This window comes from Streptomyces sp. NPDC001492, from assembly GCF_053597275.1.
Genome location: NZ_JBSFHW010000021.1, coordinates 1 through 113,280, shown reverse-complemented (window position 1 = coordinate 113,280; position 113,280 = coordinate 1). Strand labels below are relative to the sequence as shown.

At 68.2% G+C, this 113,280-nt stretch carries 107 protein-coding genes and 3 pseudogenes (1 of these 110 only partly in view); 50 read left to right on the top strand and 60 right to left on the bottom strand.

Annotated features, from left to right (window positions below; translation table 11 throughout):
* The 8 genes from ACWC1K_RS26045 to ACWC1K_RS26010 form a co-directional block, all read left to right on the top strand.
* On the top strand, positions 1-180 hold the end of the coding sequence (locus tag ACWC1K_RS26045) for a hypothetical protein (RefSeq protein ID WP_450834675.1). It extends 285 nt beyond the left edge of the window; only the last 180 of its 465 coding nucleotides appear in the window; its start codon lies beyond the left edge, outside the window; its stop codon occupies positions 178-180.
* A gap of 475 nt (positions 181-655) precedes the next feature.
* Positions 656-943, top strand: coding sequence for a hypothetical protein (locus ACWC1K_RS26040; protein WP_450834673.1), 288 nt, complete (start codon positions 656-658; stop codon positions 941-943).
* 229 nt (positions 944-1,172) lie between these two features.
* The gene (locus tag ACWC1K_RS26035; protein WP_450834672.1) at positions 1,173-1,580 is read left to right on the top strand and encodes a hypothetical protein; all 408 of its coding nucleotides are present in this window, start codon (positions 1,173-1,175) and stop codon (positions 1,578-1,580) included.
* Positions 1,581-1,677: 97 nt separating this feature from the next.
* Complete coding sequence (locus ACWC1K_RS26030) at positions 1,678-2,550, top strand: hypothetical protein (protein WP_450834670.1); 873 nt, start codon at positions 1,678-1,680, stop codon at positions 2,548-2,550.
* Positions 2,551-2,555: 5 nt separating this feature from the next.
* Complete coding sequence (locus tag ACWC1K_RS26025) at positions 2,556-3,821, top strand: DNA cytosine methyltransferase (RefSeq protein ID WP_450834789.1); 1,266 nt, start codon at positions 2,556-2,558, stop codon at positions 3,819-3,821.
* A complete protein-coding gene (locus tag ACWC1K_RS26020; RefSeq protein ID WP_450834669.1) occupies positions 3,821-4,942 on the top strand; it encodes a DnaB-like helicase N-terminal domain-containing protein in 1,122 nt (373 codons plus the stop codon). Before ACWC1K_RS26025 ends, ACWC1K_RS26020 begins: the two co-directional genes overlap by 1 nt.
* A gap of 209 nt (positions 4,943-5,151) precedes the next feature.
* Complete coding sequence (locus tag ACWC1K_RS26015; protein WP_450834667.1) at positions 5,152-6,708, top strand: AAA family ATPase; 1,557 nt, start codon at positions 5,152-5,154, stop codon at positions 6,706-6,708.
* A 236-nt stretch (positions 6,709-6,944) separates the two neighbouring features.
* Positions 6,945-7,559, top strand: coding sequence for a hypothetical protein (locus ACWC1K_RS26010; RefSeq protein ID WP_450834665.1), 615 nt, complete (start codon positions 6,945-6,947; stop codon positions 7,557-7,559).
* A gap of 118 nt (positions 7,560-7,677) precedes the next feature.
* On the opposite strand, the gene ACWC1K_RS26005 is transcribed toward ACWC1K_RS26010, so the two are convergent.
* From ACWC1K_RS26005 to ACWC1K_RS25985, 5 genes are all read right to left on the bottom strand, one after another.
* Positions 7,678-9,996: a DUF262 domain-containing protein gene (locus tag ACWC1K_RS26005; protein WP_450834663.1), complete on the bottom strand. Its 2,319-nt coding sequence runs from the start codon at positions 9,994-9,996 to the stop codon at positions 7,678-7,680.
* Between the two features lie 305 nt (positions 9,997-10,301).
* Entirely contained in the window at positions 10,302-11,135 is an 834-nt protein-coding gene (locus ACWC1K_RS26000) for a phosphoadenosine phosphosulfate reductase domain-containing protein (protein WP_383612889.1), read from the bottom strand.
* Positions 11,132-14,710 (bottom strand): ATP-binding protein, encoded by a 3,579-nt coding sequence (locus ACWC1K_RS25995; protein WP_450834661.1) that lies wholly within the window; start codon positions 14,708-14,710, stop codon positions 11,132-11,134. Before ACWC1K_RS25995 ends, ACWC1K_RS26000 begins: the two co-directional genes overlap by 4 nt.
* Entirely contained in the window at positions 14,707-15,813 is a 1,107-nt protein-coding gene (locus ACWC1K_RS25990; RefSeq protein WP_450834659.1) for a DUF4007 family protein, read from the bottom strand. The genes ACWC1K_RS25995 and ACWC1K_RS25990 overlap by 4 nt, the downstream gene beginning before the upstream one ends.
* Positions 15,814-15,871: 58 nt before the next feature.
* Positions 15,872-17,125, bottom strand: a complete 1,254-nt coding sequence (locus ACWC1K_RS25985; RefSeq protein ID WP_450834657.1) for a cysteine desulfurase family protein — start codon at positions 17,123-17,125, stop codon at positions 15,872-15,874.
* 402 nt (positions 17,126-17,527) lie between these two features.
* Here ACWC1K_RS25985 and ACWC1K_RS25980 point away from each other — a divergent pair, with 402 nt between their 5' ends.
* The 5 genes from ACWC1K_RS25980 to ACWC1K_RS25960 all read left to right on the top strand — a co-directional run bounded on the left by ACWC1K_RS25980 (position 17,528) and on the right by ACWC1K_RS25960 (position 23,643).
* Complete coding sequence (locus tag ACWC1K_RS25980; RefSeq protein ID WP_450834655.1) at positions 17,528-19,132, top strand: DEAD/DEAH box helicase; 1,605 nt, start codon at positions 17,528-17,530, stop codon at positions 19,130-19,132.
* Entirely contained in the window at positions 19,129-21,021 is a 1,893-nt protein-coding gene (locus ACWC1K_RS25975) for an ATP-binding protein (RefSeq protein WP_450834653.1), read from the top strand. The genes ACWC1K_RS25980 and ACWC1K_RS25975 overlap by 4 nt, the downstream gene beginning before the upstream one ends.
* Complete coding sequence (locus tag ACWC1K_RS25970) at positions 21,018-21,914, top strand: phospholipase D family protein (RefSeq protein WP_450834651.1); 897 nt, start codon at positions 21,018-21,020, stop codon at positions 21,912-21,914. The genes ACWC1K_RS25975 and ACWC1K_RS25970 overlap by 4 nt, the downstream gene beginning before the upstream one ends.
* A gap of 74 nt (positions 21,915-21,988) precedes the next feature.
* Positions 21,989-22,636 (top strand): hypothetical protein, encoded by a 648-nt coding sequence (locus ACWC1K_RS25965; RefSeq protein WP_450834649.1) that lies wholly within the window; start codon positions 21,989-21,991, stop codon positions 22,634-22,636.
* Between the two features lie 206 nt (positions 22,637-22,842).
* Positions 22,843-23,643 carry a phosphoadenosine phosphosulfate reductase gene (locus ACWC1K_RS25960; RefSeq protein WP_450834787.1) on the top strand — a complete coding sequence of 267 codons (801 nt, stop codon included), beginning with the start codon at positions 22,843-22,845 and terminating at the stop codon, positions 23,641-23,643.
* Positions 23,644-23,755: 112 nt separating this feature from the next.
* On the opposite strand, the gene ACWC1K_RS25955 is transcribed toward ACWC1K_RS25960, so the two are convergent.
* Complete coding sequence (locus tag ACWC1K_RS25955) at positions 23,756-24,607, bottom strand: hypothetical protein (protein WP_450834647.1); 852 nt, start codon at positions 24,605-24,607, stop codon at positions 23,756-23,758.
* A gap of 59 nt (positions 24,608-24,666) precedes the next feature.
* Complete coding sequence (locus ACWC1K_RS25950) at positions 24,667-26,109, bottom strand: DNA phosphorothioation-associated putative methyltransferase (protein WP_389082415.1); 1,443 nt, start codon at positions 26,107-26,109, stop codon at positions 24,667-24,669.
* A gap of 236 nt (positions 26,110-26,345) precedes the next feature.
* Between ACWC1K_RS25950 and ACWC1K_RS25945 the strand changes: the two genes are divergently transcribed.
* Positions 26,346-26,975, top strand: a complete 630-nt coding sequence (locus tag ACWC1K_RS25945) for a hypothetical protein (protein ID WP_450834644.1) — start codon at positions 26,346-26,348, stop codon at positions 26,973-26,975.
* Positions 26,976-27,202: 227 nt separating this feature from the next.
* On the opposite strand, the gene ACWC1K_RS25940 is transcribed toward ACWC1K_RS25945, so the two are convergent.
* Positions 27,203-28,090 (bottom strand): DUF5655 domain-containing protein, encoded by an 888-nt coding sequence (locus ACWC1K_RS25940; RefSeq protein WP_450834642.1) that lies wholly within the window; start codon positions 28,088-28,090, stop codon positions 27,203-27,205.
* Between the two features lie 501 nt (positions 28,091-28,591).
* Here ACWC1K_RS25940 and ACWC1K_RS25935 point away from each other — a divergent pair.
* Together ACWC1K_RS25935 and ACWC1K_RS25930 are read left to right on the top strand one after the other, a co-directional pair.
* Positions 28,592-28,813, top strand: a pseudogene (locus ACWC1K_RS25935) (HNH endonuclease); the annotation flags it as partial.
* An 18-nt stretch (positions 28,814-28,831) separates the two neighbouring features.
* A complete protein-coding gene (locus tag ACWC1K_RS25930) occupies positions 28,832-29,551 on the top strand; it encodes a Shedu immune nuclease family protein (RefSeq protein ID WP_450834785.1) in 720 nt (239 codons plus the stop codon).
* A gap of 45 nt (positions 29,552-29,596) precedes the next feature.
* Here the strand turns inward: ACWC1K_RS25930 and ACWC1K_RS25925 are convergent, their stop codons facing one another.
* The 17 genes from ACWC1K_RS25925 to ACWC1K_RS25845 form a co-directional block, all read right to left on the bottom strand.
* Positions 29,597-31,039, bottom strand: a complete 1,443-nt coding sequence (locus tag ACWC1K_RS25925) for a tyrosine-type recombinase/integrase (RefSeq protein ID WP_450834641.1) — start codon at positions 31,037-31,039, stop codon at positions 29,597-29,599.
* On the bottom strand, positions 31,036-31,227 hold the full coding sequence (locus ACWC1K_RS25920; protein ID WP_055615198.1) for a helix-turn-helix transcriptional regulator: 192 nt from the start codon (positions 31,225-31,227) through the stop codon (positions 31,036-31,038). The genes ACWC1K_RS25925 and ACWC1K_RS25920 overlap by 4 nt, the downstream gene beginning before the upstream one ends.
* A gap of 316 nt (positions 31,228-31,543) precedes the next feature.
* Positions 31,544-33,088 carry a YfjI family protein gene (locus ACWC1K_RS25915; RefSeq protein ID WP_450834639.1) on the bottom strand — a complete coding sequence of 515 codons (1,545 nt, stop codon included), beginning with the start codon at positions 33,086-33,088 and terminating at the stop codon, positions 31,544-31,546.
* 157 nt (positions 33,089-33,245) lie between these two features.
* Entirely contained in the window at positions 33,246-34,163 is a 918-nt protein-coding gene (locus ACWC1K_RS25910) for a bifunctional DNA primase/polymerase (protein ID WP_450834637.1), read from the bottom strand.
* A gap of 84 nt (positions 34,164-34,247) precedes the next feature.
* A complete protein-coding gene (locus ACWC1K_RS25905; RefSeq protein WP_450834635.1) occupies positions 34,248-34,727 on the bottom strand; it encodes a hypothetical protein in 480 nt (159 codons plus the stop codon).
* 3 nt (positions 34,728-34,730) lie between these two features.
* Entirely contained in the window at positions 34,731-35,336 is a 606-nt protein-coding gene (locus ACWC1K_RS25900) for a hypothetical protein (RefSeq protein ID WP_450834633.1), read from the bottom strand.
* A gap of 10 nt (positions 35,337-35,346) precedes the next feature.
* On the bottom strand, positions 35,347-35,535 hold the full coding sequence (locus ACWC1K_RS25895) for a hypothetical protein (protein ID WP_228623559.1): 189 nt from the start codon (positions 35,533-35,535) through the stop codon (positions 35,347-35,349).
* 3 nt (positions 35,536-35,538) lie between these two features.
* Positions 35,539-35,820 carry a hypothetical protein gene (locus ACWC1K_RS25890; RefSeq protein ID WP_450834631.1) on the bottom strand — a complete coding sequence of 94 codons (282 nt, stop codon included), beginning with the start codon at positions 35,818-35,820 and terminating at the stop codon, positions 35,539-35,541.
* 141 nt (positions 35,821-35,961) lie between these two features.
* Complete coding sequence (locus ACWC1K_RS25885) at positions 35,962-38,178, bottom strand: cell division protein FtsK (RefSeq protein WP_450834629.1); 2,217 nt, start codon at positions 38,176-38,178, stop codon at positions 35,962-35,964.
* A 131-nt stretch (positions 38,179-38,309) separates the two neighbouring features.
* Positions 38,310-38,552 (bottom strand): hypothetical protein, encoded by a 243-nt coding sequence (locus tag ACWC1K_RS25880; RefSeq protein ID WP_450834627.1) that lies wholly within the window; start codon positions 38,550-38,552, stop codon positions 38,310-38,312.
* Positions 38,543-38,860, bottom strand: coding sequence for a hypothetical protein (locus ACWC1K_RS25875; RefSeq protein WP_450834625.1), 318 nt, complete (start codon positions 38,858-38,860; stop codon positions 38,543-38,545). Before ACWC1K_RS25875 ends, ACWC1K_RS25880 begins: the two co-directional genes overlap by 10 nt.
* Before the next feature lie 2 nt (positions 38,861-38,862).
* A complete protein-coding gene (locus ACWC1K_RS25870) occupies positions 38,863-39,270 on the bottom strand; it encodes an RRQRL motif-containing zinc-binding protein (RefSeq protein ID WP_450834624.1) in 408 nt (135 codons plus the stop codon).
* Complete coding sequence (locus ACWC1K_RS25865; RefSeq protein WP_450834622.1) at positions 39,270-39,920, bottom strand: GGDEF domain-containing protein; 651 nt, start codon at positions 39,918-39,920, stop codon at positions 39,270-39,272. Before ACWC1K_RS25865 ends, ACWC1K_RS25870 begins: the two co-directional genes overlap by 1 nt.
* On the bottom strand, positions 39,917-40,930 hold the full coding sequence (locus tag ACWC1K_RS25860) for a DUF2637 domain-containing protein (protein WP_450834620.1): 1,014 nt from the start codon (positions 40,928-40,930) through the stop codon (positions 39,917-39,919). Before ACWC1K_RS25860 ends, ACWC1K_RS25865 begins: the two co-directional genes overlap by 4 nt.
* Positions 40,927-41,214 carry a hypothetical protein gene (locus ACWC1K_RS25855; protein ID WP_450834618.1) on the bottom strand — a complete coding sequence of 96 codons (288 nt, stop codon included), beginning with the start codon at positions 41,212-41,214 and terminating at the stop codon, positions 40,927-40,929. Before ACWC1K_RS25855 ends, ACWC1K_RS25860 begins: the two co-directional genes overlap by 4 nt.
* Before the next feature lie 123 nt (positions 41,215-41,337).
* Complete coding sequence (locus tag ACWC1K_RS25850) at positions 41,338-41,787, bottom strand: DUF3307 domain-containing protein (protein ID WP_450834616.1); 450 nt, start codon at positions 41,785-41,787, stop codon at positions 41,338-41,340.
* Positions 41,788-41,792: 5 nt separating this feature from the next.
* On the bottom strand, positions 41,793-42,023 hold the full coding sequence (locus tag ACWC1K_RS25845) for a hypothetical protein (RefSeq protein WP_450834614.1): 231 nt from the start codon (positions 42,021-42,023) through the stop codon (positions 41,793-41,795).
* 597 nt (positions 42,024-42,620) lie between these two features.
* Between ACWC1K_RS25845 and ACWC1K_RS25840 the strand changes: the two genes are divergently transcribed.
* Both ACWC1K_RS25840 and ACWC1K_RS25835 read left to right on the top strand, forming a co-directional pair.
* Complete coding sequence (locus ACWC1K_RS25840) at positions 42,621-43,388, top strand: helix-turn-helix domain-containing protein (RefSeq protein WP_388072303.1); 768 nt, start codon at positions 42,621-42,623, stop codon at positions 43,386-43,388.
* Complete coding sequence (locus tag ACWC1K_RS25835; RefSeq protein WP_450834612.1) at positions 43,388-43,861, top strand: NUDIX domain-containing protein; 474 nt, start codon at positions 43,388-43,390, stop codon at positions 43,859-43,861. Before ACWC1K_RS25840 ends, ACWC1K_RS25835 begins: the two co-directional genes overlap by 1 nt.
* Here the strand turns inward: ACWC1K_RS25835 and ACWC1K_RS25830 are convergent.
* The 3 genes from ACWC1K_RS25830 to ACWC1K_RS25820 all read right to left on the bottom strand — a co-directional run bounded on the left by ACWC1K_RS25830 (position 43,858) and on the right by ACWC1K_RS25820 (position 47,195).
* Positions 43,858-44,418, bottom strand: a complete 561-nt coding sequence (locus ACWC1K_RS25830; protein ID WP_450834610.1) for an HD domain-containing protein — start codon at positions 44,416-44,418, stop codon at positions 43,858-43,860. The two genes, ACWC1K_RS25835 and ACWC1K_RS25830, sit on opposite strands and share 4 nt — an antisense overlap.
* A gap of 11 nt (positions 44,419-44,429) precedes the next feature.
* Positions 44,430-44,876 carry a GntR family transcriptional regulator gene (locus ACWC1K_RS25825; RefSeq protein ID WP_450834608.1) on the bottom strand — a complete coding sequence of 149 codons (447 nt, stop codon included), beginning with the start codon at positions 44,874-44,876 and terminating at the stop codon, positions 44,430-44,432.
* A 75-nt stretch (positions 44,877-44,951) separates the two neighbouring features.
* Positions 44,952-47,195: an nSTAND3 domain-containing NTPase gene (locus ACWC1K_RS25820; protein ID WP_450834607.1), complete on the bottom strand. Its 2,244-nt coding sequence runs from the start codon at positions 47,193-47,195 to the stop codon at positions 44,952-44,954.
* A 922-nt stretch (positions 47,196-48,117) separates the two neighbouring features.
* On the opposite strand from ACWC1K_RS25820, the gene ACWC1K_RS25815 reads away from it, so the two are divergent.
* Positions 48,118-48,978 (top strand): helix-turn-helix domain-containing protein, encoded by an 861-nt coding sequence (locus ACWC1K_RS25815; RefSeq protein ID WP_450834605.1) that lies wholly within the window; start codon positions 48,118-48,120, stop codon positions 48,976-48,978.
* Positions 48,979-49,012: 34 nt separating this feature from the next.
* Here the strand turns inward: ACWC1K_RS25815 and ACWC1K_RS25810 are convergent, their stop codons facing one another.
* The 5 genes from ACWC1K_RS25810 to ACWC1K_RS25790 form a co-directional block, all read right to left on the bottom strand.
* Positions 49,013-49,201, bottom strand: a complete 189-nt coding sequence (locus tag ACWC1K_RS25810) for a DUF397 domain-containing protein (RefSeq protein ID WP_450834603.1) — start codon at positions 49,199-49,201, stop codon at positions 49,013-49,015.
* Positions 49,202-49,949: 748 nt separating this feature from the next.
* Positions 49,950-50,351 carry a hypothetical protein gene (locus ACWC1K_RS25805; protein ID WP_450834602.1) on the bottom strand — a complete coding sequence of 134 codons (402 nt, stop codon included), beginning with the start codon at positions 50,349-50,351 and terminating at the stop codon, positions 49,950-49,952.
* 8 nt (positions 50,352-50,359) lie between these two features.
* On the bottom strand, positions 50,360-50,827 hold the full coding sequence (locus tag ACWC1K_RS25800) for a hypothetical protein (protein WP_450834600.1): 468 nt from the start codon (positions 50,825-50,827) through the stop codon (positions 50,360-50,362).
* Positions 50,828-51,438: 611 nt separating this feature from the next.
* The gene (locus ACWC1K_RS25795; RefSeq protein ID WP_450834598.1) at positions 51,439-51,597 is read right to left on the bottom strand and encodes a helix-turn-helix transcriptional regulator; all 159 of its coding nucleotides are present in this window, start codon (positions 51,595-51,597) and stop codon (positions 51,439-51,441) included.
* Positions 51,598-51,684: 87 nt separating this feature from the next.
* Positions 51,685-51,834, bottom strand: a complete 150-nt coding sequence (locus ACWC1K_RS25790; protein WP_450834597.1) for a hypothetical protein — start codon at positions 51,832-51,834, stop codon at positions 51,685-51,687.
* A gap of 21 nt (positions 51,835-51,855) precedes the next feature.
* Here ACWC1K_RS25790 and ACWC1K_RS25785 point away from each other — a divergent pair, with 21 nt between their 5' ends.
* On the top strand, positions 51,856-53,124 hold the full coding sequence (locus ACWC1K_RS25785; protein WP_450834595.1) for a hypothetical protein: 1,269 nt from the start codon (positions 51,856-51,858) through the stop codon (positions 53,122-53,124).
* A 95-nt stretch (positions 53,125-53,219) separates the two neighbouring features.
* On the opposite strand, the gene ku is transcribed toward ACWC1K_RS25785, so the two are convergent.
* Positions 53,220-54,239, bottom strand: coding sequence for a non-homologous end joining protein Ku (gene ku, locus ACWC1K_RS25780; protein WP_450834593.1), 1,020 nt, complete (start codon positions 54,237-54,239; stop codon positions 53,220-53,222).
* Between the two features lie 81 nt (positions 54,240-54,320).
* On the opposite strand from ku, the gene ligD reads away from it, so the two are divergent.
* Complete coding sequence (ligD, locus tag ACWC1K_RS25775; protein WP_450834592.1) at positions 54,321-55,202, top strand: non-homologous end-joining DNA ligase; 882 nt, start codon at positions 54,321-54,323, stop codon at positions 55,200-55,202.
* Between the two features lie 105 nt (positions 55,203-55,307).
* Here ligD and ACWC1K_RS25770 read toward each other — a convergent pair whose 3' ends face one another.
* Positions 55,308-56,111: a nuclease-related domain-containing protein gene (locus ACWC1K_RS25770; protein ID WP_450834590.1), complete on the bottom strand. Its 804-nt coding sequence runs from the start codon at positions 56,109-56,111 to the stop codon at positions 55,308-55,310.
* Positions 56,112-56,221: 110 nt separating this feature from the next.
* On the opposite strand from ACWC1K_RS25770, the gene ACWC1K_RS25765 reads away from it, so the two are divergent.
* From ACWC1K_RS25765 to ACWC1K_RS25735, 7 genes are all read left to right on the top strand, one after another.
* The gene (locus ACWC1K_RS25765; RefSeq protein WP_450834589.1) at positions 56,222-56,728 is read left to right on the top strand and encodes a protein-tyrosine phosphatase family protein; all 507 of its coding nucleotides are present in this window, start codon (positions 56,222-56,224) and stop codon (positions 56,726-56,728) included.
* A 117-nt stretch (positions 56,729-56,845) separates the two neighbouring features.
* Positions 56,846-57,586 (top strand): hypothetical protein, encoded by a 741-nt coding sequence (locus ACWC1K_RS25760; RefSeq protein WP_450834587.1) that lies wholly within the window; start codon positions 56,846-56,848, stop codon positions 57,584-57,586.
* The gene (locus ACWC1K_RS25755; RefSeq protein ID WP_450834586.1) at positions 57,583-58,830 is read left to right on the top strand and encodes an ATP-binding protein; all 1,248 of its coding nucleotides are present in this window, start codon (positions 57,583-57,585) and stop codon (positions 58,828-58,830) included. Before ACWC1K_RS25760 ends, ACWC1K_RS25755 begins: the two co-directional genes overlap by 4 nt.
* 223 nt (positions 58,831-59,053) lie before the next feature.
* Positions 59,054-59,458 carry an SH3 domain-containing protein gene (locus tag ACWC1K_RS25750; RefSeq protein WP_450834584.1) on the top strand — a complete coding sequence of 135 codons (405 nt, stop codon included), beginning with the start codon at positions 59,054-59,056 and terminating at the stop codon, positions 59,456-59,458.
* 43 nt (positions 59,459-59,501) lie between these two features.
* Entirely contained in the window at positions 59,502-60,884 is a 1,383-nt protein-coding gene (locus tag ACWC1K_RS25745) for an FtsW/RodA/SpoVE family cell cycle protein (RefSeq protein ID WP_450834583.1), read from the top strand.
* A complete protein-coding gene (locus ACWC1K_RS25740; RefSeq protein ID WP_450834582.1) occupies positions 60,884-62,359 on the top strand; it encodes a penicillin-binding transpeptidase domain-containing protein in 1,476 nt (491 codons plus the stop codon). The genes ACWC1K_RS25745 and ACWC1K_RS25740 overlap by 1 nt, the downstream gene beginning before the upstream one ends.
* 100 nt (positions 62,360-62,459) lie before the next feature.
* On the top strand, positions 62,460-62,969 hold the full coding sequence (locus tag ACWC1K_RS25735) for a DUF3291 domain-containing protein (protein WP_450834580.1): 510 nt from the start codon (positions 62,460-62,462) through the stop codon (positions 62,967-62,969).
* Positions 62,970-63,003: 34 nt separating this feature from the next.
* Here ACWC1K_RS25735 and ACWC1K_RS25730 read toward each other — a convergent pair whose 3' ends face one another.
* A complete protein-coding gene (locus ACWC1K_RS25730) occupies positions 63,004-63,834 on the bottom strand; it encodes a hypothetical protein (protein ID WP_450834783.1) in 831 nt (276 codons plus the stop codon).
* 49 nt (positions 63,835-63,883) lie between these two features.
* Positions 63,884-64,993, bottom strand: a complete 1,110-nt coding sequence (locus ACWC1K_RS25725) for a ferritin-like domain-containing protein (protein ID WP_450834578.1) — start codon at positions 64,991-64,993, stop codon at positions 63,884-63,886.
* A gap of 125 nt (positions 64,994-65,118) precedes the next feature.
* Here ACWC1K_RS25725 and ACWC1K_RS25720 point away from each other — a divergent pair, with 125 nt between their 5' ends.
* From ACWC1K_RS25720 to ACWC1K_RS25705, 4 genes are all read left to right on the top strand, one after another.
* A complete protein-coding gene (locus ACWC1K_RS25720; protein ID WP_450834576.1) occupies positions 65,119-66,057 on the top strand; it encodes an AurF N-oxygenase family protein in 939 nt (312 codons plus the stop codon).
* A 139-nt stretch (positions 66,058-66,196) separates the two neighbouring features.
* Positions 66,197-66,844 carry a TetR/AcrR family transcriptional regulator gene (locus ACWC1K_RS25715; RefSeq protein WP_450834575.1) on the top strand — a complete coding sequence of 216 codons (648 nt, stop codon included), beginning with the start codon at positions 66,197-66,199 and terminating at the stop codon, positions 66,842-66,844.
* A gap of 10 nt (positions 66,845-66,854) precedes the next feature.
* A complete protein-coding gene (locus tag ACWC1K_RS25710) occupies positions 66,855-67,169 on the top strand; it encodes a hypothetical protein (RefSeq protein ID WP_450834573.1) in 315 nt (104 codons plus the stop codon).
* A gap of 104 nt (positions 67,170-67,273) precedes the next feature.
* The gene (locus ACWC1K_RS25705) at positions 67,274-68,326 is read left to right on the top strand and encodes an NlpC/P60 family protein (protein ID WP_450834572.1); all 1,053 of its coding nucleotides are present in this window, start codon (positions 67,274-67,276) and stop codon (positions 68,324-68,326) included.
* On the opposite strand, the gene ACWC1K_RS25700 is transcribed toward ACWC1K_RS25705, so the two are convergent.
* Genes ACWC1K_RS25700 through ACWC1K_RS25680 form a run of 5 tightly spaced genes read right to left on the bottom strand, consistent with a single transcriptional unit; the run spans position 68,323 to position 73,994 of the window.
* Positions 68,323-69,573 (bottom strand): styrene monooxygenase/indole monooxygenase family protein, encoded by a 1,251-nt coding sequence (locus ACWC1K_RS25700; RefSeq protein ID WP_450834570.1) that lies wholly within the window; start codon positions 69,571-69,573, stop codon positions 68,323-68,325. The genes ACWC1K_RS25705 and ACWC1K_RS25700 overlap by 4 nt on opposite strands.
* Before the next feature lie 45 nt (positions 69,574-69,618).
* Complete coding sequence (locus tag ACWC1K_RS25695; protein WP_030928821.1) at positions 69,619-70,245, bottom strand: GTP-binding protein; 627 nt, start codon at positions 70,243-70,245, stop codon at positions 69,619-69,621.
* Entirely contained in the window at positions 70,226-70,636 is a 411-nt protein-coding gene (locus ACWC1K_RS25690; RefSeq protein ID WP_450834568.1) for a DUF742 domain-containing protein, read from the bottom strand. The genes ACWC1K_RS25695 and ACWC1K_RS25690 overlap by 20 nt, the downstream gene beginning before the upstream one ends.
* On the bottom strand, positions 70,633-71,136 hold the full coding sequence (locus ACWC1K_RS25685) for a roadblock/LC7 domain-containing protein (RefSeq protein WP_450834567.1): 504 nt from the start codon (positions 71,134-71,136) through the stop codon (positions 70,633-70,635). Before ACWC1K_RS25685 ends, ACWC1K_RS25690 begins: the two co-directional genes overlap by 4 nt.
* Positions 71,133-73,994 (bottom strand): nitrate- and nitrite sensing domain-containing protein, encoded by a 2,862-nt coding sequence (locus ACWC1K_RS25680; RefSeq protein ID WP_450834565.1) that lies wholly within the window; start codon positions 73,992-73,994, stop codon positions 71,133-71,135. The genes ACWC1K_RS25685 and ACWC1K_RS25680 overlap by 4 nt, the downstream gene beginning before the upstream one ends.
* 379 nt (positions 73,995-74,373) lie before the next feature.
* Between ACWC1K_RS25680 and ACWC1K_RS25675 the strand changes: the two genes are divergently transcribed.
* Positions 74,374-75,162 carry a protein phosphatase 2C domain-containing protein gene (locus ACWC1K_RS25675; protein WP_450834563.1) on the top strand — a complete coding sequence of 263 codons (789 nt, stop codon included), beginning with the start codon at positions 74,374-74,376 and terminating at the stop codon, positions 75,160-75,162.
* A gap of 9 nt (positions 75,163-75,171) precedes the next feature.
* Here the strand turns inward: ACWC1K_RS25675 and ACWC1K_RS25670 are convergent, their stop codons facing one another.
* The 3 genes from ACWC1K_RS25670 to ACWC1K_RS25660 all read right to left on the bottom strand — a co-directional run bounded on the left by ACWC1K_RS25670 (position 75,172) and on the right by ACWC1K_RS25660 (position 76,942).
* Positions 75,172-75,369 carry a DUF397 domain-containing protein gene (locus ACWC1K_RS25670; RefSeq protein ID WP_450834562.1) on the bottom strand — a complete coding sequence of 66 codons (198 nt, stop codon included), beginning with the start codon at positions 75,367-75,369 and terminating at the stop codon, positions 75,172-75,174.
* Positions 75,366-76,199, bottom strand: coding sequence for a helix-turn-helix domain-containing protein (locus tag ACWC1K_RS25665; RefSeq protein ID WP_450834560.1), 834 nt, complete (start codon positions 76,197-76,199; stop codon positions 75,366-75,368). The genes ACWC1K_RS25670 and ACWC1K_RS25665 overlap by 4 nt, the downstream gene beginning before the upstream one ends.
* A gap of 101 nt (positions 76,200-76,300) precedes the next feature.
* Positions 76,301-76,942, bottom strand: a complete 642-nt coding sequence (locus ACWC1K_RS25660) for a hypothetical protein (protein ID WP_450834559.1) — start codon at positions 76,940-76,942, stop codon at positions 76,301-76,303.
* A 259-nt stretch (positions 76,943-77,201) separates the two neighbouring features.
* Here ACWC1K_RS25660 and ACWC1K_RS25655 point away from each other — a divergent pair, with 259 nt between their 5' ends.
* From ACWC1K_RS25655 to ACWC1K_RS25645, 3 genes are all read left to right on the top strand, one after another.
* On the top strand, positions 77,202-77,666 hold the full coding sequence (locus ACWC1K_RS25655; protein WP_450834557.1) for a hypothetical protein: 465 nt from the start codon (positions 77,202-77,204) through the stop codon (positions 77,664-77,666).
* Between the two features lie 96 nt (positions 77,667-77,762).
* Positions 77,763-78,431, top strand: coding sequence for a two-component system response regulator CseB (cseB, locus tag ACWC1K_RS25650; protein WP_450834555.1), 669 nt, complete (start codon positions 77,763-77,765; stop codon positions 78,429-78,431).
* Positions 78,432-78,457: 26 nt separating this feature from the next.
* Positions 78,458-79,690: a sensor histidine kinase gene (locus ACWC1K_RS25645; protein WP_450834553.1), complete on the top strand. Its 1,233-nt coding sequence runs from the start codon at positions 78,458-78,460 to the stop codon at positions 79,688-79,690.
* Positions 79,691-79,819: 129 nt separating this feature from the next.
* Here the strand turns inward: ACWC1K_RS25645 and ACWC1K_RS25640 are convergent, their stop codons facing one another.
* Complete coding sequence (locus ACWC1K_RS25640) at positions 79,820-80,311, bottom strand: MarR family winged helix-turn-helix transcriptional regulator (protein WP_450834552.1); 492 nt, start codon at positions 80,309-80,311, stop codon at positions 79,820-79,822.
* 236 nt (positions 80,312-80,547) lie between these two features.
* On the opposite strand from ACWC1K_RS25640, the gene ACWC1K_RS25635 reads away from it, so the two are divergent.
* Positions 80,548-81,372, top strand: coding sequence for a lysozyme (locus ACWC1K_RS25635; protein WP_450834550.1), 825 nt, complete (start codon positions 80,548-80,550; stop codon positions 81,370-81,372).
* Positions 81,373-81,447: 75 nt separating this feature from the next.
* Here the strand turns inward: ACWC1K_RS25635 and lon are convergent, their stop codons facing one another.
* The 5 genes from lon to ACWC1K_RS25610 all read right to left on the bottom strand — a co-directional run bounded on the left by lon (position 81,448) and on the right by ACWC1K_RS25610 (position 89,377).
* On the bottom strand, positions 81,448-83,862 hold the full coding sequence (gene lon, locus ACWC1K_RS25630; protein ID WP_450834549.1) for an endopeptidase La: 2,415 nt from the start codon (positions 83,860-83,862) through the stop codon (positions 81,448-81,450).
* A 281-nt stretch (positions 83,863-84,143) separates the two neighbouring features.
* Positions 84,144-84,911, bottom strand: coding sequence for a rhomboid-like protein (locus tag ACWC1K_RS25625; protein WP_450834547.1), 768 nt, complete (start codon positions 84,909-84,911; stop codon positions 84,144-84,146).
* A gap of 147 nt (positions 84,912-85,058) precedes the next feature.
* Positions 85,059-85,475, bottom strand: coding sequence for a hypothetical protein (locus ACWC1K_RS25620; protein WP_450834546.1), 417 nt, complete (start codon positions 85,473-85,475; stop codon positions 85,059-85,061).
* Positions 85,472-85,846: a hypothetical protein gene (locus tag ACWC1K_RS25615; RefSeq protein WP_450834545.1), complete on the bottom strand. Its 375-nt coding sequence runs from the start codon at positions 85,844-85,846 to the stop codon at positions 85,472-85,474. The genes ACWC1K_RS25620 and ACWC1K_RS25615 overlap by 4 nt, the downstream gene beginning before the upstream one ends.
* A gap of 84 nt (positions 85,847-85,930) precedes the next feature.
* Complete coding sequence (locus tag ACWC1K_RS25610; RefSeq protein WP_450834543.1) at positions 85,931-89,377, bottom strand: ATP-binding protein; 3,447 nt, start codon at positions 89,375-89,377, stop codon at positions 85,931-85,933.
* Between the two features lie 200 nt (positions 89,378-89,577).
* Here ACWC1K_RS25610 and ACWC1K_RS25605 point away from each other — a divergent pair, with 200 nt between their 5' ends.
* The 5 genes from ACWC1K_RS25605 (at position 89,578) to ACWC1K_RS25585 (ending at position 96,578) form a co-directional block, all read left to right on the top strand.
* Positions 89,578-90,255: a spermidine synthase gene (locus ACWC1K_RS25605; RefSeq protein ID WP_450834542.1), complete on the top strand. Its 678-nt coding sequence runs from the start codon at positions 89,578-89,580 to the stop codon at positions 90,253-90,255.
* Positions 90,256-90,387: 132 nt separating this feature from the next.
* The gene (locus tag ACWC1K_RS25600; protein WP_123967420.1) at positions 90,388-91,125 is read left to right on the top strand and encodes a response regulator transcription factor; all 738 of its coding nucleotides are present in this window, start codon (positions 90,388-90,390) and stop codon (positions 91,123-91,125) included.
* Positions 91,122-92,228, top strand: coding sequence for a HAMP domain-containing sensor histidine kinase (locus ACWC1K_RS25595; protein WP_450834541.1), 1,107 nt, complete (start codon positions 91,122-91,124; stop codon positions 92,226-92,228). The genes ACWC1K_RS25600 and ACWC1K_RS25595 overlap by 4 nt, the downstream gene beginning before the upstream one ends.
* Positions 92,229-92,520: 292 nt before the next feature.
* Entirely contained in the window at positions 92,521-96,312 is a 3,792-nt protein-coding gene (locus ACWC1K_RS25590; RefSeq protein WP_450834539.1) for a multifunctional oxoglutarate decarboxylase/oxoglutarate dehydrogenase thiamine pyrophosphate-binding subunit/dihydrolipoyllysine-residue succinyltransferase subunit, read from the top strand.
* 86 nt (positions 96,313-96,398) lie between these two features.
* Positions 96,399-96,578, top strand: a complete 180-nt coding sequence (locus ACWC1K_RS25585; RefSeq protein ID WP_003992906.1) for a DUF6104 family protein — start codon at positions 96,399-96,401, stop codon at positions 96,576-96,578.
* Positions 96,579-97,515: 937 nt separating this feature from the next.
* Here the strand turns inward: ACWC1K_RS25585 and ACWC1K_RS25580 are convergent.
* On the bottom strand, positions 97,516-98,325 hold the full coding sequence (locus ACWC1K_RS25580) for a hypothetical protein (protein WP_450834538.1): 810 nt from the start codon (positions 98,323-98,325) through the stop codon (positions 97,516-97,518).
* A gap of 147 nt (positions 98,326-98,472) precedes the next feature.
* Between ACWC1K_RS25580 and ACWC1K_RS25575 the strand changes: the two genes are divergently transcribed.
* Together ACWC1K_RS25575 and ACWC1K_RS25570 are read left to right on the top strand one after the other, a co-directional pair.
* Positions 98,473-99,489, top strand: a complete 1,017-nt coding sequence (locus tag ACWC1K_RS25575) for a DUF4097 family beta strand repeat-containing protein (protein ID WP_450834536.1) — start codon at positions 98,473-98,475, stop codon at positions 99,487-99,489.
* Between the two features lies 1 nt (position 99,490).
* On the top strand, positions 99,491-100,549 hold the full coding sequence (locus ACWC1K_RS25570; protein ID WP_450834534.1) for a helix-turn-helix transcriptional regulator: 1,059 nt from the start codon (positions 99,491-99,493) through the stop codon (positions 100,547-100,549).
* Between the two features lie 41 nt (positions 100,550-100,590).
* Here the strand turns inward: ACWC1K_RS25570 and ACWC1K_RS25565 are convergent, their stop codons facing one another.
* The 3 genes from ACWC1K_RS25565 to ACWC1K_RS25555 form a co-directional block, all read right to left on the bottom strand.
* A complete protein-coding gene (locus ACWC1K_RS25565) occupies positions 100,591-101,196 on the bottom strand; it encodes a hypothetical protein (protein WP_450834533.1) in 606 nt (201 codons plus the stop codon).
* 184 nt (positions 101,197-101,380) lie between these two features.
* On the bottom strand, positions 101,381-102,346 hold the full coding sequence (locus tag ACWC1K_RS25560; RefSeq protein WP_450834532.1) for a zinc-binding dehydrogenase: 966 nt from the start codon (positions 102,344-102,346) through the stop codon (positions 101,381-101,383).
* A gap of 341 nt (positions 102,347-102,687) precedes the next feature.
* Positions 102,688-103,911: an NAD(P)-dependent malic enzyme gene (locus ACWC1K_RS25555; RefSeq protein ID WP_450834531.1), complete on the bottom strand. Its 1,224-nt coding sequence runs from the start codon at positions 103,909-103,911 to the stop codon at positions 102,688-102,690.
* 582 nt (positions 103,912-104,493) lie between these two features.
* Here ACWC1K_RS25555 and ACWC1K_RS25550 point away from each other — a divergent pair.
* From ACWC1K_RS25550 to ACWC1K_RS25540, 3 genes are read left to right on the top strand one after another with little or no spacing between them, the layout of a single operon-like run.
* Complete coding sequence (locus tag ACWC1K_RS25550; protein WP_450834529.1) at positions 104,494-105,450, top strand: ABC transporter substrate-binding protein; 957 nt, start codon at positions 104,494-104,496, stop codon at positions 105,448-105,450.
* Between the two features lie 28 nt (positions 105,451-105,478).
* The gene (locus ACWC1K_RS25545) at positions 105,479-106,438 is read left to right on the top strand and encodes an amino acid ABC transporter permease (protein WP_450834527.1); all 960 of its coding nucleotides are present in this window, start codon (positions 105,479-105,481) and stop codon (positions 106,436-106,438) included.
* Positions 106,438-107,199, top strand: a complete 762-nt coding sequence (locus tag ACWC1K_RS25540) for an amino acid ABC transporter ATP-binding protein (RefSeq protein ID WP_450834526.1) — start codon at positions 106,438-106,440, stop codon at positions 107,197-107,199. The genes ACWC1K_RS25545 and ACWC1K_RS25540 overlap by 1 nt, the downstream gene beginning before the upstream one ends.
* Before the next feature lie 95 nt (positions 107,200-107,294).
* Here ACWC1K_RS25540 and ACWC1K_RS25535 read toward each other — a convergent pair whose 3' ends face one another.
* Positions 107,295-108,074, bottom strand: coding sequence for a class I SAM-dependent methyltransferase (locus tag ACWC1K_RS25535; protein WP_450834524.1), 780 nt, complete (start codon positions 108,072-108,074; stop codon positions 107,295-107,297).
* Positions 108,075-108,172: 98 nt separating this feature from the next.
* Between ACWC1K_RS25535 and ACWC1K_RS25530 the strand changes: the two genes are divergently transcribed.
* Positions 108,173-108,802: a CGNR zinc finger domain-containing protein gene (locus tag ACWC1K_RS25530; RefSeq protein ID WP_450834523.1), complete on the top strand. Its 630-nt coding sequence runs from the start codon at positions 108,173-108,175 to the stop codon at positions 108,800-108,802.
* Here ACWC1K_RS25530 and sodX read toward each other — a convergent pair.
* The gene (sodX, locus tag ACWC1K_RS25525; RefSeq protein WP_123970629.1) at positions 108,706-109,140 is read right to left on the bottom strand and encodes a nickel-type superoxide dismutase maturation protease; all 435 of its coding nucleotides are present in this window, start codon (positions 109,138-109,140) and stop codon (positions 108,706-108,708) included. The genes ACWC1K_RS25530 and sodX overlap by 97 nt on opposite strands.
* Positions 109,141-109,285: 145 nt before the next feature.
* On the opposite strand from sodX, the gene sodN reads away from it, so the two are divergent.
* The gene (gene sodN, locus ACWC1K_RS25520) at positions 109,286-109,681 is read left to right on the top strand and encodes a superoxide dismutase, Ni (protein WP_020123534.1); all 396 of its coding nucleotides are present in this window, start codon (positions 109,286-109,288) and stop codon (positions 109,679-109,681) included.
* Positions 109,682-109,688: 7 nt separating this feature from the next.
* Here the strand turns inward: sodN and ACWC1K_RS25515 are convergent.
* From ACWC1K_RS25515 to ACWC1K_RS25505, 3 genes and pseudogenes are all read right to left on the bottom strand, one after another.
* Positions 109,689-110,055, bottom strand: a pseudogene (locus tag ACWC1K_RS25515) (tyrosine-type recombinase/integrase); the annotation flags it as partial.
* Between the two features lie 586 nt (positions 110,056-110,641).
* Entirely contained in the window at positions 110,642-112,114 is a 1,473-nt protein-coding gene (locus ACWC1K_RS25510; protein ID WP_450834521.1) for an APC family permease, read from the bottom strand.
* An 80-nt stretch (positions 112,115-112,194) separates the two neighbouring features.
* A complete protein-coding gene (locus ACWC1K_RS25505; RefSeq protein ID WP_450834519.1) occupies positions 112,195-112,905 on the bottom strand; it encodes a FadR/GntR family transcriptional regulator in 711 nt (236 codons plus the stop codon).
* Between the two features lie 204 nt (positions 112,906-113,109).
* Here ACWC1K_RS25505 and ACWC1K_RS25500 point away from each other — a divergent pair.
* A pseudogene (locus ACWC1K_RS25500) lies at positions 113,110-113,280 on the top strand (amino acid transporter); the annotation flags it as partial.

Here is a 113,280-nt window from a genome sequence, read left to right as displayed (position 1 = left end):
ACGCTCCAGAAACAGCTGGATGCTGTCGGCCTGCACAGCCGCCTGCGCGTCCATCTCGACGACGCCGACCAGGCCCTGGCCGTGGCCCGCGCCTGCCTCGGTACGCCCCGCCGTCCCGCGGCACCGAGCACGACCGCCGCCATATCCGTGCCGGCCCCGACCGTACGGCGCCGCTCATGACCACGCCGCCCGCCGAGTCTCTGTTGTTCGACATGCCGCCACCGCTGACGTCCGTCGAGCGGCTGCTCCACCTCGCCGATCAGTACACCCGGCACAACGACGCGCTCGACGTCCTCCTTCACACTACGACGGAACCCGAGCCGCAGGCCCACGCCGACTCCGCGCAGCGCCTGGCGTCCGCCACCCGCATCTCGGTCAAGGCCATCCAGGATGAACGGCTCTACCAGAGCACGGAGTTGACAGAGACGCTCGTGCGGCTGAAACAACTCGCCTTTCTCACTACCTCGTCAGCCGCCTTGAGCCTCCAGTCGGCTCGTGAGCTGACCGCCCCCTGGCACCCGAAGCCGCGGTCGGCTGCGCCGCGAGTCTCGCCGCGGAGACAAGGCGACGTCACTGGTCGACCGCCATCACACCAGATGAACGGCTCACTGCCACCCAGCGCACCGCCCTGGCGCAGATCGCCTGCGGTCATGTCGTGGCCAGCAGCTCCCTGGGGCGGGAGTTCACGCGTTCTAGGGAGCCCAAGGTCCTGATGAGCACGCTGCGGGCCCTGGAGTCGAAGGACCTCGCCGAACGGATCCCGAACTCCGCGCCCGGCGCCTACATCGGCGGCCCTGCCCAAGACCGCGTGCACCTCACGCCAGCAGGCATCACCGCTCTCGCCTCCGTCATCGGACTACCCCCGACAAGGCCAGGAACCGCCCCCGGCACGCCGCCCCGCCCGATCCCCGCAGCCACGCAGGCAACCACCCGAAGCCGTTGAACCGCCGCAGCGCAGGAGCCACCCGGTCAGCCACGCCCCGGGACGCTGCTCTCGCTCAACAGCCGGAGATCAGCGACGCGTTAGCCGCCCCACTCCCAGGCTTCTCGTTCCACGGCCTTCCGCGCCCCACCGCCAACGACTCAGCTCGCCGCACAAGACCCCGCAGATATGTCCGGAGCCGCTCATCGTCCCGTCCGACCTCCCCACTCCGCCACAGCACCCCCACGACTTGCGCGCCCCGACGCCGGCCTTCCAGAGCAGCCCCGACATTTCAGCTGCTGAGCTGTCGGCCATCACGCGTGGCCTGACCTGGCACCAGCGCGCCGCTCTGCGCGTCCTCACCCGCACGCCCAGCCGGATCAGGCAGCGCGCCACCGGCTCGCTCTACGTGGACACCCAGACCTCGGCGCACATCGCGATCGCCACCTGGCACGCCCTGGAACGCAAGGGACTCGCCCACCGTGACCGCGCCGCGCACCCCGCCTCGGCCATTGGCCAACGCCTTGCGCCAACCCCGCTCGGGCTGACCGTCCTCGCCCACATTTCCGGCGTCACCTTCCCGCCCTCTGCGGTCCAGCTCTGGCCGCCGGATCCTCCGAAGCACTTCACAACGGCCCCCGCCGCCCACCGACGCTGACCCCTCCTGCCTCCAGCGTCTCCCGCAAGGAGCCCCTATTTCCACAACCCCTGTCTTCCGGTCCATCTCGCTCGGCGCGGGCGTGCAGTCCAGCGCCATGCTGGCACTGTCCGCTGAGGGAATACTCCCGAAGGTCGACTACGCAATTTTCGCCGATACCGGCTGGGAACCCCGCGCGGTCTATAACCATCTCGACCGTCTCGAACGGGAAATCGCAGCACCTGCAGGAATACCCGTCCTGCGCGTCTCCTCCGGACACATAAGAAAGGACGCCCTAGACCCCGATCACCGGTTTGCCTCGATGCCCCTATATATCCTCAATCAGGACGGAAAGCAGGGCATGACCAGGCGCCAGTGCACCGGTGAATATAAAATCAAGCCTATCAAGAAGAAGGTTCGGGAACTCCTCGGATACCCATACCCGCTGCGCATTCCGAAGGGTGTGTTCGTCGAGCAGTGGGTCGGCATCTCCACCGACGAGTTCCACCGGGCCAAGGACGCAGACGTCAAGTACATGCGCAATCGGCACCCGCTCATCGACCTCAATTGGTCGCGCTCGGATTGCGTCCGCTACCTCACCTCCATCGGCCTGGCGGATACGCCAAAATCGAGTTGTCTGGGCTGCCCATTTCACGGCAACGCTCAGTGGAGGAGTATCCGGGACACCAGCCCTGAGGAATGGGCGGACGTGGTTGCGTTCGATGCGGCCATCCGCCAGGGCAATGCCCGCGCCAACGCCTCCGGGAACCGTCTGCTCGGTGAGGCGTTCCTGCACCGCTCCCGCGTACCGCTCGATCAGGCCCCCATCGATCACGTCACCGCCGCCGAGTGGGCCGCGCGGCAGCAGGCGCTCGACGACCGCTCCGCCGCGGTCGAGGAGCTGGAGAACGGCGTGGTCGACGGCTGTTCCCCCTGGGCCTGCCGGGGTGAAGTCGAGCCGGTGCAGGACGACTTCGGGCTGGCTTCTTGAGACGGATCATCCTCGACCTGTTCGCCGGTCCCGGCGGCTGGAGCCACGCGCTCAATGTTCTCGGCGCGCGGGACATCGGCCTGGAATGGGACGAGTGGGCCTGCAAGACCCGCGCCATGGCCGGGCAGTTGACGATCCGTACCGACGTCGCCCGCTATCCGGTATGGATCTTCTCCGGCCAGGTCCTCGGGCTGATCGCCTCCCCTCCCTGCCAGGCATGGAGCATGGCAGGCAAACGTCTCGGTCTGGTCGACCAGCCGCTCGTCCACCAGGCCGTCGCCGACCTCGCCGCCGGACGCGACACCCGTGAGCAGCTGCTCCACGCGTGCGCGGACGAACGATCTCTCCTCGCCGCCGAACCCATGCGCTACCTCCACGCCCTCAACACCGTGGGCGAGCCCGAGTGGGTGGTCATGGAGGAAGTCCCCGACGTACTGCCGCTGTGGCGGCAGTACGCGGCCATACTGCGCACCTGGGGCTTCTCCGTCTGGACCGGCATCCTCAACGCAGCCGACTACGGCGTCCCACAGACCAGGAAGCGAGCGATCCTGCTCGCCTCCCGCGTACGCACCGCCGAGCCCTCGCCCCCCACCCACGCACAGTTGGCCGAGCCGGAGTCGCTGTTCGGCCCCGGCCGCGCCCGCTGGGTATCCATGGCCGAAGCCCTCGGCTGGGGCGCCACCGACCGGCCCGTGCCCACCGTGTGCGCCGGCGGCGGACCAGGAGGCGGCCCCGAACCCTTCCCCTCCGGCTCGCGTAAGACCCTGGCCGATGCCCGCGACCGGGGCACCTGGACACCTCACCCCGACTCCGAGGTCGTCCTGACCTCCCGCATTCAGGGCCCGGGCTGGGCGGACCGGCCCGGTGCGAACCGCCCCTCGGATGCTCCGGTCCCCAGCTTCACCGCCGAAGCGCACCGCTGGTCATGGTCACTGCGCAGCAACAACCAAACCAACGCCACCGTGCGCCGTGCTGACGAGCCCGCCGGCACTCTGTTCTTCGGCCACCGGGCCAACGAGTGCACTTGGGTCGCCGCCCCCGCCTCCAGTCTTACCGACGGTGAGCAGCGATCGGCGCCAGCCCCGATCAAGATCACCGCCCAGGAAGCGGGCGTGCTGCAGAGCTTCCCCGCCGACTATCCGTGGCAGGGCAACAAGGGCCAGATGTTCTCCCAGATCGGCAACGCCGTCCCCCCGCGCCTGGCCGCCCACCTGCTCGCCCCGCACCTCAACAGGACCTTCAACCCCAACGACTTCACCCTCGCCGCCTGATGCCCCACACCCCTGAACCCGACGAGGACGACGACCTCGACCGCACGCCGGCACCGAAGCCGGTCCACTACGCCGAGCAGGCCCTGCTCGGCGCCCTCCTCCTCGAACCCGCACGGCTTGCCGACACCGAGCCACTGATCGCCCACCACTTCGACAGCCACACCCACGCCGCGCTGTTCACCGCGATCTACACGCTCCCGCAGCCCGACCCCGCCGACCACGCCAAGGACACGGCCTGGCTCAACACAGTGCTGGAACACGCGCGTCCGCACGCTCCCGGCCTCAATGCCTCCTACATCCATGCGCTCATCCAGTTCTGTCCGCAGCCGAAGCACGCTGCGGCGTACGCCAGGATGATCCGCGCCGACAACGCCCGCCGAGTCCTGCGCGGGCACGCTGAGCGCCTCGCGTCCACCGCAACCGACCCGGGCCTGCCCAACCCGGCAGCCTCGACGCTTGGTATGGCCGACGACATCGGCCGCGTCCTGGACTCCCTCGCCGAACAGTTCGCGCCACACCCCGGCCCCTTGCCCCGTACGGCGCTCCCCCCGGATATCCCGCTGCAGGCCAGCGAGGAGGATCTCGCCGAAGAACGCCTCCTCCTCGCGACCGCCACCGCCTACCCGGCGGAGGTCCAGCAGATGCGGTGGCTGACCGAGACGGACTTCCTGCTGCCGCTGCACGCCGCACTCTGGCAGTCCATCACGGCGCTGGTCCACCGCGGCGACATGGTCGACCCGGTCACCGTCCTTGGCGAGGCCCAGCACCGCGGCCTGCTCGCCGGCACCCTCACCCCCAAAGACCTGATGGCACTGGTCTCCACACCCGCCGGCTCACCAGAGCACTGGGGCGAGAAGATCCTTCAGCGCGCTCTCCTCGCCCGTGCCCAGGCGGTCGCCGCACGGATCACCGCCTACACCGACGACCCCGCCAACACCCCCCACCAGCTCATCACCGGCAGCCGACGGGCCCTGGCCGACCTCAGCGCCCTGCGCACCCGCTGGAACCGGGCCACGGCGCCCACCTGCGCCTCCACCGGCGCACCCCCGCGGTCAGCGCCACGTCCCCGTGCCGGACCGCCTCACCGGCCGGCCGTCACCGCAGCGCGCACCCACCGATGACCGCAATCGCCGAGCTGGCATCCACGTCGGGCTAGACACGAAGCGAGCCCACCCAGCCGCCTGCCGGCGGCGGGTACGGTCATCTGACCCCTGTGCACCTCCCGCCGTACAGGAATCCGCGCTGATTCACGACAGGCAAGAGCCATGGAGCTACTCGGCCTAGGATCGGCTGATCAGGTGTTCCAGACGCTCAACCGGAGGATGTCGCCGTGCAGTTCGCGGTTCTTGACCAGCCCGCACCCGAAGACGACGGCGCCTTCGAATACTGGGATGAGGATGCCGACGCCGTGCTCTTCTATGCCCGAGGGGAGGTAGATGGCTGGAGCCATGGAACGGATACGGGCTATCAAACGACCTACATCCTGCGAATCCGGACAGCCACGGGCATCGTAGAAATAGGCACGGTGAAGGTTGGGCACACCTCGATGTATGCGGGCGGAGAACGCTATACACCACTGCCGCAACGCTTCACCCAACTGGACAGGTCCTTCTTCTCCCTGGGCCAATCGGACGAGTATTACCGGAACCTTCACGAGGTAGTCGGCCCTGCCCGTGAAGACGTCCTCCGCGCCCTTCGGGACATTGCGCTCGACGAGGACATCCTCGCGATGGCGATGGACTACGACGTGACTCGCAGCTCGCTGCTTCGATGGGTGAAACTGTCCGCCGTAGAGGGTCAGCTACGACGCATCGCCCGTGGCGGTGTCCGTAAAATGAGCTTCGACGTGGCCTACGAACCCCCCGTTCCCCATGGCGCAGAGCCGGTCCGGCTCCGGTTTCAGGTCGAGCCCGATTCCAATCCGCCAAGCAACGTGCACGCCCTCACCGGCCGCAATGGGGTGGGGAAGTCATTCGTGCTGTCGCATTTGGCGCGCGCCGTCGCGGCAATCGAACCGGAACCGGAACTGCTCGGCCGGGTGATCGAGTACGGCCGTGAAGGTCGCTCCTTCACCAATCTCGTGACCGTGTCCTTCAGCGCCTTCGACGACTTCCCTCTCGTCGAGAGCGACGATAGGTTCATCGCCTCCTATGTGGGCCTGCGAGTCCAAGGCGCTCGCTCACCACGGTTCAAGACCCCCAACGGTCTACGTGGTGACTTTGCCCAAGGGATGCAGGCATGCCTGACCCGGGAACGCGTCGGCCAGTGGCTTGAGGCTCTCCGTATGCTCGACTACCCCGGCAGCGGACTGCTGGAAGAGGGATGGCTGGAGAACTTCGAAAACTCGCCCAGTCGCCGCAGCCGCGAGCGCAAGGCCCGAGCTCTGTTCCGCCAGCTCAGCTCCGGCCACAAGATCGTGCTGCTCACCATGACCCGTCTCATCGAGCACGTCAGCGAACGCACGTTGGTTATCATCGATGAGCCCGAGACTCACCTCCACCCCCCTCTCCTGGCCGCGTTCATGCGTGCCCTCTCCGATCTACTGACCGAGCGCAACGGCCTCGCTGTCGTCGCCACGCACTCGCCAGTGGTGCTCCAGGAGATCCCTGCCCACTGCGTGTGGAAATTGTGGCGTTACGGCGGGCAGCTAGGCGCCGGCCAACCTCGCATCGAGACGTACGGGGAGAACGTCGGTGTCCTGACCCATGAGGTGTTCGGCCTTGAAGTCACCGCAGCAGGATTCCTGCAGGAGCTGCGGCGCCTTGTGAGCGAGGGCTATTCCTACGACGCAGTCCTCGAACGCTTCCACGGCCGACTAGGCAGTGAAGCACAGCTCGTCCTCAGCGCCTTGCTCGGTATTCGTGACGACCTGCGAGGGCAGGGCTGATGCGTCGACTAGAGGCACCAGCGATTGACGCACGTCAATCGTTCACCACATGCATCAGCGGCGCTCGCCCAACTACCAAAGCCCGGCTTGAGGCGTTCGAAGATGCAGTCACCACAGCTAGCCTCGAATACGAGGCAGCAGCGAAGCAGCAGTCCCTGCACACCCTCACCTACATCGCGAGCGAGCCGACCGGACGCCAGGAACGGACATCACTGAAAAGGGTCTACAAAGACCGCATGGTCAAGGAGACCTCACCGGGCCGGCGCATCTACGAAGCGATCAAGGGTGCCACTAATAAGTGCCCTCTGTGTGGAGAGGGTGTCGTGACAACACTCGACCACCACCTCCCCAGTAGTGCATATCCCTTGTTGAGCGTTGTTCCGGTCAATCTTGTTCCCGCATGCCGGGACTGTAATATCGGTAAGGGCGAGACGTGTCCCACCAACGCAACAGAGCAGACTCTGCACCCGTACTTCGATGACTTCTCGCACCATCCATGGCTGACTGCCAGAGTGCGGAGACCCCAAGGAAGACAGCCGATGTCCATGGAGTTCTTCGTCACCCCTCACGCCAACTGGGATGAAACTCTCACCGGACGACTCCGCACCCATTTGAGGGTTTTCGATCTCGACTACCGCTACCGCCAGTTGGTCGCATCACACATCGCGGCCACAAACCACGACCTCAAGACCACTCCTATCAGGGACGTATCCCACTGGCTTTCCCGCAAAGCAGAGGGGTGGGCGCACGAGGGCAATCCCAACACGATGGGAAGCGCGCTGTACCGGGGCCTTGCCGACGACGAGTGGTACGTCAACGGTGGATGGCACGTCCAGGAGGTAGATAAGTAAGGCGAGTTGGCGCAACCAAGCCACTTGCGATACGACGTGGCGATTCCGGTCCGCAGCTCAAGCACACGCTGAGCTGCGGACCGTGGTTCACATCGCTGACAGGCACCTGTGGAGACGGCTACTGCTCGAACCCGAGCCACGGCGTCAGGGCGTCCCAGGCGAGGCTGCACAGCCTCTTCGATCGCTCCGCAACGAAATCAGCCGTCCACTCGTCCTCCCTCTGCGCAACAGCAGCAACCAACGGGAGGTATCGAGACTGCTTGACGATCTCTTGAGCGCCACTGCCCAGGCGCAGTTCCTGTGCTTCAGCGTCGGCCAACATCTTCTCGGCCTCTTCCACTGTGGCGGCGGAGAGCGCCTGGAACATAAGGCGCTTCAGGTGCCAGGACCTGTTGCTCGCCGACGCGTTTTCGACAGCAGGCAGGAGGGTGAGATTGCCGATCCTCTCGATGAGCTCGGGATCCTCGTACAGGTCCTTGTTCCAACCGCCGTTACCCGACAGCGTCTGAGGTGCTACGTGCTCGATCGTAGCGAAAGCAGTGTCATTCCAACGTTCGGGCTCCAGCGTCTCAAGCAAGCCGCTCTTTCCTCGAACGACAAGACCGGGTTCGGAGTTGTCCGGGGTGGAATTCTGCGACGCAGCCAGGAGAAGGAGACGAGTCAACGGCTTCGAGGCTTGGTATACGGGCGTAAGGGACGCCCGCGCAACCCATTGTTCCTTGTCGTGAATCCCCTGTTCCTGCAGCCGCTCTCGCAGATACGACTGCAGTGATTCAACCGGCGGGACCTCTGTGAGATCACCGCCAAATCGAGCAAATCGTGGCGCGTCATCGTCGTTCACACCATGATTCATGAGGGATCGGTAGACACCATCGATTCCCGCTGTCCCGCCGAATGCTCCCCTCCAGAGGGCATAGAACGCTCCGCACGACTGGGCTGCGATCAGGAACTGGCGGGCCGCCAGCTCGACCGTTTCGGTGGGCGCAAGGCGATGCGCCGCGTAGTACCGGGTCAGCAGCCCGACGACGATGTCGTGTCCGCCTTCGCGTAGCGCTGCTAGCGAGATCCCCGCTTGCTGACGCAAGGAAGCATCCTCGCAGGCCGGCACATTCGTCGGCGAGGCCCAAGGTCCTTCGTAGAAGCGCGCCACCTGGGCGAGTCCGGCCAGGACCTTGCGGCGCGCTTCGACATCTGGGTCGGTATCGAAGACACCCCTCAGATAACGACGCTGGTCGTTCAGGCGCTTTGTGAGCTTGGTTCCGTCCTGGAACATGGCGAACGGGAGCAGGATGCTGCTGGTGACGGTCTGGCGCTTATCCGCCGAAGTACTACCTTCTCTATCCAGGTAGGCTTCGATGACATCGAAGTGGCCTTTTGACTCGGACTCCTGCCACTCATCCAAGCCCTCAGCTTGGATGGCGCGAGGCTTGAACGTCTCGATTGCAGTCAGTGGCTGTCCGGTGGTGTTGAGGGCTTCGAACATGTCGAAGCCATAGTCCTCGCGTTTGGCGGTAACCACAGCAACGGTGACTCGATGCAGGAGGTAGTTCGCGAAAACGATGAGCCGAGTGAGTGGCACCTCCTTGGCTTCTTCACCAAGCCTCGCGACAACCGACTCCGGAAACTCGCTGTTAAAGAGGGCGAATTGGAGATTCTGCGACTGCGCTATATCGGCCCCGATCGGCAGGAGAATATCATCTTCCCTCTTGACGCCGCCGTTCACCGCTTTACGCAGCATGGACCTCATTTGCTCCCGCATGCGGTCCAAGTGCTTGTATGCCTCAAGGTCAACGCCATCCGTCTTCTCGGAGTTGATGAGGTCATGCTTGTAGGGCTTCGCAGGATCCTCGCCTCGCCCATAGGCCCCATAAGACTCAAGGTAGTAACCCACGGGTGACCGATAGCGGGCCTCCCCCTTATTGCGGGACCACACGTCGTAGTAGGAGCGAATCATGCGCGGGTAGTAGCGATGCTCGCCGTAGCGCATGTCTTCCTCGAAGCAGTTCGCTAGACGTCCCGTCACATCAAGCGCTTGGTTGTAACACCAGACCGACGGCTCGTCATCGCGTGCCAGCTTCTCCGCCCGAACCCGAATCTCCTCGTGCAGGACCGTCGTCAGCAACAGCAGAGTGGTCATTCGCTGTTGCCCGTCGATGATGGTCATCACCTTGGAAGGGACCTGAGACCTGTATTTCGGCTCAACGGTCGTGTAGTTGATGTCGCGAAGCGCGATGACGGTGCCGAGGAAACAGATCGAGTCCTCGAACTCGGCAAGCTGGTCAAGGCCGTGTGCGACGTCACTGAGGAGACGCCTGATCTTGGGCAGCTCCCAACTGTATGCGCGCTGATACGGCGGAATATAGAGCCCCTGACTGGGCTCGCTGAGGAACTGAGAAACTGACAGCGGTGCCGCATCAAAAATCTCGCGAGTTTCCATATCCCCGATTTCTCTCCGTTACCGTTCGGCACCCGTGGGTGATCCATCACTCATGTTGGCATATGAGTGGTCGACAGAGGTAGCAGGAACGGCGTGCGCCCATCATGCCCCCACATGTGACGTTGCGTCACTCCATCACAGGAAGCCTCGACTTGTCGTGGGCGAGTGGGCCGCGGCCCCTTCAGCAGCCTGGGACAGAGTTCCGCGCGGGGCCGCAACCGCAGGCGCGGCAAGCTTGATTGGAAGTCGGGAAAGCAACAGCGGCCCCAGCTCGAGCTGCTGGGGCCGCTGTGTGTGGTTGCGCGTCAGAGGTGGCAGACGGAGCAGCCGGCCTCGTCGTCGTCTGAGTCGAGTGCGTCGGAAAGAACCTCTAGCAAGGGGCGGTTGGGCTTGATGCGCTTGGCTGCGCGCTCAAGGGCCGCCTCATGCTTGGCCTCGATCTCGTCCTTGCGCTCTATCAGCTCCGGCAGCGACTCGCCCTGAGACCACGTGTAGTTGCGGCCCTTCATGGCGGTGTGTCGGTAGCGGACCTTGTCCTCGTACTCGACGGCGCGGTCGAAGAGGTCTGGGTGGCGTTCCTTGAGGCCGACCCATTCGTGCTTGCGCTGGAAGAAGCAGAAGTAGCAGCCGGAGCGTGTGCGCCACTCGTAGTAGTCGGGCAGGCCGATGCCGGCCTCGTCGAGGATGCGCATGACGCCGTCCTTGTCGATGCCGTCTTCACGGAAGGGGAAAACGGCATCGATGTTCGGCTTGGTGCTGACGTAGCCGAGTCGGTTCTCGTCGGCGCGGATGGCGACATAGGAGATCACCTTGTCGTCGCCTACCCAGTCCTCAAGGGGCTTGATCTTGAGGTTCTTCGTGCACCAGCGCATCTGCGGGCTGGGCAGGGTGCCCTGGTAGACCTCCATCCAGTGGTCGAAGTCCCGGTCGGCGTTCAGTCGCACGATGGACTTGCCGAGGGCGGCCTCCAGGCGGTTGAGGTACTCGTAGGTCTCGGGCAGTTCGGCGCCCGTGTCGCAGAAGAAGTACTCCATCTCCGGGACTCGGTTGCGCATGTAGACGGCGAGCGCTGAGGAGTCTTTGCCGCCGGAGATACCGAGTACGTGCCGGACCTTCTGAGTGTCGGCTCCGTCGGTCATCCCTGTGCCTTCCTTTCACTCGCTGCTGTCGCGGCATCGGTGACGCGCTGGGCGAGGGCCGCGAGCAGGATCCTCGCTCCGTCCGGTCCGAGGGCCTTCTCGGCCTGCTTCAGGACGTCGGAAGCGAGGCTGTTGGCCTCGCTACGAGCCTGTTCCGGCACGTAGATGAGGGTGCGTTGTTCCACGCCGGCGCTGTCTGTCAAGGTCAACAACTGGGCGTCGAGTTTCTCTTCCCGTGCGCGGACCTCTTTCCCGGCGTGATGCAGATGTCCGACGCGGTCAAGAGCGGCGGCCATCGACCGGGCCTTCTGCGGGAAGACCTTGGCCTCGCGGTCGTCCCAGTCGCCGAGCGCGAGGTTGGTCAGGCGTACGACGATGGGCTCGAGCCAGTCGTCGTCTTCCAGGCCGTCACTGAGGACGAAGTCGACGAAGCCCCGCAGTTCCGGGGTCAGCACTGCGCCGGCGAAGCCGCGCAGGCGGGCCGCGAGCTGTGCGCGCAGCTTCGGCAGTTCGGCCGGCAGGCGGAACTCCTTTGCGAGCACTCGTACGACCTCGGCGCGCAACTGGCTGTCGATGGATGCGAGTTCATCGGCCGCCGCCGTGAGTCGTTCGACGTAGGTGTTTGCAGCTTCCGCGTTGGCGCGGGCGCGGGCCGGGATCTCGGGCAGGCCGAGGGCCTTCGGCAACGCGTGGAAGATGAGGTCGTCGGGGTCCTGTGCCCGGACGATCGTCGTGCGTACGGTGCTCGCGTCGGCGGAGATGTTCTTGGTGTTGCGGGCGTACTTGTGCAGGTCGGCGACGCGCGTGATCAGGGCGCTGGCGACGGAGAGGAGGTCAGGGTTGCGCAGGGCCTTGGATCGCGGTGCTTCCACGCCGAGCGAGACCATCAGCTTCTTGATGATGCTGCCGCGCTGGCCGTCCCCTGCCGGTGTGTACTTCACCTCGAAGCGGGCCGCGCTTTTGACCAGGCGTTCGACGGCGTCGATCGTCAGCCGGGGCAGGTAGGTGCCTTCCTCGAACAGGGCGACATCGTGGCGTCGGATGATCAGGGCTGGGAGCAGGAAGACGGGGATCACGCCGGTCTTGAGCCCGTACGGCGGGCTCTTGAGGACACGGACGACCTCTTCCATGCTGACCCGCTCGGTGGCGCCGGACAGTGCCTCGTTCAGGGCGTTCCAGGCGGGCTGGGCGTGTTCGTGGCCCTCGCCGGGCGGGGAGAAGCCGTATGGGAGCAGGCTCTCTTGCTGACTCTCGGCCTGGGCCACCCCGTTTTCGCGGTGGAGGCCGAGGTAGGCCAGGACGCCGCTGTAGATGGCTCGTTCGGCTTTGTACCCGACGAGGCCGAGGTTCTCCTTGGCCGAGGCGGAGAGCATGGCCGTCAGCAGTATGCCGCGCGCCTGGGCGGCTTGGCTGGTCAGGACATGGCGGCCGAGCATCTCGTTGCGGATGTGCGGGGTGTGCGGATACACGGATTCGCAGGCGAGGGAGACCAGACCGCTCAGGCTGCGGGCAGCTAGGCCGGAGGCGGCGGGTTCCTCACCGGGGGCGATGCCGGTGTGCCACAGGCTCCAGGACGCTTCGGAGGACGGCGGGTAGAAGGCGGCCTGCATGAGTTCGAGCAGCTCGGCCTCGGCCTGCACGAGCCTCTCCATGACTTCGCGTCGAGCGACGTGGTCGATGTCCTGCTGGGTACTAAGTTCCTTCAGCGCGACGAGGTAGGTGGCCGTGGTCAGTACGACGCCGGGGTCAGGAGTGGTGCCGACAAGTACGGGCAGGGGCGAGTGGACGGTGGGCCGGTCGGCGTCGGTACCGAGGTGGAAGACGACGAGGCCGTCGGCGGGCTCCTTGAGCTCGTCGGGGGCGGCAACAGTCTTGGTCTCGGGGCCGCTGACCGCGGTGTAGAACACACGCATCATGCCGGTGACCTGGCTGTGGCGGCCGGCCACGAATGCCTGGGGAACCAGGCTGCCGAGCCGGTCGATGACCGCCGCGTCGTCGAAGTGGCTGATGATGTCCTTGAGTCGGCCGTCGATATCGACGTCGGTGCCCTGCCAGACTCGGTATTCGCCACTGAACTCACGGTGGACTAGGAAGCCCCGGCGCACGAGGTCGGCGAGTCGCTCTTCGAGCGCGCTGAAGGCGCCAGGGTCAGCGACCTCGGTCGGATCGTGGAGAGCGAAGTGGATCATCGGGGAGGTGGCGCTGAGTGCCCCGTCGGAGTCGATCAGGTTGAGGACGCCGATGGTCTTCAGTACGTCCTGATCGGCGTCCGGGAGCCCGTTGGCGTCCCGGATGCGCGAGTCGACTTCAATCCACCTGCTGGCGTTGGCAGAGGCAAGCAGGGCGGTGCGCCCGGAGTTGAGGAAGTAGTCCCACAGCTGCGGCAACCGCACCGTGCTCGCACGGTCCGCCTCCGGGTCGCTGTGCCGGGACAGCGAGTGACGGACGGTATTGGGCTCGCCGCTGTTGAGGAAGCCCGACAGGCTGCGGTCGTGCTGGCCGATCTGCGCGGCGAGAATCGGTGCGGCTAGGGCCGTGATGGGGTGCAGCGGGTAGAGGTCGGCGAAGTGGTCGGGGCCGAGCTCGGCGAGAACGCCGAGACCATGCTGCGTCCAGAGGTCCGCGGACGCCTCGGCGGACGCGGTGATCAGGGCCTGCCCAGCCGAGTTAACCGCCGAGCGATCGAGGCGGCGGCGCAGCAGGTGCAGAGAGTCGCCCTGGTGAGGGACGAAAGTGATGTCTTCGAAGCGCCCCTGGATCTTGGCCCATTCGCGGGTCTTGAGTTCGCTGGACCGTGAGGCGTAGTCCATGAACGACAAGTGCTGCAAGGTCATCAGGTAGACGGGCAGACCGTTGGGTCCGGCCGCTCGTTCCGCGAGTTCTTGCAGCAGGAACAGGTCGTGCTGGGCGTCAGCAAACTCATTGTGCCCAGCGAGGTGTTCGAGCGTCTTGCCGAACTCATCGATGACGAGGAGCAGGGGCTGCTGCCCGTCTGATGTCAGAGCCGTGACGGCGCCGAGAATCTCCTTGGCGCCGGCGCGGTCCGGGTCGGCGCACGCCTCCAGGGCGGTGGCGATTACCTTCGGGACGCGCTTGCCCCAGCGTCGCGCCGCCGCCGTATGCAGAGCACGGGAAAGGGTGGCGACGACGGATTCGCGGCGCGCGGTGGCCACGCCGCCGAGAAACCCCTCGGGCGCAAGGGCGTCGCGTGCTGCGGCGACGCGCTGGGCAAGGGCAGGGCTGGCCTCTTCGAGGATGCGCTCGGCCTCGTCACGCCGCTTGGCATCCCGCCCCAGCAGCGCATCGATGAAGTTGGACAGCGTGGACTTGCCGGATCCGTAGGGGCCGGTGAACGACCAGGCCCGTGTCCGGCGTTGGTCGGCTAGCGCGCTCGCGATGCGTTCCAGAACGTCGACGGCACGGGCGCCGACATACGGGTCGTGGAGGACATCCTCGACGTCTCGCTCCAGGTTGGTCGAGCGCATCTGGGAGCCCACGAGTTCGATGCCTGCGGGGAACTGCGGGGCGTCGCTCGCCGGGCTGTCTGGGGTCCGCGTGGGGGTTGCGGCGGTCACGCGGCAGTCTCCTCGTCAAAGAGCTTCTCGGTGGCCTCGGAGGTGTCCGTGGCCTTCGTGTCGAGTTCCCTCTGCTCGGCCTCGGCGAGCTGGGGGAACGTAGAGGCCCACTCCTCACGGGTGGGGAAGCCGGGGCGTCGGGTGACGAAGTCGTATTGCTCGTCGAGGACTTCCCAGGCCAGAGCGAAGGGGTCGGCCGTGAAGGCGAGGCTGCGCTGTCCCACTGCCTCGGTCAGGTTGAGGTGCGGGTGGTCGGCGGCGACCTTCTGCAGTGCACTGACGATCTCGTTTTCCCGGACGCGGAAGGCGCGCCCTGGGGAGCCCGGCTCGTTGGCGAGGCGGGCCACGGAGATCGAGTTGGCCTGGCGGGAGAACTTGGCGGCGTAGTCGAGGCAGGCGTAGGCCAGGACCCGGGCCGGCAGCGAGGTGCGGTGCCCGCTGGTGAACTGCCACTCGGGCTTGCCGCGGGTTCCGACGAAGGTGAGGAGGTCAAGGTCTCGGAAGGGGCAGGCGAGCAGGTCCTCGTAGCTGCCCGGCGAGCCGGCCTTCTCTGGGGCGCTGCGCGCGTACATCTTGGTAAGGCAGTCGACGTCACGGACGATCGACGCCTCTTCCGGGCTCTTGTCGTAGGAGAAGTTCACGTGCCGGGTGACCACCTGCGTCATGTCCGCGGTCGTGAACCGGGAAAACGGCGCGAGGTGGAAGGCTGTGTACCAGGTCGGCGCGTGGCTCTTGGCGCCGGGACGGGAAGAGATCAGCCACCAGTGCAGCAGCCACAGACTGCCGTTCTCCTCCAGGTACGGGTCCGCTCCGTCCTCGTCCAGAAGCCATCGTGCTTCCCAGGTGGGGTAGGAGAACTTGGCCTGTGTGCCCTTCGTCGGATTGCACTCCCGGGTCAACTTGAACGCGCGCGACCAGTAGCGCATGGCGTTGACCATGTTCTTGCCCACTCCGAACAACACCGGCGCGCCGTCCGCGAGGAACGCGCCCTGCTCCTGTTTGACCTGCATGTACGCCTTGTGCAGCCAGCCGAAGCGGGGCGCGAACGTTTCGTGTCGCGCGAAGGAAAAAAGGGCGGCTTCCCCAAGCCGGCTGTCTGACATCCGGGACCTCTCTGTGTCCAATGCGATTGCTCTGACGAAGTTGGTAAACGGGTAACGGTCAGCGGGGATCGTCGGCTTCGGCCAGCGCGGCTCGAACCTGCGTCACGGCGCGTTTGACGGCCTGCGCGGCGTGCTCGATCTCGGCATCCGTGGTCGCGTAGCCCAGCGAGAAGCGGATCGTGCTGTCGGCGTCCGCCCGGGACAGCCCCATCGCCAGGAGCACGTGGCTCGGCGTGGGAGCGCCGGACGCGCACGCGCTGCCCTCCGAGGCAGCGACGTCGGGCATGGCCGCCAGGACCGCGTCCGCAGGCACTCCAGGGAAAGTAATACTCGTCACGCCGGGCAGGCGCTGATCGCGCCGGCCGTTGATACGGCAGCCGGGCAGGGCGCCGGTGACCAGGTGTTCGAGGCGGTCACGCATGGCTGCGACCCGCTCGGCCTCCTCCCCGAGGCCGCGCGACGCGGCGTCGGCGGCTGCTCCCATGCCGATGATCCCAGCCACATTCAGTGTGCCTGCGCGCCAGCCCCGCTCCTGTCCACCGCCCACGAGGAGCGGCCGGTGCGGGAGTGGGGATCCACGCCGTACATACAGGGCACCGACTCCCTGCGGTCCGCCAAACTTGTGGGCCGACAGCGACAAGAGGTCGACGTCGAGTTCAGCGACATCCACGGGGAGGCGGCCGATGATCTGTGTGGCGTCCGTGTGGACGAGTGCGCCGGCTTCACGGGCCGCCTTGGCCACGATGCGGAGGTCGGTGAGGACACCGGTCTCGTTGTTCGCCGCCATCAGGGAGACCACTCCCCCACTGCGCGCGGCGAAGACCTGTTCCAGGGCGCCGAGATCCACCAGGCCGTCGCCGCCGACCGGCAGGAGCACGAGATCCTCGGAGCTCCCGGCGGTGACCGCGCGGGCCGTCTCCAGCACCGCCGGATGTTCAACAGGGCTTGTGACCAGGGGACTTCCGGCGGTGAACGCGGCTCGGAGGGCCAGATTGTTCGCTTCGGTCGCCCCGGAGGTGAAGATGATCTCGCCGGGCGAGCAGCCGAGGAGGTCAGCCACCTGCCGACGGGCGACATCGACCCGATGAGCCGCCTGCCGTCCGGGTTGATGCATGCTTGAGGCGTTGCCGACCGATTGCATGGCCTCGACGACAGACGCGAGAGCCTCGGGCCGGATCGGAGCGGTGGCATTGTAGTCAAAATAGGACGCAACCGGCCCATTCGGCTCGCTCATCGTCTGCCACCCCGCCTCGCTCGTGTCGCACACCAATGTACTGCTGGTGGAAACCTCGCCCCGCATCCGGGGTTCCACCAGTAGCTCGCCGTGATCCTAGTCGCGAGCCGAGATCCACTCTTTGAATCACTCGAAGGCGTGGTGTCGCAAGCCATTTACCGAATGAATGTTCTATATCGGGTGCCTCACGCGCAAGCCGCATGCTGAAAGATCTGTTTCGCGGCCGGGAAGTCGGGCAGCTGTGTGGCCAATTGCCGTCCCTCGCTGGGCTTTTAGTCTGATGGTGCTCCTGTTGTCAGTGGTCCCGTTTAGTGTGGTCCGCACGCTGCAACGCCGCAGTATCTGCAGGTTGAAGCGCTGCTTGGTGTGCGTCGAGCTGGGGGAGGAACTTCACGATGATGGTCGGTCCTGTGCGAGCGGCTCACGGCTTGCCGTCAGCCGCATCGGTCAGGTGAGGCTGTGACGACGTGGTCACCGGGAATGCCCTTCGAGGCAGTCCTGGCAAACGCCCCCATGGACTACATCCGCCGGCACCTCGGCAAAGAGCTGTGCGGCCTTCTCGACCTCATCGAAGGAGGCACGGCGGGTGATGAGCGGTTACGAGCCGTCGCCGCGATCGCGATCGACGCCGAGCTCCTGGTCGCGGACGAGGACGAGCGCGCGGTACTGCTCGACCACGTTTCCGGGCCCAAGCAGGCGGAACTGGCGCAACGGCTCGGGTCGCTGGGTGCCGAGCAACCGCTGGAGTACCTGCAGGCGCTGAAGTGGACTGCTGACGAGCGCAGAGAGCTTCTGGAGTTCTTCGGCTTCACGGTCGAGCGCGTACAGCCTCAGGTCCCCTCCTTCAAGCGAGAGACGGCACCTGACTACGCCCTGTTCCCCCATCAGCTCCGCGCGGCGCGCCGGGTCAAGGAGTTGCTGTACGACGGCCCCCGCCGGGCCGTGCTCCATCTGCCGACGGGCGTGGGCAAGACGCGGACCGGCATGAGCATGATCTGCGACCACCTGCGGCAGCACGGGCCCTCCCTGGTGGTGTGGCTGGCCCACGGGCAGGAGCTGCTGGAGCAGGCCGCGGCCGAGTTCGAGCGCGCCTGGAGCAAGGTCGGCGACCGACCCCTGCCGGTCCTCCGCGTGTGGGGCAGTGCTTCCCCGGACCTTGCGGACGTGACCGACGGACTGGTCGTCCTCGGGCTGGAAAAGGCGGTCTCAACCGCCAAGTCGGACCCGCAGTTCCTGCGTACGCTGGCCGCCCGCAGCACTCTGACCGTGTTCGACGAGGCCCATCAGATCATCGCCCCCACGTTTCAGGGCGTAGTGGACGACCTGACGGTACGTCACGACTCCAGCTTGCTGGGCCTCACCGCGACCCCGGGCCGCACATGGGCGGACATCGCCAAGGACGAAGAACTCGCCGACTTCTTCTCCCGCCAGAAAGTGATGCTGGAGATCGAGGGCTACACGAATCCGGTGACAGCCCTTATCGACCAGGGCTACCTGGCCAAACCGATCATGCGCACGGTGGCCGCGGAAGCCGGCATGCAGCTGTCGGCCCGGGATCAGCAGAGCCTGGCGCGAGCGTTCGAGATCCCGGACAGCATCATCGCCGAGCTCGCGAAGGACGAGCAGTGGAACCTCAAGGTCGTCCAAACGATCATGGAGCTGCTTGAGAAGCAGCACCGCCGCATCCTCGTGTTCGCGGCATCGGTGCAGCACTGCCGACTCATCGCTTCCGTGCTGTCCGCGGCCGGCCTCGACGCGGTATTCGTGACCGGCGAGTCCTCGCCTCGGCACCGCAGCGACGCCATCCGTCGCTTCAAGAGCGCGGCCCGGAAGCCCATGATCCTGTGCAACTTCGGAGTCCTGACCACGGGCTTCGACGCGCCCGCAGCCAGCGCCGCCGTCATCGCTCGGCCGACCAAGTCCCTGGTGCTCTACAGCCAGATGGTCGGCCGGGTCATCCGCGGCCCCAAGGCCGGCGGAACCGAGACCTGCGAGATCGTCACCGTCGTCGACCCGGCGCTCCCCGGGTTCGGCGACGTCGCCGAAGCATTCACCAACTGGGAAGACGTATGGGAGACAGCGTGACCGGCGAAGGAAACAACTACCGGATCGTCAGCCCTTCGCTGACCGTCAAGGCCATGCGCGACAGCGGCTACAAGAACACCGCCTACGCGCTCGCCGAGCTGATCGACAACAGCATCGACGCGGAAGCCACGCTGGTGCAGGTCTTTGCCTGCGAGAGCCCCATCGAGGGTGTCGCCCAGACCAGGTACCGGGTGGACAAGATCGCCGTCCTCGACGACGGCAAGGGCATGGACAGCGAACTCCTGCGCCGAGCTCTGAAGTACGGAGACGGTCTCGGCGACGACCGCAGCCGAATCGGCCGCTTCGGCATGGGTCTGCCCAACTCCAGCATGTCCCAGTGCACCAAGGTCGAGGTCTGGTCGTGGAAGAACGGCCCCGCGAACGCCCTGTACACCTATCTTGACCTGGACGAGATCACCAGCGGGCAGGATGAGGTTCCCGACCCCGTCCCTCGCCGTGTTCCGGAGGACTGGGACGACCTCAGCGAGGTACCCCTGGGCACCAGCGGCACCCTCGTCGTCTGGACGAACCTGGATCGCGTCAAGTGGCACAGTGCCGGCGCCACCCTGCGCAACACCGCCGAGCTGATCGGACGTGTGTACCGGCACTACCTGCACGACGGCTCCGTGGACATCAAGATGGCGCCCGTTCGCGACGGGAAGGTCATCGAGAAGGTCAACGAAGGGGACAACGGCGCCTACTACGCCGAACCCAATGACCCTCTTTACCTCATGGCGAAGACCGGAACGCCCGCGCCGTTCAGCAGCACCCCCATGTTCGAGCCCTTCCACATGGGCAACGAGGCGGAGCCCGGGGTCTACCGCTATCCCATCACGGTCGATGGCACACAGCACACCGTAACGGTGCGGGCATCCATCGCCCGGCCTGAAGCCCGCCGTTCCGATGTCTCCGGCCATCCGTGGCCCGACACGGCCAACCCGAACCGGGACGCTGGTGCCCAGAAGTGGGGACAGCACGCCCGTCGGAACATCGGCGTCTCTCTGGTCCGAAAGGGCCGCGAGCTCGACCTCGATACCTCGTGGGCGATCGGCTACGACCCCGTGGAGCGGTGGTGGGGCGTCGAGGTGGACTTCCCGCCCGAGCTCGACGAGGTGTTCGGCGTCACCAACAACAAGCAGACCGCCGTCGTGTTCTCCTCCCTCGCCGACTTCGACTGGTCGGCTGAACAGGACCCCGACGAGACCCCCAAGCAGTTCAAGGACCGCCTGCGGGAACTCGGCGACCCCCGGCTGCCGCTGATCGACCTCGCCCAGTACCTCAAGGGTCTCCTGGGCAAAATGCGCAAGAAGCTGAAGCAGCAGACGCTGGGCGGCCGGAAGGGCAAGAAGCGGTACGACCAGGACGTCACCTCCAAGGCCACGGACGCCGTCAAGCGCCGGCAGGAAGACGGATACACCGGTACGACCGACCTCCTCGCCGAGGAGGCGACGGACGCCGACAGGCGCCAGGAGCAGCTGACCGCGCTGACCGAGCGACACCACGTCGACGAGGACACCGCCCAGACCCTGGTCGACGAGGCCATGGAGAACGACTGGCGCGTCCGCTGGATCTCCAGCCCCCAGGACTCATCCGCCTTTTTCAACATCGACCTGCTCGCCGGCATGCTCCAGGTGTCCTTCAACACCGAACACCCCCTGCACAGCAAGCTCATGGCCGTCCTTGAGGACGTGCCCGAGGACGCGAACGACGCAGAGCTCCGCCAGCGGCTCGCCCGTGCGACGGAGACCTTCAAGCTGCTCATCTTCTCCTGGGCACGGATGGAGGACGAGATCCCCAACAAGAAAGCGCGCCGGGTCATCGCGGATGCCCGAAGCGACTGGGGCCGGTACGCCCGTGACTTCATCGAGGACGGGAGCGAAGAAGAGTGACGCAGCCGGACCATGTCTGGCAGCAGATCGCGGACATGATGAAGGACGCCGCCGAGGAAGTGGTCATCATCGCCCCCTTCATCAAGAAGGCGATCTTCGAGGAGACCATCGCCGCGGTGCCCTCCTCCGTCCAGAAGATCACGTGCGTCACGCGCTGGACCCCGGCGGAGGTAGCCGCCGGGGTCTCTGACCCGGAGATCATCGAAGCTGCCCAGAGCGATGAACGCCTTTCCATTGCCTTGTGTCCGTCCCTCCACGCCAAGCTCTACCGTGCCGACGGACGCTGTCTGGTCGGCTCCGCCAACCTGACCGGCAAAGCCACCGGACGCGTACCGAACGCCAACGTGGAACTCCTGCTGGAGGTGCCGATCGACCACCCCGAAGTACAGCGCGTCCTCGACCAGATCAACGCCCGCTCGACCATAGCCACACTCCACACGGCAGCCCTCGTACGGGAGCAGGCTGAACTCCTGAGAAGCGAGCGCGTTACTCCGCCGTCCGAGGACGAAGTAGCGCCGTACTGGTTCCCGGAGACAAGGAGACCGGAGAACGTCTACGCCCTCTACAGCGGGCGGCAGCGGTTCACCTCGCTGGTCGAGGCCGGCATCGTGCGGGACCTGGCCATGCTCGATGTTCCCGCCGGCCTCTCTGAAGACGCCTTCAACGCTGAGGTCGAGGCCCGCCTGCATGCGATCCCAGAACTCGGTCAGCTGACCGCAGAACAGCGCCTCAGCAACATCGAGCTGCAGCGAGCCATCGCCGAGCGGACAGGAGACACAGAGGAGCAGGCGCGCAGAACGACCGAGACGCTCGCGGCCTGGCTCCAGCACTTCGGCCGGTACTACACCGAAGTGGGCTCGTGGGAGCTGCGACCCGGCATAGAGCACGCCTAAGATCACAGCCACGGCGTGGCCTGCCAGCACACCGCCGACGAACACGAGCACAGGGTGATGGGGAAGGCTGTCTCATGGCAGAGGTGCGCGTCCCGTTTCTCCTCGGGCACGCCGAGATTGCCTTCCTCTTCCACGTGGAGCGGCAGACATCCCAACGGTGGCGGACTGCGGGCACGCTCGACGAGCCCGATCTGATCGCGTCGGGCAATCCGTACTGGCTGCTGAGCACGGTCATGCGTCTCGATGGCGAAGGCGATCGCAAAGCCGACCGAGAACGGCTAGCGACGTACAAGGCTGGTACCCCGCTGGGCTACGACCTGGAGGACAAGGAGCACCTCCCGGTCGTCGTCGGCATCCAGGAGGCAGCACGCGTCCTCGGTCAGGACGCGCAGGCCGTGTCTCGGTGGCGGAACCGGCACAAGATCGCCGAGGCCGACCTGCTCGTCTCCGGCTCGCCGCTCTGGCTCCTCGACACGATCCTGGACGACGCGCGACAGCGGCAGCGCCCCATCGTGGCCTTCGAAGTCGCCGCGCTCCGTACAGGACAGCGCGCTCCTCAAAAGCCCCGGGGCCGAAGGCCGAGCACCCCCGAGGCGAGCCCGCCCCGACAGCCACCACCTCCCGCACAGACCTTCACCAGCGCTGAACATATCGCCGCAGCCGAGTTTCTGGCGTCCGCCCTGGCCCAGGGATATTCCGTCACCATCAAGCCCCGGCCGTAGCTCATCACCGCATCCGCCCCCTGCCGACCCACGCCCTCGTTGACCTCTGTGTTCGCCAACAGCAGTGAGAGAAACACTTGCTTTGGTCAGATCCGATCCATACTGTCTCTCATATGTCGATCTTGCAGCAGCCCTCCGGAGCCCATCACGTCGGTCCCACAGACCTCCCCTTTCGAGCCGCCTCCAGCGAGCCCAACCGCCCTCCCATGAAGGTCGTTTCCTACGGAGGCGGAGTTCAGAGCACGGCCCTTCTCGTGCTTGCCGCTCGCGGAGAGATCGACTTCCGCACCTTCCTGTTCGCGAACGTCGGGGACGACAGCGAGCATCCAGCGACGCTCGCGTACGTCCGTGAGATCGCCATCCCGTATGCCGTACGGGCGGGGCTGGACATCCACGTGCTCAAGCGGCGCCGACGCGACGGGGCCACGGAAACGCTCATGCAACGGCTGAACCGGCCAGACACACGGTCGATCCCCATTCCGGTCCGCATGGCCAACGGCGCTCCTGGCCGCCGCAACTGCACCGCCGACTTCAAGATCAAGGTGGTCGGGCGGTGGCTTCGGGAGCATGGCGCCACCGCGGAGGACCCGGCGGCGGTCGGCATCGGCATTTCGGTCGACGAAATCCATCGTGCCAACCGTCGGCGGAGGGAAGCCCACGAGGTCATCGAATACCCCCTCCTCGATCTCGGGCTGCGCCGGGACGATTGCGAGCGCATAATCGCCGAGGCCGGCCTGCCGGTACCGCCCAAGAGCTCCTGCTTCTTCTGCCCCTTCCGCACCGTCGGCGCCTGGCGCCACCAGCGTCGGCACGAGCCGGAGTTGTTCGCTCAGTCGGTCCGGCTGGAGGAGACGATCAACCGACGGCGGGCCGCACTCGGGCGGGATGCCGTGTATCTCACGAGGTATGGGATCCCGCTCACTCAAGCCATCCCCGATGAGAGCCCGGGGGAAGGCGACGCCGATGAGGATGAGGGGGCATGCGACTCCGGCTGGTGCATGACCTGACACGTGCCGAGCAGGCCACGACGGGTGGGCCCGAAGCCACGGCTTCGGGCCCACCCGTCGTTTGCCCCTGGGCTGCCGACATGATCGCTACGGGGCACTGCAGGTGGCGGAGTCAGAGCTCAGGTGGCTCACCCGGCTGAAGGTGGAGAACCGCGAGGTACTCGCCGTAGGGCATCTCTTCATCCACCCAGCGGCTGCCGCCCGTGGCGCCGGGAATCCACATGCCGTCGAGAAGGTACTTGTCGTCGAAGACGGCGACGCGGTCCTCCGTCACCGCTGCCGCCATCAGCAGCTGCATCCCCAGCAGCAGCACCGTGGAGGCTTCCTTGACCGCGCAGACCTCGGCGTGCCCCGTGGGAAAGACCTTCCCGTCCGCGTCGCTGCCCGGCTCGGGGACGGACACACAGCCCCGGACGGCCATCTCGTGCAGGGCAATCGCCTGAGTCACCGCCGCCGCCATCGACGTGCCGGCACCCGACACACCGTCCGGCGCATGCGTCCGCAGATGGTCGGCGACCGCGTGCGCGTGGACAGGCCATGCGCCGACGTGGTGGTGCAGCTTCTCCTCAGCGGCTTCGACCGCCAGCCCAGGCTCTCCGGTGTCCGGATACAGCAGCCGGACGAATCCTTCGAGTGCTGCGCGCAGGTAGCCGAGACGGACCTGGTGCTGCTGCCACTCCTCCATCATCTCGGTCCAGACGGCGTCGAAGTCGAGGCCCGCCGAGCACATACCGCCGTCGTCATACGACATGTCGAACGCCACCGTGCGCAGCCCCTGCGCGAGGCGCAGCCACTTGTAGGCCGTATCCCAGCTGTTCTGCGCCCCGGGGACTCCGGAGACGGCGGAGGCGTGCTCCACCCAGTCGGTGAGTTCACGGACGTGGTCCTCGGGCTCGGACAGCGCGAGGGTGGACAGCGTGCGGTATGAGGGCAGACAGAGGCCCTCCATCCGGGTAGTGGTCATGAGTGGAGCGTGGCACACGGCACTGACAACCGCTCCGGTGCCGAGAGCCGATGCGACGCTCAGGTGCTGATGGTGCGACGTACGAGCCGGTGACCGCGCAACTCCCGCTCGCAGCGAACGAGTTCACGCTCCCAGCCCTCTTCCGTGCCGATCAGGTGCGGACTCTCGTAGAGGCCGGCGCGAACCTCGGCCTCCGTAAGCCTCCGGTACTTGGGTGCGTCGGGATCATCCTCAGCAAGGAACTCGTGCTTACGGTGCAGCAAAGGACGGTTGGTGGAGTCCGCGTACGAGGTGAAGGAGGACTTGAGGGTCTTCAGGTCGACGGCGTACGAGGCCGCAATCCGCGGGTGGGGATCCGTGTCGAACTCGGGGTAGTCGAGCCAGCTGACACCGCGGCCCTGATGGCGGAGCTTGACGACGGACCACTCGCCAGGGCGGCCGGCAGCGATGCTCGCGCACTGTTCATACAGGCGCAGCACGGCCGGGATCCGGTGGAGCGCACGGCGGTGCACGTACAGGGCGGTTGCGGTGAACTTGCCGGCGATCGATCCGTTCATCGCCCGACGGACGTATGCATCGTCACGCAGCTTGAACAGCAGCCGATCCGCTCGCTGGCACGCCTCGGTGTACGAAGGGAAGAAGGCGCGGATGTCCAGTTGAACCGGCAGGGGCAGACTGGTTACCGGACCGCGGCCGTGAAACAGCTCCAGCGCGAGGAACAGCAGAGTGTCGAGGGCTCCACGCTCGGCGCTCCGCTCAACCTTCACGAGGTCGGCTTCCTGCTCGGCAAGGCGCTTGAGCTCAGCAGGACGCAGGTGGCCGAGGAGGCTGATGATGGGCTGCGGCATTTCCTCCAGCTGAGGCATCCTGCCGCGCTGTTCGAGATGATCGACGACCGAGGTGATCGCCGAGGCGGTGTCCTCGGACGCCAGCCATCCCCCTTCGGGGGCGACCTGGCGGGCCAGGTAACTCAAGCGTGCCGCATCGTCCTTGAACGCGTAAACGATGCCGGGCGCCGCCGACACGCAGCGGACACCAGTGGCTTCCTCGACGTAGTCGCGAAGCTCGCCGGCGGCATAGAGGTGCTGGAAGGTGCGGCGTTGGGTGAGGATGCCGTCGCCGTACTCGGTGCCTTTGATCTGGTTGCGCTCCCACCTCAACCGCGCGGACACCACGAGCACCGACTTGGCGAGGTCCCAGGCCCGTAGGAGCGTCTCGCGTCGTTCGGCGGGATTCTCAATGACGTTCAGGACATAAGTGAGAAGGACCACCTCGGCTGGCTCACGACGCCCGTCCGGAAAGTGCACCGGGTCCCACCCCGCGGCATCGAGGCCGAGGTGCTGCAATGCCCGTACATCGCCGCCGCGTCCGCACCCGTAATCCAGTACTCCCGTCTCGGGTTCCAGCTGGAGGTCGCCGACGGCGCGGCGGGCTGGCAGCGAGAGGCCGATTCGGCCGATCGCGGTCTGATGCCTCTGGCTGCTCCACAGCTGCTGTGTCATTGGCGTCCCCTGATTCCACGGACAGGCCAGCATGCGACAGCACCGAACCTTAACGGACACCCGATCCGGTGACCCGGCTTACGCGGAGTCGCCCCCGATCTGACCTCGAACGAAAGGATCGGGCCCCCGCGCGACGCCCAGGAGTGCGCAGCGAACAGAAGGAAGGGCAGGGACCTGCGTGACCGCCCGCCTCTGGGTGGTGGCAACTGCCCCGCACAGCGTCGAGAATCAGGTTCATGCCCCAGAACCCCGACGAGACCACCTATCGCAGGGTCACCATCGATTACGGCCGCGCAACTTTCGCTGAGAACGACCAGTGGCCAACGGGAAGACGGCAGACACCTCCCCAGCAGTGGCTGGATGCCGGCCCCGAGGTGGATCTACGCGAGGTCATGGATCCACAGGCCGGCGGAGCCCACCACAGCGATGGCCTCCTGCGGCGGGCTGCGCACGCGCTGCTCGTCTCCGGGGATCAGTTCTCATTGTGGGTGTTCCTACACAGCCAGGACGGCCAGCCGTGGGTTCTCGACCGCTACGGCGTCACCGGACGCAGCGTTGGCAATCAGCCGCTTGGGCCACTCGCCGACCTGCAGGTGTACGCAACCGATCCGTACGGCCGCTACGAAGGCAAGTCCCACGGTATCTGTGTGCACGAGAAGTACCTCACCTCTGAACACGCCCTGCTCACTCTTCGCGAGTTTGTCCCGCTCTACCTCCAAGACCCAGGACATGGCGACTGGACCGGTTCGGGCTGGTGCAGCAAGTGCGCTGGCTACGCAATTCGCCGGTTGAGCCAGGAGCAGTTCGCCCATTACTGGGCGAGCGTGCAGGCGGCTGATGCAGCCTGGCGCAGTCGGGGCCGCTAGCCACATCACTGTGCCCCAGCCGGGAAGCCAGAATTCCTGCGTCGCCTCACGCTTGGGCCGTAAGGGCGGCTGCAATATAGCGGGGGATCCCCGGTTACCGAAACCGGGGATCCGCCGAATACTTGTAGATCCACCGCCACTCCCTGACCGCCCCGTCGAAAGGCAGCGCCACGACGATCCACAACTTCACCCGTGAAACGCACATGGCCACCCGGGCCATTGCTCTTTCACGCCGCGGCGTAGCTGAGCCGGAACAGGTCCTGGGCGCGCTCCAGGTCGCGTTCGGTGCGCAGTTGCACCTCCAGGTCTCCCGTGCCGTGGTGGCCGAGCCCCGTCACGTCCCGGGTGTAACCGGGTACGAGGTCGACCACCTTCGGATCGGCCTTCAGGTAGACCAGCACCTTGGTCTGCTGGGGCGGGATCAGGCAGGCGAAGTTCCGCAGCCGCTGATAGGCGGCGTACTGCTTGCGCTGGACCCGGGTAACACCGTCCCCGAGGCCGAGAAGCACCTCGTCGGCAGCGGCGGCCAGCTCGGCCATGGCCCCCGTCTGCGCCCGGGGCGCTTCCGGCACGGCCGCGCGCCGGCGCACCCGCCTGCCCGCAGACGCCCTTCCGGCGGCGGAGGCCACGGTCTCAAGACCGATGTGCTCGTTGCCGAAATACCGGTAGCGGACCAGGTCGATGCTGCGATGGTGCTCGTGTACGGCATGGGCGTCGTAGCGGGTGAAGTCGCCGGCGACGCAGATCAGCCTGGGTGCGCTCCAGAGGACCTGGGCTGCGGCCGGCACCCCGAGCCGGTCGCGGACCAGGCCCTCGAAAGCGCTCCGGTGCGCGGTGAGCCAGGCCATGTAGTAGAGGCCCTGGTTGATCACGCCTGCGTCGGTACCGCGCTTGTACTCCACGACCACCGGGGCGCCATTCTCGTCGATCCCGAGCGAGTCGATCCGTCCGCCGTCGACGCAGTCGATCACGTACTCGCTCGCGAGGAACCGCACCCCCAGCATCGTCTCCATGTGCGCCTCGATGAGGCTCTGCACGTCGGCCTCGACGTCAGCAAGACGCGGCGGGACCTCGGTCACGCCGCTTTTCGTGTTGAACAGCTTCAGGCCCGACACCGTCCCCTCCCGATCTCTGCAGTGCCGAGGCCAAACACGCCGGGCTGCGGGATTATTTCCAGGCGTCGCCAGCGCATCCTTGCGGGACACACGGGACGCGGCATACTGGACATGATGGGCGAACATGGAGATTTCCAAATCGCGGGACATGTGCGGGACGGCGCCACTAACGAGGCGTCAGATAGCGCTCTGACCAGCGAAAACGCCTGGGAGAGCAACGGCCTCCGGAGCCGTGTGCGCAGGTTCGAATCCTGCCGGGGGCACTTCGCCTCAACCAGCACGATGATGCGGTTGACCAGCGCAGATGCCACGCATGAAGAGCGGGAACCAGTCTCACTGGGTCCCGCTCTTTGTCGTTGTTACGCATCGATCGCGATAGACCTGCGATAGAGCCAGGGGCGATGCTCACAGGCGGAGACCTTCGCGCGCCGAACCGCACAGAGCAGAGCCCAACAGCAGGAGACGTCGACATGCACTCCTGCGCTACGGCAGGATTGGCTGGTGGCTAACTTCCGTAGGGCTATCTCGCATTCATCCGTCAAAGCTGCGTTCGGACTCGCCGGAGGCAGGTGCGCCTTCCCCGGATGCCGTACCCCAACTCTTGATGACGGAGTGCCACTTCTAGAGATTGCCCATATCTCATCAGCGTCGCTGCGCTATTCAGCTGCCGCAAGCGCCTCTGGAGTTGACAGCCTCGACAACATTATCGTTCTTTGCCCGAGCCACCATGCGCAAGTCGACATGGAACCCGAGAAATATTCCGTCGAGGTCCTCACTCAGATGCGCAATGCGCACATAGCGAGAGTGAGGAAGGCATTCGATCAACCAGAATCAAAGCCTGAGACGTCACACCCTTCCACCGAGGCTCCCAAAGAAGCCAAGAAAACAGCCGAAAATCGCCTCGCTGAAATCCTTGAAATCTGGGACACGAACAAATGGAATGGAAGCGAAGAGTATTGGCAGCAACTCTTCAGTGAACGCCCCGAAGCCTTCTGTCTGATCCTCGAAGGGACAGCCTACAACTTGCGCAGCAAGTGCTATGTCGGCGGGAAATCGATCGATAACACGGGCGGCAACGTACTTGACTTCCTTGCCCAGTACAGAGGAAATGTCGCCCTAGTTGAAATCAAGACGCCTAAGACAAAGCTTCTCGGGTCGCAAAGATATAGAGGTAACGTCTACGCCCCGTCTGGAGAACTCGCAGGATCAACTGTTCAAGTTCTAGAGTATCGGCACAGCCTGATCTCCAACTTTCCAGGGCTCGCCTTTCAAACTCCAGGTCTTCGAGCAGCTCACCCAGCAGGTGTGGTAATCATCGGAAACCTAGAGGAAGAAGAAATGAACGAAGACCAGCTCAGATCATTCGAACTTTACCGTTCCTCCTTCAGGGACCTACGGATTATTACATACAATGAGCTATTTGATAGGCTGCGGAATTTGGTTGAATATCTTAGCGAATGACGCAGCCCAGACAACTGACTGTCCAGGCTGCATCTCCGGCAGGTTTCAGCTATCCCATCCCAGCTCCATTTCTATCTTCGCATTCATGATCTCTTCCTGGCCGTAGATGCATCCCTCGTAGACACGGTGGATAACCTCCGGCGAATTACCCACCCGCCGCGCAACCTCGGCCACCGGCACGCCGGCGTTTAGCCACGTCGTAATGCACGTATGCCGCAGGTCATAGGGTCGCCCACCGAGAATCGACGTCTGAAGGTCCGGCGGGAGCCCGTACTCCCGAGCGTCCCTCCACACGCGCCAGTAGGTACTGCTGCCCACGAGACCGCCCCGCTCGTTCGTGAAGAGCCGCCCATCCTTGGCCGTGCCGAACTCCTTCAGGTGGGCGCGCAGTATGGCCACGAGCGGCGGGGGAATCGGAACCGGCCGGTCTTCCTTGGCCTCCCTCGACTTCAAGCCGCGCTTGTCGTGGCGCTCTCCACTGTCTGTCCACTGCTTGCCAGACACGGGGTGCGTGTCGTGGAGCGTAAGAACGCCCCACCCCTTCTCTGGGAGGAAGCAATCAGCCTTTCTGAGGCCCACGGCCTCACTCGGACGGAGCCCCGCGAAGTACATGACCGCGTAGAAGCCCACCAGGCGCCGGCCCTTCTTGCGATCCCATGTCCCAACGTACGAGACCGACGCGAGGAGTTGAGCAGCCTGAGTCTTGTTCACAAGAACACGGGGATCCACACGGTCCGAGGAGGAGCTCTTCACCTTCTTGAGGACGGTAAGTGGGTTCTCCGTCAGAAGCTTGCGCTCGATGGCGTATTCAACCGCCGTGTTGAGCGCGCGCCGACGACGACGGGAGGTCTCCCCCGCCGCGGGAGTGCCATCCAGTTTGAAGGAGATCCGATACTGAACGTCGCGGAGAATCTTCGGGTCTTCCAGCGAGGAGACGAGAAGCGATTTCTTGGAGATCCACCCGTAGGCGTCTTCAAGTTCCTGCGGCGGGTCGAGTTCGGCGTTCTTGGGAATGACCGCCCACCGGAAGGCAAGGCGCAGCTCTTCCGGTGACGGCATCTTCTGTTCCTGCTCCACCAGGGCCAGCGTCACCGCTGCGAGCCCGTCGGCGATTCCCTCACGGGTCTTGGCCGCAGCGGTCGGCCAGCGCATCGCCATGTACTCGCGGCAGAATGCGAACCAGGGAAGTTCCTCGCGGACTTGCTCCGCAGTGGCCTCGGCCCGTACCTCGGATTCAGGCAGACCATCGGCGATGCGGAATGCCTCGCCGCGACGCATTGCCTGCCAAAGCTCAGATCTGCGGCTCTCTGCGAGAGCCACCGCGGCGAAGGTGGCGCTACTGACCTTCCCTCCGACCTTCCAACGAAGTTGGTAGGGACGGGTCTTGCTCTGCGCCTTGGACACTTTCCACAGGCGCACATCGAGCGAAAACCCGTCCGGGGCCGAGCGGTTGTTCTGCTCGGCCCCGTTGTCGGTGTCCTCCGTCACGCGGTCTCCTCCAGCGTCTGGAGCCACCGACTCAGTTCGGACCGGCGGATGCGCACTGCGCCGTTCGGGAGCTTGATGGATTTCGGTCCCTTCTTGTACTGCCGCCAGCGGTAGAACGTCGCTCGCGGTACGCCTATTTCTTCGATCACTTCGGGGATGGTCAGCATCTCGTCGCGGGGCTTGGCCACGACTCCTCCTTGGGCGAGAGAGCAAGGGAAGGTGGTGGGACCAGCCGAGAGCCGCCACAGAAACCACGAAAACCACAGAAACCCTGGATTGGCGGGCTGACCTGCGGTGATGCCCCGTGGCGGGAGCTGCCACAGAAATCGCGGAAAGTTCCACAGAAATAGGCGGTCGGACCGGTGGGGGCCGGTACCGGGCTATTTCTGTGGCTTCTCGGTTCGTTTCTGTGGCAGCACTCCACAAGCCCCTGGCAAGGACGTCTGTGCTGGTCAGAGGCTTGCCGGGGGTATTTCTGTGATTCTGTGGTTTCTGTGGCGGGGGTCAGGCGGTCGGGTCGGTCAGGCGGGGGTGGATGAGGTAGCGGGGCGAGGGCGGCCGGCCGCGTCCTCCGGTGCGCTGGACGGCTTGGGCCCGCACGTAGCCGTGGTCTTCCAGCAGGGCCAACACCGGATCGAGGTCGTTGGCGGTGCGGAACTCGGAGCGGGAGAGCTTGACCATCAGGTCCCGCTTGCTGACCTCACGCCACCCATGGGCGTGGAGCACTTCCAGCACGGTGCGGGCCCGCTCGACGATGCGGTCGGCGCCCATGGAGTCGAACGCGGCGAGGCTGTGGCTGATGAAGTACTCCGCCAGCGTGATCGCGTCGCGCATGGTTGCTTCCGCCACGGGCACCGTGTGCCCCTTGGTGAGGTGTTCGGCGAGGTGGAGCAGGGCGGCCATGCGGGCGGTGGCGCCGACCAGCTTGCCGCCCCAATCGCCGATCTGGCCCATGATGCCGCCGCGGGCTTCCAGCATCGGTTCCACCCGTGCCTGAAAGGCTTTCAGGGCGGCGACCGCCTCGGGGGTGAGCTGGATGAGGGCCGGATCGGTCCACTCGGCGAGGAACAGCGTCAGGTCGAGGACGTGGCGCCGGTAGGTCTCCATCACCTGCTCGGGGATGGGGTCCGGCTCGATCTTGCGGCGGCCGACCAGCGACTCGGGTACCGAGTAGAGGAACCTGCCGAGCAGGCCGCGGCCCTTGAACCCGTCCTGGCGCCCGATGTCGTCCAAGACCTGCGGTTGGACGCACAAGCCCATGGTGAGGGCGGGGTGTTCGATGTATTCCTCTCGGGTCTGCCGGTCGACCTTGAGGCGGTCTCCGGCGTGGCCTTTGAGGAAGACGCCCATGTTGGGCTTGCCGGAGTAGCGTCCGGCGATGATGTCGAAGATGTCGCCCTCCGCGGACATGACGGAGATCCGGCCGCCCTGCTCGGCCATGCGGGAGGTGACGGTCTCGGCGGTGGTGTCATCGGCGAGCAACTGCGGTTTGGCCGGCACGGTGACGCTGTCTGCGGTCTGCGCCAGCGCGATCGCCGTGGCCACCAACTGATCCCGTTCGTCCGCGCTCGCGGATGCTGCTTTGGCGGTGGCCTTGTCGGCCGCCTCTTTGGCGAGGCGGGCGGTCATCTCGGCTTCCACGATGGCCGGTTGGGTCAGTGTGCGGAGCTGCTGTTCGGCCTCGTACAGCGGGTCGGTGAGCAGGCCGAACACGGCGGACTTGCGGTTGGCGGGCGGCAGCGAGACGACGACGTAGAGGTTGGTGGGCTCGCGCCAGTGTCCGCGCACCTGCACCACTGCCCTGCCGCCCGCCGCGGTGGCGAGCACGGACAGGGCGATGCATCCGGCGAGGTCGACGGGGGTCTGTGTCTCCTCGGCGACCGCGGCCACAAATTCCCGCAGCCACCCCGGAAAGGAGGCGGTGGGGAAGGGCGCGAGCTTGCGGGGTCCGGCGAGGGGAACGGGGTCCTCCCACACGGGGGCGGGCGGCTCGTCAAGGGTGGGCAGTCCGGCCCACAGGTCGGTGCTGTCCACAGGCTGTGCGGTCATGAGGCTGCGCTCCCTTCGGTGGGATCGCCGGTGTGCGGGTCAGGACCAAGTGCAGTGCGGACGCCTTCGGCGACGTTCCTTCGGCCGCCTACGGTGGCCCGCTGTGCGGCTTGCGTGGCGTTATGAGGCAGTTTCAGGGGATTGAAGGGCTTATAGGTCATGCGGCGCCCCTCTCGGCCGCGCTGAGCCCGTTGGCGACCGCGCGGCGGGCGTAGGGCTCGGGGACACCGACCGAGACGGCCGCGGCCACGATCTCCGCCCCGATCACGTCTAGTCCGCACGGGCCAGGGCAGGCAGTGTGCTGGGCGGCGAGGAACCGGGCCACGCCGAACGCCTGTGATCCGGCACCGGATTCGACGCGGGAGCGCACGAGGGTCAGGCCGCGTTCCAAGCCGGTGCGGACGTAGCCATCTGTGTGGCGGCATCCGGTGGCCACCGCGCGGTCCCAGGTGGCGCGCTCGGGGAGGGAAGAGACCACCTCCCCGCGGGCGGGGGTGGTCTCTTCCTTCATGACGAGCGCGGCGACGGACGTCGACATCCGCGTCATGATGCCGACGCCGGGTCCGAGCCAGCGGGCGTAGGCCATGAGCGACTTGATATCGACACCCGGACGGACCGCGTTGTGTGACCCCATGACGCCCTGGTAGAGCCAGTGCTGACCGCGCGTCGTCGCTACGGTTCGGGTGGCGGGGAGGGTCTCGCGGGCCCAGGCGACGGCCGCCGCGTTGTCGAGGTCAACCACGGTCAGCCCTGCCCCGCCGGGGTGGTAGCCGACGCACACGGCCCGCCCCCACGCGGCCAGCCACAGCGGGGAGGTGATGACGGTGCGGTCGGTAGTCGCGGCAGCCCACGCGTGGCAGGGGGCGGGGCAGCGGCAGGTGCCCGCGCGCTTCATGTTCGGCCGCCCGCCGCAGGCGTTCTTGGCGCACGCGCGGCAGTTGCCGAACGGCACCTTCCCGTCCCGCAGCGGCAGCACCGGCACACCGGCCGCCGCGAGGTACAGCGCGGTGCGCAGATGGTTGCTGTCCTGGTGATCCACGCCGCGGGGGCGCGGGGTCTTGCGGGCAGGTGTCATGCTGGAGGTCTCCTGTTTCTGTCGAAGGGACGGAGAACCGGGGCGGTCGCGGTCTTTGGCGAGAGGCGACCGCCCCAGCCACAGCTACTGCTCGGCGGTGAGCGAGTGGGCGTACTGCTGGCGGACGTAAGCGCGCGGGTCGTAGAACGGGCCCACCCGGTCCATGTCCAGCAAGAACACGGCCGCCGCGTCGGCGGTCTCGGTGGCGTCACTGAACAGATCGTGGGGTTCATCCAGGAGCGCGATGCGGTCCAGCAGCGCGGCCTTGCGCAGGTAGAACTCCCGATCCAGCTCGGTGAAGCACTCGGCGTCAGCGAGAGTGCGCGCCACCCAGCCGATCTCGCTGTTGATGCTGGGGGCGCTGGCGTACGCCTCCTCGGGGGTGGGCCAGGATGCGGCGGGCTCTGCGTCGGCGGGCTTGTACTCGGCGCGGGCGTAGAGGCGGTTCCGCTTGCGGTCACGGGAGGGGTAGACACTCACGGTGCCGGTTGTGAACGTGCGGTCCAGCGCGGCGACGATCGGTTCGGTGTCGGCGGGGTCGCAGATGATGCGGATCTCGAACATGGCCTACTGCTCCTTGCTGGTCTCAATGGCGGGCAGGTGCGGCAGACCCGCGGACTCGACGGCCCGAGGGTCGAAGCCGGGCAGCGTGGCGCGGGTGACGAGTGCCTGGGCGAGCTGTTCGGCATAGGCGGTACCGGCGCGGGCCACCTCGATCTGTGTCGTGGCGCGCAGGGCCTCGACGCGCTCGATGTGGGCGTGTTCCTCGCGCCGCTCGGTCATGTCCCGCTCATGGGCGACGGTCTCGCGGCGGTCGGTGCGCCAGTAGCGGGCGGCGAGCCCGTAGGCGCCGGCGGTGGCCAGGGACCACAGCAGCAGGGGCAGCGGCAGTCCGTCGGCGTATCCGGCCACGCCTGCGAAGGCGAGCGCGCCGGAGGCGGCGAACGCGGTTCCGACGAGGGTGCTGTCTCCGGTGTGGCTGCCCGCGGCCACGCCCGCGGCGGCGGCCCCGGCGGACAGGACGGTCATCAGCGCGGCGTTGCCGACGGAGTGTTCGGCGCCGTTGGCGTTCCAGATGCGGGCCAGCGCGAGCACGGTCGTTGTGGCGATGGCGGGTGCGGCCTTGGGCGCAGCGATGGCCAGCCAGTGCCGGGCGACGATGGGTTCGTTCATGGCTGGTCTCCTAGATCTTGCTAAGGGCGTGGACGACGGCGGCGGTCAGCTCGTTCACCGGCTCGGAGGCGCCGGTGGAGGCGAGGTAGAAGCCGAACATCACGGCGACGAACGCGGAGCCGTAGCCGAGGCTGTTGGAGCGCAGCAGGAAGAACAGGACCAGGCCGAACAGGGCGACCAGGGAGACGGTGACGGCCATCGGTTATCCCTTCGCAGGAGGTGTCTTGGCGGGGGTGTCGCTGCCGTCGCGGTAGACGTGCAGCCAGAGGTTGTAGAGGTGGCGGCCGACGCGTATGCGCTTGCCGAGGCCCTTGCAGCGGCGGCAGTCCTTGCCGCGCTTCATGCGGCCCTTGCGGTCGGTCTTCATCGCGAAGCCGAAGCCGCGGCACTTGCGGCAGTCGCCGTACGGGCTCGCCCGGCACAGACTCACGTAACCGAGAGTGACTGCGAGCAGGCAGGCGCCAGCAAGGAGAAGGGGGGGCATGGGGTGCCTTCCAGGCGGGATTTCCGGCGTTCTCGCAGGTCGGGTGCTAGGTGCGAGGTTGCTGATCAGAGCCGGTATGGGGTGCTAGTGGGGGTGCTAGGTCTAGCAACGGAGGCTGCTAGACCTAGCACCCATACGGGGTCAGCCCCCGGACCGCTTTCCGTCACGCTGGGTGATGGCGGTGGTGATGTCGGCGCGGGCGATGCCGCGGCGGGTGGTGCCTTTGCCCTTGTCGGTGGTGCCCCACACGTCCTGCGCGGTGATGCCGTGCGGGCGCAGGTTCGTGGTCACCGTCTCGGCTTTCCAGCCGCCGTAGATCTCCGGCCGCAGCGTGGCCAGGCGGGCGGCCACCTTCTCGTTCCACACCTTGTCCTCATCGGCCGGCACGACCCTGAGGATGTCGGCGAGCAGGTCGAAGGCGGGCTCACCGCTCTCGGGGCTCTCGCCGATGGCGTGGCCAGTGATGTTGCCGTAGGCCTCGCGCATCTGGCGGGCGCGGGCGACCACCTGTTCGGCTCCGACCGCGTCGACGAACGCGGACGCGACGATGCGGGGGTCGTCGCCCTCACCGGCCATCCAGCAAATGCCGCGGTCGGAGCGGGAGAACATGGTGGCCCGGTATCCGGCCTTGTACATCGACGTACCGAGCACCATGTCGTTGGCGGGCTGCCCCATGACCTTCAGGCAGAACCGCAGCACGGCGTTGGCTGAGATGCCGGTGGGCAGCGACTTCGCGTCCGGGCGCTGCGTGCCGAACAGCGTCACCATGCCCAGCGCCGGACCGCGCTTGCCCAGGTCAGTGGCGATTTCCTCGATTTCCGCGCCGTACTTCTCATGCTCGAACGGCACCTGACACTCATCGAATCCGGCGACGATCGGGTGCAGACCGAGCGCCTTGTCGTTGGCCAGCTCCGGGGTGACCTTCGACTCGGGGCAGCGGGAGCGCGGCAGGGACTTGATGACCTTCGCCCGCCGGCGCAGCTCCGCCCGCAGCTCCCGCAGCGATTCGAGGACGTAGAGGATGTCTTCGTCCTCGTCTCCGGCCCGGTAGCGGTGGCAGACCGGCTCCAGGGCGCCGAAGTCGCCGGTGCCCTTGAAGTCGAACGCGTACAGCGCGGCGCGCGGGTCCAGTGCGGCGATGAGCAGGAACAGCCGCATCAGGAACGTCTTGCCCATGCGCGGGATGGAGCCGACGACGACCGAGGCGAACATCAACGTCACGGACACGTCGCCCATGCGCTGGTCGTTGCCGAACACGACCGGCCTGAACAGGTCCACGCTGCCCGACTTCAGCAGCGGCCAGGCGGGCTTGGTGGTCTCGTTCATGGGCTTGTCGCCCACCCACAGGATCAGCCGCCCCTCGTGCTCGGTCGGGTCGGCCGACGGCCACACGCAACCGACCTTGCGGCGCAGCCCGGAGGCGAGCGGCTTGCGGGCCTCCATGATGTCCTCCGGGGTCACCCCCCAGGGAAGGTCCAAGTCGGCGCGGTAGCCGGGACCATCGCGGGTGATCTCGGAGGTGAAGCGCATCCCGTTCATGTCGCCGCCCTTCTTGATGGCGGCGGTCAGCTTCGGGTTGCCGATGTTGTCCAGCGCGCGCAGCACGATCGGACCGGTGAGCTTCTGGATCTCGGTCTTCAGCACCGCGGGCCCGATCACGGGATGATCCTGCGGGGAACCCCAGAACCCGCACGCCAGCACCGCGGCGCAGGCCAGCACCCCCAGCCAGCCAGGGGCCATGACGTACAGGGTCAGCGCGAACGCGGCGCCGAAGACCAGCGCCAGCGTGGTGACCAGCACCCGCAGCCGCACCCGTCCGTCCCGCTGCCGCGACAGCTTCAGGTACTCGGCGGTGTTCTCCCTGCGCACCTCGTACTCGCGCAGCGGGGCACCCTCCGCATCCCACACCCACCGGTTGGTATCCCGCACGAAACGGGCCGCACCGCGCGGCGCGTTGAGCGTGAGCTGGAGGGCGTACCAGGGGGTGCGGATGCCGTGGAAGGCGGTGGCGTAGAAGGCGTTGCTTGCCGCCCGCTGCGTGGTGGCCACGAACCCAGGCTTGGAGGTCAGCCACGTCGGCAGGATCGGCCGACGCTTATAGGTGGTGATACCCGGCGCCGGAAGGTCGGGCCGGTCGACCGGTCGGGCAACCGAGTCGGCCGACTCCTCATCGTCCAAGTCGGCCGACTCGGTCGGGCGGGAGTCGGGTACCGGGTCGGGGGTCGGTGCGGCCGACCCGGTGCGGGCGGATCGGGCCTTGTCGAGGTCGACTACCTCGCCCCCCAAGTCGGGGCGGGAGTCGGCATTCATCTCGGCTTCGAGCCGGTTGAACAGTTCGTTGTCGTCGGGCTGGTTCACTGAGAGTCCTTCCACTTCCGGGTGTGAGGAATGGCGGGGCCGGTCCGTCGCTGTAGGAGGTGAGCGGACCGGCCCCGCCGGATCGTTGCGGGGAGATCAGACGCAGGTGCGGGCGCCGGGCGGCGGCGCGGTCACCACCAGCGGGACGCCCTCTTGCGCTTGGGCGCCTTGCTGGGGTCGTGGCCGACCTTGCGCAGCTCATGGGCGTAGAAGCCGCGCGAGTTGGCGGTCAGGATGCCGGGCAGACCGTGCACCGACCAGACGCCGTTGAACGGCGGCGCCTCGTCGATGATGTGGCCGCGCTTGCCGACCAACCGGCGCTCCTCGCAGGAGACGACTTGGACGATGTCACCGGCCTGGAACATCAAAACCACCCCGAAGACTTCTTGGCGGCCTTCGCGGCGGCGGCCTCGTCCACGATCCGCTGTCGCTCCTTCTGCAGCGCGGCCAGTTCGCTGCTCAGCCGAGCGTTGACGGTGTTCCATGCCTCTTCCAGGGCGCGTTCGGCGCGCGCGGTGCTCTTGCCGCGCAGCACCCGATAGGAGCCGCCCACCAGGGCGCCCCTGACCTTGCGGCGCTCCGCACCGGTCAGCGGCCACATCTCCTCTTTCTGCACCGCTTTGATCTTGCGTTCTGTCTGCCGGATCTCGCGGTCCAGGCCGCTGGTGTTGGGCTTAGCCATGGTCAACTTCCCTTCATGGAAAAGTGGTTGGCGGAAGTAGCGGTGTCGGGGTAGGCGCACAGCACGCACATGCCGAGCGACGTCGGCAGGCAGTAGCCGTAGACGACCCGGCACTTGGGGCAGGTACGGCGGGCCAGCATCGCCAGCGCGAGCGCGCCCCACTTGCGCGACGTCATCGGCCGGACCGGCTTGGCCAGGTCCTCGCGGTACAGGTAGGCGACCTGCACCCCTGCCTTGCGGCCCCGGTGCTGGCGCATCACCTGCGCGGCGACCGGCTGACCGCCGGGCCGCAGGCCGCGGGCGCGCAGCTGGCGGCGGGTGGCGTAGCCGTCCGGGGCGAACTTCCAGGGGAACGTAGGGACTCCAAACCGGGCGCCGGACGGGTCGAAGCACTTGCCGTACGCGGCCATCAGGCAGCCACCCCCACGACCGGGGCGTCCGTGCGGGCGCCGGTTCGGCCGGCGCGTCGTCCGGTGACGGTGGCGAACAGCCGCCCGAGCCCCGCGCGGCGGGTTCCGGCGCGGCCCTGCTTGGCCGCGTACATCGCCTCATCCGCCCGCCGCAGCAGACCGGACAGGTCGTCGGCGGGGAAGTCCGCAGCGCGCACCCAGCCGAGCCAGACGGTCGTGCGGACGGCGGGGTCCTGGCCGTCGACCGGCCGGGCAAGCACGCCGTGCAGCACCGTGAGCATGTCCGCGGCGGTGCCGTGGTCGTCGATCAGGACGGCGGCGAACTCATCGCCCCCGAGCCTGCCCGCAACCCCAGAGCGGCCGACGTGGTGGGCGAGCCGGTCGGCGGTCGCCTTCAACAGCGCGTCCCCGGCGGCGTGCCCGTGGGTGTCGTTGATGTGCTTGAACTTGTCGACGTCGGCCAGTACCACGACCGCGCGCGGGTCCTTGAGCAGGGCGGTGGCGCGGCGGGTGAAGCCGTCGCGGGTGCGTAATCCGGTGAGCGGGTCACGCCGGGCGGTGTTCAGGCAGGCGCGCAGCCACCACACGTGGACTGCCCACCCGGCGGCCAGGGGCAGCGCAGACAGCAGGACCGTGGCCAGGGTGTTCACGCGGCCACCGCCTCTGTGTCATCGCCGGACGCCGTGGCGTCGGGAGCGTCCACGGGGTGCAGCGGGCGGCCGTCGGCGCGCTCGGCCTTCAACGCATCGCGCAGCGCACGGGCGTTGGCCTGCGAGACGTGCACCGCGGTCCGGATGCGGTCCGCGGTCAGCTCCGCGTCCTTCCATTCCGCGGTGACCGTGCGCGCCTCGGTCAGCAGCTCCTCGAAGGTGCGCTGCGCCTTCGCCTTCGCCTTGGCGGCGGGCTGCCGCCGCGGGCGCGGCTTGGGGGCGACGGGGGGTGCCGGCGTGTCCGCCGGGGGCAGCATGGGGGTGGGCTCTTCGGTGGAGGGGGAGGGGGCGAGGTCGCCCATGCGCAGCATCACGCGTTCGCGCCGCGGGGTCTTGGAACGCCACTTGCGGCCGTACTGCTCACGCAGGTCCGCACGGGCCAACTGCCGTTCCTTCTCCCGCGCCAGCGCCTCGCTGTAGGAGGTGACCTCCCACAGCGTCATGCGACGCCACAGCGCGAACGTGGAAGGGAAGGCGAGCAGCCAACGCGAGAACCGGATCTTCTCCATCCGGCGACCGGTGGCCGCGCCGATCCGCACGGCGTAGATGTGCGCTCCGATCTCGGAGAACACCACCCACAGCAGCGGCATCGTGCCGTGCGCGACCTTCGCCGACAGAGAGCGTCCGGCCGCGATGTTCAGCCCGCACGTGATCAGCGTGAGCACCCAGGGCACGAACCGCACCCACGCCAACGCCATATCCATCCGGATCAGCAGCAGGTTGGCCACGGTGAACACCGGAATGGCCACGTCGATACCGACCGGCAGCATCCACGGCGAGTGGAAACCCCAGCTCACCGCGGCGGCGGACACCGCATCGAAGGAGGAAATCAGACCCAGTGCACCGACCGCGGCGGCAGCGAACGCGCCGACTCCGGCAAGGCCCAGCTCCGGGCGGGTCAGCGGCGGCACCCCGGACGCGGGCGCCTCGGGGACGGGAGTGGTGGTCATGCAGCAACCCCCTTGCGCGCCGTGCGCCGGCGGGCGGGACGGACCAGGGGGACGACGTCGAACAGGTCCGGGTTCTCCTCGATGACCTGCGCGGCGATGCGGACCAGGTCGTCGGGAAGCTCAGGGTTGTCGGCGAGGATGTCGCGCGCCGCGTCCTCGCGGGCGGCGCGCTCTTCGTCCGTCTCGCCCGCGACCCCAAGCCACAGCTCAACGGGGGTACCGAGCGCCAGTTCCGCGAAGTCCTCGGTAGAGATGGCCTGTTGGCGGCCGATGTACGTACGCATGGCAGTTCTCCTGACATCGAAGGGATGCCGGGGCGGTCGCGGTCCTTGGCGAGAGGCGACCACCCCGGAAAGACAAGACCCGCACCGCAGACGCGAACGGGGTGGTGCACGGAGCGGGGAGGGTCAGACGGTGGCGATGATGAGCGCGGCGACCAGCAACCACAGGTGGTGGAAGGACTGGTCAAGCGCGTACGCGCCGGTACCGATGTGCGGGTTGTCGTCGCGGCCGGCGCGCGGGGTGCCGAGCCGGTAGAACTCGCCCTTGCCGGTCACCTTGGCCAGCCACGCCAGCGTGGTGCGGCGGTCGGCCCACCAGTGCGTGACGGCGTCGATGCCGAGTCCGGAGAGGATGGCGAGCGCGGACAGGTGCAGGTGAAGCAGCCAGACGACCGGCAGCAGGACGGCGACCTTGGTGATGGTCAGGGTGGCGACGTGCCGGGCGTCGGCGAGACGGCCGACCCAGCCGGGGCGGCCCTTGTGCGCGGCCTGGTGGGAGCTCTGCACCCAGTGGTCCCCCACGCTGTGGGCGACATACAGGGCGATGAACACGGCGGCGAAGGTGGCAGCGTCCATGGCGGTCACCGGCTCTCGTCGCGCAGCTGGATGAGCTGGATGGCCATGCGCGGGAAGTCGGCGACACCGTCGAAGTGCTCGAACGTCACGCCGTAGGTCTCGGCCGCCTGAAGCATGCCGTGCAGGATCGCGGCTGCGTCGGCCACCTGAGCAGCGGTCGGCCGGTGGCCGGTGGCGAAGTCCATCGCGGCCGACCCGATGCGGTGGGCGATGTTGTCGAGGTCGCGCTGATTCACAGATCTTCTCCTGTTGTCGAGGGACGTGAAGCCGGGGCGGTCGCGGTCCTTGGCGAGAGGCGACCGCCTCAGAGGGCGGAGCGGTGGGGTCAGATGTCCGAGACGATCCCGGCTCCCCTCAGCGCTGCTCGTACGAGACGAGCAGCGGAGGCAACCGGCCGCCGTGCGAGAGCGCGGCGGTGAGATGAGGTGGTGCGTTGTGTCTCCTTCATCGCGACCGCGCTCCCGTGTCAGGTAGAGCTGTCCGGCCTCGAAGTAGGCGTATGGAGACATGACCTTTCGGTCTAAGCCCTCCGGTTAATGCCAAGGCGCCGGGTCGCCTCCCCCCGTCCAACGCGGGGCTCCTGGTCATGCACCCGCTCGGTCCGCTGACGCGATCCGAGCGAGAGGAACATGTATTACCTGTTCCTCATCTTGCAGAGAGAGATACGCCCCGTCAAGCCCTTCGGCCGTTGGAGGTCTTCGATCCCCTCGCGCTCGATGTACCTACAGACTGGCGTCGGCAGCGACGACGTTCGACTTCGCGGTTGCGCGACTCAGGTCGTCCTTAGCTACCGTGAAGTCGAACCAAGTCGTCCCAGGAACTCGGAGGTTGGCATGGCGAACGAGCGACTGCGTGGCGCGATAGTGGACTTGGGCCTGACGCTCGATGAGGTTGCCGAACGACTCGGGGTCGCGGCCAAGACGGTCGAGCGATGGATCAACGAACCTGAGCGCAAGCCATACCGCCGCTTCCAGTTCGCAACAGCATCGCTGTTGAGGTGTGAGGTGTCGTACCTGTGGCCGGACGAGCGCACGTCAGCTGAGGTCGCGGCCGCCGGCAACGCAGAGTTGGTCAGGCTCTATCCACACCGGTCCGTCGTGATGCAGACCCTCTGGACCAACCTCTACTCCAAGGCGACCCGTCAGTTTGACCTGTTGGTGTACTCCGGGTTCTGGCTCACGGAAGACGCGTCATTCCACCGCATCGTGAAAGAGAAATCAGCCGACGGAGTGCCCATCCGGTTCATCCTGGGAGAGCCCACGTCACCTGCCGTGGCGGTACGCGGCGAGGATGAAGGGATCGGTGCCGCGATGGCGGGCAAGATCCGGAACGCCCTCATCAACTACGGCCCGCTCTTCGGCCTTCCGGGTGTGGAGTTTCGGTTGCACGGTACGACCCTGTACAACTCCATCTACCGAGCCGATGACGAGATGCTGGCGAACGGGCACCTCTACGGCGTCGGCGCCTACATGGCACCCGTGCTGCACCTGCGACGGGTGCCGGGCGGTGAACTATTTGACGCCTACGCTGAGAGCGTTGAGAAGGTCTGGGAATCGGCCCGTCCGATCTCTTCACCTGCCGATTGGGAAGGCACTGCCTGATGAGCCGCATCGACTACTTCCGCGACCCAAACGCCCCTCAGGCCAACTCGGTTGTGCCCTCGGTCACCGCGGTCGTCCGAGACGACGCGGGGCGGTTGCTGCTCATCCACAAGACAGACAACGACCTGTGGGCACTGCCCGGCGGTGGCCACGACATCGGCGAGCGCGTAGGTGACACCGTCGTCCGTGAGGTAGCGGAAGAGACCGGCGTTGACGTTGAGGTAGACAGCATTGTGGGCCTCTACACCGACCCTGAACACGTGCTGGCGTACGACGACGGAGAGGTCCGGCAACAGTTCTCCATCTGCTTCCGAGCCCACCCCATTGGCGGTTTCCTGCGCACGAGCAGCGAGTCAAAAGAGGTCCGCTGGGTTGACCCAGCGGACCTCGACGGACTCGACATCCACCCATCGATGATGCTGCGCATCCGGCATGGTCTCGACGACTCTCGGCGAGAGCCCTACATCGGCTAACCGTCGGCAGGGACCTGCGCCAACCGTCCCTCAACACGTTCCGACGCTGCATGGATCTCGGGAGCCGCGCGTTGAATGAACCGCCCGACGATCGTGTCCGGACCGTACCGCTTGACGATCTCGTCCAGCCGCTCGGCTGGCGTGGTCTCAGTCCCGTCAGGCGTCGTCGTCATGTCACAGAACAGCAGGGCGTCGACCAGGTCCGGACGCTCTAGCTCGAATTCCCCCTCAAGCTCATGCCTCAGTCCGCGCTCCTCGGCTTCTAGCAGGGCGCAAGAGTGGTGAGCCACGAGACGAACGACCCGCTCGTCCGCCCTTTCCTGGTCTCGAAGGAAACGTGCACCGTCCAACGGGTGAAAGCCGGTCGTGGCGATGGCCGGCGAGTACCCGATGTCATGCAGCACTGCGGCGGCTTCCAGCAACTCGGCATCGTCGCCCATGATCGGGCCCAAGGAGCGAGCGCGCTTGGCGACCCCCAACGAGTGCGCCCACCGGCGCGGGAGCGGATCGGACAGCAGCGATTCGGAGAGTGAGTACGCCCACTCAGTCAGTCCCATGACGGCCAAGACTACGGCCGGCCGGTGGGGGTTGGGAGAGCACGTACGGTCCGCCCCTTACCGTGAACGGTGACGATTAGGCCATTGCCCTCCATCTGGGCAAGGACACGACGCACAGCGGTACGGGAGGCACCGAACCGTACGCAGAGTTTCGCCTCAGACGGGTACGTGTCGCCCACTGAAAGCGAGTCCTCCGAGAACAGATCATTCATCCGCTCTGCGAGAGATCGCCGATCGTCACCTCGGACGACTCGCCATCCGATACCGGGTACGGCCTCAACTACACCATCGGCTTCCAGCACCTTGAGCGCGCGGCGGATGGTGTTGCGGGACACGCCGTGTGAGCGCATCAAGGCCGCCTCCGACGGCAAGGCCTCCCCAACATCCCCCGACCCGATCCGCTGACGTAGAGACTCAGACACCTGCAAGTACGTACCTCGCGGACTCGCCTGCGGCACGCGTCCTCCTCACCGATATGTCTCGACCTGCTCATAGCCTCTCATGGAACCCTTCCTTACCGGTCAATGTGTTGGTTAGTCAGCTTGCGCCCTAAGCGTCTGCATCATTTCCTGTACTTCGTTGTACGACTTCCGACTCCAACCATTTTGCGAACCGCGACTATACAGAGAAGGCCCTTGGTGCGCCGCATCGTATTCATCTAGGCGCTCTACTGTTGCATCCCGGCCGTCGAAGTACGGGGAGTCATCACGATCGCGATAGTGTTCGACTATGTCTTTCATTTCAGACGCCGGGGTCACCGGGTCGCGATAATCCGAAGCCCAGTCTTCGAAGGCGTCTTCGGCGTAGGAATCACGCTCATCCTCAAGCCTATTCAAGGCTTGCTCGGTTTCAAGGCCGGGGGCAACTTCCGCAAGCTCGCGCAATACTTCTTCTGCCGACTGGATCAGGTTCCAGTCACTGAGATCCCCCAAGGCCCATTCAACAGCCCAAGAGACGCATACCGTGAAAACTGTCTGCGCCTCCTCACTTTCGTCACGCTTCAATACCTGCAGCAGCGCAATTACATCCCCGGAGTCCTCTGCATTGGGTACGGTGTCCTCATCTCCCGCAGATTCAAGCGCCATCCGACGCAGGGTGTCCGATTGAAGGTCCAAACCCATTTCCAGGAACAACCATGCTCGGCGAACGGCATTCCTTGTTATAGATCCCCACAGACGCATAGGCTCAGCATCGAACGCAGCGACTGCTGCACCCTCAAGTTCTTTGATGCATTCTCTATAAATGAAGGACATAGGCCCCCCGCCAGATGCGGGAAATACGAGCCAAAGCGCCTCTAGCTGCTCGAATTTCCGGACAAGGCTTATCATGGAGAGCACTTCACTGATGTCTTTTTGGACGTAGTTGACAAGGTAGTCGCGAACTGACGGGTTATGGAATCCGACATAAATGCGCCCACGCAGCTCGGAACTCCTCAGCATGGTTCCGTCAAGTACACCAAGTGCCTTACGAAGATCCCGCAAGGACTCCCCATACTCTAGCCACAGCCTTTGCAGTGCTTCTAGATGCACGTCCGACATGAACGAGAGAAGTACCTTGAGGAGCTTGACATCCGTTTCGCTCAGCTGGTTCTTAACGATGTGATCCCAGACCCGATGCGGATCATCGAGGTTTGAAACAATCTCATTCGCAATCAATTCAGGCTGGCCGGACGCAAGCGTAGCCGCGATGATTCGGGGATTGAAGTTTGGGTGATCGATGATTGGACGGTAGACGTCCGGGTTCGCAAAGATCGCCTTTACTTCCCGAGGCAGAGGCGCGTCATAGACATGGTTGTAAAGAATGGAAGCTCTCGCTTGAACCGTGTAGTCAGTCAGGTCGATCACACAGGTCTGGATATCGAATGAGTGCCTGTCCAGCCGCTCATAACGCTGCCTCGCCTGTGCCAAAATGTATTCTCGCGTCGTCAGCACAAACCGTTTATTAGGGCTGCTCGCGACCCGCTTCATTAGCGCGAGGAGTCGACTGTCCTCATTTTTCCCAAGCTTCTCGTCAAGCGTCGTCTGCCCGAGGAAGTCATCATAATAGAAGACCTGACTTACTTCATCATCCCAAAGCTGGTTTGCTTCTTCAACATCCTCAGAGATCTCTACCAGTTCATATCCTGCACTCATATAGTGCGCACAAAGCACATGACAGAGTGTCGTCTTGCCGATTCCTGGAAGTCCCGCGATTACGCAGACATGGCCAGCTTCCAGGATGCTTAGGGCTCTCGCATAGCTGGGATTCTCTGCGTACGTGCGAAGGGTAGCGTCAAACTCCCGGGCCAACTCTTGGGAGCGCGTTACCACGCTTTTTGCCAGAAGGGAGCTTAGAACCGAAGCACTTGTAAGCCAAAGGCGTAGATGCCTCCGAACGAGGTGATCATGCTTTCTCAGTAGGGCATCTATTTCGTCTTTCCCGTAAATGTCTCCTGGCGTCTGCACGTAGGGCTTCAGCGCTTCGAAAAGTCTATCCTTAGCACTCTTGGTCAGTGGCACTGATGTGGCGAGGATGTACCGACTGGGCTGGAGCTTTGCCACTTTTGGCGCTTCTGTATTTTCGATGTGCTCAATTAGCTTTGCTCGCCCTGACCTATGCCAGTGCTTGCATTGCACGATGAGCGACCCTCGGCCCATCTGAAATCGACGCAGATCTACACCGGCGTCTGCCCCTGCGGAAAACAGTTCGAGCGGCACGCCAAGTTCCTCTTCGAAGATGTCCTTACAGACAGCCTCAAAGTCAAAATCTGTCAGCCTGCTCAGATCGAACGTCTCCATGATCCCTCCCCGATGGCGTGCGTGCTCCAGTATCGGTTGCTCGGTAGGCGCACGCGCCCATGTTGGGATGGTTGGCCACGGTGGAGGGCGCACCAGTCACTTGCGCTCAGGGCGGCTGCGGGACCAGAGGCACCACCTCCCGCGGCAACCCAAGCCACCGACGGACACAGAGCCTGAATCTGCCAGCTCGCACCTGTGCCGTGCACCGTGCCGAAGTCGCTCCGCGCACGGTATGCGATAGAGATGAGCCCTTCACGGAGCCCGCCAGGGAGAACGCGCAGGTCAGAGCCTGTTTCTCGGGTGCCCTAGGCATGCCCTCCGGAGCCGTGTGCGCAGGTTCGAATCCTGCCGGGGGCACTCGCCAAGCAGCCAGCGTGAACAGCCGCTGACCTGGGTGGATGCCGACAAGAGAGAGCGGGAGTCAGTCTCACTGACTCCCGCTCTCTCTCGTTGTCTCTCAACATTCGCGACACACCTCCGACACGCCCTGACGGCCAGGACCAGACCGCCGATCGCGGCCTGGTCCGCTCGGCACTGGAGGCCGCGGTCGCAGTCGGCGGCAGCGCCAGACGCGACAAATGTCCCGTCCCCTTCCGCGAGAGGGCACGGCGCAGGAAGAATGGGCGAGTTGGACCGTCGGCCGATGACATCCCAGTAGACCAGGGACAGGAGGCACGCATACCGACTGCTCGCCGACCGGCCAAGCCAATTTTTTTGCGTAGCGGCCTGCGACGTCGACCATTGCACGACAGTGCCTGATCAGTTTCGATCACGCGGAGACCAAGACGCCAAGGCGGCCACGAAAATCTTACTGACCGACCACCAGACATGTGCACCCGAACGCTCTTTGATGGATCAGCGACCTGCGCAAAACGAATTGAGCTACACGAAAGCGGTCCAATAATCCACAGAAAGGCTTAAGATGGCCCCTCAAGGCGATCAGGGCGACCCGAGCCTGCACCGTCGAAAGCTGCGCCTAGAGCTCAGGAGGGCGCGTGAAATTGTCGCACTGACCCAACGCGAGGCAGCTGAAAGACTGGATTGGTCTTTGTCAAAGATCATCCGCATTGAAACAGGGACCGTAAGCGTATCAGTGACAGACCTTAGGGCTCTCCTGCAGCTCTATCAAGTGCAGGACACGCATTTGATCACGGCGCTGGAGCAGGCAGCACGGGGGAGTAAAGGTAATAGCTGGTGGTCTACTTACTCCGACGTCATTGCCCCTCAATTCGGAACCTATCTCGGATATGAAGGTGCAGCAACATCGATTCACACATATCACCCCATTGTTATACCCGGCCACCTTCAAACGCAGGACTATTCAATGGCACTCCTGCGGCCCCGAGTCAACGAAATTTGGGCGACGCGAGCAGTCGATTTACGCATAGCCCGGCAAGAAAGGCTATTCAATTCCGACTCTTGCATCGAGAAGACTTTTATAATCGACGAGGCTGCGTTACGTCGCCAAATCGGTGGGGCATCGATAATGAGGCATCAAATGCTGGAGCTCGCAGAAAAGGGCGCCCTGCCGAACGTGACAATACGTGTATACCCATTTAACGCAGGTGCGCACTACAGTTCCTTGGGCAGTTTTGTTCTTCTAGGTTTTCCAGATGACGGCGATCTGCTGTACCTGGAGCACGCCACTGGAAGCATGACAGGTGGCGAGGACCTTGAACTACTCGCCCGGTACCAAGAGTGCTTCGAAGGCATCCTGGAAAAATCTTTGGACGAAGAGTCTTCATTGTCATTGATTCTCCATCTCTCCACCAAAGAAAGATGAGATGATTGATCTACGTGCGTGCACAAGCCAGTCGTCATTTATCACCATTAGCGACGAACTCAACGAAGTCACGCCAAGTTTTGCCGTGCAAGTTTAGCAGCGATCCGCGAAGAATTTTGGAATCGCGCACCATAACCGACTCTCCTTGTTGGAGAACCTCTACACACTCGCTCTCATTCCCACAGAAGCTGCTCTTCCGCCAAACTAGCTCGTTGTCAAACACTTAGTCACGCTCGCTTTCCGACCTTCAACTTTTCCATGCCGACGCTCACGATGTCGCGACATGGGCTGGCGCGATTGCACCGGCGCAGGTCTACCTTCCCTCGACAGGATCAAACCACACGGCGGTCGGTTGTATTCCTCCCGCCCCGCGCATCGGAACCGCCGGGTGTCACTCCGACATGTGTCAATCAGCTATTGCCATACAGAACTTTCCTCGGCTCTACAGTTCAGACGGTGGGTAGCGTTGTGACATGTGTCGGTTTGCTCTTGTCGGACCGAAGCTGGCTGTTGCATACTGAGCCTCAGGTATCCGCTGCCTGATGTCGCTGGGCAGCTCTAGCCTGCGGCGGCTACCGCAGGTTACAGAGGAGCGGGTTGCCGCAGATCCCCACTAAAAGGGCATTTGCGGCAACCCGCCCTTTTGCTCTCTACCGTGGTTGACCATTGCCGTGAGAGAATCACACACGCCATCATGGCGTCCCGCAATATCTCGGCTCCTACTTGAAAGGGGGCATGACAATGTATCGGGAGCTGAGGAAAATAGTATCTGAGGCGCTGCAGAGTTGGGCATTTACTGCAAGGTTTTGCCTGATGATCGCCGTAGTAGCCGCTGCGACAGCTGCAATAATGGGCCTCCGGTAAGTGAAGTGCTGCCTGTTCTCATGAGGTAGCGGATACCATCCGGGTGAGGGCTTCAATCGCACGGCGAGCCCTCACCCGGACTCTGCGATCAGGCCGCGAAACCTCCGCTACTCGTCGCCATCCTCTTTCAACGCCAGAGAAATGCGAGCATTGGCGGCTTCCTCGTGGCCGTCGATACAGCCGTGGTAGCGGCGGTGGATCACTTCCGGCGAGTTACCGACTCGCCGGGCCACTTCAGCGATGGCCACCCCAGCGTTCAGCCACCGCGTGATACATGCGTGACGCAGGTCGTAGGGGCGACCTGCCAACGGCGAGTCGATGCGCTCCGGCGGGAGCGCATACTCCCGCGCTTCTTCCCACACACGCCAATAGGTGGAGGAGCCGACCACTCCCCCGCGGTCGTTCCCGAACATGCGCCCTTCTTTGACGGTCCCGAACTCCTTCAGATGAGTGCGGAGGATAGCGACCAGGACCGGCGGGATGGGGACAGGCCGGTCGGTGGACGCCACGCGCGCCTTCAGGCCCGCCGGTCGTGGCGCTCGCCGGAGTCGGTCCACTGCTTGCCTGAGACGGGACGAGTCTCCCGCAGCGTCAGCGTGCCCCAGCCCCTCTCCGGCAGGTGGCAGTCTGACAGCCGTAGCCCGACAGCCTCAGCCGGCCGAAGCCCCGCGTAGTAGAGGACCGCGTAGAAGGCGACCAGGCGTCGCCCTCGGCACCGATCCCACGACCCGACGTAGGAGACGGCTGTGAGCAGCTGCCGGGCCTGTACTGCGTTCACCAGGACGCGCGGGTCAACCACGTTGTTGGAACCAGAGTGCTTCCGGCGGGTCCGCGGAAGCGGGTTCTCCGGGAGTTCCCCCACTGCCACAGCGTGTTCGAGAGCGGTGTTCAGGGCGCGGCGGCGCCGCTTGTACGTTTCGCCCGCCGCTGGGGTGCCGTCCAGCTTGTAGCTGACGCGGTACAGCACATCCTCGAAAACCGGCATCGGCGAGGTCACCCAACGGCCGGTCAGTCGTCGTGCCCCACTCGTACGCCGCCTTGAGTTCGGCCGGCGGGTCCTCGCCCGCGTTCGCGGGCACGATCCCCCACCGGAAGGCCAGCCGAAGAGTCTCATCGTCGGGAGCCCCGTCCCCGCGCCTCACCATGGCGAGGGTCACCGCGGCGAGCCCGTCAGCCGTCCCTTCCCGGGTCTTGGCCGCAGCTGTGCGCCACCGCCCGGCCATGTACTTCCGGCAGAACTCGAACCATCGCAACGGCGGCTCTACGGCTTTCGCTTCGGCGGCTTCGGCCGCCGCGCGTACCTCGGACTCAGGCAGCCCGGATTCGATCTCGAACGCTTCGCCCCGCGGTTCATGGCCTGCCACAGCTCGGACCGTCGGCTTTCCGCGAGCGCGGACGTGGTGAAGGTGTCGCCGTGCACCTTGCCTGCGACCACCCAACGAAGGCGCCACGGACGGGACTTGCGGCCGGTCTTGGACACCTTCCACAGCTTGACGTCGAAGGAGTAGCCCGGCCGGGCAGACCCGCGAGGGCGCCCGGCAGGGGTGTTGTTCTCAATGCTCACGCAGCGTCCTCCCGCTCCGCGAGCCAACGCTCTTACTCCGACCGCCTAATGCGTACGTCGCCGTTGGGGAGCTTGATCGAACGGGGTCCCTTCCCGAGCTGGCGCCACCGGTAGAAGGTCGATGGAGCGACCTTCAGATCAGCGATGGCCTCCTTGACGGTCATCTTCTCGTCCCGCGTACGGGCGCTCATTCCGCCATCCCTTCGGCTTCGTCCGCACCGGACAGGCCGGACAGCTCCAATTCCGACTGTTCGGGGTATTCATGCTGGTCAGATGGGCTACCCGGACAGCGCGGACACCTCTTCGGCGCCCTGCGTCCGGGTCTCGGTGTCTGGGTAGTACCGGCCGCCGGGGTCCTTGGTGAGCTGTCCGGCCTCGGCCATGCGGTTGCAGGTGCGGCGGATCGTGTCGATTGGGGCGATGCCCAAGGTGATGCATATCCATGGGCGATGAATATTGGATATAAGAAGATCTACCTCAGGGGGTTGGACGAAGCTGATGCAGAGCTAGTAGTAGCCGCATGGAGTCAACATGGCGAAAAGGGACTTGGCCGCTTGACTGATTGGGATAATAACGCCCAGCGGGCAGCGGAACTCCTGAGGGCAATTCGTGAAGAGGCGGCTGAAGAGGACGGTGCCCTACTTGGTGGAATGATTCGTGTGCGCCATGGCGATTACTTTACAGATCGCGTAAGAGATTTGATGAGATCTCTTGCCTCGCGGAGAACTTCCTCAGGACATACACTGTCCAGCGCCTTCCTTTACATCGCGGCTGCACATTCGGCGCGTTTGTATCTCGCGCCAAGCATTCTCGCAGAAACGCTCGGCGTATCGACTTCTCACGTCACAAGCGAGATCGTAATTCCACTTCGGGATGAGGCCGCCGTCACCATGGCCGGAGGCGGTGTACTGACCCGTCATAGGCTCATTGCTGAAGCCTGCCTCACCGTCGCGGAACAAGTCAACGTAAATCTCGCAGAAACATACGCCAAGCTGGTCCGGGCTGCGATACGAGCCGGGCGTCACCATTTTATTCGCGACTACGAAAAGTATCCTAATCTATGTCGCTCCTTTGAGAAGTCACGTCCGGATATCGCCCTAGCCACTGCCAGGGTAGCGGTGGACGAGGAACAGAACGACCTGGGTTATATTCACAACCTTACACACGTCCTTCGTAAAGCGGATCAGGCTGATGAGGCGGCCTTCATCTCGGAAAAGACCTCTAAAAGACTTGCTTCAATGCGAGACCGAACTCTTTCAAATAAAGAAAGAGTTTTCTATCTCGAATGGGCGAGCGCCGAGGGCACACTGGGCAATCGAGGCATGAGCGTTTGGCTGTCGTCAATCTCACTGGCGGACCTGGAGGGAAATAAGTCTCCAGGGTCTCGTCACATTGAAATTGCTCTCGCTGCCGTGGGTTCGGCGATGGTAACAATGCATCAGAGAGAGCCTGTGGAAGGACTTGCTACGGGCGTGCGGGCTGCGGAGACGCTCGGCCACCTTCTCGACCTCGGTGAAACTGCGAAATCCTACTTTTCGCGCCATCGGCGCCTAGCCGACGACTGGGGTGTCCCCAAAATTGACCTGAGCGACTGCAAGCCTGCATTTGAAAAAGGGATTGCAACGGCCTGGGCCTTTCGGGAACGGGAATTACCACAACTAGTTGCGGCGCCCAAACTGTCGTTCGCGGGCATGTATAAAGATCTGGGAATTTCGTGATTTCCGCATTACCTTGACCGAAGGGGTTCAAGTCAGGTTGTTGCGCTTTCGCCGCACCCGGGCTCGTCACCGTGCTGTTGGCCCCGTCGGCGGTGTCAGGCCGTGCGTTTGCGGGATGTCGTCTTCTTGGCGGGGGTCTTTTTTGCGGTGGTTGTTTTCGCCGCCGTCTTCTTCGCGCCCTGCGTCGATTTCGCCGTCGACTTCTTTGCCGAGGCCGACGCCGTCGTCTTCTTCGCCGTCGTCTTCTTCGCCGTGGACGTCGACTTCTTTCCGCCCGCCTGTTTCGGGGCCGTTCGGGCCGACTTGCGGGCCGGGAGATCCCTGACCTCCGCCTCCTCGCCGCGCGACTCCTTCGCGGCCTTCACGCTCTTTTCCAGTGCTGCCATGAGGTCCAGGACCTTGCCGCCCTTTGCCGGTTCCGGGGCCTCCGGTGGTGCCTCGCCGGCCGCCTTCGCCGCCACGACCTCCTCGAGTGCCTCGCGGTATTCGTCGTGGAGTTCGTCGAGCTCGATCCCGCCCAGGGTGTCCATCAGGGCGTCCGCCAGGTCGAGTTCCTTGTCGTTGATGTTGACCTTTGCGTCGGGGGCCACGCCCTCGGGGGCGCGGACCTCGTCCGGCCACAGGAGGCCGTGCATGGCGATGGCGTCCTCCACCACCCGCAGCATGCCCAGCCGTTCCCTGCCGCGCAGGGCGAACTTGGCGATCGCCACCTTGTTGCTGCGTTTGAGGGCCTCGCGCAGGAGGGTGTACGGCTTGGCGGCCGGGGCGCCGCCCGCGGCGAGGTAGTACGCCGCGTCCATCTGGAGGGGGTCGATGCTGTCCGCCGGAACGAAGGCCACGATCTCGATCGTCTTCGCCGTGGGGAGCGGCAGGTGGGCCAGGTCCTCGTCCGTGATCGGGATGATCGTGCCGTCCGCGTCCTCGTAGCCCTTGCCGATCTCCGCGCCGCTCACTTCCTTGTCCTCCAGTTCGCAGACCTTGCGGTAGCGGATGCGGCCGCCGTCCTCCACATGGATCTGGCGGAAAGAGATCGAGTGGCTCTCGGTGGCGTTCACCAGCTTGATCGGGATGCTGACCAGGCCGAACGAGATGGCGCCGTTCCATATGGATCGCACGTGCAGCACCCTTTCGGTCTGTTTTGAACGATTTACGCAGTTCAAAAGGTTTCATTGCAGTCTGCGTGAGATTCTCATCGTATGACGCCGATCACAGAGGTGGAGGGGCGACGGCTCGCGCTCAGCAACCTCGAAAAGGTGCTGTATCCCGCGACCGGGTTCACCAAGGGCGAGGTGCTGCACTACTACGCCACCACCGCCGACCACCTGCTCCCCCATCTCCGCGACCGGCCCGTCTCCTTCCTGCGGTATCCCGACGGGCCGGACGGGCAGGTGTTCTTCGCCAAGAACGTGCCCCCGGGTACACCCGACTGGGTCACCACCGCCGAGGTGCCGCGGATGGAGGGGCCGGCGCGGATGGTGCTCGTACAGGATCTGGCGAGTCTGATGTGGGCCGCGAACCTCGTCACCGAGTTCCATACGCCTCAGTGGGTCGTCCAGGACGCCGGTGTCGCCGACCGGATCGTCTTCGATCTCGATCCGGGGGCGCCCGCGTCCGTCGTCGACTGCTGTCAGGTCGCCCTCTGGCTGCGGGAACGGCTCGCGGCCGACGGCATCGACGCCTTCGCCAAGACCTCCGGGTCCAAGGGGCTGCACTTGCTCGCCGCGGTACGGCCCACTCCGTCCGAGCAGGTGAGCGAGTACGCCAAGCAGCTCGCCGTCGAGGCCGAGCGGGCCATGCCCCGGCTCGCCCTGCACCGGATGACCCGGAGCCTCAGGCCCGGCAAGGTCTTCGTCGACTGGAGCCAGAACGCCGCCCGGAAGACCACCGCCACGCCCTACACCCTGCGCGCCCGGCCCGAGCCCACCGTCTCCGCGCCGGTCACCTGGCGCGAGGTCGAGGAGTGCGGGTCTGCTGCGCAGCTCACCTTCCAGGCGCCGGATCTCGCTCCCCGCCTGCAGGACTACGGCGATCTGCTCGCCCCGCTGCTCGATCCCGCCGGTGCGGCGCCGCTGCCGTGAGGCCTCCGGCCTCGGGGGTGACCGTCCCTGGGGCTGCGCCCCCAGACCCCCTTCGGCCTGAACGGCCTCGTCCTCAAACGCCGGACGGGCTGACTAAAGCAGCCCTCACACCCTCGTCCACGTCCCCCTGTCCCGCGCCATCGCGTGCAACGCCTCCACGTCCGCCGGCTTGAGGACGCCGCCGAGGCGGGCCAGGCCCTCGATGTCCGTGTCCTTCAGGACGCGGACCTCGCGGAGCGGGGCCGGGACCGTGACGTCCGCGGGCTCCACGAGGGCCAGGACCGGGTGAACCTCGGCGGTCAGCGCGTACGACGCCCGGTCGGCGTCCGCGCGGACGCGGCGCAGCAGCGGGTGGGGCTCGCGGCGGCCCAGGGTGACCATGGGGTCGGCCACCGTCACCTTCTGCTTACGGGCGTACACCGTATGGACGGCGAACAGTCCGCCCGGGCCGATCGCCAGGTGGTGGATGCGGTCGCCGCCGGGCAGCGGGACCGAGTGCAGGGCGTGCCAGCCCGCGCCGTCGAGGCGGTCCAGGGCCTCGCCGACCGACTGTTCCGCCGCCAGCGCCCGGCGGCGCGGGTCCGGACGCAGCCGGTGCGGCGGGCCCGGTTCCCGGTCCAGGGCGACCAGCAGCGCCTCGCCGGGGCGGTTGGGCGCCAGGTCGTCGTCCGGGTGGAGGGAGAGCCGGGCCAGCTCGGCCGGGGTCGGGACGGGCGGCGGGCCGACGGTCACCGGGCCCGTGAGGAAGGGGCCCAGGGCCTGCAGCACGCCCTCCCGCTCGTCCTCGCTGAGCAGGTTGACCCTGGCGGCCTCCCTGTCGTACCAGGCGACGTTCCGCCCGTCCGTGAGGCATACGTAGAGCCGCTCCTGACCGTGCCGCCAGGACGGTACGACGCGTAGTCCGGTCATGCGCCATCACCCCTTGACCATGGGAACAGGCGGGGTGCTCCCCGGGCAAGAACCCGGCTACCTTTGAAGAGGAGTTGGGTTCCACGGAAGCGGCGCTTGGGGAGGCGTGATTGCGTACCCGCAGGAAGCAGCCCGACGTACCGGCTCCGGACAGTCCGTGGAACGAGATCGTGCCCGGACTGTGGATGGGCGGGCACGAGTTCAGGGGTCGCACCGGGCAACTGGAGTTCGCCGTCGTGCGGGGCGAGTTCGATCTCGTACAGACCCTGCTGAGACTGCCCGGGCACGGGCCCGACCCCGGTGTGGAGCACCACGTGTGGGCGATACCGGACGGGCCGCTGGACGGCACCCAGCTCGCGGGCGTGATGCGCCTGGCGCAGGCCGCGGGCGAGGCACTGGACGAGGGCCGCAAGGTCCTCGTCCGCTGTTATCACGGGTACAACCGCTCGGGGCTGGTCGTCGCGCACACCCTGGTCCGCCGGGGGCACACCACCGAGGAGGCGATACGGCTGATACGGTCCCGCCGCTCGCCCTGGGCGCTGCACAACGAACTGTTCGTGGACTATCTGCGGGCGGGGCTGTCCACGGCACGGCTCCTTGAGGAACTCGCCGAGTAGCCGGGCGATCAGGTCGCCGAGCAGCCGTATCGCCGGGGAGCCGAGTAGCGAGGTAATCGTTTCGCCGGACGAATAGGGTGTACCGGGTCACCGATCGTTCTCAGCCACAGGAGTACAGTGCTCCGCACTCGCGCCGCATGCGCAGCCCTCGCCACAGCCCTCCTCGCCCTGCTGGCGGCGGGCTGCGGTGACGCGGGCGGGCTGCAGGGCGCCGGGTCGACCCCGACCGCGACGAGTCCGGACAAGCTGTGGCCGAGCCTGAGCCCGGCGGCCAGTCCCGCCTGGGACTACGACAACGGCGAGGCCGAGGCCATGAAGGGCATCACGGCTCCGGGCGACGACATCCGCACGGTGGACCCGGTGGCCGTCGTCAGGGCCGAGATGGCCCAGCACCCGGACGACTACTCCGGCTCCAAGGCGCCTTACCGCGAGACGGCCCGCCGTATGGCGTACTGCGGCAAGCAGCCGGCGAACCCGAAGTGTCCGCTGCTCAAGGCGTACTACCGGGACATCACCGGTGACGGGCGCCCCGACCTGACGCTGGGCTTCCGGCTGCTGCCCGGCAACCAGACGGCGGTGCGCGTCTACACCGTGGAGGCGGGCCGGGTGGTCCAGGTCATGTCGAACAACGACGCGGTGAGCGGGGTCGAGCTGGCCGGGCGTTCCGTCATCATCCACGCGCCGTCCGACCTCGCCGACTACGAGTACCGCTTCCAGTGGACCTGGGACCCGAACCAGCGCGTGATGCTGCTGACCCACGACGAGATGCTGCACATCGGCAAGCGCGAGCGCCCCACGCGCCCCTCCGGACCCCGCTCCGCCTCCCCGTCCCCCTCCTCCCCCTCGGCGACCTCATGACGAGGCTCTCGCTCCCCCAGTGGGCGGGCACGCTCGCCCTGAAGGCCGCCGTCTTCATCGCCGTGATGTGCTGTGCGCTCGCCGCGCTGCTCGGCGTGCTCGTGCACGTGTCGGTGACGAACCAGACCGTCGGCCAGGCCCGCGACCTCGCGCTGTCGCGCCTGACGGACGCCACGAAGGCGTACCAGGCCGGGGACTCGCTGCTGCCCGGGGCGGGCGTCGATCCCCCGGGGCTGCCGAGGGCGCTGCGGGAGCTGGCGGCGGACGGGGACCGCGGCACGATGGTCTCCGAGCAGCACGGGCATCCCACGATGTGGGCGGCGGGCCCCGCGGACCGGAACAGGGCGCTCGCCGTCGAGGTCGACTACGCGCAGCAGTCCCGTACGATCGCCGCGCTCGACCAGTCGATCCTGTGGTCCTCGGGCCTGGCCATCACGGTGACGCTGCTGGTGGGCGCGTTCGCGGTGACCCGGGTGACACGGCGGCTGCACGCCACGGCGCAGGTGGCCCGGCGGATCAGCGCCGGCGACCTGGACGCACGCGTCGACGACCCCCGTACGAAGGATCCGACGCACCCGCAGGACGAGGTGGCCGCCGTCGCCGCCGCACTGGACTCGATGGCGGCCTCGCTGCAGGGCAAGCTGCTGAGCGAGCAGCGCTTCACCGCGGACGTGGCGCACGAGCTGCGCACCCCGCTGACCGGGCTGCACGCGGCGGCCGAGCTGCTGCCGCCGAGCCGGCCCACGGAGCTGGTGCGGGACCGGGTGGCCGCGCTGCGCACGCTCACCGAGGACCTGCTGGAGATCTCCCGGCTGGACACCGGGCGGGAGCAGCTGGAGCTGGACGCGGAGGAGCTGGGCGCGCTGGCGACGCGGGTGGTGCGGGCGTCGGGGACCGACACGGAGGTCGTCGTCCTGCGGGACGCCCGCGTGGAGACGGACCGGCGGCGGCTGGAGCGGGTGCTGGGGAATCTGGTCGCCAACGCGCACAAGCACGGGCGGGCGCCGGTGTCTCTGACAGTGGACGGGGCGGTGGTGACCGTGCGGGATCACGGGGACGGGTACCCGGACTATCTCCTTGAGCATGGGCCGCAGCGGTTCCGGACCGAGGGGGGTGCCAGGGGGCACGGGCTCGGGTTGACCATTGCGGTCGGGCAGGCCGAGGTGCTGGGGGCGCGGCTGGAGTTCGCGAACGCGGTGGATGGTGGGGCGGTTGCCATTCTGACGCTTGGCCGAACCGACTGATCGAGAGCTCGGGGCCGCAGGTCGTTCGTCGCGTGCGGGCGCGTGGGGGCTTGTCGCGCCCACGCGGCGCAGCCGCACATCGATACAGTCCCGCCCCCCTTCAGGGCGCTCCTGCGAGCCGCTCCTATGGACCAGCACGACGGGCGGCCCCCGCCCCCTCCTCCTAATGTGGCCGGTATGTGGCGAATAGTCAGCTTCGCCCCCGTTCATGGAGGTATCCCCCATGTCCCTGCGCTCCACCCTCATACGCCTGGCCACCGCCACCGCCGCCTGCGCTCTCGTCAGTTCTGTGGCCGTCTCCCCCGCCCTCGCGGACGACGAGTGGGGTGACGGTGGCGGGGACCCGGGCTTCGGTCAGGGGGGCGAGCACGACCACGACCACGATCACGACCGGCTCGCGCGGGGCGTCGTCACCGCGGAGACGCTGTTTCTGCGCAGTGCGCCGAACCGCGGCAGCCAGGTGATCCGAGTGGCGCACCGGGGCGACCGGGTCTCGATCTTCTGCAAGACCCCGGGCCAGAGCGTCGACGGCGACAACATCTGGTACCTCCTCCCGGACGGCACCTGGGCGTGGGGCTCGGCCCGCTTCATCGACGTCACCAGCCACGAACAGCCGCGCTGGTGCTGACACCCTGAGATCACAAGACCGACTATTTGGGTAGGTTCCGGACATGACCAACGCCGGACCCACCGTGGCACAGGCGGACACCTCGGACACCCCCGTTCCTCCCGTGACCCGCCTGCCCCGGCGCCGTGGCATCGAACTCACCCTCATCGTCGTCGCCGTACTGCTCTGCGTGTACGGCTACTGCGCCGTGGGCCTGGCCAGGAACGGCACCGTCCCGCCCGGCGCCGCCGGTTACGGCGCCGGGCTCGGCGTGCTGGCGCTGCTCGCCCACTGCGCGGTGCGGATGCGGGCGCCGTACGCCGACCCGCTGCTGCTGCCCATCGGCGTGCTGCTCAACGGCATCGGCCTGGTGTTCATCCACCGGCTCGACCTGGAGACCCCCCACGACCAGGCCGCCCCCACCCAACTCGTGTGGTCCACGCTGGGCGTGGCCCTGTTCATCGCGCTGGTGCTGATGCTGCGGGACTACCGGTGGCTCCAGCGGTACGCGTACGTCTGGGTGGTCGCCGCGCTCTTCCTGCTGGCGCTCCCGATCCTCTTCCCGGCCGTGAACGGCGCCCGTATCTGGGTGCGGATCGCGGGATTCTCCATCCAGCCGGGCGAGTTCGCGAAGGTGCTCCTCGCGGTGTTCTTCGCCGCGTATCTGGCGGCCAACCGCAGCGCGCTCGCGTACACCGGACGTCAGGTCTGGCGGTTCAGGAAGGTCCAGCTGCCCAAGGGCCGGGCGCTCGGGCCGATCCTCGCCGTCTGGCTGGTGAGCGTGGGTGTGCTGGTGCTGGAGCGCGATCTCGGCACCTCGCTGCTGTTCTTCGGTCTGTTCGTGGTCCTGCTGTACGTCGCCACCGGGCGCATCGGCTGGATCGCGGTCGGCCTGCTGCTGGCCGCCGCGGGCGCGGTGGCCGTCGGCTGGCTGGAACCGCATGTCAACAGCCGGGTCCAGGACTGGCTGCACCCCTTCGCGACGATCGAGGCGGGACAGGGTCCCAACCAGGTCGCCCAGTCCCTGTTCGCCTTCGCGGCGGGCGGAGTCCTCGGCACGGGCCTCGGCCTCGGCCATGCGATCCTCATCGGCTTCGCGACGAAGTCCGACTTCATCCTCGCGACGGCCGGGGAGGAACTGGGCCTGGTGGGCCTGTCCGCGCTCTTCCTCCTCTACGGCCTCCTCGTGGAGCGCGGTTACCGGGCCGGCCTCGCCCTGCGCGACCCCTTCGGCCGGCTGCTGGCGGTCGGGCTCGCCTCGATCGTGGCGCTCCAGGTGTTCGTGATCGCGGGCGGGGTGACCGGGCTGATCCCGCTGACCGGCATGGCGATGCCGTTCCTCGCGCAGGGCGGCTCGTCACTGGTGACCAACTGGGCGATCGTGGCGCTGCTGATCCGGGTGAGCCATGCGGCGCGGCGGCAGTACAACGGGGAGGTGGCGCCCTGATGGCGAAGCACATCCGGCACGCCGCCTTCTTCTGCGCGCTGCTGCTCGTCGCGCTCCTCGTCAACGCCGTGCGCATCCAGGTCCTCAGCGCCGGCTCCTTCGACGCCAACCCCGCCAACCGCCGTGCCACCATCGCCCGTTACGAGCGGCCGCGCGGCAACATCCTGGTCGGCGGGCGGAGCGTCACCGGCTCCCGGGACTCCGGCGAGCAGCTCCGCTACGAACGGACGTACACGGACGGCCCGTTGTACGCGCCCGTCACCGGCTTCGCCTCGCAGGTCTACGGCACCACGCTGCTGGAGCACACCGGGGACTCCGTGCTGTCCGGCACCGACCCGATGCTCTCGCCGTTCCCCCTGGTGGGCGACCTCACGCGGGCACTGGGCCGGGGCGGCAACGTCGTGACGACGCTCAACCCGGCGGCGCAGCGGGCGGCGTACCAGGGGCTCGGCGGGCGCCGGGGTGCGGTGGCGGCGATCGAGCCGGCGACGGGGCGGGTGCTGGCGCTGGTGTCGAGTCCGTCGTACGACCCGGCCGTGCTGTCGGGGAACGCCGCGGCGACGGAGCGGTCCTGGACGCGGCTGAACGAGGATCCGGACAAGCCGATGCTCAACCGGGCGGTGCGGCAGACGTATCCGCCGGGTTCGACGTTCAAGGTGGTCACCGCGGCGGCCGCGCTGGACGCCGGTGTCGTCCTGGACATCGACCGGCCGACCGAGTCGCCGGATCCCTACCGGCTGCCGGGCACCACGACCATGCTGATGAACGAGGGCGACGGCTGCGAGGACGCGCCGCTGCGGGAGGCCTTCGCGTGGTCCTGCAACACGGTGTTCGCGAAGCTGGGGGTGGATGTGGGGGTGAAGCGGATGGGGGCCGCGGCGAAGGCCTTCGGCTTCAACGACCACGGGCTGCGGATCCCCTTCTCCGTGGCGCCGAGCACCTTCGACACCTCCGTCGACCGGGCGCAGCTCGCGCTGTCGTCGATCGGGCAGTACAACACGCGGGCCACGCCGCTGCAGATGGCGATGGTCGCGGCGGCCGTGGCGAACGCCGGGCAGGTGCGCTCGCCGTATCTGGTGGAGCGGACGACCACGGGCAACGGCGCCACGATGACCACGGCGGGCTCGCGCCCGGTGCGCCAGGCGATGCGCCCGGAGACCGCCGACGTCATGAAGCAGCTGATGGAGGAGGTCGTGACGGAGGGCACCGGCACGAACGCCGCGATCCCCGGCGCGATCGTCGGCGGCAAGACCGGCACGGCCCAGCACGGCCTCGGCAACTCCGGCACGCCGTACGCCTGGTTCGTGTCCTGGGCGCAGAGCGAGCGCGAGGTGCTGCCGAGGGTCGCGGTGGCCGTGGTGGTGGAGGACGCGTCGGCGGACCGCGGGGACATCACCGGGGGCGGGATGGCCGCCCCGATCGCCCGGGAGGTCATGCGGGCGGTACTGAACTCCTCACCCGAGAGCAGCAGTTGAGTGCCGCTCCTGGATCAGCTCGGCCGGCGGGGACGGGCATCGTCCACATGCTGAGACGGGGTCTGGGATCGCCCCGCCCTCCCGACCTATCGTTCGGTCCATGACGACACCCGATGCCGCGTACCACCTCGCCCAGGTCAACATCGGACGCCTCAAAGCCCCTCTGGATTCCCCGCAGTTGAAGGACTTCGTCGACAACCTCGACCCCGTGAACGCCGACGCCGACGCGGCCGACGGTTTCGTCTGGCGGCTGGAGAGCGACTCGGGCAACGCGACGGACGTGCCCGTCCTCGGCGACGAGTGGCTGATCATCAACATGTCGGTGTGGCGCGACAGCAGCGCCCTGACCGCGTACATGTACCAGGGCCGCCACCGCGAGATGCTGGCCCGCCGCCGGGAGTTCTTCGAGCGGGTGCAGGAGGCCATGGTCGTCCTGTGGTGGGTCCCGGCGGGGCACCGGCCGACGGTCGCCGAGGCCGAGCAGCGGCTGCTCCACCTGCGGGCGAACGGCCCCACGCCGTACGCCTTCACCCTGCGGACGTCGTTCCCGCCGGGGGCCCAGGAGGCGGTCGCGGTGACGATCCCGGAGGACCTGGGCTGCCCCGCCTGAGCTCTCCTCCGGTCAGACCGTGTTGACGCCCACGTCAGCCGATCGGCTTCCGCATCTCCGAGCGGATCTGCAGCGTCGTCGCCGCCGCCTTCTCCAGGTCGACGTCGGAGGGATCCTGGCTCATCGTGGCTGTAGCGACCTCAGCGACGGACGCACCCGTGTTGTCGTCGAACCAGCCGCAGAGCGGCACCGTCACCTTCACCCCGAGCTGGGTCTGGGTGACGACCTCGCAGGTGATGACGACACCGCCGGAGCCCTCGGGGTGGAAGTCCTTCGCCGGTACGGCCATCTCGGCGCCCTTGCCGTCCGCGGCGCCGCTCATCATCTCCTTGCGGGTCAGCGCCGGGTGGCTGAACCGGCCGTACATGCCCTCGACCACGAGCGTGCCCCCGCCGTGGTCACCGGCCGGGCCGTAGTGCCCGACGACGGCCCGCACGTCCTTGGCGTCCCAGGCACCGTCCGCCTCGTCTTCGAGCTTCTTCTCCTCCGAGTGGACGTGGTCCTGCGTGAGCTCATAACGGCCGTTCACCAGCGTCTTGGGGAGGGCGAGAGTGAACTTGGCCTCCGGGAAGCCGCCACCCGTCGCCGTCGCCCCGACCATCGCCAGCCCCACGAGGATCGCCACGACCACCGCGACGACCCCGCCCACCATGCCGAGGACCAGCCCGAGCTGCCGTTTCGGCGGGGGCGCGGCCATCGGGGGTACGCCCCAGCCGTACGGCTGGGGCTGAGGGTAGGGGGCACTGCCGTACGGTGGCTGCGGTGCGGGCGGCTGACCGTATGGACCGGCGGTGTAGGGGCCCTGCGGGGGCTGCGCGCCGTAAGGGTTCTGGGGTCCGTAGGGGCCCTGCGAGGGTGGAGGCATGGACACGCCAGCGCACATTACTGCACGTGGGTGACCCGATGTGCCCCCGTCACACCTCGGCCGCCCCCGCCTCGATCGCCCCCTCCACCTCTGCCACCCGCTCCTGCTCCTCCGCCGCGAAGCGCTCCGCGTCCAGCTTCTCGGCGATCTCCTCGTCCTGGGCCATCAACAGGTCCAGGTTGGAGTCGCCCATCTCGAACACGCCCATGTCGACGTACGCCTGTTGCAGCCGCTTGCCCCACAGGCCGATGTCCTTGACGCAGGGGACGATCCGGGAGAACAGCAACTGCCGGAACAGCGCGAGGAATTCCGACTGCTCGCTGTACTCCTCCGCCTCGGCCCTCGGGATGCCGAAGTTCTCCAGGACCTCGACCCCGCGCAGCCGGTCGCGCATCAGGTAGCAGCCCTCGATGACGAACTCCTCGCGCTCGCGCAGTTCGGCGTCGGTGAGCTGCTTGTAGTAGTCGCGCAGCGCCATCCGCCCGAAGGCCACGTGCCGGGCCTCGTCCTGCATGACGTAGGCGAGGATCTGCTTCGGGAGGGGCTTGTCGGTGGTGTCGCGGATCATGCCGAAGGCGGCCAGGGCCAGGCCCTCGATCAGGACCTGCATGCCGAGGTAGGGCATGTCCCAGCGGCTGTCGCGGAGGGTGTCGCCGAGCAGCGACTGGAGGTTGTCGTTGATCGGGTACAGCATCCCGATCTTCTCGTGCAGGAAACGGCCGTAGATCTCCGCGTGCCGTGCCTCGTCCATGGTCTGGGTAGCCGAGTAGAACTTCGCGTCCAGGTCGGGGACCGACTCCACGATCCTCGCCGCGCAGATCATCGCGCCCTGCTCGCCGTGCAGGAACTGGCTGAACTGCCAGGAGGCGTAGTGCTTGCGCAGCTCGCCCTTGTCGTTGTCGGTCATCCTGGCCCAGTGCTTGGTGCCGTACAGCGACATCGCCTCGTCGGGGGTGCCGAGGGGGTCGTACGGATCGACTTCGAGATCCCAGTCGATGCGCCTTTGGCCGTCCCACTGCTTGTCCTTGCCCTTCTGGTACAGAGCGAGCAGGCGGTCGCGACCGTCGTCGTACTCCCAGCTGAAGCGGGCCGCGCCGGTCGCCGGCACCTGCCAGAGAGGGTCTCCCGAGTCCATGGCGTACAGGTCGTAAGTCGGCATGCTTCGCAGGCTCACACGTGGTAGACGCCGGGTCAACAAGTCGCGCGCAGGGGATTGACGAGCTTGCTGACAAGCAGTCTCATAAGCGGTGGAGGATGTGACCCCGGGTAACAGAGGTGGGAACGATGACGACCCTGACGGAAGCCGACGCGCTGGACGGTCTGCGCGACGCGCTCGGGCTGCTCAAGGACCGCGAACAGGTGGCCGAACGGCTCCTCGCCTCCTCCGCCAAGCACTCCTTCGACCCGGACAAGGAGCTGGACTGGGACGCGCCCTTCGAGGAGGGCAAGTGGTTCTGGCCGCCGGAGCTGGTGTCGCTGTACGACACGCCCCTGTGGAAGCGGATGGGCGAGGAGCAGCGGATCCTGCTCTCGCAGCACGAGGCGGCGGCGCTGGCCTCGCTCGGGATCTGGTTCGAGCTGATCCTCATGCAGCTGCTGGTACGGCACATCTACGACAAGGCGGCCACGAGCGCGCATGTGCGGTACGCGCTCACCGAGATCGAGGACGAGTGCCGGCACTCGAAGATGTTCGCGCGGCTGATCTCGCGCGGGGACGCGCCGTGGTATCCGGTGGCCCGGGTGCACCAGAACCTGGGGCGGCTGTTCAAGACGATCTCGACCACGCCCGGGTCCTTCACGGCCACCCTCCTCGGTGAGGAGGTGCTCGACTGGATGCAGCGGCTGACGTTCCCGGACGAGCGGGTGCAGCCGCTGATCAGGGGGGTCACGCGGATCCATGTCGTGGAGGAGGCCCGGCATGTGCGCTACGCGCGGGAGGAACTGCGGCGGCAGATGGTGACCGCGCCGCGCTGGTCGCAGGAGTTCACGCGGGTCACCTCCGGTGAGTTTGCGCGGGTGTTCTCGGTGGCGTTCATCAACCCCGAGGTCTATACCAATGTGGGGCTGGACAAGCGGGAGGCGATGGCGCAGGTTCGCAGCAGCGGGCACCGGAGGGAAGTCATGCAGACCGGTGCGAAGAGGTTGACCGACTTCCTGGACGACATCGGGGTGCTGCGGGGTGTCGGCCGACGGCTCTGGAAGAGCTCGGGGCTGCTGGCCTGATGCAGTCTGCGGTCGCTGGGGGCTTCTCGCGCAGTTCCCCGCGCCCCTGAAGGGGCGCGGGGCTGTGACATATGCGGCTCCGCCGCGTGGGCGCGACCAGCCACGACGCACCCGCACCCGGCCGACTACCCTGCGAGGCATGACCCCCTCCGCCCCGGCCTACCGTCGACTCAGTGTCGAAGAGCGCCGCAGCCAGCTTCTCGAAGCAGCGCTGAACCTCTTCGCCCATCGCGTCCCCGAGGACGTTTCTCTCGACGACGTTGCGGAGGCGGCGGGGGTGTCGCGGCCCTTGGTGTACCGGTACTTTCCAGGCGGCAAGCAGCAACTGTACGAGGCTGCACTCAGGTCGGCCGCCGAAGAGCTCGAAACGTGCTTCGACGAGGCGCGGGTCGGCCCGCTGCTGCCCCGGCTGGCCCGGGCCCTCGACCGGTATCTCGCGTTCGTCGACCAGCACGACGCCGGGTTCAGTGCGCTGCTGCAGGGCGGCAGCGTGGTGGAGACGTCCCGGACGACCGCCATCGTGGACGGGGTGCGGCGGGCCGCCGCCGAGCACATTCTGAGCCATCTGGAGGTCCCGGACCCCGGGCTGCTGCTGCGCATGACCGTGCGGATGTGGATCACCGCGGTCGAGGCGGCCTCCCTGATCTGGCTCGACGAGGGCAAGCGGCCGCCGCTCGACGAGCTGCGGGACTGGCTGGTCGAGCAGTTCGTGGCCGTCCTCTCGGTGACCGCGGCCCGCGACCCGCAGACCGCCGCGCTGGTGCGGGCGCTGGCCGAGGATGTCTGAGACTGGTGCCGTGAAGAGCGAAGAGACACCGTTCGAGGGCGGGCCGATGGACGGCCGGGTGCTGCCGGTCCTCGTGGGCCCCACCGGGCACCCGCCCAAGACGTACCGCATCCCCGTGCCGGACGCGGCGGGCGGCCAGCCCACCGTGCTGGTCTACCGGCGCGTCCCGCGCGGCCACAGCAAGCGGCTCGGGCTGCCACAGGGCTGGAAGTACGCGTACGACCCCGAGGGCAGGCCGAGCGACCGGCTGAAGTGGCCGTGGTCCAAGCCGGACGCCGATCCAGACGCCACGCCGGGCCGCAAGCCGGACGACACGGACGGGTGACGAGGTTGCGCCGATCAGCGCACACGCGGCGCGTCATCGGTCGCGGGGACGTCAACACCTGACTGTGCGGAGCAGAGAGGCTGCCCCGCACCGGAGGTGATGATGTGTCAGGAAAGCTCCTGCGTCTGGTCTGCACGGTGGCGATGGCCGCCGGCGCTCTCCTCGTGCCGCCGCCCGCCGCGGCCGTACCCGGGGCGGAGCCCGGCGGGGGTACCGTCGCCCAGCAGCTGACGGATCTTCAGCGGCTGTACCGGGAGGCCGAGAAGGCCACCGAGACCTACGACGCCACCGCGGAGAAGCTGACGAAGCAGCGCGTGGAAGTGGCCCGCCTCGACCGCGAACTGTCCCTTGCCCGCCGCTCGCTGCACGACAGCCGCATCGCCGCCGGACGGCTGGCCAGACAGCAGTACCAGGACAGCACCGAGATCTCCGCCTATGTACGTCTGCTGCTCGCCCGCAACCCCCAGCAGGCGCTCGACCAGGGGCATGTGATCGGCCAGTTGGCGCGGGAGCGGGTCGAGGCGGTCGGCCGGCTGACCGCGAGCGAGAAGCAGGCCGGCGAGCTGGACCGCCGGGCGCGCAGGGCCCTCGACGAACAACTCGCCCTCGCCGAACGGCAGAGGAAGGACCGCGACGACGTACAGGCACGTCTGAAGGACGTCGAGAAGCTCCTCGCCTCCCTCACCCCGCAACAGCTGGCGGCGCTCGGCGAGTTGGAGAAGAAGGGCACCGCCGCGGCGCAACAGCGGCTGATGGCGTCCGGTGTGCTGAGCGGCGAGCGCCGTCCGTCACGGAAGGGCGCCCGGGCCCTCGGATACGCCGTGCGGCAGCTCGGGAAGCCGTACCGGTGGGGGGCCGAGGGCCCGAAGTCGTACGACTGCTCGGGCCTGACCTCCCAGGCCTGGGCCAGGGCCGGCAGGCCGATCCCCCGCACCAGCCAGGAGCAGTGGGCGCGGCTGCCGCGGATCCCGCTGAAGAAGCTGCGCCCGGGCGACCTGGTGATCTACTTCCCGGAGGCCACGCATGTGGCGATGTACCTGGGCGAGGGCATGATGATCCAGGCACCGCGGACCGGCGAGACGGTCAGGGTCTCGCCGCTCGCGTCCTACCCGATCCTGGGAGCCGTGCGCCCGGACCGGCGCCCCAAGAAGGCCTAGCCGGTCACTTCCGCGAGGTAGGCGGCCGTCTTCTCGGGCTCGTAGAAGAAGTTCTCGAAGTCGGCCGGGTCGTTGAAGCCGTTGGCGAAGCGGTCGGCGACCGGTTGGAGCTGGCCGGCGGCGCCGATCAGGTTGAGGATGTGCTCCGGCGGCGGGGCGAGCATCGCGTTCGTCCACTTGGTGACGTGCCGGGCGGTCTCCCAGTAGCGGTCGAACGTGGCCTGCATCCAGGTCTCGTCGAACTCCTTCTCGCCGTTCTCCAGGATCGACGCGAGATACGAAGCCGCGCACTTGGAGGCGGAGTTGGAGCCCTGACCGGTGATCGGGTCGTTGGCGACGACGACGTCCGCGACGCCGAGGACCAGTCCGCCGCCGGGCAGCCGGCCGATGGGGTTGCGGACGGTGGGGGCGTAGCGGCCGGCCAGCACGCCGCCCGCGTCGGTCAGTTCGACCCCCTTGGCCCGCTCGAACTCCCAGGGCGTGAACTTCTCCATGAGTTCCAGGGTCAGGGAGAGGTGCTCCGCCGGGTCCTTGACGCCGTTGAAGACGTCGAGCGGGCCGCCGGGTATGCCCTCCCAGAAGAGGATGTCGGCGCGGCCGGAGGTGGTGAGCGTCGGCATGACGAACAGCTCGCCCACGCCCGGGACCAGGTTGCAGCGGACCGCGTCGTAGTCCGGGTGTTCCGGGCGGGGGCCGAGGCCGTGGACGTACGAGACGGCCAGGGCGCGCTGCGGCTCGGCGTACGGCGAACGGGAGGCGTCCCGGCCGAACATGGACACCAGCTCGCCCTTGCCCGCCGAGACGAGGACCAGGTCGTAGGTACGGGAGAAGTAGTCGAGGTCGGAGACCGCCGCGCCGTGGATGACCAGCTGGCCGCCGCGCTGGGCGAAGGTCTCCATCCAGCCGGCCATCTTCACCCGCTGGTCCACCGACTGCGCATACCCGTCCAGCTTGCCCACCCAGTCGATCACGCGCTGCGTCGGACCCGGGTCGTGCGAGCCGGGGGCCGCGACCGAGACGCCGAGTCCTTCGATCTTCGGGGCCTGGGACTCCCAGAAGTTCAGCTGGAGATCGCGCTCGTGCTGCAGTGCCGTGTGGAACATGCACTGCGTCGACATGACCCGGCCGGAGCGGATCTCGTCCGCCGTCCGGTTCGACATCAGGGTGACCTCGTACCCGTGCGACTGGAGTCCGAGGGCGATCTGGAGACCGGACTGGCCGGCTCCTACGACGAGTATCTTCCGCATACGGGGCTGTTCTCCTACTCGGGGACTGCTGGGGGGCGGCCGGGGCTACTCGGGGGTGACGTCCAGCGCGTGGCCCACCAGGGACAGCAGGGTCTCGATCACCGAGATCCGGCGGCGCGCGTCCATGATCATTACAGGTATGTGCGCGGGGATCGTCAACGCCTCCCGCACGTCCTCCGGTTCGAACAGCTCGCTGCCGTCGAAGTGGTTGACCGCGACGACGTACGGCAGTCCGCAGCTCTCGAAGTAGTCCAGCGCGGGGAAGCAGTCCTTCAGGCGACGGGTGTCGGCCATCACGACCGCGCCGATCGCGCCGCGCACCAGGTCGTCCCACATGAACCAGAACCGCTGCTGGCCCGGCGTGCCGAACAGATAGAGCACCAGGTCGTCGTCGAGCGTGAGACGGCCGAAGTCCATGGCCACGGTGGTGGTCAGCTTGCCCGGTGTGGCGGTGAGGTCGTCGGTCTCCTCGCTCGCCTCGGTCATCAGCGCCTCGGTCTGCAGGGGCGTGATCTCCGAGACGGCGGTGACCAGGGTGGTCTTGCCGACGCCGAAACCGCCCGCCACGACTATCTTCGTCGCGATCGGGGCCCGGGTGCGGTCCGTCTGCCAGGACTTCAGGTCCTCGTCGGTGTCCGCGAAGGCGGTGTCTCTAAAGGCGACGGAGTCCACTCAGCACCCTTTCCAGCAGAGCGCGGTCCGGGCGGCCCGTGCCGTGACCGGTACCTGTTCCGTACACGCGGATCCTGCCCTGGTCCGCGAGATCGCTGAGCAAGACCCGGACCACGCCCAGCGGCATCTTCAGCAGTGCTGCGATCTCGGCCACCGTGCGCATACGGCGGCACAGTTCGACGATGGCCTGCATCTCGGGCATGACCCGGGTGCTGAGGGAACCATTCGTCAGCTCTTTGCGCTCCTCCGGGGCGTCGAGCGCCGCCACGAACGTCTCCACGAGGAGGACGTGGCCGAAGCGGGTACGGCCGCCGGTCAGCGAGTAGGGGCGCACCCGGGCCGGCTTGCGGTCGCCGCCGCGAACGGGCAGCTTCTTGGGCGAACTGCTCATCGGTGGCTCCCGGCGGACTCCGACTCCAGGGATTTTCGTAGCTCGCTGCGGAGTTCCGGCGTCAGGACATGGCCGGCGCGGCCCACGAACAGGGCCATGTGGTACGCCACCACGCTCATGTCGCAGTCCGCGGAGCCGTGCACGCCGAGCAGCGAGCCGTCGCTGATCGACATCACGAACAGGCTGCCCTCGTCCATCGCGACCATCGTGTGCTTCACGGCGCCGCCGTCCATCAGCTTGGCCGCGCCGATGGTGAGGCTGCCGATGCCGGAGACGATGGTGGCGAGGTCGGCGGAGGAGCCCCGGGGGCCGGTCCGCCGCTGCTTGGCCTGGTCCTTGGCCGCTGCGTTCCGGCCGGGGTCGGAGGAGAGCAGGAGCAGGCCGTCCGAGGAGACCACCGCTACTGACTGGATGCCCGGCACCTCCTCGACCAGGTTCGTCAGCAGCCAGTGCAGGTTGCGGGCTTCACTGCTCAGTCCGAAGGTACTGGGCGCGGTCAACTGCTTGCCTCCTCGACGGTGCCCCCCGTGGTTTCTTCGGATACGGCTGGTGCGGTGCCCGGCATCTGGTTCTGGGCGGTCTGTTCGGCGATCTCCGCCTCCACGGCGCGGTAGCCGGCCTGGGCGCCGGTGCGGAAGCCGCCGAGTCGTCGGCGGAGGGCGTCCGCGTCCACCGTGCGGGGGCGCTGGGGCGCGGACTCGGTCGGTGCGGTGATCTTGGGGGTGCGCTTGGGGAGGCCCTTGTCGGTGAGCTGCTCCTCGTCCGGGGCGCGGGTGTGTTCCGCCTCGGCTTCGCCTTCGGCGGGGATGTTCCCAGCCGCATCACCCGTACCACTTTCGTCGTCGGGTGCGGGTGGCCCCTGTGGGGCTGACTCGCCGTCGGCGCCTGGCGGTCGGGCTTGGGGCGGGATCATCCCGGAGGCGAGGGGCGGGTGGACCTCGGTCGCCTCGGGCACGGGCCCGCCCTGGCTCTCCGCCTCCTCGGCGACCGGCCGCCCATGGGCCTCCGCCCCCTCGGCGGCCGACGGGCCCTCATGGGCCTCGGGCGCCAGGTCCGGGAGCAGGAGTTCCATCGTGGTTTCGGCCGGCGTGGGCGCCTCGTGCTGGAGTGCCTTCTCCGCCAGGGCCACCAGGGGGTCCGTCGGCTTCGGGCGGGCGGGCAGCTCGTTGGAGTTGGCCTCCGCGTCCGCCCCCGGGAGGGAGAAGCCGAGCGTGCCGCCGGGCCCCGGCGAGGCCGACGACGGGACCGCGGCGGAGGGGGCCGCCGCCAGCAGGGGGCTCGGGAGGACCACCACCGCCGCCACGCCGCCCTGCTTCTGCTCGCGCAGCTGGACGCGGACGCCGTGGCGGTGGGCGAGGCGGGCGACGACGTAGAGGCCGAGACCCAGACCCTCCTCGCCCTCCTGGTCGTAGGGGGACTCGGGGTCGAACTCGGCGAGGCGGGTGTTGAGGCGGGTCAGGCGGTCGCTCGTCATCCCGATGCCCTCGTCCTGGACGGAGAGCATGACCTCGCCGTTCTCCAGGAGCCAGCCGGAGACCTCGACGGGCAGGTCCGGCGGGGAGAACGAGGTGGCGTTCTCCATCAGTTCGGCCAGCAGGTGGGAGAGGTCGTCCGCGGCGAAGCCCGCCACATGCGCGTGCGGCGGCAGCACGGCGATGCGGACGCGCTCGTACCGTTCGATCTCGCTGACCGCGGCGCGCACGACGTCGACGAGCGGGACAGGTCCCGCGTGCTGCTGGACGTGCTCGGTGCCGGCGAGGACCAGGAGGTTCTCGCTGTGGCGGCGCATGACCGTCGCGAAGTGGTCCAGCTTGAAGAGGGTGGCGAGGCGCTCGGGGTCCTGTTCGCGCTCCTCCAGGCTCTCGATGACGGCGAGCTGGCGCTCGACCAGGCCCAGGGTGCGCAGGGAGAGGTTCACGAAGGTGCCGCCGATGCTCTCCCGCAGCCGCTCCAGCCGGGCCGCCGATTCACCGAGTTCGGCGCGCAGCTCCTCACGGGCGTCCGCCATCTTCTGGCGCTGGCCGACGAGGTGCTTGCGGTCGGCCTCCAGCGTGACGATGCGCTCGCTGAGGGCCGCGGCGTGCGCGTGCAGGGCGTTGACGGAGCGGACGACCTGCGCGAACTCGTCGTTGCGGCCGGTGAAGGTGACCGGTTCCTCGGCGGCGGGGTCCGCCGCCCCGGCGAGCCGGGCCGAGCCACGGCGCAGCACGGACAGCGGCCGGGTGAGGGTGCGGGCCATCGCCGTGGCGATGCCGACGGCGAGCAGCATCAGGGCGCCGAGGACGGCGATCCGCAGCTCCAGCGCGCTGACGTCGTCGTCGCGCAACTGGGCCAGGTCCTTGGTACGGCGGTCGTAGAGGGCGGACTCCGCGCCGCGCATCGCGTCGATACGGGCGGAGAGCGCGGCGTCGACCTTCGAGGCGCTGGTGCCGAGTTCGGACTCGGAGAGCGTCGGCTGGTCGGTGAGCCTGGCCAGGTACTTCTCGGCGGAGTTGACCTCCGGGCCGGTGACCGTGGAGTCGTACGACGTCCGGGCGGTCTTGGTCGCCGTGTCGTGGAAGTCGGCGAGGGCGGCGTCGGAGCGCAGCCTGGCCTGCTGGGCGGCTGCGGCCAGCGCATTGCGCTGCTTGGTCTCGGTGGCCGAGGAGGAGGTGACCGTGGTCGGCAGTCCGGTGACCGGGCTGATGACCGTCTGGGTGGTGCTGGGCACGTTGAGGGCCGCGAGGAGCAGGCCGCGGGCGGCGGCGGCCTGCTGCACCGCCGTGTCCAGCTCGGCGAGGGCGTACGCGCCCGATCCGGCGCGGGGCGGCATCTGCTGCGCCAGCTGCTCGGCGAGCCGGTGCAGTTCGGTGATGGCGGCGGAGTAGGCGTCGTGCGTCTGCAGGGCGTCGCTCTTGCCGGTGAGCGCGGCGCGGCGCAGCGCGGCGATGCCGTCGAGGTCGCCGCGGAGGGCGGCGGGGGTGTCGGTGTCCTGCTGGAGCTCCTCGACCTGCCGGTCGACGCGGGCGCTGCGCTGCTCGGAGGGCGCCTTGGACTTGGGCCGTCCGGCGGCGATGTAGGACGTCACCTCGTCCCGCTCGTCGGCGAGCGAATGAGCCAGGGCGAGCGCGTTCTGGGTCTGCCCGGCGAGCGTCACCAGGTGCTGGGAGTCGCTGAGCTGCCCGGAGGCGGTGAGGACGGAAGGGACGCCGGCCCCGGCTATCGCGGCGGCCACCACGGCCACGGCGACGACGAGCCGGTTGCGTACATGCGTGGGCCGGCCCTTGCCGGTGGTGGTGCCGGTGCTGCCGGACGGGTGCTCCACGCCCGCTGCGGGGTCCGTCTGCTTGCCTGTGCGACGAGGCCGCGTCTTCTGCACCGGTGCTCGCAATCCTGACTCGTGGTACTCATGGGCCCGGGTGTGACGCTCCGTCAACTGAAGTCGACTCTACGTACGCCCAGTACGGTGCCGACCCTCCCAGTGCCGGTGGGCAGTGGACGAGCATCACCTGACCCGCCACCCGAAGGAGTGAACATCGGAGGAGAGTTGGCGGGCAAGTTCCTGGGAATGGTTCAGCGGCCCTGTACGGCAGGCCGGTTGGACGTCCGCGCCGGGCGGTGGCACTATTCGCCGACACGGCTTCCCGGAACGCCGGATTCCACCCCAAACGGGGCGCCTGACCTGCGCGAGTGAGTCAATTCGGGGACCGATGCCAGGCTTTGGCGAACCTTGTGAAGACGTCGTGCAGACTGGCCGAATGCATACGGAACTTGTCTCGGAGCCGGGTGATCCCACCCACCCCAACGAGGACTTCGCCGCGGCCACGCTCCCCGCTTCCGGCCGGGGCGGCACCCTCGTCGTCCTGGACGGTGTGACGCCACCGCGCGGCGAGACGGGCTGTCTGCATTCAGTCCCTTGGTACACGTCCCGTCTCGGCGGCGCCCTGACCGAACTGACCGTTTCCCTCCCGGATGTTCCGCTGCAGGAGGCGCTGGCCCGGGCCATCAGTCGTACGGCCGAGGCCCACGCGGCCACCTGTGACCTTTCTCACCCACGCACCCCACAGGCGACGGTGGTCGTGGCGCGGTGGGGCATGGAGACGCTGGAGTACCTGGTCCTGTCGGACTCGGCCCTGCTGGTGGAGTCACCGGAGGGCACGGTCACATCCCTCCTGGACGACCGCCTGTCCCGGCTGCCGCGCTCGTCCCTCGCCACGGACGCCCTCGTGGACTCGACGGTCCGGAACAAGGAGGGCGGCTTCTTTACGGCCGCCGCCGATCCGTCGGTGGCGGCGCGGGCGGTGACGGGCGTGCTGTCACGGGGCGACGTGCGGGCCCTGGCCGCCCTGACGGACGGCGCCACCCGGTGGGTGGAGAAGTTCGGGGAGGGCGACTGGGCGGACTGCTTCCGTCTTGTGCGGAAGGAGGGGGCGCAGGCGCTGGTCGACCGGGTACGGATGCTGGAGCGGGCCGATGCGGAGGAGCGGAGGTATCTGCGGCGCAGCAAGACGCACGATGACGCGACGGTCGTGTACGTGGAGTTGTGAGCCGGTGGGCTACTTGACGGCGTTGCGTATGAACGCCGTCCAGGCGCCGGCAGAGACGATCACGACCGGGCCTTCCTGAACCTTGCTGTCGCGGACGGGGACGATGCCGGGGAGGCCGTCGGCGACCTCCACGCACTCTCCGCCTTCCGCGTTGCTGTACGAGGACTTGTGCCAGCAAGCGGACCGCAGGTCGTGCGTGCCGTTCATGGTGTGAAGTCCTCCGCGAGTAGGCGATCGACAAAGCCCAGGGACGCTTCCGGGGACATGGCTGCGGCCCTGGCCAGATCGTATGACTTGGCGATGCTCGCGACTACGGCCGGATCCTCGATCAGTTGGCCGGTGTGGGCAGTCTCCGTGTAGGCGGCGGACGGCTCCTCGGCGAAGGTCATGACCCTCATCGGGCCGTACATGAGGGGGGTCATCCCGGCCGAGAACGGCAGGACCTGGATGACCGCCTGATGGTTCCGGGAGACGCCGGCGATGTGTTCCAGTTGTTCGCACATCACCTCGGTTCCGCCCACATGAGTGCGCAGCACGGCCTCATGGATGACGAACCACAGCTCGGGTTCCAGAGGGTTCTTGAGCAGAGCCCGAGCCCGCTCCTGCCGTGCGCCGACGATTTGCTCGATCTCCTGCTCGCCCACCAGGGGCCGGAGCGAACGAATGAAGGCCCGCGTGAAGGCGGGCGTCTGGAGAAGCCCCGGCACGACGGTCGTGGCGAAGTCGCAGATGGTCAGGGCCCGTTGCTCCAGCTCGGCTGCCGCCGCGAAATAGACCGCGAACTTGGACCCCTTGAGAACGGCCCCGCACAACCGCCGGAAGAACCCGTCCGTCTTCAGGACGGAGTCGATCTGCTCGGACAGGTCCAACTGCGGGCTGCGGGCGGCCATTTCCAGGTACCCGATGTACGCCCCCGAGCAGAACACGAGGTCTCCGAGCCCGGACTGCGACAGCCCCGCCTCCTCGCGGCGCCGCCTGAGCTCGGCACCGTAGAACTCCTTCATCGAGGCGGGGTCAAGATTCTTCGGCTGAGGCATGCTTCCGAGAATAGGCACGCATCGGAGCCGATCGGGCACGGACGGTGAAAGTCACGGAACCCCCGGGCTCCCGGCCCGGGGGTTCCTACCGGCGCTGTGACTTACCACCAGAACTTGCCGAGGTAGATGAAGCTCCGGTAGTGGTCATATGAGACCCACGTGTCACCGGTGCTGATCGCACGCACGAACCGGTCCGAGCCCGTCCGCTCGCCCCACTGGGGCCGGTGGTCGAAGGAGTGCGCGACGTACTCCTGGAACGTTCCCGCGTAGTTCCGCGACGACGGGCCCGCACCGCCCCCGTTCATCCAGTCCCGGAGAGAGCCGCCGTTGTCCCAGTACCGGCCGCCCGTCTCAAGCCACTCCTCGTGATGGGCGCCGAACTGGTCGGTCCAACTGTTGACCTCGAACTGGTCGTCACGGTCGCCGACGTCGCGCCAGCTCGGAAAGTGGAGGCCCTGCCAGAGCCTCAGGGTCCTGTCCTGCGTCTTTCCCGGAGTCAGCCTTCCGGGGTTGTTCACGTCGCCCGAGACCGGCGCCTTGCCCTTGTCGGGCCCCGACGGGCAGGTGCCCGCCCCGTTGTTGGGGGGGCACTGGGGGGAATCGGCGGCGTGCGCGGTGGCGGACAGGCCGAGCCCGCCGACGGTGAGGCTGAGCAGCATGGCGGGAATGGCGACCATCCGGGCACGCCGTGCGCGGCCGCGCCGCTTCTCGGGCGGCGTCTCCAACATCTCGGATGAGGACATGGTGGCTCCTTGGTCTTGTCTCGGATCCTGGTTCCGGACCTTTTCCGGGGCCGTGCGCCCCGGCTGGCCAAAGAGCACCAGCCGCGCATGACAGTGGCCCGGCGGCCGGATCACGGCTGCCGGGCGGAAATGACGTACGGCTGTTACAGAGATGTGGGAGCGATTCCATGCATTGCCGAGTCCTTGCTGTCAGGACATTTGTCGTTAACGGGGGGCCGTGAAGCTGGTCGTCCCGTGAGCACAGGGGGAAGGAAACGGCATGCGATACGGCGGACAGGTGCGGTGCCTGCTGCTCGCCATGAGCTTCCTGGGCCTCGCCGGATGCGGCACGGGGGCCGGTGGCGCGCACGTCGAGGGCCCGGCACCGACCGCGGTCCGCTGGACCGGGCCGGTCTACGTCGACGACGCACGCTCCATCTCGCGGCAGCACCCCGACGTGATGGATCTGACCGATGTCACCACTCTGTACGGCATGAAATGGCGCGGCTGGGGCACGCCCCGGGCGGTCGGGATCGGGCTGGTGGTCGACTTCGCCTGCGTGTCGCTGTGTCCCCACGGCAAGGACAACCCGCCGTACTACCCGGTGCGTCTGGTTCTCAGCGGGCTGGTCAAGCGCGAGTACGCCGCCTACTACAGCCACGCCGTACTCAGCCCCGCTCACCCGCCCGCGCCCCACTGGGCGAGGGACGTCGGAGACCTGCGCCTACGGGTGCCGGCGGCATGACAACGTTTCCGCCCCGCGACTGTGAACCGGCCGCCGGGTCACCGACACATAGGACTGGTCCTCTGGGGCCGGAGCACGACGTCTCAGGAGACACACATGCACGAGGTCCTGCTGGTCGAGGACGACGAGATGATCCGGGAGGCGACCCGTCTCACCCTGGAGAGCAGCGGCTACGCGGTCCGCGCCGCCGCCGACGGGACGAGCGGGCTCGCCCTGTTCCGGGAGCAGGCGCCGGACGTGGCGGTCCTGGACATCATGCTGCCCGGCCTCAACGGGGTGAGCCTCGCGGGCCGTATCCGCGAGGAGTCGCGGGTGCCGGTGCTGCTGATCTCGGCCCGCAACGATCCCGTGGACGTGGTGATGGGCCTGGAGGCCGGCGCCGACGACTACGTCACCAAGCCGTTCGACGGGCTGGTGCTGGCCGCCCGGATCCGGGCCCTGCTGCGGCGCGCCGCGCCCGCCGAGCGGCGGCCGGACAGCACCCCGCTCGTCTTCGGCGACGTGGCCTTCGACCCGCAGACCCTGGACGTGTGCCGGGCGGGGAAGCCGCTCGCCCTCACCACCACGGAGCTGAAGCTGCTGCAGATGTTCGCCGCGGCGCCCGGCACGGTGCTCACCCGGGACCTGCTGCTGGAGAAGGTGTGGGACTACGCCTGGTCCGGCGACACCCGGGTGGTGGACGTCCACATACGGCGGCTGCGCTGCAAGATCGGCCGTGACCGCATCGAGACGGTGCGCGGCTTCGGCTACAAGCTGCGCCCGTAGTGGCCCGGCACATCGGTACGGCTCCCATGAACATACGGCTGAACATCGGCACGAAGGTGGCCCTGGCCGTCGCCGCGGCGGCCGTCTGCGTCGCGAGCGCGGTCGGGCTGCTCGTCCACCGCATCACCGCCGCCAACCAGCTGACCACGGCCCGCTCCGACATGGACCGGCGGCTGATGACCGCCGTCTACGACCAGGCGGCCGGCCGCAAGTCGGAGGCCCGGCTCGACCCGCCGGACCTGCCCGCGCCCGTGGCGAGGGCGGTGCGCCGGGGCGTCCGCGTCACCTACCTCCAGGACGGCCCCGATCCGGTGCTGTGGGCGGCGACCCGCATCTCCGACCGGACCGTGCTCGCGCTGTCGCGTCCTTACGGCTGTGAGGCCGACGAACTGGCCGCGCTGGACCGGACGCTGGTCACCACGGGCGCGGCGGCCACCGTGGTCGTGTCCCTGGCCGGTCTGGCCCTCGGTGTGCGGATGGGCCGCCGGGCCACGGCCGCCGCCCGCACGGCCGGACGCATCGCCCACGGCGACCTGGACGCCCGTATCGGCCCTCAGGGGCGGGACGAGATCGCCTGGCTGGCGGCATCCGTGAACACCATGGCGGACGCGCTCGGCGCCCGGCTGGAGGCCGAGCGACGGGTGACCGCCGACATCGCGCACGAACTGCGCACACCGGTTGCCGCCATGGTGACGGCGACCGGCCTGCTGCCGGCCCATCCGGCCACCGACCTGGTCGCGGGCGGGGTGCACAAGCTGCGCGGGCTGGTCGAGGACGTTCTGGAGGTTGCCCGCCTCGACGCCCAGGTGGCCTGTGTGGAGACCGAAGCCCGCCAGGTCAGCGCCATGGCCCGGCGCGCGGTCGCCGGACTGGAGGGGGTGGAGGTGCGGATCGTCGCGGACACGCTCGTGGAGACCGATCCGCGGCGCGTGGAGCGGATCCTCACCAACCTGGTCACCAACGCACTGCGGCACGGCGCCCCACCGGTGACGGTCGACGTGGACACGGACCACGACGGAGCGATCGTCCGGGTCCGCGATCACGGCCCCGGCTTCCCGCCCGACCTGCTGAGCGTCCTCACCGCCTCCGGCCCGCAGCGCTTCCGCACCGGCTCCGGGTCGGCGGGAACAGGCCTGGGCCTGACGATCGCCTCCGGCCAGACCCGCCTGCTCGGCGCCTGTCTCACCTTCCGCAACCATCCCGAGGGGGGCGCGGAGGCCACCCTGCGCCTCAGCGGGGGCGGCCCCGCCGACGCCTGAAGGGCGGCCGGGTGACCCGACCCGGACACGGGCCCGGACACCATCGCCACCGGCCAGACCCGCCTGCTCGGCGCCCGTCTCACCTTCCACAAACCACCCCGACGGGGCGGCCGGACGACCGGCGTCCGTCTACTTCTCCATGCCCCGGTTCAACTCCCCCAGCAGCCGCGCCAGTTCCGCCACCTCGCGCCGGTCCCAGTGGGCCAGCTGGCTGACGTACCGGGCTCGCCGGGCGTCCCGGACCCTGCTCACCCGGCGGTGCCCCTCCTCGGTGAGGTGGACCAGCCAGGCCCGTCCGTCCGCCGGGTCGGGCTCGCGGGCGACGAGGCCCAGGTCCTCCAGGGCGCGCAGCTGCCGGGACATGGTGGCCTTGCCCACGCCGATATAGGCGGCGAGCTCGGTGGCGCGCAGGCGGTCGTGCTCGTCGAGGCGTACCAGCAGACCGTACGCGGCGGACTCCAGGTCGGGGTGGACCTCGCGGGCCATCTCGCCCTGGCTGGCCCGGGCGCGCCGCAGCAGAACCGTCAACTCGCGTTCCAGGGACAGGTACTCCGGGTCGGCGCCGCTCGGTGCCGTCCGGTCCGAGAGCCGGCGCTCGTCCCCGTTTCCACCTTCGTGCACGTCAGCCCCTGCCTCGGTTTTCCCGATCCTGAAAGTTTCCGCCAGACCCCGTCGTTGCCGCAGCTCCTCAAGTATTTCGCAGGGCTAGACCAACGGCAGACTCCGGGCCCCCTTCCCACCCGCTCTTGTGCGTGCGTAGCTTCCTTACCAGGAACTGGCCGGCATGCCCACGCCAGCAGCACATCGGCACCTCAGCGCTTCCCCACCGAGCATCACCGAGCCCTCGGAGGCACGCTATGCCCGTGCACAGATCCGGATCGGTCCGCCCCCGGCGCCTCTTCCTCGCCGGGTTCCTGCTCGCCGCCCTCTCCCTCGCCCTGCCCTTCGCCGTCCCGGCCTCCGCCGCTGACGGACCCGCCCGCGGCTCCGCCCACATGGGCATGGGCGTCCTCGCCCACGACGGGCGGAAGGGCACCCCCGCCCCCACCGCCGTCACCCAGACGGAGGGCGTCGACGTCTCCGCCCACCAGGGCAACGTCGCCTGGTCGACCCTGTGGAGCAGCGGGGTCAAGTGGGCGTACACGAAGGCGACCGAAGGCACGTACTACACGAACCCGTACTTCGCCCAGCAGTACAACGGCTCGTACAACGTGGGCATGATCCGCGGCGCGTACCACTTCGCCACCCCCGACACCACCAGCGGCGCCACCCAGGCGAACTACTTCGTCGACCACGGCGGCGGCTGGTCCAAGGACGGCAAGACCCTCCCCGGCACCCTCGACATCGAGTGGAACCCGTACGGCGCCGAGTGCTACGGCAAGTCGGCGAGCGCGATGGTCAGCTGGATCGCCGACTTCCTGAACACGTACAAGGCGCGTACGGGACGGGATGCCGTGATCTACACGGCGACGAGCTGGTGGAGCGCCTGCACGGGGAACTACGGCGGCTTCGCGTCGGCCAATCCGTTGTGGATCGCGCGGTATGCGTCCGACGTGGGGACGCTGCCGGCGGGGTGGAGCTACTACACGATGTGGCAGTACACCTCGTCCGGCCCGACTGTCGGCGACCATGACAAGTTCAACGGGGCGCTGGACCGGGTCGTCGCCCTCGCCAACGGCTGATCCTCCCCGTGCACACTCGGCGAAGGCCCGAGCCTCCCTCACGGGACCCGGGCCTTCCCTATCCGATGGCGTCCGTCACGCCGCCACCGGAACCTCCGGCTTCGCGTCGCTCGTGGCGGGCGCGAGGGCCAGCTCCAGGACCTGGCGGACGTCGGTCACGGCGTGGACGTCCAGCTTGTCCAGCACCTCCGCCGGGACGTCGTCCAGGTCGGCTTCGTTGCGCTTCGGGATGATCACCGTGGTGACGCCCGCCCGGTGCGCGGCGAGCAGCTTCTGCTTCACACCGCCGATGGGCAGGACACGGCCGGTCAGCGAGACCTCGCCGGTCATCGCCACGTCCGTGCGGACCAGGCGGCCGGAGAGGAGGGACGCCAGGGCCGTCGTCATCGTGACGCCCGCGCTCGGGCCGTCCTTCGGGACCGCGCCCGCCGGGAAGTGGATGTGCACTCCACGGTCCTTCAGGTCCGCGACCGGCAGCTCCAGCTCGGCGCCGTGGCTGCGCAGGAAGCTCAGCGCGATCTGCGCCGACTCCTTCATCACGTCACCCAGCTGACCGGTGAGGGTCAGCCCCGCCGCACCCGTCTCCGGGTCGGCCAGGGACGCCTCCACGTAGAGGACGTCGCCGCCCGCTCCCGTGACCGCGAGACCGGTCGCCACGCCCGGGACCGCCGTACGGCGCTCCGCCGGGTCCTGGGCGGACTCGGGCACGTGGTGCGGCCGTCCGATCAGGTCGCGCAGGTCGCCGTCCGTGATGGTGAACGGCAGCTCCCGGTTGCCCAGTTCGTGCTGCGCCGCGACCTTGCGGAGCAGCCTGGCGATCGAGCGCTCCAGGGTGCGGACGCCCGCCTCGCGGGTGTACTCGCCGGCCAGCTTGCGCAGCGCGCCCTCGTCGATGGTGACCTCGTCCGGCTGCAGTCCCGCGCGCTCCAGCTGACGCGGCAGCAGGTGGTCGCGGGCGATGACGACCTTCTCGTCCTCGGTGTAGCCGTCGAGCCGGACCAGCTCCATACGGTCGAGCAGGGCCTCCGGGATGGCCTCCAGGACGTTCGCCGTGGCGAGGAAGACGACGTCGCTCAGGTCGAGTTCGACCTCCAGGTAGTGGTCGCGGAAGGTGTGGTTCTGCGCCGGGTCCAGGACCTCCAGGAGGGCGGCCGCGGGGTCGCCGCGGAAGTCCGAGCCCACCTTGTCGATCTCGTCGAGCAGGACGACCGGGTTCATCGAACCGGCCTCCTTGATGGCGCGGACGACACGGCCGGGCAGGGCACCGACGTACGTACGGCGGTGGCCGCGGATCTCCGCCTCGTCACGGACGCCGCCGAGCGCGACGCGGACGAACTTGCGGCCCATGGCGTGCGCGACGGACTCGCCGAGCGAGGTCTTGCCGACGCCGGGCGGGCCGACGAGGGCCAGTACGGCACCGCCGCGGCGGCCGCCCACGACGCCGAGGCCGCGCTCGCTGCGGCGCTTGCGCACCGCCAGGTACTCGGTGATGCGCTCCTTCACGTCCTCCAGGCCGGCGTGCTCGGCGTCGAGGATCGCCTTGGCGCCCTGGATGTCGTACGCGTCCTCGGTGCGTTCGTTCCAGGGGAGTTCGAGGACGGTGTCGAGCCAGGTGCGGATCCAGGAGCCCTCCGGGGACTGGTCGGAGGACCGCTCCAGCTTGTCGACCTCCTTGAGGGCGGCTTCCCGCACCTTCTCGGGCAGGTCGGCGGCCTCCACCCGGGCGCGGTAGTCGTCGGACTCCTCGCCCTCCTGCTCGCCGTTGAGCTCGCGCAGTTCCTTGCGTACGGCTTCCAGCTGGCGGCGGAGCAGGAACTCCCGCTGCTGCTTGTCGACGCCCTCCTGGACGTCCTTGGCGATGGTCTCGGCGACGTCCTGCTCGGCGAGGTGGTCGCGCAGGTGCTGGGTGGCCAGCTTGAGGCGGGCGACCGGGTCGGCGGTCTCCAGGAGCTCGATCTTCTGATCGGTGGTCAGGAAGGGCGAGTAGCCGGAGTTGTCGGCGAGCGCGGAGACGTCGTCGATGGCCTGGACACGGTCGACGACCTGCCAGGCGCCGCGCTTGCGCAGCCAGGCGGTGGCAAGGGCCTTGTACTCCTTGACCAGCTCGGTGACCTGGCCGGGCAGCGGCTCGGGCACGCTCTCGTCGATCCTGGTCCCCTCGACCCACAGCGCCGCACCCGGCCCGGTGGTGCCGGCGCCGATCTTCACGCGGCCGCGGCCGCGGATCAGGGCGCCCGGGTCACCGTCGGCGAGCCGGCCGACCTGCTCGACGGTGCCGAGCACACCGGTGCCCGGGTATGTGCCGTCGATGCGTGGCACCAGCAGGACCTTGGGCTTTCCCGGCTCGGAGCGGGCGGCGGCCTGGGCGGCCTCCACCGCGGCGCGTACGTCGGCGTCGTTCAGGTCCAGCGGAACCACCATGCCGGGCAGCACGACCTCGTCGTCGAGCGGCAGCACGGGCAGGGTGAGCGGTGTGGACGTCGATGCCATGATCTACCCTCCGGCAGTCAAGTTGAGTTATGCCGACTCAATGCATGGCGCTCCGCTAATGTTCCCGAGGCCCCGTTCGCTGTCAGCGATCACGGCGGTGAGGTGCGCGTCTGCTGGGGGCTGCCGCCCCCGGGCCCCCGCCTCTTCGGCCTGAACGGCCTCGTCCTCAAACGCCGGACGGGCTGAAACACCCGACGCCGGACGAGTGAAAAGCCCAACGCGGGACGGGCTGAAAAGCCCAACGCCCAGCGAGGTGAAAAGAATCCGCGGCCGAGCGGCAGTCAGGCCGTGGCCGTGCGGTACCAGCGGCGGATCATGGGCCAGGTCGCGATGCCTATGGCCAGGGAGATGAGGTGGCCCCAGTTGGTCATGGGGTCCGTGAACTCGATGAGGTCCTCGACCAGCATGCCGCCGAACAGGACCAGCACCGGCCAGCGCAGCCAGGGCGTGAGCAGCCCGGCCAGGGCTCCGACACTGGCGGCGACGCCGAAGCTGATGCCGTAGTCGAAGCGGTGCAGTGAGCTGTCGGGGAGGTGGCCGACGAGAACGGCCAGGCCGATGGGGACCTCGGTCGCGAGGGTGGCCAGGACATGGCCCAGCAGGAAGACGACGGCGGTGCGCGCCCCGCCTATCCGCCGCTCCAGCGCCGTCAGGACGAGCAGGAAGCAGATCACGTACGGCGAGGCGAGCCCGCCCGCGATCCACAGCGCGCTGGCGAGCAGCACCAGCACGGGCGTCTGCACGAGGTGTGCGACGTCCGTGCTGGATGCCTGGAGCAGGGTGTCGACGAGAGACGGGGCGGCGTACGTGGTGATCAGTGTGGTGAGCGCCAGGACCACCGCGTAGGCGAAGGTGAACGGCGTACCGGTGGGGGTCGGCAGGAGGCGCCAGGGGCGCGGGGTGCGGGCCGCGGGGAGGGGCACCTGCACGGTCGGCCCGGCGGCGACGGTGGCCGCGCCGCGCTGACGCGGCATACCGTCGAGGAGTTCGGACACGTCGGGAAGGGGCGCGACCGATGGTTCGTTCTCGGCCGTCGCGATGGGTTCCACGTTGCGGCGCTCCTTCCGTTGCGCCCCACCCTTCGCAACCACAGGGGCCCCTGTCTGTGACCGACGCCACGCGAGAGGCGATTCACAGCAACCTCTCATGCTTTTCCTGCGTCAGAGGGCAGCCCCCGCGTCCCGTTCCGGGCTTGTTCACGGCCTCAGCAGGTGGACCTCCCTCGCGTGCGCGGCCTGTGTCGCCGGGTCCCAGTCGCCGGTGCAGTAGATGGACGCCTCGCTGATGGCGCCGTCGCGGACGTCGGCGCGCATCAGTTCCCTGCAGTACCAGGTGCCTCCCTGCTCGTCCTCCCACTGCTCCTCGAACTCGAGGACGAGTCCGGTGGGCGTGGCGTCGACGCGGTGGCGCGGCACGGTGCCGAGGAAGGGGTGACTGCGGCGGCGGGCGGCGACGAGTTCCTCGCGGCCGGCGGCCTGCAGCCGCCACTGGGGAACGGTCAGGTCGAGGAAGACGTCGTCCGTGAACAGCCCGTCCGGGGCCGTGTTGGTCTCCAGGAACCGGACGAAGAGATCGGCGAGTTCCTTCACGCGGGTGTCGGTGCCGGTCGTCATGACTGCGCTCCCGCGAGGTTGCGGCCGACGACCTCCATCGTGCGGTTCAGCTCGGCAGTGGGGCTGAACTCGACGATCTCGGTGCCGGCGAAGATCAGCGGGAGGTGGCCGGGGGCGCCGTAGTAGGCGTCGCCGGCGTGGAAGACCTCGTCGTGGTCGGCGTACCGGAACACGATCTTGCCGGAGACGACCTGGCCCCAGTGCGGGCACTGGCAGCGGTCCTCGGGCAGGCCCCGGAAGAGCGGGGCGGGGTCCATGTCCTGCTTCATCGACTCGTACGCGACGGTGTACGGGCCGAGCTGGGCGTAGCGTCCTTCGATGACGGGCTCGTCGACCTTGAGTTCGGCCTCGGCCTTGGCGGTGCGTGGCATGGTGTCCTGCCTTCCCTGGGTGTGCCGGCTCGGGTACTTCACCCAGGGGGCGTGAGATCGGACGGCACGGTGTGGGGCGGGGCCTCACAGCCGCCACTCGGGCGTGTGTTCCGGCTGGTAGACGCAGAGGGTGCCGGTGTGCAGGGCGGTTTCGAGATGCCGGCCGAGTTCGGGGTGGGCGGCGGCGATGCGCCGTACGGCGGCCCGGATGCGGGCGGTGACGGTGGTGCGGGCGCGCTCGGCGTCCGATCCGGTACGGCGGACCCGGCCCCCGATGCCGTACGCGGCCGCGAGCTGCCCGACCAGGGCGTCCCGCTCGACGGCGATCCGCTCCGAACGGCCGGCGTCCCCGGCCTCGTCGGCGTCCCGGGCCTCCTCCTCCAGCTCCCGCAGCCTGCGCCGGTATGCGGCCCGTGCGGTGGCGTCGACCACCTCGCCGGTGTCGCCCTGCGGATGCAGTCCCTCGACGTGCTCCCCCCTGCCGCCCGGTGCCGCCAGCTCGACCGCGGGCACGGGCGTGCCGGGACGCGCGAGCAGGACGGCGATGTCGTTCAGCCCCTTGCTGTCGGGCAGGCGTATGGCGTGACCGGCGTAGCGGAGGTGCCACAGGGGGCCTTCGCGCTGGAAGAGGGCGGAGCCGGAGGTGTCGGACGGGGTGTCGGCCTGCTGCCCGCTGTCCCGCTGCCTGCCGGTCGTCTCACCCGCTATGCGTTCCGTCAGCGCGACCGCGCCCGCCGCCGCGGCCGCCCGCAGTGCCCTCTCGCGGTGCTCGCGGGCGCGGTCCGCATCGCCCATGGCCGCTGCCAGCAGCGCCAGATGGCGGTCGACCGGGCCGCGTACCGCCGCGCCGATGCCCTCCACGGCGAACAGGCCGGCGTACGGGGCGAGGAGGTCGTAGAGGACGGGCGCGCAGGGGTGGGAGCCCACGGCGGCGACCGTCTCCGCGGCCTGCGCCAGCATCGGCAGCCACTCGCTGTCCCGGGGCGCACCGCCGAGCCGGGGTGCGACGGCCGACAGACGGCGCGCGGCCTCGTCGAACCGTCCGAACTGTGCCGCCACGAGTGCGAGGCTGACGCGGGGCCAGAGCATCGGGGAGCGTTCCAGCATGGTCGCCTCCGCCCGCACCCGCTCCAGGCCGGCCGCGTCGCCGGTCTCGGCGTACAGGCACCAGCGCTGGGTTACGGCGAGCATGGCGGCGTTGGCGCTGCCGGCCCTGCGGCCCAGGTCCTCGACCTCGTCGAGCGCGGCGGCGCAGTCCTCGTACCGGCCCTCCATCAGGGCCCGCGCCCCCTGCCACAGGGGCACGTACCAGGCGTACAGGGGTCGCCGCAGCGGTCGTACGGCGTTCTCGTACGCCACCGCCTCCGCGTCGGCCCCGGCGAAGTCGCCGGTCTCCATCAGCGCGACCAACCGCAGCCGCCGGCCGAGGAGTTCGAGCACGGGGTCGCGCAGGTCGCGGGCGGTGGTCACGATCCGCGTGGACCAGTCGAGCCGGTCGCGGCAGTGGCCGGGGCCGGGCCGGGCGTCGCACAGCGCGGCCAGGGCCGGGCCGAGGGCCGCCGGATCACCGGCCTCTCGTGCGGTGCGGACGGCCTCCTCGGCGAGGGCGATGCGGTGCTTCTCCGGTTCCACCAGCCCGGCGGCGAGCGAGAGCCGTGCGGTGACGGCGGCGCGCAGGGCCGCGTATGCGGGCTCGGCGGCGAGCGCGGCGCGGGCCTCGGTCAGCAGGTCGAGCTGCTCACGGTCCTCCAGGTCGACCTCGAACCCGACGGGCCCGGTCCCGAGCCCCAGCGCGGCCCTGGCCAGCAGATCGGCCCGACCGGCCTCCCGCGCCAACCCGGCGGCCCTGAGCAGCGCGGCCCGCGCGGCCTCCCGCTCCCCGGCCCCGAGCCGCGCGGAGCCCAGGCCGAGAAGGGCTTCCACAAGCTCGACGCGGTCCCCCTGCCCGGTGCCGCGCTCCTCGTCACCACCACGCCCGGACCCGCGACCGCCCCCACCGCCATCCGCCCCGACTTCCCCGCCCCCCTCGACACGACCCCCCGAAGCCCTCCCCGACCCACGACCACCCCCCGGAGTCACAGCCCCTCTGCCACCACCACCGGCCCAGCCAGACCCGCGACCGCCCCCACCGCCATCCGCCCCGACTTCCCCGCCCCCCTCGACACGACCCCCCGAAGCCCTCCCCGACCCACGACCACCCCCCGGAGTCACAGCCCCCCTCCCACCACCACCGGCCCCGACAGCACCCCCGTCCCACACCTCCACCGCCCGCTCGTACCACCGGGCCGCATCCTCGAACGCGAACAGGGCCTCCGCGCGGGCCGCTGCCTCGCGGGCGTATCTCGCTGCTTCCGCGGCCTGTTCGGGGCCGGAGAGCAGGAGGTGGTGGGCCACTTCCGCCGGGCCGGTGTCGCGGCCGCGGCGGGCGTATCCGGCGAGGACCTCGGCGGCCGTCCGGTGCAGGTCGGCGCGTTCGGCCGGGGCGAGGGTGTCATGGACCGCGTCCCGGAGCAGGTCGTGCCGGAAGGCGCCCCGGTCGGCCCCGGCCTCGCCCAGCAGCCCGGCCCCGGCGGCCTCCCCCAGCAGTGTGCGCAGCTCGCCCAGCGGCACCTCCGCGGCCTCGGCGAGCACATCGAGCCGGAACCGGGTGCCGAGGACGGCTGCCACCTCCAGCACGCGCGCGGCCCGCGGGGTCAGGTCGTCCATCCGGTCCCGTACGGCGGCCCTGATGGCGACCGAGGGGACACCGGGGCCGCCCCCGTCCCCGGGCGGCGCGGCGCCCCAACTCCCGGCCCGCAGCAGCTCGGTGACGAAGAACGCGTCCCCGCCCGTCCGCCGTACCAGCGCACGCACCACATCCGCCTCCGGTGCGGCCCCCGTCACCGCCTCGACCAACACCGCCACGTCCCGCTCCTGCAAGGGCCCGAGCCCCAACGCCCGCCCCCGCCGCAGCAGTTGAGCCCGGGCCCATCCGTCGTCCCCCCAAGCCGCATCCTCGTCCCGAGCCGTCGCCAGCAGCAGGACCGGGCAGCTGCGGGCCGCGTCCGCGGTCTCCAGCAGCAGCCGCAGCGAGGAGGCGTCGGCGGCGTGCACGTCGTCCAGCACCAGGAGCAGCGGGCGGCGGCGCGCGGCGGTGGCCAGGAGTTCGGAGACATCGCCCGCCAGCCGCAGCCGTGCGGTCTCCGGGTCCGCACCGCGCAGGGCGCCGCCCGCCGCGGCCGAGACCAGCGCCCGCAGCGGCGGCGACGCGGCCACCAGCCGTCCACAGGCCACATCCTCCGCGACCAGTTCCCGCAGCAGCCGCGACCAGGGCCGGAAGGCCCGCCCGGCGGTCTCCGGCGGACACCAGGTCCACAGGACGCGAAAGGCACCGGCGTGCGCCGTGACCTCCTCGGCGGTACGGGTCTTGCCCGCGCCGGCGGGCCCGGTGAGGGTGACGAGCCCTCCCCGGCCGGACGCGGCGCGCTCCAAGGCCCCCCGGAGCTCACCGAGCACGTCCTCGCGTCCCACGAACGGGTAATTCGCGGCCATGCAGCCACCCCGCACTTCTCGCAGGCCCCGGCTTCACCGGCGCCCCGAAGGGGCGAGGGGCCGTGACATCAGCGGCTCCGCCGCGGAGCGCTCTGCTTCGAGCGTAGGCCCGCCCCGCAGCAGGCGCGAGGCGCGCGACGCCTCGCGGCGCCCCCGGTAATTCCCCTGGCCGTCAACCCGAGTTCGTGGAGGATGGGGCCATGACCGCTACCTACGACACCCCTGTGGTCCTGGACCGTCGCGAGGGCCCGTACGGCGAGGTCGTGCTCCGCCGGCACGGCGAGTTGCTCCAGATCATCGCCAACGGCTGCTTTCTGATGGACACCTCGGACGGCCGCTCGGAGCGGCTCCTCGTGGACGCAGCGCTCAACGCCCTGGGCCCCCGCGGGGCGCCGGACGTGCTGATCGGAGGCCTCGGTGTCGGATTCTCGCTCGCGCATGCGGCGGCCGACCCCCGCTGGGGCGCGATCACGGTCGTGGAGCGCGAGCGCGCGATCATCGACTGGCACCTGAACGGCCCCCTCGCCGCCCTGTCGGCCCAGGCCGTCGCCGATCCGCGTACACGGATCGTGGAGACCGATCTGATCGAGTACGTCCATGAGACATCCGCCACTTATGACGCCCTGTGCCTGGACATCGACAACGGCCCCGACTGGACCGTCACCGAGGGCAACGACGATCTCTACTCACCCGTCGGACTGACAAGCTGCGCAAGGGTGTTGAAGCCGGGCGGGGTGCTGGTGGTGTGGTCCGCGCAGCCCTCTCCGGATTTCGAAGAAACCTTGCGGAATGCCGGGTTCCAACAGGTGCGTACCGAAGAGATCCCGGTTGCCCGTGGCGTTCCCGACGTTGTGCACATCGCCCTCCGACCTGGATAGCCGTGGGACGGTGACTCCCCGTACTCTGCTTCTCTGGCGCAGATCATTCAAGCGTCAATCGCAAGCATGCGCAGGCATGAGCCAGGTAACGGATCACCCCACGGATTCCGGAAAGCAACTCAGGGGCGGGCGATGGAGCAGACCCACACATCCCACAACGGCACGACGGCGACCCCGGGCGCGCAACGCAGGGTCCTGGTGGTCGAGGACGACGCGACCATCGTCGACGCCATCGCGGCCCGCCTGCGCGCAGAGGGTTTCCTCGTGCAGACCGCGGGCGACGGCCCGGCGGCCGTCGACACCGCCGAGGCCTGGCAGCCCGACCTGCTGATCCTCGACATCATGCTGCCCGGCTTCGACGGCCTGGAGGTCTGCCGCCGTGTGCAGGCCCAGCGCCCGGTGCCGGTGCTGATGCTGACCGCGCGCGACGACGAGACCGACATGCTGGTCGGGCTCGGCGTCGGCGCCGACGACTACATGACCAAGCCCTTCTCCATGCGGGAGCTGGCCGCACGCGTGCATGTGCTGCTGCGCCGGGTGGAGCGGGCCGCACTGGCCGCCGCGACGCCCAGAAGCGGCATCCTGCGCCTGGGCGAGCTGGAGATCGACCACGCCCAGCGGCGGGTGCGTGTGCACTCCGAGGACGTGCATCTGACGCCCACCGAGTTCGACCTGCTGGTGTGCCTCGCGAACACCCCGCGCGCGGTGCTCTCCCGTGAGCAGCTCCTGGCCGAGGTGTGGGACTGGGCGGACGCCTCCGGCACCCGCACGGTCGACAGCCACATCAAGGCGCTGCGCCGGAAGATCGGCGCCGAGCGGATCCGCACGGTGCACGGCGTGGGCTACGCGCTGGAGACCCCGACGCCATGAGCGGCGATCCGGCCGGCCGGAGAAGCCCCGGGGAGCCCTGGGGCGGCGTGAGTCCGTTCTCGATCAAGACGAAGCTGGGCGCCCTCGTCGTCATCGCGGTCCTCATCACCACCGGGCTGATGATGATCGCCATGCGCACGGCGACCGAGCTGCGCTTCATCACGGTCTTCTCGATGATCGCCACACTGCTCATTACGCAGTTCGTGGCCCATTCGCTCACCGCGCCACTGGACGACATGAACGCGGTCGCCAAGGCCATCTCGCACGGCGACTACACCCGCAGGGTGCGCGAGAACCGCCGTGACGAACTCGGCGACCTGGCGCAGACGATCAACCGCATGGCCGACGACCTGGAGGCCCAGGACCGCCAGCGCAAGGAGCTGGTGGCGAACGTCTCGCACGAGCTGCGCACACCCATCGCGGGCCTGAGGGCGGTGCTGGAGAACATCGTCGACGGTGTCTCCCCTGCCGACCCGGAGACCATGCGTACGGCCCTGAAGCAGACCGAGCGGCTCGGCCGGCTGGTGGAGACGCTGCTGGACCTGTCCCGGCTGGACAACGGCGTCGTACCGCTGCGCCGGCGGCGCTTCGAGGTCTGGCCGTACCTCTCGGGTGTGCTGAAGGAGGCCAACATGGCCGTGCCCGCGCGCGCGGGCATCGCCTCCGGCTCCGGCAGCCACACCCGCACGGACGTCCATCTGCACCTCGACGTGTCCCCGCCGGAGCTGACGGCGCACGCGGACCCCGAGCGGATCCACCAGGTAGTGGCAAATCTCATCGACAACGCGGTCAAGCACAGCCCGCCGCACGGCCGTGTGACCGTGAAGGCACGGCGCGGGACGCTGCCGGAGTCGCTGGAGCTGGAGGTGCTGGACGAGGGCCCCGGCATTCCGCGCTCGGAGTGGCACCGGGTCTTCGAGCGGTTCAACCGCGGCGGCGCGGGCGCCTCCAACGGGCAGGGCGGCGACGGCGGTACGGGGCTGGGCCTCGCGATCGCCCGCTGGGCCGTCGACCTGCACGGTGGCGGGATCGGAGTGGCCGAATCCGAGCGGGGCTGCCGGATTCTCGTCACCCTCCCGGGAGAGACATCCGTTCAAAGTTGACGTAAAGTCCGAGCCGGAGCCTCAAGATCCACCGGGGTCCGCACGGACGGACACGTGTGATCAGGCACCCGCCCTGCGCGCTGAGCGTGCAGGGCTCGCGTCGGCGTATCCCGCCACCCCCGCTCCGTACCGGAACCGCGTTTGTTTCCCGCCATTTCCCGGCCCGAAACGCGGTTTCCGATGTGACTTACACGACGATGAACCTGCCCGGCCTGACCTTCTGGGTCTTGGGGGCGTAGCCTTTATTCCCGCTGTCCATCACCTTGTGAAGCGGAAGAGGGCGGTTGCCGCCGTGTCGCCACAGTCCCCCAGTAACTCGAGCATCTCGACCGACGCAGACCAAGCGGGCAAGAACCCCGCTGCGGCGTTCGGCCCCAACGAGTGGCTCGTCGACGAGATCTATCAGCAGTACCTCCAGGACCCGAATTCGGTAGACCGAGCCTGGTGGGACTTCTTCGCCGACTACAAGCCGGGCGCGGCTGCCGCCTCGGCCCCGGCGGGTACTGCGGCCGCGGGGGCCGCAGAGACCACCACCCCGGCACCCGCCCCGGCGGCGCAGGCCCCGGCCGCCCCCGCGGCTCCCGCGCCGGCCCCCGAGGCCCCGAAGCCCGCGGCCGCCGCTCCGGCGCCCGCCCCCGCGAAGCCGGCCGCCGCGGCTCCCGCCCCGGCTCCGGCGAAGCCCGCCGCCAAGGCCGCGCCCGCGACCGGAGCCGCCGACGGCCCCGAGCTGGTGCCCCTGCGCGGTCCCGCCGCCGCCGTCGCGAAGAACATGAACGCCTCCCTGGAGCTGCCCACGGCCACGTCCGTGCGCGCGGTCCCGGTGAAGCTGCTGTTCGACAACCGCATCGTCATCAACAACCACCTCAAGCGCGCCCGGGGCGGGAAGATCTCCTTCACGCACCTGATCGGCTACGCGATGGTGCAGGCCATCAAGACGATGCCGTCGATGAACTGGCACTACGCGGAGAAGGACGGGAAGCCCACCCTCGTCAAGCCGCCGCACGTCAACTTCGGCCTCGCCATCGACCTGGTGAAGCCCAACGGCGACCGCCAGCTGGTCGTCGCGGGCATCAAGAAGGCCGAGACGCTGAACTTCTTCGAGTTCTGGCAGGCCTACGAGGACATCGTCCGCCGCGCCCGTGACGGCAAGCTGACGATGGACGACTTCACCGGCGTCACGGTCTCCCTGACCAACCCCGGCGGCCTCGGCACCGTCCACTCGGTCCCGCGTCTGATGCCCGGTCAGTCGGTCATCATGGGCGTCGGTTCCATGGACTACCCGGCGGAGTTCCAGGGCACCAGCCAGGACACCCTGAACAAGCTCGGCATCTCGAAGGTCATGACGCTCACGTCGACCTACGACCACCGGGTCATCCAGGGCGCCGCCTCCGGCGAGTTCCTGCGGATCGTCGCGAACCTCCTGCTCGGCGAGAACGGCTTCTACGACGAGATCTTCGAGGCCCTGCGCATCCCCTACGAGCCGGTCCGCTGGCTCAAGGACATCGACGCCAGCCACGACGACGACGTCACCAAGGCCGCCCGCGTCTTCGAGCTGATCCACTCCTACCGGGTCCGCGGCCACGTCATGGCCGACACCGACCCGCTGGAGTACCGCCAGCGCAAGCACCCCGACCTGGACATCACCGAGCACGGACTGACGCTCTGGGACCTGGAGCGCGAGTTCGCCGTCGGCGGCTTCGCCGGCAAGTCGATGATGAAGCTGCGCGACATCCTCGGCGTGCTGCGCGACTCGTACTGCCGCACCACCGGCATCGAGTTCATGCACATCCAGGACCCCAAGCAGCGCAAGTGGATCCAGGACCGGGTGGAGCGCCCGCACTCCAAGCCGGAGCGCGAGGAGCAGCTGCGCATCCTGCGCCGGCTGAACGCGGCGGAGGCCTTCGAGACCTTCCTGCAGACGAAGTACGTCGGCCAGAAGCGCTTCTCCCTGGAGGGCGGCGAGTCCGTCATCCCGCTGCTGGACGCGGTCATCGACTCCGCCGCCGAGTCCCGTCTGGACGAGGTCGTCATCGGCATGGCCCACCGCGGCCGTCTGAACGTGCTCGCCAACATCGTCGGCAAGTCGTACGCGCAGATCTTCCGCGAGTTCGAGGGCAACCTCGACCCGAAGTCGATGCACGGCTCCGGCGACGTGAAGTACCACCTGGGCGCCCAGGGCACCTTCACCGGCCTGGACGGCGAGCAGATCACGGTCTCGCTGGCCGCGAACCCCTCCCACCTGGAGACGGTCGACCCGGTCATCGAGGGCATCACCCGCGCCAAGCAGGACATCATCAACAAGGGCGGCACGGACTTCACCGTCCTGCCGGTCGCCCTGCACGGCGACGCGGCCTTCGCGGGCCAGGGCGTGGTGGCCGAGACCCTGAACATGTCGCAGCTGCGCGGCTACCGCACCGGCGGCACGGTCCACATCGTCATCAACAACCAGGTCGGCTTCACCGCCGCCCCGGAGTCCTCCCGCTCGTCGATGTACGCGACGGACGTGGCGAGGATGATCGAGGCCCCGATCTTCCACGTGAACGGCGACGACCCGGAGGCCGTGGTCCGCGTCGCGCGGCTGGCCTTCGAGTTCCGCCAGGCGTTCAACAAGGACGTGGTGATCGACCTCATCTGCTACCGCCGCCGCGGTCACAACGAGTCGGACAACCCGGCCTTCACCCAGCCGCTGATGTACGACCTGATCGACAAGAAGCGCTCGGTGCGCAAGCTCTACACCGAGTCCCTCATCGGTCGCGGCGACATCACCCTGGAAGAGGCCGAGCAGGCGCTCCAGGACTACCAGGGCCAGCTGGAGAAGGTCTTCACGGAGGTCCGCGAGGCCACGGCCCAGCCGGGCGTCGCCCCGGTCTCGGACCCGCAGGCCGAGTTCCCGGTCGCCGTGAACACCGCGATCTCCTCGGAGGTCGTGAAGCGGATCGCCGAGTCCCAGGTCAACATCCCGGACTCCTTCCACGTCCACCCGCGTCTGCTGCCGCAGCTGCAGCGCCGGGCGACGATGGTCGAGGACGGCACGATCGACTGGGGCATGGGCGAGACGCTGGCCGTCGGCTCCCTCCTCCTGGAGGGCACCCCGGTCCGCCTGTCCGGCCAGGACTCCCAGCGCGGCACCTTCGGCCAGCGCCACGCGGTCCTCATCGACCGCGAGACGGGCGAGGAGTACACCCCGCTCCAGTACCTCGCCGAGGACCAGGCCCGCTACAACGTCTACAACTCCCTGCTCTCCGAGTACGCGGTCATGGGCTTCGAGTACGGCTACTCGCTGGCCCGCCCCGACGCGCTCGTGCTGTGGGAGGCGCAGTTCGGCGACTTCGTCAACGGCGCCCAGACGATCGTCGACGAGTACATCTCGGCGGCGGAGCAGAAGTGGGGCCAGACGTCCGGCGTCACCCTGCTCCTCCCGCACGGCTACGAGGGCCAGGGCCCGGACCACTCCTCGGCCCGGGTGGAGCGCTTCCTCCAGCTCTGCGCGCAGAACAACATGACGGTGGCCATGCCCACGCTCCCGTCGAACTACTTCCACCTCCTGCGGTGGCAGGTGCACAACCCGCACCACAAGCCGCTGGTGGTCTTCACCCCGAAGTCGATGCTGCGCCTCAAGGCCGCCGCGTCGAAGACGGAGGAGTTCACCTCGGGTCAGTTCCGCCCGGTCATCGGCGACTCCACGGTCGACCCGGCCGCGGTCCGCAAGGTCGTCTTCGTGGCGGGCAAGCTGTACTACGACCTGGAGGCCGAACGCACCAAGCGCGGCGCCACGGACATCGCCATCGTCCGTGTCGAGCGGCTGTACCCGCTGCCGGGTGCCGAGCTCCAGGCGGAGATCGCCAAGTACCCGAACGTCGAGAAGTACCTGTGGGCCCAGGAGGAGCCGGCGAACCAGGGCGCCTGGCCGTTCATCGCCCTCAACCTGATCGACCACCTCGACCTGGCGGTCGGCGCGGACGTCCCGCACGGCGAGCGCCTGCGCCGCATCTCGCGCCCGCACAGCTCGTCCCCGGCCGTCGGTTCCGCGAAGCGGCACCAGGCGGAGCAGGAGCAGCTCGTCCGCGAGGTGTTCGAGGCGTAACCGCTCCACAGGTCATGCGCGGCTGGGCCGCACTCCCGCTTCCGGGGGTGCGGCCCAGCCGTTTCGGCCCACTTATCCTTGACCCCATGTACTTCACCGACCGAGGCATCGAAGAGCTGGAGAAGCGGCGCGGCGAGGAAGAGGTCACCTTCGAGTGGCTCGCGGAGCAACTGCGCACGTTCGTCGACCTCAACCCGGACTTCGAGGTACCGGTGGAGCGACTGGCGACGTGGCTGGCACGGCTGGACGACGAGGACGACGAGTAGGAGCCCGGGCAGCCCGGCTCCAGGGCCGCCCGCGCGGCGGCCCCATTGGCGTGCCTGTCGGCCTCAGGACACTGGCGCGCCTCAGTCCCAGGGCGCTCGTCGCCACAGCCCGGTGCGCCTCAGTCCCAGGGCAAGCGACTGGCGACGTGGCTGGCACGGCTGGACGACGAGGACGACGAGTAGGAGCCCGAGCAGCCCGGCTCCAGGGCCGCCCGCGCGGCGGCCCCATTGGCGTGCCTGTCGGCCTCAGGACACTGGCGCGCCTCAGTCCCAGGGCACTCGTCGCCACAGCCCGGTGCGCCTCAGTCCCAGGGCACTCGTGTGCTTCAGTCCCTGGGCACTCACTTCCCTGAACCTCAAGCCTTTTGCAGCCCTCGCTCCCAGAGCTGCACAGCCCGCGATCCCAAGACTTTCGCAGTCCAGGGCTCACGTGCGCTTCAGTCCCAAGGCTTCGCGGCCCGTAGTGGCAGGGCTCAGGAGCACCTCAGTCCGAGGGCATGCATCTCCCTGAGATCCAAGGCTTTCGCAGCCCCGGCCCAGAGCCACACGACCCACGGCCCCAAGGCTTCCCGGCCCGCAACCGCCGGGCTCAGGTGCGCCTCAGCCCCAAGGCTCCTGTGCGCTGTCCCTGAGTCCCAAGTTTTCGCAGCCCCCCGGTTCGAGCCACACGGCCCGCGGTCCCAAGGCTTCCCGGCCCGCAGCGCAGGGCCCACGTGCGCCCCAGTCCCAAGGCATTCACTCCTCTGAGCCCCAAGCCTTTCGCAGCCCCCCCCGGCCCCGGGGCTACACGGCCCGCAGTCCCAGGGCTTCGCGGCCCGCAGTCCCAGGGCTCACTGCGCCCCAGCCCCAAGGGGCCATTCACGTTCCGAGCCCCGACGCTCACGCACCCCCCGACCCCAGAGCTGCACCACCCACGGTCCCAAGGCCCGCGTCGTCCTCAGTCCCACGGTCGCACCAGGTCGTACGTGAGCCCCAGCGCCCCGTGCGCCAGCAGCAGCGCACCGGCCGCGGTCCAGCCGCCGCTGCGGCGCCACAGGCCCCAGGCCGTGAGCGGGAGTCCGGTCGCCACCTGGGCCAGGGCGAGGGCACGCGCCCGGGGCGTCCCCGACCACGGCAGCCACGGGCCCGGGTGGTGGCTCCCGACGGCGTCGAGTTCCGCCCGTACCGCCTCGCGCCGGCCCGGCCACTCGGTGGGGCGGGTGTCCGACAGGGCGTGCGCGGCCTCGCGGAGGCGGTCGGCGGATTCGCCGGGAGTGATGCCCTCGGGGAGCGCGACTCCCGCGCGCGTGAGGACGGCGATCAGGGCGTGCAGGCGGGCGCGGGCGTCGGTTCCGGGGGCGGGTTTCGTGAGCTGGTCCAGGTCCTGCACGTCGAGCACCGGGTCCAGGCCGAGTCGGGCGGCGAACGTACGCATGGCCTCGTCCTCGCCGGCCGGGGTGCCGTTCGCGAGCCAGACGTAGCCCACGGGGCGGCGGAAGCCCGACGCGAGGGTGAAGCCCGCGCGGGCGGCGTCCCACCACAGGGCGAGTACGGGCCAGGATGCGCCGACGGCGAGAGCGGCGGCCCAGCCGGTCAGGACACGGTCGACGGGTTCGCCGCCGTGCAGCCAGGGCCGGCCCTCGGGAAGGAGCACGCTCCAGGTGTCGCCCGCCGGGGCGAGCAGCATGGGGTCGCGCAGCAGATGGGCGGCGGGGGCGACGGACTCGGGCCGCGCCCGGCACAGGAGCAGGGCACCGACGTTCGACATGGTCACACGCTAGGGCGATATGCCCCCTTTGGTCATTTCCGGTGTCCCGGAGATCGCCAGAACGGGTGTCTTGACTTTCCCGGCCCGCGATATATCGTGAATTACAGGAGACGCGATATGGCGCGTTGTGACGGGGAGGTCTGCACCATGTCCGAGTGGTCTGTCGGTGAGCCGCGGAAACTCACCTTCGACAAGCCTGTGAGTGAGCTCCACGTACGCATCGTCAACGGAACGGTGAACGTGGTGGGCACGGACGAAGGTTCCGCCCGACTGGAGGTCTCCGAGATCGAGGGACCCCCGCTGCTGGTGAGCCAGCAGGGCGGCACGCTCACCGTCGCGTACGACGACCTGCCCTGGAAGGGCTTCCTCAAGTGGCTCGACCGCAAGGGATGGCGGCGCAGCGCCGTCGTCTCCCTCGCCGTCCCCGCCGACACGCGCGTGGAGGTGGGCGTGGTCGGCGCCGCGGCGGTGGTCTCGGGGATCGACGGGCGTACGGAGGTGAAGGGAGTCACCGGGGACACCACCCTGGTGGGGCTGACGGGCCCGGTGCGCGCCGACACCGTCTCGGGGAACCTGGAGGCGCAGGCCCTCCGCGGCGACCTCCGGTTCAACTCCGTCTCCGGGGATCTCACCGTGGTCGAGGCGGGCTCCTCCGTCAAGGCCGACTCGGTGAGCGGCTCGATGATCGTCGACCTCGATCCGGCGAGCCGCCCGACGAACATCGTCCTGGCGAACGTCTCCGGCGAGATCGCCATCCGGCTGCCCCACCCGGCGGATGCGGAGGTGGAGGCGAACACCGCGAGCGGGACGGTGTCCAACGCCTTCGAGGATCTGCGGGTCAGCGGCCAGTGGGGCGCCAAGAGGATCACCGGCCGGCTCGGCTCGGGCAGCGGAAGCCTGAAGGCGACGACCGTCTCGGGCTCGATCGCCCTGCTGCGGCGGCCCCCCGCGGAGGAGGAGCCGTGGGACGTGGCGCCGGAGGACATCGGCCCCCTGGTCGAGGACACGCCTCCGGCGGGTGCGGAGCCGGCCGCGGAGACCGGCCCGGCGAGCACCCCGGCGGAGGGCCCGCGCAACGGCTCGGGGGACAATTCCGTTTCCGGCCAGGACGACGACTCGACCGACGCCCCTGCCGACGGCACGACCGACAAGAAGGTGCTCTGACATGCCTCCCGTCTTCGCCCACGGCCGCCTCCGCCTCTACCTCCTGAAACTGCTGGACGAGGCCCCGCGCCACGGCTACGAGGTGATCCGCCTCCTCGAGGAGCGCTTCCAGGGTCTGTACGCACCGTCGGCAGGCACCGTCTACCCCCGCCTGGCGAAGCTGGAGGCCGAGGGCCTGGTCACCCACACCACCGAGGGCGGCCGCAAGGTGTACGCCATCACGGACGCGGGCCGCGCCGAGCTGGCCGACCGCGGCGGCGAGCTCGCCGACCTGGAGCTGGAGATCCGCGAGTCGGTCGCGGAACTGGCCGCCGAGATCCGGGCCGACGTACGCGGTGCGGCGGGCGATCTGCGGCGCGAGATGCGGGCCGCGGCCACGGAGGCCCAGCGGGGCGCCGGCGGCAAGGGGCGCGGCGAAGGGGACGGCTCCGTCGGTGACTTCGGGGAGTACGGCGACAAGGAATCCTGGCGTGCCGCGAAGGAGGAGATGCGGCGCGTCAAGCAGGAGTGGAAGGAGCAGGCGCGGCGCGCCAAGGACGAGAGCCGCCGGGCCCGCGAGGAGGCCCAGCGCGCCCGCCGCCAGGCCAAGGAGGCGCAGGAGCAGGCACGGGCCCAGGCCCAGGAGGAGCTGCAGCGCATCGCCAGGCGGGTGCAGGAGCAGGTGCAGGACCACTTCGCGCGGGGCGACTGGCCGACGGGGGTGCGGGAGGGCCTGACCGAACTGGCCAAGGAGTTCGGGGACTTCGGGAAGGACTTCGGCCGGGAGTTCGGAAAGGACTTCGGGTTCGGACGGGGCGGCACCGGCACCTCGGCACCGCGGCCCGAGTACTCGCACACCAAGGAGGACTTCCCGGCGCAGTACGAACCGTCGTGGGCGCACGAGGCCACCACCGGAGACCCGTCCCGCGACCTCGACCGCCTGCTGGACCGGTTCCGGGACGACATCCGTGACGCGGCCCGGGACCACGGCGTCACGGACGAACAGCTCCGTGACGCCCGGCGCCATCTGTCGACGGCGGCGGCACACATCGGAGCGATGCTGCGCACACCGAGGGCGTGAGCGCCGGCGGGCCGCTTTCCGCGAAGTCGGGCGTCACCCTTTCAGGTGCACTGCCAGAGGAAGCGGCCCTCCTTGCCGTCCGGCGAGAGGAAGGCATAACCGACGCCCGCGTCACCGAAGTTCACGTGGAAGGGCAGCTTCCCGGAGTCGAGCTGGACCACCAGTTGCCATCCTTCTCCGGGCGTCTCGTCGCCCTGGAGCCAGTGCGGTTCGACACCGGGCCCGCCGAGGAACTGCCAGGGCCGACGGTCCTCTTCCGCGGAGGAGTGCTCACCGGAATGCTCACCGGAGTCGATGTGCCGCGGCAGATGGTCGGCCCCCGCGCTCGGCCCGTCCGCCCGTCGCTCGACGGTCACGAAGTCCGGGATGTGACCGCCGGGTTGAATCACCAGGGCGTTCTCCCCGCCCTCCGGCTCCCAGGTGCCGTCGACGTACTCCCCCTCGTCCCCGGTCATGAACAGACAGGCGAGCCGGCCGCCCTCCAGGGCGAACTGGCCCAGGAACTCCATCGGCCGGCCCGTCTCGCGCGACAGCGGCCACTGCGGCTCCTCCAGCCACACGGGCTGCCCGCCCACCTTGGTCACCGCCTCCCGCACGGCCCCGTCCGCGGGGGCGAACACCAGCGGCACGGGCTCGGACACGGTCATGAGAACTCCTTCGAAAGACCAGGCCAACCTCGGCAGGCCCCACCCTAGAACCCGCCACGGACACCCCCGGCCCCGTCATGTGCGCCCGGTCATCCGGCCCTCGCCTCACCCCCCCCCGCAGCTGACACATGCTGACGGCCGGCCCGAAGCCGGGCCGGCCGTCAGCATGCGCGGACAGGAGAGGTCAGTCGTTGGTGAGCACGATCTTTCCGAACTGCTCGCCCGACTGCAGGCGTTCGAAGCCCTCCCGCGCCCGGTCCAGAGGCAGCAGCTCGTCGATGACCGGGCGTACCCCCGTCGCGGCGCAGAAGGACAGCAGGTCCTCCAGCTCGTCCTTGGTGCCCATCGTGGAGCCGACGACCTTGAGTTCGAGGAAGAAGATGCGGGTCAGTTCGGCATGCGAGGGCCGGTCACCGCTCGTCGCGCCCGAGATGACGAGCGTGCCGCCCGGCCTCAGCGACTTCACCGAGTGCGACCAGGTGGCGGCGCCGACGGTCTCGATGACGGCATCGACGCGCTGCGGCAGCCGCGCCCCCGACTCCAGCGCCTCGACGGCACCCAGTTCCACGGCGCGCTTGCGCTTGGCCTCGTCCCGGCTGGTGGCGAAGACCCGCAGCCCCGCCGCCTTCCCGAGCACGATCGCAGCCGTCGCGACCCCGCCGCCGGCGCCCTGCACGAGGACCGAGTCACCGGGACGTACGCCCGCGTTGGTGAAGAGCATGCGGTACGCCGTCAGCCAGGCAGTGGGCAGACAGGCTGCCTCCGCGAAGGACAGCTCCTTGGGCTTGGGCAGGATGTTCCAGGTCGGCACGGCGACCTGCTCGGCGAACGTGCCCTGGTAGTGCTCGGTGAGGATCGAACGGGGTTCCCTGGGGCCGACGCCGTGACCGCTCTGCCCGATCACGGAGTGCAGGACGACCTCGTTGCCGTCCTCGTCGACACCGGCGGCGTCGCAGCCGAGGATCATCGGCAGTTTGTCCTCGGACAGGCCCACGCCCTTGAGGGACCAGAGGTCGTGGTGGTTGAGGGAGGCGGCCTTGACGTCGACGACACTCCAGCCGGGCCGGGCCGCGGGAGCGGGCCGGTCCCCCAACTCGAGGCCGCTGAGCGGCTGATCACGGTCGATTCGGGCGGCGTAGACGGCGAACATGACCTTGACGATAGGCGGCGACTCGGACCGACGGAACCACGAGGCCCTGTGACACACGCCCTCTTGTCACGGGCGACATGTTGATGCCGGTCGGCACACCCGGCCCGTCATGGGGGTCCCCCGCTCGAGCGAAACCGAGAGTGGGGAGTGTGAGGACGAGGCCTTTCGGGCCGGGTCTGGGGGCACAGCCCCTGGACCAAGCCCTCACCGATGCGCACCCCCCCCCCACGGCGAAACCCACCCACCGGAAACGTTCACCCTTTCAGCCACCCGAACGGGTGGGCGGATGGGCAAAAAATGGCCCCGCCCGGACGGGCGGGGCCATCAATGCCGACGGCGGATCAGCGCCGGGCAACACCCTCCGCACGGGCCGCGGCCGCCACAGCCGCCGTGACGGCCGGAGCCACCCGCTCGTCGAACGGCGACGGAATCACGTAGTCCGCAGCAAGGTCGTCCCCGACGACCCCGGCCAGCGCCTCGGCCGCCGCGATCTTCATCCCCTCGGTGATCCGGGAGGCCCGAACCTGCAGCGCACCCGCGAAGATGCCCGGGAACGCCAGCACGTTGTTGATCTGGTTCGGGAAGTCCGACCGTCCGGTCGCCACGACCGCCGCGTACTTGTGCGCGACGTCGGGGTGCACCTCGGGGTTCGGGTTGGCCATGGCGAACACGAACGCGCCCTCGGCCATCGAGGCGACGGCCTCCTCCGCGACCGTACCGCCGGAGACGCCGATGAAGACGTCCGCACCCTCCAGAGCCGCCTCCAGCGACCCGGTGATGCCGGCCTTGTTGGTGAAAGAGGCGAGCTCCCGCTTGACGTCCGTCAGGTCGTCCCGGTCGGCCGACACGATGCCCTTGCGGTCGGCCACCGCGACATCCCCGATACCGGCTTCGACCAGCATCTTGGCGATGGCAACACCGGCCGCGCCGGCACCCGAGATGACGGCCCGCAGATCCGCGATGGACCGCTTGCTCAGCCGCGCGGCGTTCCTGAGGGCCGCCAGCGTCACGACCGCCGTACCGTGCTGGTCGTCGTGGAAGACCGGGATGTCCAGCCGCTCCTGCAGCTTCCGCTCGATCTCGAAGCACCGCGGCGCCGAGATGTCCTCGAGGTTGACGCCACCGAAGGACGGCGCGAGCCGCACGACGGTCTCGACGATCTCGTCGACACCGGTGCAGTCGAGCGCGATCGGCACGGCGTCGACGCCGCCGAACTGCTTGAACAGAATCGCCTTGCCCTCCATCACCGGGAGGGAGGCCTCGGGGCCGATGTCCCCGAGTCCGAGCACCGCCGTGCCGTCGGTGACCACGGCCACGACGGACGACTTCCACGTGTAGTCGTGGACGAGGTCCGGCTGCTCGGCGATGGCGCTGCACACCTTCGCAACGCCGGGCGTGTACGCCAGGGACAGGTCGTCCTTGTCACGGACCGGCACGGTGGCCTGCACGGCCATCTTGCCGCCGCGGTGCAGCGCGAACGCCGGATCGAAGGAATCGAGGGGCTCGGCCCCGCCGTCCTGATCCGTATTGCTGTCGCTGCGAGGATTGACGATCTCCGCTGCCACTTTGTCTTACCCCTTAAGTCTTCATTGGTTGAGGGTGGCCACTCCTGGTGAGGGGTGGGCGGGCACCGCGTCAGTCCCGGTCGGTGTTGCGTACGGGTCCTGCGCGACGGGCGCGCCGCACACGCGCCCTGAGCCCCGGATGAGGGGTGTAAAGAACCTTCTTACCGGACGCACCAGGCCAAGGACGAGTCCAATAAGGGCAAGGTCACATCGCGGAACCCGAAGGTCACATCTCGGCCACAAGGTTCGTCCCGAAAAATAGGGACACGTCCTCGAGGATTCCGCGACGGGCCCTTGACCGGCGGTCGAACAGTGATCAACGCCTCGGAGTGCAGGTCCGCATCCCGAGATGCGTCGAAGATCTTCCGGCCGGAAGGCCGGATTCCCGCAGATGGTCCGGCCATGTTGTACCGGCCTGGTGCGGTTCGGGGGTCACCCGTTATCCGATTTTGACATGACGGGTCCCCTGAACGGCTTAGTCCGAATGGCAAGATGCCGTAAACCCACGAGGTCGCGACACCCGATGGTGTGTGTTCTCGTCGACCCATCGGCAACTCCACCGATCCGCCGGAGGAACCCAAAATGACCGCAGGCTCCACCCGTCGTACGACCGCCGCACCCACTCGTCTGGCAGCGGCCGGTGCGATCGCGGTCGCAGGCGCCCTGATCCTCACCGGCTGCGGTGACCAGACCAACAGCAATGACGGGGGCAAGAAGGAGTCGGGCAACAGCGCCCCCCTCTTCTCCAAGCTGCCGAAGAAGATCCAGGACGCCGGTGTCATCAAGGTCGGCACCAACGCCGAGTACGCCCCCATGGAGTCGACCGAGGGCGGCAACATCGTCGGCGTCGACCCTGACCTGGGCGAGGCTCTGAGCAAGCAGCTCGGCGTGAAGTTCCAGTGGACCTCCGGCTCCTTCGACGGGCTGATCACGGCGGTCAACTCCGGTCGCTACGACGTCGCGATCTCGTCCATCACGGACAACAAGCAGCGCCAGGAGGGCCTGGACGACAAGGGCAAGAAGCTCGGCCAGGGCGTCGACTTCGTCGACTACTTCGTCGCGGGTACGGCCATCTACGTGAAGAAGGGCAACCCCGAGGGCGTCAAGGGCATCGAGGACCTGTGCGGCAAGACGGCCGCCGTCCAGCGGGGCACCACGTACGAGAAGGCCCTGCAGGACCAGTCCGCGAAGTGCAAGAGCTCGGGCAAGAAGGCCATCGACATCGAGTCCTTCGACAACGACACCGAGGCCCAGACGCGTGTGAAGTCCGGCGGCGCGGTGGCCGGCATCAACGACTACCCGGTGGCGATCGACCTGGCCCGCAAGGCCGGCGGTGGCAACGTCTACGAGGTGATCAACAAGCAGTACGACGCCGGCCCGTTCGGCATCGTCCTCAGCAAGAAGAACACCCAGCTGCGTGATGTGCTGAAGGAAGCCGTCGACGCGATCATCAAGGACGGCTCGTACCAGAAGGTCCTGGAGAAGTGGGGCGCGCAGTCCGGCGCGATCGACAAGTCCGCGATCAACGGCGGCAAGTGAGCCGGGCGCACCACTGAAGGGCAGTCACGTGACTGACAAGTTCGACAAGTCCCCTGCGGACACGCCACCCGCGGGTGAGGTCTCCGCATCGGAGTCCGTCACCCCGCCGGAGGCCATCAAGGCGATCCCGGTGCGGCACTACGGGCGGTGGGCCAGCGGCATCATCGTCATCGCGCTGCTCGTGGCCCTCGTCTTCGCGTTCTCGCAGGGCGACATCCAGTGGCACGCGGTCTCCGACACCCTCTTCGACTCCTCGGTCGTCAAGGGCGCGGGCCGCACGCTGCTGATCAGCGTGCTCGCCATGGTCATGGGTGTGGTGCTCGGCATCGTGCTCGCCGTGATGCGGCTCTCGAAGAACCCGGTGACCAGCTGGGTCGCCTGGCTGTACATCTGGTTCTTCCGCGGCACCCCGGTCTATGTGCAGCTGCTGCTCTGGTTCAACCTGGCGCTGATCTTCCCCGTCCTCAACCTCGGTCCGATCTACAAGGACGAGATGGTGGACGTCATGACCCCGTTCATGGCCGCCCTGCTGGGCCTCGGCCTGAACGAGGCCGCGTACATGGCGGAGATCTGCCGCGCCGGTCTGCTGGCCGTCGACGAGGGCCAGACGGAGGCCGCCCACGCGCTCGGCATGAGCCACGGCAAGACGTTGCGCAGGATCGTGATCCCGCAGGCGATGCGGGTCATCGTGCCGCCGACCGGCAACGAGTTCATCAACATGCTGAAGACCTCGTCGCTGGTGTACGTGGTGACGTACAACGAGCTGCTGCGCTCGACGTCGGCGATCGGCTCCACCTCGTACGCCGTGATGGAGCTGCTCTTCGTCGCCTCGATCTGGTACCTGGTGATGACCAGCGTGTTCAGCGTCTTCCAGTACTACCTCGAGCGCTACTACGCACGCGGTTCCAGCCGCAGCCTGCCGCCGACCGTCTTCCAGAAGATCAGGGCGAACCTGTTCTCGAAGGGCAGCCCGAGGGGGGCGATGTGATGACCGCCATGGTGAAGTCCGAGGGCGTGCACAAGTCCTTCGGCGCCGTCGAGGTCCTCAAGGGCATCGATCTCACGGTGAACACGGGTGAGGTCTTCTGCCTGATCGGCCCGTCCGGCTCCGGCAAGTCGACGTTCCTCAGGTGCATCAACCACCTGGAGAAGATCAACGCCGGCCGGCTGTACGTCGACGGCGACCTGGTCGGCTACCGCCAGAAGGGCGACAAGCTCTACGAGCTCAAGGACAGCGAAGTCGCCCTGAAGCGCCGGGACATCGGCATGGTCTTCCAGCGCTTCAATCTGTTCCCGCACATGACGGCGCTCGAGAACGTCATGGAGGCCCCGATCCAGGTCAAGGGCATCAGCAAGTCCCAGGCGCGGGAGCGCGCGGGTCAGCTGCTCGAGCGCGTGGGCCTCGCCGACAAGGCGAAGAACTACCCCTCGCAGCTCTCCGGCGGCCAGCAGCAGCGCGTGGCCATCGCCCGCGCGCTGGCCATGGACCCGAAGCTGATGCTCTTCGACGAGCCGACCTCGGCCCTCGACCCGGAGCTGGTCGGCGACGTCCTCGACGTCATGCGCGACCTGGCCGAGTCCGGGATGACGATGGTCGTCGTCACCCACGAGATGGGCTTCGCCCGCGAGGTGGGCGACAGCCTGGTCTTCATGGACGGCGGCGTGGTCGTCGAGTCGGGCAACCCTCGCGACGTCCTGACCAACCCGCAGCACGAGCGGACGCAGTCGTTCCTGTCCAAGGTGCTGTAGCAGTACGACGGGAAAGGGCGGTACAGACATCCTGTACCGCCCTTCTCAGTTCCGGCCTTCTCAGTTCCGGCCTTCTCAGTTCCGGCCGGCCGGTATCACTTCAACGCCAGCAGCAGCGTGTCCGCCGGCGAACACCACACCGCCCGGGCCTCCCCGAACCCCTTCTCCCGCAGCACGCGCGCGTGCCACTGCGGCGAGGGCATGTCGCCGTCCGCGTGGTCGCCGTAGATCTCGAAGCGGCGGGCCGTCGGGCCGGCGAGGGCGGGGTCCTTGGCGGCGAGCTGCCACCACTGGGACCAGTCCAGGGCTCCCTCCCGCGTGGCCTGATCCATGCGGGCGTGGCGCAGGCCGCGCTCCGCCGCGTTGATCCGGGGCGTGGTCTCGTCGATCATGTGGTCGGCGTTCATGAAGACGCCGCCGGGGCGGACCAGCCCGGCGATCCGGCCGTACAGGGCCGCGAGGGGGGCGCTGTGCAGCCAGTGGAGGGCCGTGGCGGTGAGCACCGCGTCGTACGTCTCGTACGGCAGCCGCGCCGGCCAGTCGGGGTCCTTGAGGTCGGCCTCGACGAAGGTGACCCGGTCGTCGCCCTCGAAGGTGCCGCGGGCGATGGCGAGGAGCGCGGGGTCGAGGTCGATGCCGGTGCTGGTGGCCTTCGGGAAGCGGGCGAGCAGACGGGCCGTGATGCTGCCGGTGCCACAGGCGAGGTCGAGGACGCGCGGCTCGGGGCCGACGCAGGCCTCCACCATGTCGAGCATGATGCGGAAGCGCTCCTCGCGGTCCGGCATGTACCACTCCTGCTGCCGGTCCCAGCTCACCTGCCAGGCCTGCCAGTCGGTCCCCGTCGTACCGGTTCCGGTTGCAGTGGTTTCCGTCATGGAATCCCTCTCCCCTCATCTGCGTAATACCCTGGAAGTGCAGGCAGTCATTACCTCTTCGCACCCACGACCATAGAGCGCCTCCGTAAGGACCACAAGTGGAACTGGCCTATTACTCGGACTATGCCGTACGACTCGTGAACAGCGAGGAACCGGCCCGGGGCAAGGACAACCTGACCTCCGTCGAGGCCGTCCGCGACCTGTTCGGCGGCAACGCGTCGGCGGCACGCCGCGCCACCGATGCCGACGTCACCCGCTTCCGCTCGGTCAGGGCCCGGCTGCGCGCGGTCTTCGAGGCCGCCGACAAGGGCGACGAGACGCTCGCCGTGGACCTGCTGAACTCACTCCTGCTGGAGTTCCCGGTCAGCCCGCAGATCTCGGGCCACGACTTCCGGGACGAGGACGGCCGGCCGCTGTGGCACATGCACCTGGCCGACCACCCCTCGAACGCCACCGCCGGCTACGCGGCCATCGCGGCGATGGGCCTGGCCTTCCACCTGACGGAGTACGGCGTCGACCGGCTGGGTCTGTGCGAGGCGGCGCCGTGCCGCAACGCCTACCTGGACACCTCCACGAACCGCTCCCGGCGCTACTGCTCCGACCGCTGCGCGACCCGCGCCAACGTGGCCGCCTACCGCGCCCGCAAACGCCTGGAGGCCGACCGGTCCGACAGCACGGGCCTCGCCGCCGAGAGCACCCAGCGCGCCAGCGCGAACGGGGAGCGCTGATCCGCCTTCAGCGGCCGGTAGCGAAAGCGCACCTTGCCGAGGACCAGGTCCTCCGGGACGGTCCCGTAGTCCGTGCTGTCGCCGCCCGCGTAGGCGTTGTCGCCGAGCACCCACCAGCCGCCGTCGCGCCGCTCGGCGGCCCGCTTCACGACCAGCAGGTCCTGCTGGAACGGATGCCGCAGGACGACCACGTCACCCGGCCTGATCCGGGCGCCGTACTGCACCACGAGCCGGTCCCCGTGGTGGAGCGTGGGCACCATGGACGGACCGGTCACCTCGGCCGCTCCGAAGGGCAGCAGTGCCCGCCCGCGCTCGATCTCCTGCGACAGCTCCGGCATCCCCGGCACCTCCCCGGTACGTTCCTCCACCAGTCTCAGTCTGACCCCGGACTTTTGTCCTAAGCCCATGGGGGCACTCGCGAAAACCCGTCTCGCAGGGAGTAATGTCCCACCTGAGAAGACGATCACGAGGAAGGAATGCTCCATGCTTTCCCGCCTGTTTGCCCCCAAGGTCAAGGTCAGCGCACACTGCGACCTGCCCTGCGGTGTGTACGACCCGGCCCAGGCCCGCATCGAGGCGGAGTCGGTGAAGGCCGTGCAGGAAAAGATGGCCGCCAACGACGACCCGCACTTCCAGGCTCGCGCCACCGTCATCAAGGAGCAGCGCGCCGAGCTCGCGAAGCACCACGTCTCCGTGCTCTGGAGCGACTACTTCAAGCCCCCGCACTTCGAGAAGTACCCGGAGCTGCACCAGCTGGTCAACGACGCCCTGAAGGCCCTCTCGGCCGCCAAGGCCTCGACCGACCCGGCCACGGGCCAGAAGGCTCTGGACTACATCGCCCAGATCGACAAGATCTTCTGGGAGACCAAGAAGGCCTGATCTTTCATCATGCCTTCTGACCTGCGATTTCTTTGGTTGCAGCGTCTCCCGGTCCGCACCCGGTCCGCAGGCCGCCGAGAACGGCGTCCCTGACGGTCCGGGTGCGGTCTTCTTCGCCCGCACAGGTGCGCGTAGATCCGCAGCGCGATGACGGCGGACGCGTGGCCGAGGACCAGCTGGACCTGCTTGACGCTCGCTCCGCCGGCGATGAGGGCGGAAGCGTAGAAGTGGCGCAGGTCGTGGGTCACCATGTGCGGCAGTTCGACGGGCTTGCGGGCCTCGCGCTCGGCCGCCTCGTTCTCCGCCTTCTGCAGTTCCTTACGAGCGCAGTTCCATTCGGTCTTCCAGCAGCGATAGTTGAGCGGTTCGCCTCGGGCAGCGGCCCTGGGGTGTTGCCTCCGGCCTGGCGGTGGTCCGCTCGGCGGGCGGCACCGTGCGCCGGCTCCGGGGCGAGTCCGGTCTTGAGGTGGTCGTCGCCGGCACGGCGGCTATGGTCGACGCGGTCAGCGGCTGGGGGCCTACCGGTCCGTGGCCTACGTGAGGGGAGGGCGGTCGTGATCGCGAGGTCGGTCCTCCAGTCGCGGGGTGGGTACCGGGTGACGTACCGGCATCAGCCGGAAGCCCGGGGTCCGGAGCCCGCACCCATCGGCTAACCCCACCACAGCCCCACCCACGCCGGATCACGAACCGGCCTTGCGGGGGCGGCCCTGCGCCGAGGGGCGGCGAGTGGGGCCGACCCACAAGGCTTCCTGCCCTGCGGGAGCTGACAAACGCAGAAGCACCCAGGGGCACCGCCCTGTCCGTCCACTGCCCAAGAGCTCCGCGACGTCGCCCGGCAGCCCAACCACCGACCCGCATCGCGGTCGGCGACAAGAGCCCCGCCGAGGCCATGAGTGAATGCCCCACAGGCCCATTGACCAGGTGATTCCCAACCACTATGGGAATCCGCCGACACGCAAGTCAATCGGCATCGGCGACGACGGATCCGACGCGCTCAGCCAGGCTCGGGTCGCGGCGGACCAGGAGGGCTGCGTAGCCGACGGCGGCGAGGAGGGCGGCCAGGGCGGCGTAGGGGAACCAGTTGTACGGTGCGGGCTGGCCGGGCTTGGCGAGGTAGTAGAGCGGGACCAGGATGGCCACCGTGCCGAGCGCGGGCAGTACCAGATGCCGTACCTTCCGGAACTCCTGGGGGCGGTATCGGCGGTAGTACAGCGGCAGGGCGATATTGGACGCGAGGTAGACCAGCAGGATCAGGATGGCGCCCAGCGTCGAGGACTCGGTGAAGAAGACCACCGGGTTCATCGAGCCGCCGTCGGGTCCGAGCAGGTGGCCCAGGGCCCAGCCTCCGATGATCAGCAGCGAGGTGACGGTGAAGGTGACGATCGCCTTGTTCGGTGTGCGGCGAATGGGGTGGACGTAGCCGAGGAAGGACGGGAGCAGTCCTTCGCGTCCGGCATTGAACACCAGGCGGGCCTGGGAGTTGATGCCCGCGACCAGAACGCCGAGGGTCGAGGTCAGGCCTCCGAGGTAGGCGACGAACGCCAGCGCGCCAAGGGTGTGGTGGGCGACGTCGATGAAGGGCGTGGGAGAGTCGCCGAGCCGGGCCACGTCGTAGCCGAAGCCGGTCAGGGTGGAGTAGGCGAAGAGGATGTAGCTGACGGTCATGATGGCGACGGAGGAGAACACTGCGCGGCCGACGTTGCGCCGCGGGTTCTCTGTTTCCTCGGCGAGTGCCGCGGAGTTCTCCCAGCCGACGAACATGTACACGGCCAGGGGGAAGCCCGCTGCCAGGCCCTTGAAGCCGTGGCTGATGTGGCTGGGCAGGAAGGGGGCGGCCGAGAGAGCGCCGCGGTGTTCGACGATCGCCGCGACCGACACGACGACCAGCATCAGCATCTCCACGCCGAAGAAGTAGCCGGCCCACTTGGTGGAGACCACGACGCCGCGCAGCATCAGCACCACGGCCAGACCGGTGAGCAGCAGCGTCCAGATGATCCAGGGGAGGTCGACCCCGGTGTAGTGGTGCAGGGTGATCTGCACGAACCCGCCGGAGATGGAGATGACACCGGCCATCGCGACGATGTAGCCCAGCGTCGCCAGCAGGGCCGTGGTCACCGCGCTGACCGGCCCGAACGTCTTGCCGACGAAGGTGACGAAGCTGCCCGCGGAGGGGTGCGCGCGGGAGAACTGGGCGAGCGTGTTGCCGAGCAGCGCGACCGCGACGCCCGCGGCGACGATGGTCAGCGGAGACCCCTCACCCGCGGTGGTGGCCAGGAAGGTGAAACTGAAGAAGAAGCTCATGGCCGGGCCGACGTTGGCCATCGTGGCGGCGGCGATGTCCGCCATCCCGAGAACTCCGCCCCGCAGGCGCTGGGGCGCGCCGATGGCGGGTCCCGACGTCGGCGGCGGGCCGACGGCTCCGGGCTTGGGCATGGCAGCGTCTCCTTGTGCGGTGTGGCGGTGCGCAGTGGGGGGCGCGGGGGTGTCTGCGGTCGGGTCGCAACAACGGGATGTCAGCTGGGGTGGGCCTCTTGGTGGCTCTGTTGGTGTGCCTTCACCGCCCGCACGGCCGGATCCATCGCTCCCCGGCCGAGTTCTGCCAGCAGTTCGGCGTGGCAGCGGTTCCGCGCCCGTATCACCTCGGGTGTCGGTGCGGGCGCCAGCAGGCTGAGCCGGCCCAGCAGGTCTGCGGCGAACTCACGGACCCCGGGGCCGCCGAGAGCCTCGGCGAGGTCGAGGTGGAAGAGCGTCTCCAGTTCGAGCAGTCGTGAGGGGTCGTCGGTCAGGTCCATCTCGTCGACCAGCGCCTGTAGTTCCTCAAGCGGCCCGGCCGGTACCTCGTCGGCGCTGTGCGCCACGAGACCGCATTCGAGCAGCAGGTGGAAGGCGTCCAGCGAAGCCGTCTCCTCGGCGTCGTGCATCAGGGCTACGACGGCGTCCCACTCCTCCGCCACGAAGGTCCCGCCGGCGCGGCCCCGCCTGCGGTCGAGCAGGCCGTCCTGGCACATGCCCTCCAGCGCACGGCGCACGGTGATCTCGCTGATCCCCAGCTCCTCGGCGAGGACGCCGGCGTCCGGCAGCCGGTCCCGGGGTGACACTGACCCCAGACGCACCCGCAGGGCGATCCGCGATCGGACGAGTTCCGAGCCCGTCGGACCCCTGCCGGGCAGGAGACGGGTGTCCCCGCCGCCGTACGGTCCGAACTTGCCCGCTGCATTCACCACGGCGCCACTTTAACGGCCTGCTGAGCGGGGTCACGGTGTTGCGCATAGGGGCTCCCAGGGGGCCGGTTCCGCGATGCGCCAAAAAATAGAGCATGCTGAACACTTAAACAAGACGACCATGCCTTGTTTTTTTAGATCGCAGTGAACTAATTTCCGGTCTCGGCACCTGCAGCCCTCGTCCGCTCTCCCTCAATGGATGTCGAGATGACCACACGTCCCCCTGTTTCCGCTCCGGACCCGGTGACCACCACCGGGGCCGCCTCCGCAGGCTCCGGTCTTCAGGCCGGCCTGAAGAACCGCCATCTGTCGATGATCGCGATCGGCGGTGTCATCGGCGCCGGCCTGTTCGTCGGCTCCGGCTCCGGCATCGCCGCC

Excerpts from the sequence above, each read along its gene's own strand:
- ACWC1K_RS25730 (WP_450834783.1), bottom strand. The coding sequence starts at position 63,834 with ATGCCTCCACCCTCGCAGGGCCCCTACGGACCCCAGAACCCTTACGGC.
- ACWC1K_RS25510 (WP_450834521.1), bottom strand. The coding sequence starts at position 112,114 with ATGCCCAAGCCCGGAGCCGTCGGCCCGCCGCCGACGTCGGGACCCGCC.
- ACWC1K_RS25720 (WP_450834576.1), top strand. The coding sequence starts at position 65,119 with ATGACGACCCTGACGGAAGCCGACGCGCTGGACGGTCTGCGCGACGCG.
- ACWC1K_RS25715 (WP_450834575.1), top strand. The coding sequence starts at position 66,197 with ATGACCCCCTCCGCCCCGGCCTACCGTCGACTCAGTGTCGAAGAGCGC.
- ACWC1K_RS25540 (WP_450834526.1), top strand. The coding sequence starts at position 106,438 with ATGACCGCCATGGTGAAGTCCGAGGGCGTGCACAAGTCCTTCGGCGCC.
- ACWC1K_RS25830 (WP_450834610.1), bottom strand. The coding sequence starts at position 44,418 with ATGGGACTGACTGAGTGGGCGTACTCACTCTCCGAATCGCTGCTGTCC.
- ligD (WP_450834592.1), top strand. The coding sequence starts at position 54,321 with ATGACGCCGATCACAGAGGTGGAGGGGCGACGGCTCGCGCTCAGCAAC.
- ACWC1K_RS25900 (WP_450834633.1), bottom strand. The coding sequence starts at position 35,336 with ATGAACGAACCCATCGTCGCCCGGCACTGGCTGGCCATCGCTGCGCCC.
- ACWC1K_RS26005 (WP_450834663.1), bottom strand. The coding sequence starts at position 9,996 with ATGGAAACTCGCGAGATTTTTGATGCGGCACCGCTGTCAGTTTCTCAG.
- ACWC1K_RS25735 (WP_450834580.1), top strand. The coding sequence starts at position 62,460 with ATGACGACACCCGATGCCGCGTACCACCTCGCCCAGGTCAACATCGGA.
- ACWC1K_RS25950 (WP_389082415.1), bottom strand. The coding sequence starts at position 26,109 with ATGACACAGCAGCTGTGGAGCAGCCAGAGGCATCAGACCGCGATCGGC.
- ACWC1K_RS26030 (WP_450834670.1), top strand. The coding sequence starts at position 1,678 with ATGCTGGCACTGTCCGCTGAGGGAATACTCCCGAAGGTCGACTACGCA.
- ACWC1K_RS25795 (WP_450834598.1), bottom strand. The coding sequence starts at position 51,597 with ATGAGCGCCCGTACGCGGGACGAGAAGATGACCGTCAAGGAGGCCATC.
- ACWC1K_RS25550 (WP_450834529.1), top strand. The coding sequence starts at position 104,494 with ATGACCGCAGGCTCCACCCGTCGTACGACCGCCGCACCCACTCGTCTG.
- cseB (WP_450834555.1), top strand. The coding sequence starts at position 77,763 with ATGCACGAGGTCCTGCTGGTCGAGGACGACGAGATGATCCGGGAGGCG.
- ACWC1K_RS25535 (WP_450834524.1), bottom strand. The coding sequence starts at position 108,074 with ATGACGGAAACCACTGCAACCGGAACCGGTACGACGGGGACCGACTGG.
- ACWC1K_RS25740 (WP_450834582.1), top strand. The coding sequence starts at position 60,884 with ATGGCGAAGCACATCCGGCACGCCGCCTTCTTCTGCGCGCTGCTGCTC.
- ACWC1K_RS25905 (WP_450834635.1), bottom strand. The coding sequence starts at position 34,727 with ATGTTCGAGATCCGCATCATCTGCGACCCCGCCGACACCGAACCGATC.
- ACWC1K_RS25665 (WP_450834560.1), bottom strand. The coding sequence starts at position 76,199 with ATGCCTCAGCCGAAGAATCTTGACCCCGCCTCGATGAAGGAGTTCTAC.
- ACWC1K_RS25960 (WP_450834787.1), top strand. The coding sequence starts at position 22,843 with ATGAAGGTCGTTTCCTACGGAGGCGGAGTTCAGAGCACGGCCCTTCTC.
- ACWC1K_RS25745 (WP_450834583.1), top strand. The coding sequence starts at position 59,502 with ATGACCAACGCCGGACCCACCGTGGCACAGGCGGACACCTCGGACACC.
- sodX (WP_123970629.1), bottom strand. The coding sequence starts at position 109,140 with ATGCCGGAGCTGTCGCAGGAGATCGAGCGCGGGCGGGCACTGCTGCCC.
- ACWC1K_RS25645 (WP_450834553.1), top strand. The coding sequence starts at position 78,458 with ATGAACATACGGCTGAACATCGGCACGAAGGTGGCCCTGGCCGTCGCC.
- sodN (WP_020123534.1), top strand. The coding sequence starts at position 109,286 with ATGCTTTCCCGCCTGTTTGCCCCCAAGGTCAAGGTCAGCGCACACTGC.
- ACWC1K_RS25755 (WP_450834586.1), top strand. The coding sequence starts at position 57,583 with ATGACGAGGCTCTCGCTCCCCCAGTGGGCGGGCACGCTCGCCCTGAAG.
- ACWC1K_RS25820 (WP_450834607.1), bottom strand. The coding sequence starts at position 47,195 with ATGGAGACGTTCGATCTGAGCAGGCTGACAGATTTTGACTTTGAGGCT.
- ACWC1K_RS25835 (WP_450834612.1), top strand. The coding sequence starts at position 43,388 with ATGAGCCGCATCGACTACTTCCGCGACCCAAACGCCCCTCAGGCCAAC.
- ACWC1K_RS25860 (WP_450834620.1), bottom strand. The coding sequence starts at position 40,930 with ATGACCACCACTCCCGTCCCCGAGGCGCCCGCGTCCGGGGTGCCGCCG.
- ACWC1K_RS25600 (WP_123967420.1), top strand. The coding sequence starts at position 90,388 with ATGGAGCAGACCCACACATCCCACAACGGCACGACGGCGACCCCGGGC.
- ACWC1K_RS25980 (WP_450834655.1), top strand. The coding sequence starts at position 17,528 with ATGCCCTTCGAGGCAGTCCTGGCAAACGCCCCCATGGACTACATCCGC.
- ACWC1K_RS25915 (WP_450834639.1), bottom strand. The coding sequence starts at position 33,088 with ATGACCGCACAGCCTGTGGACAGCACCGACCTGTGGGCCGGACTGCCC.
- ACWC1K_RS25890 (WP_450834631.1), bottom strand. The coding sequence starts at position 35,820 with ATGCCCCCCCTTCTCCTTGCTGGCGCCTGCCTGCTCGCAGTCACTCTC.
- ACWC1K_RS25955 (WP_450834647.1), bottom strand. The coding sequence starts at position 24,607 with ATGACCACTACCCGGATGGAGGGCCTCTGTCTGCCCTCATACCGCACG.
- ACWC1K_RS25580 (WP_450834538.1), bottom strand. The coding sequence starts at position 98,325 with ATGTCGAACGTCGGTGCCCTGCTCCTGTGCCGGGCGCGGCCCGAGTCC.
- ACWC1K_RS25770 (WP_450834590.1), bottom strand. The coding sequence starts at position 56,111 with ATGACCGGACTACGCGTCGTACCGTCCTGGCGGCACGGTCAGGAGCGG.
- ACWC1K_RS25595 (WP_450834541.1), top strand. The coding sequence starts at position 91,122 with ATGAGCGGCGATCCGGCCGGCCGGAGAAGCCCCGGGGAGCCCTGGGGC.
- ACWC1K_RS25895 (WP_228623559.1), bottom strand. The coding sequence starts at position 35,535 with ATGGCCGTCACCGTCTCCCTGGTCGCCCTGTTCGGCCTGGTCCTGTTC.
- ACWC1K_RS25675 (WP_450834563.1), top strand. The coding sequence starts at position 74,374 with ATGCATACGGAACTTGTCTCGGAGCCGGGTGATCCCACCCACCCCAAC.
- ACWC1K_RS25560 (WP_450834532.1), bottom strand. The coding sequence starts at position 102,346 with ATGTTCGCCGTCTACGCCGCCCGAATCGACCGTGATCAGCCGCTCAGC.
- ACWC1K_RS26020 (WP_450834669.1), top strand. The coding sequence starts at position 3,821 with ATGCCCCACACCCCTGAACCCGACGAGGACGACGACCTCGACCGCACG.
- ACWC1K_RS25930 (WP_450834785.1), top strand. The coding sequence starts at position 28,832 with ATGGAACCCGAGAAATATTCCGTCGAGGTCCTCACTCAGATGCGCAAT.
- ACWC1K_RS25840 (WP_388072303.1), top strand. The coding sequence starts at position 42,621 with ATGGCGAACGAGCGACTGCGTGGCGCGATAGTGGACTTGGGCCTGACG.
- ACWC1K_RS25990 (WP_450834659.1), bottom strand. The coding sequence starts at position 15,813 with ATGTCAGACAGCCGGCTTGGGGAAGCCGCCCTTTTTTCCTTCGCGCGA.
- ACWC1K_RS26010 (WP_450834665.1), top strand. The coding sequence starts at position 6,945 with ATGGTCAAGGAGACCTCACCGGGCCGGCGCATCTACGAAGCGATCAAG.
- ACWC1K_RS26000 (WP_383612889.1), bottom strand. The coding sequence starts at position 11,135 with ATGACCGACGGAGCCGACACTCAGAAGGTCCGGCACGTACTCGGTATC.
- ACWC1K_RS25965 (WP_450834649.1), top strand. The coding sequence starts at position 21,989 with ATGGCAGAGGTGCGCGTCCCGTTTCTCCTCGGGCACGCCGAGATTGCC.
- ACWC1K_RS25700 (WP_450834570.1), bottom strand. The coding sequence starts at position 69,573 with ATGCGGAAGATACTCGTCGTAGGAGCCGGCCAGTCCGGTCTCCAGATC.
- ACWC1K_RS25910 (WP_450834637.1), bottom strand. The coding sequence starts at position 34,163 with ATGACACCTGCCCGCAAGACCCCGCGCCCCCGCGGCGTGGATCACCAG.
- ACWC1K_RS25615 (WP_450834545.1), bottom strand. The coding sequence starts at position 85,846 with ATGCCACGCACCGCCAAGGCCGAGGCCGAACTCAAGGTCGACGAGCCC.
- ACWC1K_RS25610 (WP_450834543.1), bottom strand. The coding sequence starts at position 89,377 with ATGGCCGCGAATTACCCGTTCGTGGGACGCGAGGACGTGCTCGGTGAG.
- ACWC1K_RS25660 (WP_450834559.1), bottom strand. The coding sequence starts at position 76,942 with ATGTCCTCATCCGAGATGTTGGAGACGCCGCCCGAGAAGCGGCGCGGC.
- ACWC1K_RS25670 (WP_450834562.1), bottom strand. The coding sequence starts at position 75,369 with ATGAACGGCACGCACGACCTGCGGTCCGCTTGCTGGCACAAGTCCTCG.
- ACWC1K_RS25815 (WP_450834605.1), top strand. The coding sequence starts at position 48,118 with ATGGCCCCTCAAGGCGATCAGGGCGACCCGAGCCTGCACCGTCGAAAG.
- ACWC1K_RS25575 (WP_450834536.1), top strand. The coding sequence starts at position 98,473 with ATGTCCGAGTGGTCTGTCGGTGAGCCGCGGAAACTCACCTTCGACAAG.
- ACWC1K_RS25870 (WP_450834624.1), bottom strand. The coding sequence starts at position 39,270 with ATGGCCGCGTACGGCAAGTGCTTCGACCCGTCCGGCGCCCGGTTTGGA.
- ACWC1K_RS25690 (WP_450834568.1), bottom strand. The coding sequence starts at position 70,636 with ATGAGCAGTTCGCCCAAGAAGCTGCCCGTTCGCGGCGGCGACCGCAAG.
- ACWC1K_RS25800 (WP_450834600.1), bottom strand. The coding sequence starts at position 50,827 with ATGCCGGTTTTCGAGGATGTGCTGTACCGCGTCAGCTACAAGCTGGAC.
- ACWC1K_RS25850 (WP_450834616.1), bottom strand. The coding sequence starts at position 41,787 with ATGGACGCTGCCACCTTCGCCGCCGTGTTCATCGCCCTGTATGTCGCC.
- ACWC1K_RS25875 (WP_450834625.1), bottom strand. The coding sequence starts at position 38,860 with ATGGCTAAGCCCAACACCAGCGGCCTGGACCGCGAGATCCGGCAGACA.
- ACWC1K_RS25585 (WP_003992906.1), top strand. The coding sequence starts at position 96,399 with ATGTACTTCACCGACCGAGGCATCGAAGAGCTGGAGAAGCGGCGCGGC.
- lon (WP_450834549.1), bottom strand. The coding sequence starts at position 83,862 with ATGGCATCGACGTCCACACCGCTCACCCTGCCCGTGCTGCCGCTCGAC.
- ACWC1K_RS25620 (WP_450834546.1), bottom strand. The coding sequence starts at position 85,475 with ATGACGACCGGCACCGACACCCGCGTGAAGGAACTCGCCGATCTCTTC.
- ACWC1K_RS25570 (WP_450834534.1), top strand. The coding sequence starts at position 99,491 with ATGCCTCCCGTCTTCGCCCACGGCCGCCTCCGCCTCTACCTCCTGAAA.
- ACWC1K_RS25565 (WP_450834533.1), bottom strand. The coding sequence starts at position 101,196 with ATGACCGTGTCCGAGCCCGTGCCGCTGGTGTTCGCCCCCGCGGACGGG.
- ACWC1K_RS25725 (WP_450834578.1), bottom strand. The coding sequence starts at position 64,993 with ATGCCGACTTACGACCTGTACGCCATGGACTCGGGAGACCCTCTCTGG.
- ACWC1K_RS25635 (WP_450834550.1), top strand. The coding sequence starts at position 80,548 with ATGCCCGTGCACAGATCCGGATCGGTCCGCCCCCGGCGCCTCTTCCTC.
- ACWC1K_RS25945 (WP_450834644.1), top strand. The coding sequence starts at position 26,346 with ATGCCCCAGAACCCCGACGAGACCACCTATCGCAGGGTCACCATCGAT.
- ACWC1K_RS25655 (WP_450834557.1), top strand. The coding sequence starts at position 77,202 with ATGCGATACGGCGGACAGGTGCGGTGCCTGCTGCTCGCCATGAGCTTC.
- ACWC1K_RS25605 (WP_450834542.1), top strand. The coding sequence starts at position 89,578 with ATGACCGCTACCTACGACACCCCTGTGGTCCTGGACCGTCGCGAGGGC.
- ACWC1K_RS25785 (WP_450834595.1), top strand. The coding sequence starts at position 51,856 with ATGAATATTGGATATAAGAAGATCTACCTCAGGGGGTTGGACGAAGCT.
- ACWC1K_RS25750 (WP_450834584.1), top strand. The coding sequence starts at position 59,054 with ATGTCCCTGCGCTCCACCCTCATACGCCTGGCCACCGCCACCGCCGCC.
- ACWC1K_RS25855 (WP_450834618.1), bottom strand. The coding sequence starts at position 41,214 with ATGCGTACGTACATCGGCCGCCAACAGGCCATCTCTACCGAGGACTTC.